This window comes from Azospira inquinata (genome assembly GCF_018905915.1).
In the GTDB taxonomy this organism is placed as follows: Bacteria; Pseudomonadota; Gammaproteobacteria; order Burkholderiales; family Rhodocyclaceae; genus Azospira; species Azospira inquinata.
Window position 1 is genome coordinate 2098288 of the sequence record NZ_CP064782.1, and the last position, 115343, is coordinate 2213630.

Consider the following 115343-nt stretch of genomic DNA (forward strand, 5'->3'; position numbering starts at 1 on the left):
GGGGTTCTGCACCATCGTCACCGTGGCGGGCAGCAATACCCTGATCCAGTTCCACGTCAGCGACGCCCTGCGGGGTCGGGTCATGGCCCTCTTTTCCATCGCCTTCCTGGGGGTCGCCCCCCTGGGCAGTCTGGCCATCGGTCTGGTGGCGGAGGCCCTGGGGGTGCGGATTACCCTGGCGGCTTGCGGCCTACTGATCCTGGCCGGTTGCCTGATCTGGGGACGGCGTCTGGGCCGGGAGGTGGAATGTCTGCCCCCCCAAGCCTGATGCCTCCTGGGGCCCGGTCAGTTGCCCGGCAGCCAGACGGGCTAGGATCGGAAAAAGCGCTTGATGTGGATGGTTTGACCACCCCGGTGGGCCCCTGGTTTTTCTCCCGGTCGGGGAGGCGGCGGTTGCCGCCCCCGACCCTTGTCCGTTTCTTGTTTGCGTAAAGGATAGCGTTACACCATGTCTTATCGCTTGCTTGCCTCCGCCCTGGTCGCCGCCTCCCTCCTGGCCGCCTGCGGCGAACCCCAGGACACCCGCCCCGGCCAGCCCGTGGCCCACCGCCAGGCGGCCTTTAAAGCCATTCTTAAGGCTTTTGAACCCATGGGGGTGATGTTGCGGGACGACAAATACGACGCCGACCGTTTCCTCACCCTGTCCAAGACCCTGGCGGCCAATGCTCCCAAACCCTGGGATTATTTCCGCCCGGACACCAATTACCCCCCCACCCACGCCACCGCCGACGTGTGGAGCAATACGGCCAAATTTAACCAGGAGCGCCAGGAATTTCTGGACGCCACCGCCCGCCTGGCCCAGGTGGCGGAGACCAAGGATCTGGATAAGATCAAACCCGCCTACAAAGCGGTCCACAACGCCTGCCAGGAATGCCACAAGGAATTCAAGAAGCGCTGATTTCCCCGGATCGGGGAACAAAAAACCGCCGCCTCCCCAGGGAGTGCGGCGGTTTTTTTATGCTAAGTTAATTCCTCTTTGACGGAACCGAGGCGTTGAGTAATGCGTGTTTATTACTTTACGAAAGCATCAAATGCGATAGATGATATTAGAAACCAACACATTAAGTTGTCGCGGTTTTCTGAGGTAAATGATGTCTATGAATTGCTTTCTGTTGCTGTTGATGAGGAGCGGGAAAATGTAAGGAATGCCTTGCTATCGGCGAAGGAAGATAATGATAAAGGTTGTGCTTTTGTGAGTTTCTCTGAGTGTTTTGATAATCCGCTAATGTGGGGACATTACGCTGACAAATTCCGGGGAATTTGTTTAGGGTTTGAGTGCTCCAGCGATTTTCTTGAGCAAATGGAGTACAAAAGTGGTTGCCCAGAAGTGGACTGGGATTTGCAGATGACTATAGACAGAATACTGAAATTAAGAGAATTACTACGTAGGACTAAGTTTGTCGATTGGCACTATGAGCGGGAGTGGCGTTGCTTTGTAAGTCTTCCTGAAGAATGTGATTTGTCGCAGGAAGACTCTATGCTATTTATGAAGTTTCCTGAAGGTATGAGGCTTTGCGAAGTCATTCTAGGCTGTTATTGCGAGGAGAGTGCGCAATACATTAAAAAGACCCTGGAAGAAATTGGCCTATTGCCGAGCGTTGAAATTTTTAAATCTAAAATTTCATTCCGAGATTTTAAAATTCAGAAAGAAAAAGTAGATTGGGATGCTTTGAAGGAATGAATTATTCTCCTTCTTCATAGGATGCTATCCACCCAGTCCCGGAAATCCTCCACCATCCGGGGGGTGATTTCGTGGTCCGCCGGGTAGAGGTGGGTGCCGTGTTCCAGTTGCAGGCGATGCAGCAGGGCGTCGGCCTTGAGGGCCCAGGTGACGGGGAGCTTGCTGTCCTGGCGGCCGTGGGCGACGAAGGCCTGGAGGTGGGCCAGGGCTTCCGGGGGGGCCAGTTCCTTTTCGATTTCCGGCAGGATGCGTCCGGACAGGCAGGCGAAGCCTGCGACCCGCTGGGGCCGGGTGAGGGCCAGGCTGGCGCTCATGATGCCCCCCTGGCTGAAACCGGCGATGAGGGTTTGCTCCGGCTTTAGGCCGTAGCGGCGTTGCCATTCCTGGATGAACTGGTCCAGCTTCAAGCGGCTGGCGTCCGCCTGGCCCGGATCGATATGGGGGCCGTCACTATGAAATTGCACGGTGAACCAGCCGAACTGGCCCGGGGCCAGGAGAAAGGGGGCGCGCACCAGGGCAATGGCCAGGGTGGGGTCCAGACAGTTGGCCAGGGCGGCCAGGCTGGTTTCGTTGCCGCCCACCCCGTGGAGGAGCAGTACGCCGCCCCGGGGGCGCTGGGGCACGGGCAGGTGCTGGCGATAGTGCAGGGTGAGGTCGGAGACCGGTTCGGAAAAGTGGGACTGGGGCATGGCTGTTCTCGCGGGGCGCGGTGCCCGAGGGGCCCGGCCGGGTTTTTTTGTGTATTCGGGCGGCCTGTCCGCCGGGCGCCGGCGCTTTCCCCTGGGGAAGGCGGTGCGGAGGGCATTTTAGGCTGGTTTGGGTAGGGGGGGAAATGGCAGGGTCCGGGGGCGGCGGGAGAACAGCCGCCGCCCCCGGGGGGAACCCGCCCGGGAGGGCGGGCCAGGGCGTGGGCCCTTATTCGTGCACCGCTTCCACGGCGATATCCAGGGTCACTTCGTCGCTCACGTAGGGGGCGTACTTGCCGGCGTTGAACTCGGTGCGCTTGATTACCGTAGAGGCGTTGGCGCCGCAGGCTTCCTTCTTCAGCATGGGATGGGGCATGCACTTGAAGGAGGTGACGGTGAGGGTGACCGGCTTGGTGATGCCCTTGATGGTCAGATTGCCGTCCACAGCCACCACTTTGTCCCCGTCAAACTTGACCTTGGAGGACTTGAAGGTGGCGGTGGGGTACTTGGCCGTATCCAGGAAATCTTCCCCTTGGATGTGGCCGTTGAAGACGCTGTAGCCCGTATCCACGGACTTCATGTCGATGGTCACATCCACGCTGCCGGTCTTGGCCGCCCGGTCGATGGTGATTTTGCCGCTGGTCTTGTCAAAGCGGGAGAGCTGGGTGGAATAGCCGAAGTGGCTGTAGGAAAAGCGGGGGAAGGTGTGGGTGGTGTCGATGATGAAGGTGTCCGGCGCGGCCAGGGCAGGCAGGGCGGTGGCGGCAAAGGCGGTGGCGAGGGCGAGTTGGGTGAAACGTTTCATGGGGTTTTCTCCTAGGGGTAAAAAAATTATGGTGATGACGGGATTACTTCTTGGCCGGAGAACCGCCGGCCAGCAGGTGAACCTTGATCTGGATGTCGTTGGCAACGGTGCTGAAATCGGCCCATTCCCCTTCGCCCAGGCCGAAATCGGCCCGCTTCAGGACAAAGCCGCCGTCAAAGGCCCCTTGGGCCCCCTGGGCCGTGAAGGTGAAGGGGGCCGCCACCGGGCGGCTGCGGCCCTTGATGGTCAGGTTGCCGGCGACCTGATAGCGGTTGCCCCCCAGGGCTTTGATGCCCGTGGAGACGAACTTGGCTTGGGGAAAGGCTTTGGCGTTGAACCAGTTTTTGCCCACCACTTCCCCGTTGGCCTCGGCGGAACCGGCGTCAATGCTGGCGATATCCACGGTAAAGGCGGCATGGCCCGCTTCCGGCTTGGCCGGGTTGAAGTCGATCTGGGCGGCAAAGCGGTTGAATTTGCCTTCCACCGGCACATTCATTTGCTTGAAGACAAAGCCCAGGTGGCTTTGGGCGGGCTGGACGGCGTTGTAGGTGACGGCCGGGGCGGCCTGGGCCGTGCCCATCACCATGGGGGTCAGGGGCAGGGCAGCCAGGGCGGCGGCCAGCATCAGAGCGTTGGGGGTAAAGCGGATCATTTTGTTCTCCTTTTAAAGATGGCCGTGCTTACTACTTGTGGAAGGGCAGCATGCGGGTCAGCACGTCGTCCTTATCCACCAGGTGGTGCTTGATGGCGGCGCCCGCGTGGCCGGCCACCAGGGCGATCATGAGAAAGTTCAGGGCTTCATGGACTTCCTTCAGCTGATCCCCCAGGGTGGGGTTCTTGGCCAGCAGATCGGGCAGGGGGACTAGACCCAGATAGACGGTCTGAAAGCCCTTGGCGGAACTCATCAGCCAGCCCGTGAGGGGAATGGCGAACATGAGCAGGTAGAGCAGGTGATGCATCCCTTCCGCCGCCACCCGTTGCCACAGGGGCATGGTCAGGGGCAGGACTGGGGGACGGTGGGTGAGGCGCCAGAGTATGCGGATCAGGGCCAGGAGGAAGACGGTGACGCCGACCCACTTGTGGTAGGAGTAAATCTTCAGCTTCCAGGGGCTGAGGGGCAGGTCGTGCATATAGACGCCGACCACGAAGGCGCCCAGCATGCCCAGGGCCACCAGCCAGTGCAGGGCGATGGCGGGAGCGGTATAGCGTTGATGGGTCATGATTTCTCCAGGGGTAAAGGGGATAAGGGTTGTGGTTATGAGGTGGCGCCAAAGGTACAGCGCACCTGGCCCAGGCGGGGGGAACTCAGGGTAATGGTGTCCCCTGCCTGGACGTCGAAAGCCGGGGTGACGGCCCCGGCAAAGACCAGGGAGGCCGGGGGCAGGCTTTGTCCCCGCCCTGCCAGATGGCGGACCAGGGTGGCCAGGGCCGCCGCCGGATGGCCCAGTACATCGGCCCCCACACCGGAGGCTAGGGGCTGGCCGTTCCGCCCCAGGCTCAGGGCTTCTGCCTCCAGCCGGTCCGGGTGGCCCAGGTCCCCCAGGGGTACCCCTTGCCCCAGCACGTAGGCGCCGGAGGAGCAGTTGTCCGCCACCACGGAGGGCAGGTCGAAGCGGTAGCCCGGGTAGCGGGAATCCACGATCTCGATGCCCAGGGCCACCTGGGCCACCGCGTTCAGGGCGGTGGCCGGCGTGCAGTCCGGGGCCGCCAGGGGGGCGCCGGTGATAAAGCAGATTTCCCCTTCTACCCGGGGCTGGATCAGCTGCCCGGGGGGCAGGGTGCCTCCGTTTTCCAGAGCCCAGCCGACGGCGAGAAAGCCGAAGATGGGCTGATCCACCCCGGCCTGGCGCATTTTGACGGCGGAGGTGAGCCCAGCCTTGCGTCCCCCCAGCTGTTCACCCTCCGCCAGGGTCTGGGCCAGGAGCTGGTCCTGGATGGCGTAGGCCTGATCCAGGGTGAGTCCCGGGTCCAGCTCGGTGAGCTTGGGCCCGGTACGGCCTTGGCTGCGGCGGTCCCAGAGTTCCTGGGTGAGGGCGGTGAGGGTGGGGGGCATCATGGGCTTTCTGGATAAAAAGCTTAGGCTAGGTCCACCGCGCTGGTTTGACCAGCCCCGGCTTGGAGCTGGCCCAGGTCGGGCCCGGGGCCGAAGCGGTAGGCGTCCATGCTCAACATGCCGTATTCGATGCCCCCTTCCAGGCGTAGGACCTGGGTCCATTCCGGCCCGGCGGCGCCCAGGGCGAAAAAGAGGGGCAGCAGGTGTTCCTCCGTGGGATGGGCCCGTACCGCTTCCGGAGCCAGCCGGCGATAGTCCAGCAGGGACTCCAGGTCCCCCGCCGCCATGGTCCGGGCCAGCCATTCCGCAAAGGCGGGCACATAGGCCAGGGTGCCCCCCATGCCCATACGGAAATCGTAAAGGTTATGGGTGATGCCGCCGGTGCCCAGGAGCAGGACGCCTTGCTTGCCCAGGGGGGCCAGGGCCTGGCCCAGGGCATAGGTGGCCCGGGGATCCATGTCCGGGGTGAGGGAGACCTGGAAGACCGGAATGTCATGGTCCGGATACAGATGCATGAGCACCACCCAGGCGCCATGGTCCAGGCCCCGCTGAAGATTGGCCCTGGCCGGAATCCCGGCGGCTTGCAGGAGGGTCAGGGCATCGGCGCCGACGCCCGGAGCGCCGGGGGCCGGATACTGGAGCTGGTACAGGACTTCGGGAAAGCCGCCAAAATCGTGGATGGTATCCGGACGGGCCGTCAGGCCCACTTCTACCTGCCGGGTCTGCCAGTGGGGGGAGACCACCAGGATGGCCCGGGGCCGTTCCAGTTGGTGGCCCAGGGCGTGGAGCAGGGGGCCGACCCGGCCCGGTTCCAGGGCGAAGGTGGGGGAACCGTGGGAGACGAAGAGGCTGGGGAGCATGGTGGCGTCCTTTCCGGAAGGTCCGTGGGGCAGGCTTACTGGCGGCTGATCCAGGTGGGGGCGATGGCCGTGCCCTGGCCTGCCCCATAGCCGAAATAGATGTTGAGCCCGGCCAGAGGTTCCAGGTAGCGGGCGTTTTTCAGGCCGCCGGCGGCCACCGGGCGAAAGCCCAGGCTTTCGATCAGTACCCGCACCGTTTCCCGGGCCCGCTCGCTGTCTCCGGCGTAGAACACTGGCACCACCTGGCCATTGCCGAAATCCGGCCCTTCTTCCAGGACCTGGGCGAACACCGTGTTGAAGGCCTTGACCACCTGGGCACCGGGCAGGGCCTTGGCGATTTCCTCGGCGGCGGAGGTGCTGTGGCCCAGGGTCAGGCCCATGAAGTCCGCCGTCAGGGGATTGGTGATATCCACCACCACCTTACCCGTCAGGTCTCCCAGCGCCCCCAGGGCCGGCAGGGCTTCCGGATAGCCGGTGGCCACAATGATCACTTCGGCCTTGGCGGCGGCTTCCCCAGCCGCTACCGCCGTGGCCCCCACCCGGGCGGCTAGGGCCGTGGCCTTATCCGGATGCCGGCCGACGATGTGGAGCCGGTGTCCGGCTTTGCTGATCTGTTTGGCCAGGCCGGAAGCCATATTGCCGGTGCCCAGGATAACGATGTTCATGGTGTGCTTCCTTTTCCGTGTGGGGTGTTGATGGGGATGAACTATATTGTTTTCTTGTATGGTGATAAACATGGCGTAAAGCAATTTACTGTTGCTAAAATCGGAACAATTTTAGTAAGGGAGCGGCCCCATGGCCCAGGATCGATTTAAGGAATTGGAAGCCTTGGTGGCGGTGGTGGAAGGGGGCAGCTTTGTGAAGGCGGCGGAAATACTGCGCAGCTCCAAGGCGGCGGTGTCCCGCAGCGTGGTGGAACTGGAAACCCGGCTAGGGGCCCGGCTCCTGCACCGCACCACCCGGCGTCTGGCCCTCACGGAGGAGGGGCGCCAGTACTACGAGCGGGCCAAGCAGTTACTGGAAGAACTGGAAGAAGCGGACGGTCTGGTGAGCGCCACCACCCGCCGGGCCGTGGGCCTGCTCAAGGTCAATGCGCCCCTGACCTTCGGGGTGCGCCATCTGGCCCCCCTGTGGAGCCGGTTTCTGACGGCCCACCCGGGGGTGGAACTGGATGTGACCCTGTCGGACCGGGTGGTGGATCTGGTGGAAGAGGGGGTGGATGTGGCCATCCGTATTACCCGGCTCCAGGATTCCACCCTGGTCTTCCGCCGCCTGGCCTCCTCCTCCGTGGTGCTCTGCGCCACCCCCCGCTACCTGGAACTGCACGGTACGCCCCGTTCCGTGGCCGAGCTGGCGGAGCACCGGATCATTGCCTATTCCTACTGGGCCATGGGCAATACCTGGAGTTTTCAGGGGCCCGGCGGCGCCCAAAGCTTTAATTTTCACCCCCGGCTGCGGGCTAACAACGGGGACACCTGCGTGGCGGCGGCCCTGGATCACCAGGGCCTGATATTCCAGCCCACCTTTCTGGTGGGCCAGGAACTGGCCAACGGGCACCTGGTGCGCCTGCTCCCCGAATGGCAGGGGCCGGAACTGGGCATATACGCCGTCTATCCCACCCGCAAACACCTTTCCGGCAAGGTTAGAGCCCTGGTGGATTTCCTCGCCGACGCCTTTGCCCTGAGCGGCGACTGGGGCGCTCCCCTGCCTGCCCATGCCCCGGAGAAGCCCGTCCTATAACGATCTGGATAACTATTTTGGGTTATTCCGCAGGCATGGGATTTTTGGCACAATCCGTCCCGTCTTTTAACTCATCCATCCTTCGGATCATGGCACTGGCGGAAAGTTTGTCCGAACGGGACTACGAAAATCTGCGGCGGGTATATCAAGCAGGGGCGGAAGAACTGGCCCCCGGTGATGAAGCCTATTATCTCTGCTTGGGGCTCCTGAGCCGGGAGGGCGGGCTTACCTCCCGGGGCATTGAATTATTGCTCCGGCACCGCTGATCCTGGTCCTCCCCGATTTTCCCCTCTCCCACCCCGCTGGGCGGGAGCGCTCCTTTACCCCGGTTTTCCCCGATCCGGGGCTCTCCCCCTTCCCTCTCCTTCCTTGCAAGCTCGTTGTCAGCTTGGCCCGGTAGTTTCTTCCAAAGCCCGCCCCTAGAGGAATGGCGGGGATTTTATGACTGCGGCGTAGGTGCGGGGCGGGTTTCGCGCCATAATGAAGCCCACTGCCACCGGGGCGGGGCTTCTGGCTTCCCCCGCCCAGCCCGAGGGAGGATTGGTCCATGAACCTTGATGCTGCCCCTGTTTCCGGCACTGCCCCGGTGGTGTCCCCGGGGACCCTGCTGCTGGTGGATGACGAGGAAAATATTCTCTCCGCCATGAAACGCCTGCTGCGCCGGGATGGTTACCGCATTCTCACCGCCAGCGGCGGCGAGGCGGGGTTGCAGCTCCTAGCGGAAAACCCGGTGGATGTGATCATTTCCGACCAGCGCATGCCGGGCATGTGCGGGGTGGAATTCCTGCGCCGGGCCAAGGACCTCTATCCCCGTACGGTGCGCATGGTGCTGTCCGGCTACACGGAGCTGGATTCGGTGACCAACGCCATCAACGAAGGGGCTATCTACAAATTTCTCACCAAGCCCTGGGATGACGACCAGCTGCGGGCCAATATCGCGGAGGCCTTCCAGCACAAAAATCTGGCCGATGAAAACCGCCGCCTTTCCCTGGAATTGCAGCAGGCCAACCGGGAACTGGCGGCGGCCAACGCCCGTCTGCGGGAAATGGTGGATCTGAAGCAGGAGCGCATCGCCCTGGATGAGGTCACCCTGGATGTGCTCCACGAAGTGCTCCAACTGGTGCCCTGGCCCCTGGTGGGCCTGGACGATCAGGATCGGGTGGCGGCCATGAACGGGGAGGCGGAACACCTGTTCGGGGACCAGGGCCTTTACCTGGGCAGCCCGGCGGTGAGCGTTTTTCCTGCCGAAGTGGGCCAGGTGCTGGTGGAACCCTGGGGGGAGGGGTGTGTGGCCCTGCCCCAGGGCCGTTTCCGCTATTACTGCCGCCCCATGGGCCGGGCCTCCGCCGCCCGGGGACGGGTGCTGCTGCTGATTCCGGAAGGGGGACGCCATGACTGAACCGGTCTGGATGCCCCTGGCCCAGGTAGCCCCGGATACCCCCCTGGCCGCCGATCTGCGGGGGGAGGGCGGGGTGCTGTTGCTGCCCGTCGGTACGGTTTTGAGCGAGGCGGTACGTCTGCGCCTGGAACGGAAGGGAATCGATCAGGTGCCCGTGCTACCGCCGCCACCCCCGGTGGATTCTCCCCAAGCCCTGGCCGCCGCGGCCCGGGAAGCGGCCGCCCTGGCGGAGCTGGAAGCCCGGCTGGGCCGCCTATTCCGCCTGGCGGGGGATGGCCCGACGGCCACCCTGCTGCATCAGGCTGTCTTCGCCTACCGGCGCCAGCATCCTTTGCCCGGCCCCAATTCCGATGGGGAGGTGACGCCATGACCGGCTCTGCTCCTCTGCCCGCCCCCCTGGACGAAGGCCGGGTGCGGGCCCGCATTGCCCTGCTGCCCACCCTGCCGCCCCTGGTGATGGAACTCCTGGGGAGTTTCCAGCAGGAGGATTTGAACGTCACCGCACTGGCGGAGCGCATCGGCAATGAACAGACCCTGGCGGCCCGGGTGCTGCGCATCGCCAATTCCCCCTTTTACGGCCTCTCCGGCCGGGTGGCGTCCATTCACGACGCGGTGGTGATCCTGGGCTTCCGGGCGGTGCGTTCCCTGGTGCTGGCCGCCGCCATGGTGGGGGCCTTCCCCACCCAACTGGGCCGCCACTTCAGCCCCCGCACCTTCTGGCGCCATTCCGTGGCCACCGCTCTGGCGGCCCGGGGCCTGGCCCGGCTGCGGGGGGAAAACCCGGAAACCGCTTTCAGCGCCGGGCTGCTCCACGATCTGGGCCGGGTTTTCCTGGCCGTGGCCTTTCCCGACCATTTCGCCGCCCTGCTGCGCTGGCAGACGGAACACGATCGGCCCAACCGGGAGGCGGAACAGGCGGTGCTGGGCCTGGATCATGGCACGGCGGGACGCCTTTTGGCCGAACAATGGGGCCTACCCGCCCCCATTGGGGAAGCCATCGCCCGCCACCACGAGCCGGACCGGGAGCCCACCAGTCCCCTGGTGGATCTGGTGCACGGCGCCGATCTTATCGCCCTGGCCCTGGAACTGGATGGCCGGGAAAACAGTGCCGTACCGCCTCCCTCCCCCGGGGCCTGGGCCCGGCTGGACCTGGATCAGGTCAGCCTGATTTCCCTGTTCGGGGAAGTGGATGAAAATTTTCAGGAGACCTGCCATGCCCTCCTCCCCTGAGCTGATTTGCCGACTGGTGGGGGATTTGCCCCCCATGGCCGCCTGCCTGGTGGATAACCCCCTGATCCGTCATTTCTACCTTCTGGTGGGGGACGGCCAGGAACGGATTTCCCATGTGAATGACAGCTTTTGCCAGGGCCTGGGCAGCCCCCGGGAAGCCTTTGCCGGCCGTCCTCTTTTTGAACTGTTGGAACTTAGTCCAGAGCAGCGGCAGGCCTGGGACGGAGCCCGGGCCGAGGGTCGGGAATGGCGGGGGGAAGTGCCCTGCCGGGGGGCAGACGGGCGCCTGCTGTGGCTGGAGCTGGCCCTTATCCCCCTGCCGGTGCGGGACGGGCCTTCCAGCACCCTGGCCTTTGCCTCCGATATCAGCCGCCTCATCGAAGCGGAGCAGCAGTTCCGGCGCAGCGAAGCCATGTTCCGCTCCCTGGCGGAAACCAGCTCCGCCGCCATTTTCCTGCTCCGGGAGGGCAAGGTGGCCTATGCCAATCCGGCCTTGAGCCGCCTCACCGGCTATACCCTGGCGGAGCTGGAAGGTCGGGCGGTGGAAGATCTGGTGGTGCCATCCATGCGGGAAGAGGTGGTGCGCCGCCACGGGGAACGGCTGGCGGGCAAGACCGTGCCCGCCTATCCCCTGGAATTCCAGACCAAGGACGGGGCCAGCCGCTGGGTGGAAGTGGCCGCCGGGCGTTTTGAACAGGACGGGGCGGTGGGGGTGATGGTCACCGCCATCGACATTACGGAAAGCCGCCGGGCCGAGGCCAACCAGCGCCAGCTGCGCCAGGTGATGAAGCAGATGCTGGACGGGGATCCGGTGCCCACCCTGGTGATCAACAAGCGCCATGAGGTGACCTACTGGAACCAGGCCTGCGCCACCGCCACCGGGGTCAAGGCCGAGGAGGTGTTGGGCACCAACCAGCAATGGCGGGCCTTTTACGACCATGACCGGCCCCTGATGGCGGACCTGATCGTGGATAACGCCCTGGACGATCTGGATAAATTCTATGCGGCGGGCTATCGCTGCAGCCTGATGGTGCCCGGGGCCTACGAGGCGGAAGGCTTTTTCCCCCGCATGGGGGAGCGGGGCACCTGGCTGATGTTCACCGCCGCCCCCCTGCGGGACGAGGCGGGGCGGGTCATCGGCGCCATTGAAACCCTTCAGGACATTACCCTGCGTAAGGATGCGGAAGCCTCCCTGCAAAAGGCTTTCGACGAGTTGGAGGTGCTGGTTCAGGCCCGCACCGAGCAGCTGGCCCGGGCCAAGGCGGAGCTGGAGGAAGACGTGCGCCGCCGGGAAGCGGCGGAAACCGAGTTGAAGGCCCGCTACGGGGAATTGCAGGCCCTCAACGCCTCCCTGCAAAGCGCCCAGGAACAGCTGGTCCAGTCGGAAAAAATGGCTTCCATCGGCCAGCTGGCCGCCGGGGTGGCCCACGAAATCAACAATCCCATCGGCTATGTCCAATCCAATCTGGGCTCCCTGGGCAATTACGTCCAGGACCTGTTCCACATGCTGGACAGCTACGAAACCGCCCTGGCGGCCCTGCCCGCCGACCATCCGGCGGTGCAGACCCTGCGGGGGGTGCAGAAAGAGGTGGATCTGGAATTTCTGCGGGAAGATGTGCCCCAGCTTCTGGCTGAATCCGGGGAAGGAATCAGCCGGGTACGCAAAATCGTCGCCGACCTGAAGGACTTTTCCCGGGTGGATAACAACCAGGAATGGCAGTGGGCCAACCTGCACCAGGGCCTGGATTCCACCCTCAACATCGTCAATAACGAAATCAAATACAAGGCGGAGGTGGTCAAGGCCTACGGGGAGCTGCCGGAAATCCAGTGCCTGCCCTCCCAGCTTAATCAGGTGTTCATGAATCTGCTGGTCAATGCGGCCCATGCCATGTCCGGGCCCCGGGGCACCATTACCCTGCGTACCGGACGGGATGGGGAACATGTCTGGGTGGAGGTGGCGGATACGGGGAGCGGCATTCCCCCGGAGGTCATCAATCGCATCTTCGACCCCTTCTTCACCACCAAGCCCGTGGGCAAAGGCACGGGGCTGGGCCTCTCCCTGTCCTTCGGCATTGTCCAGAAGCACCATGGCCGGATCGACGTGCAAAGCCAGGTGGGCCAGGGCACCACCTTCCGCATTGAACTGCCCATCCGGCAAACCGCCCCAGAAGGGAGCGCCTCATGAGCGATATTGCCAATCCCGCTGCCGGCGGTCTTTTTGCCGCCCAGGCCGCCGCCCCCACGGCGGCGCCCGGGAGCGGTGCCACCCTGCTCTGCGTGGATGATGAAAGCAACATTCTTTCCGCCCTGAAACGGCTTTTCCGCCCCGCCGGTTATCGGGTGCTGATCGCCAACGGGGGCGCGGAAGGGCTGGAACTGCTGGCCCAGGAAGGGGCCGAGGGGCGGGAGGTGGATCTGGTCATTTCCGACATGCGTATGCCAGAAATGGACGGGGCCCGCTTTCTCACCCAGGTGCGGGAGCGGTGGCCCGACATCACCCGCATTCTCCTCACCGGCTACGCGGATATGGAATCCACCGTGGCGGCCATTAACGAGGGCCAGATTTACCGCTACATCGCCAAGCCCTGGAATGACGGGGAGGTGCTCCTCACCGTGCGGGACGCCCTGGAACGGCGCTTTCTGGCCCGGGAAAAGCTCCGCCTGGAAGCCCTCACCCGGCAACAGAACGAGGAGCTGAAAGCCCTCAACGCCAGCCTGGAAGACAAGGTGAAGGCCCGCACCGCCGAGCTGGCCCAGGCCCATGAGCGCTTAAAGCGCAGCTTCATGACCTCCATTCAGGTGTTTGCTAACCTGGTGGAACTCCGGGAAGGCCAGATGGCGGGCCATTCCCGCCGGGTGGCCGGGCTGGCCCGGCAGATCGGTGGCAAGCTGGGCCTGGACGTGCGCCAGTCCCAGGACGTGTTCCTCGCCGGGCTGCTCCACGACATTGGCAAAATCGGCCTGCCCGACGATCTGCTGAACAAACCGGCCACCCGCATGAATGGGGACGAATTCGGCCTCTGGCGCAAGCACCCCATCAAGGGGGAACAGGCCCTCATGGCCCTGGAAGACCTGCGGGGCGCGGCCCGGCTGATCCGGGCCCACCATGAGCGTTTCGACGGCCAGGGCTATCCGGACGGCCTTTCCGGCCTGGCCATTCCCCTGGGGGCGCGCATCCTGGCGGTGGCCAACGACTACGATGGCCTGATTCAGGGCACCCTCTCGGGCAAGCGCCTGCCCGAGGAAGAGGCCAAGCAGTTCATCGCCCAGGCCAAGGGCAAACGCTACGACGCCCAGGTGGTGGACGCCTTTCTCGCCGTTTCCGGCGGCCTCAAGGAAGCCCCCGCCAACGCCCTGCCCCTGGCCCCCCGGGACCTGGCGGAAGGCATGGTGCTGGCCCGGGATTTGGTGGGCCGGGACGGGGTGCTGCTCCTGGCGGCGGAGTACGTGCTGGATGACAGCCTGATCCGTCAGATTCGGGAATACGAGCGCAGCGAAGGCGGTCAGGTGCAGATTTTCGTGCGGACCTAAAGGGGGCACGGGCCGGGCGTCCGCCGCCCCGCCTGCGCCTTCAGGGCATGACCACAGGGGCCCAGCCCCGGGGAGGACATCATGGAGCTGGAACAACTGGAATGGCGGCCGGGCCTGGGATGGCGGCAAACCACCGGGGGCCTAAGCCGGGCTCCCGCCCTGGTGCTGCTCTTTGCCGCCCGGGAAGTGCTGGACCGGGATCGGGACGAATGTTTGGCCCCCCTGCTGCGCCGCTATCCCGGGGTGCCCCTGGTGGGCTGCTCCGCCGCCGGGGAAATCCGGGACATCCGGGTGGGGGATGGGGGCGCCGTGGCGGTGGCCCTGGCCCCCCGCCAGGGCCACATCCGGGTTGAATCCCGGGAGGTGAACGGGGCCAATAGCCGGGTCTGCGGTGCCGCCCTGGGCCAGGCCCTGGCCGGCCCGGACCTGCGTCTGGTGTTTGTTCTGGCGGAAGGGGTGGCCCTGAATGGCACCGCCCTGGTGGCCGGACTGCGGGAAACCCTGCCGCCGGACTGCATTTTGACCGGCGGTCTGGCGGCGGACGGGGACCGGTTTCAGGTGACCCGGGTGGTGGTGGATCACCGGGTGAGCAGCGGTCTGGCGGCGGCGGTGGGCTTTTACGGCCCGGCCTGGCGGGTGGGCTACGGTTCCGTGGGGGGCTGGGACAGCTTCGGTCCGGACCGGCTGATTACCAAGGCCTCCGGCAATGTGCTCTACGAACTGGACGGGCGCCCGGCCCTGGCCCTCTATCGCCGTTATCTGGGAGAGCTGGCGGCGGGCTTGCCCGCCACCGGTCTCTATTTTCCCCTGTCCCTGCGGCGCCAGCTGGGGGACGAGGCGGGCCTGGTGCGCACCCTCATGGCCATTAACGAGGCGGACGGTTCCCTCACCTTTGCCGCGGAAATTCCCGAGGGCCATTACGCCCGGCTGATGAAGGCCAATTTCGATCGCCTCATCGATGGTGCCGGGCTGGCGGCGGAATGTAGCCGCCAGGGGGCGGGGGATTCCCCCTGCCTGGCCCTGCTGGTGTCCTGCGTGGGCCGCAAGCTGCTCCTGGAACAGCGGGTGGAGGAAGAGCTGGAGCGGGTGCGGGAGGTGCTGGGGCCGGAAGCCCTGCTCACCGGTTTTTATTCCTATGGGGAAATCTGTCCCCAGACTACCCCCGCTGGCGGAGGGCGCTGCGAATTGCACAATCAGACCATGACCATCACCACCCTGGGAGAAGACTGACATGCACCCCCTGCTGGAACGCCAGATGCGCCACGCCGGGGTGGACCTGGAAAGCCTTGCTCCGGCGGTCCGGGAACTCCTGGGCGCCATTAACGAAGCCTATCGCCACGGGGACCAGGACCGGCGCCTGATCGAACAGGCCCTGGAAAACATGTCCCAGGAATTGACCGAGAGCAACCGGGATCTGCGCCAGGAGCTGGAAGAGCGGCGCCGGGCGGAAACCGCCCTGCAAGGGGAAAAGGCCGAGCAGGCGGCCCTCATCAAGCAATTGGGGGAGGCCCACGAGCAGCTTTTGCAGGCGGAAAAAATGGCTTCCATCGGCCAGCTGGCCGCCGGGGTGGCCCATGAAATCAACAATCCGGTGGGCTATGTGCACGCCAACCTGGGCTCTCTGGCCCGCTATATGGAGGACCTGTTCGGCCTCCTAGGGGCGGCGGATCAGGCCGTGGCCGCCCTGCCGGAAGACCAACCTGCCGCCCGGGCCTATCGGGAAGCCTGCCGGGAGCGGGACCTGGATTTTCTGCGCCAGGACATGCCCTCCCTCCTGGCCGAATCCCGGGAAGGCCTGGCCCGGGTGCGCAAGATCGTCCAGGATTTGAAGGACTTTTCCCATCCGGACGGGGAAATTCTCACCTGGGCCGACCTGCACCAGGGCCTGGATTCCACCCTCAACATCGTGCACAACGAAATCAAATACCACGCCCAGGTGGAGCGGGAATACGGGGATTTGCCCAAAATCCGCTGCAATCCTTCCCAGCTCAACCAGGTTTTCCTCAATCTGCTGGTGAACGGCGCCCACGCCATTCAGGCCCAGGGCTGCACCTCCGGCCGTTTGGTCATCCGCACCGGGCGGGAAGGCAAGGATTGGGTGTGGGTGGAGGTGGGGGATTCGGGCTGCGGCATCACCCCGGACATCCTGCCCCGCATCTTCGACCCCTTCTTCACCACCAAGCCCGTGGGCCAGGGCTCGGGCCTGGGCCTCTCCCTGGCCTACGGTATCGTCCAGCGTCACCACGGCCGCATTGAAGTCTCCACCCACCCAGGCCAGGGCACCACCTTCAAGGTCATCCTGCCGGTGGATCCGCTGGCGACAGGTAAAAGCGCCGAGCCGTCTGACCCGGGGAGCCTGACAACTCCGGCCGCTTAACCAACCCTAGGTATGTTCTCCAGCCAGTTGCCGACCGAAATTTAGGCGACGGGGGGAAAGGCAGCAAAAGTGCTGGCGGATAGGGGACACCCCGTTTTTCCTCGGGAGCAGGGAAAAAGCTGCATGGTGATTTTTCTGTAGGGATAGGCCGTGGGGCTACGAGAGAGAGGGGCCGGTTTGTTTCCCCAACAAACCGGAACGTTCTCCTTTGTTTTCCGGCCCTTTAGCCTGCCGCCCCCTGGCGTAGCTGGGTGACCCCCGCCCGGGCTTGGTGGCTGAGTTGGGCCAGGTCCAGCCCCGGAATCCGGCCGTCTTCCACCACGGTTTTACCGCCCACCAGCAGGCGTTTCAGGGTGGCTTTGCCGCCAGCCACGGGGCCGATGGCGGGGTCGTGGAGGCCCAGGTGGCAGGGCTGGTCCAGGCGATAGAGGGCGATGTCTGCCGCCTGCCCCACCGCCAGACGCCCCAGGCCGGTGAGGCCGAGGAGGTCGGCGCCGCCGGCGCTGCCCCAGCGCACCACGTCTTCCACGGTGGGGGCGGCCGCGGCCTGGGCTTCCCCCTGGCCGCCGCGACAATGGGGGCGGGCTGCCTCCCCGTTACGGGCCCGCTGCATGAGCCAAGCGGCGTGGGTTTCGCTCAGCATATCCGCCGCTTCGTTGGAGGCAGCCCCGTCCACCCCGATGGAAATCTGGGCCCCTGCGGCTTCCAGGGCCAGTACCGGTGCAATGCCGCTCCCTAGGCGGCCGTTACTTTGGGGGCAATGGGCGATGCCCGTGTGGGTCTGGCCCAGCAGGCGGATTTCCTCCGGGTCCAATTTCACCAGATGGGCAAAGGAGACGTCCGGCCCCAGCCAGCCGTGGTCGGCGCAGAAGCGGATGGGAGTAGTGCCGTGCATGTCCTGGGCGGCATCCTGGTAGGAGACGGTTTCGGACAGGTGGGAATGGAGGCGCAGGCCCAGGCGCCGGGCTTCGGCGGCGAATAGGTCCAGCTCCTGGGGATGGACGGCATGGAGGGGGGTGGTGGGGGCCACGGCCACCTTGCGCCAGGCGTCCGGGGCCGGGTCGTGGTAGGCGGCCGCGAGGCGTTGAATGTCCGCCAGATAGGCTTCCGGGGTTTCCGGGCGCAGGGCCTGGGGCAGTGTGGATTCCACCTGTCGGCTGCGGGTCTGGCCGCCCCGCAGGAGCACGAAGCGCAGGCCCAGGGCCGCCGCTTCCTCAAAGAGAATGGCGGAGGTGTCGAAATCCAGGCCGGGAGCGTAGAGGTAGTTGTGGTCCGCCACCGTGCCGCAGCCGGACAGGGCCAGTTCCACGAGACCAATGCGGGCGGCCAGACGGAACAGATCGGCGTCGAAGGCGGCCCGGTAGCGATAGGGAATGGCGGTGAGCCAGGGGGTGAGGGTGGCGTTGAGTCCCAGGGGATCGCCCTTGAGCAGGGATTGGAAGAGGTGGTGGTGGGTGTTCACCCAGGCCGGGTAGGCGACGCAGTCCGTGGCGTCCAGTATGGTTTCCCCCGGTTCGGGGGTGAGCTGGCCCAGGGCGGTGATGCGCCCCTGGCGCAGGCGAATATCCGGCCCGGCGTGGCGGGCGGCGGCACCGGGGAGGCCGGTGACAATGGCGGCGGTGTTGCGAATGAGCAGATCGGTCATGGTGGTCGTCTTAATACTTAATGAATGGGAGAGGAAAACGGGGCAGGGCTGCGTCGGGGAATCTCAGCTCGGCGGCCGGGCGGGGAGATGGCCTGGGCCCAAGAAAGGGGGCCTGGTTGACGGGCGCCGGGTTACCGGGTGGGCTCCCCCGGGCGGAGATGGGATCGGCCGCTGGGGAAGCTGAGGGACGGCTCCAAGGGCCGTGATAAATCGGCCTGGAGAGGGCCGTCTTTTGGACATCTTGTCCATCGCTCCGGGGAGCGGTCCGTGTTTGGCCGATTCGCGGGGCAGGGGGGCGAAAGCTAAGGTGCTCCGCCGATCTTCCGGGGATGAAAGTGGAGAAGCCCATGGCCACTGCCTCTCCTCCTAAATGGCTTCCGGGGCCTGCCAGCGGCCCAGGGCGGCCCGGCTGGCCCAGGCCGTAAGCAGGTAGAGCCCTACCCCAGCCAGGGTAATGAGGCCCAGGGCGGCGAACATCAGGGGAATTTCCAGCTGCTGACCCGCCTGCAATATCTGGTAGGCCAGTCCGGCCCCTGGTCCGCCGGTGCCCGCCACGAATTCCGCCACCACGGCGCCGATCAGGGCCAGGCCACTGGAAATGCGCAGCCCGGCGAAGAAGTAGGGGAGGGCGGCGGGAATGCGCAGGCGCCACAGCACCTGCCAGCGGTTGGCCCGGTAGATGGAAAACAGGTGGCCCAGGCCTGGGGCGGCGCTCCGCAGGCCCAGGACGGTGTTGGAGATGATGGGGAAAATGGCCACCATGACGGCGCAGAGCACCAGGGCCGGGGTGGGCTCCTTGACCAGGATGATGATCAACGGGGCCACGGCTACCACCGGGGTGACCTGGAGCAGGATGGCGTAGGGCATCAGGCAGGCTTCCAAAATCCGGCTTTGCACCAGGAGAAAGGCGAACAGTACCCCCAGTACCACGGACAGGCCCAGGGCCAGCAGGGTGACCTTGAGGGTGGCGGCCAGAGCCAGCCCCAGGGTGGGGGCCTGGGTCACCAGCACCTTGGCGATGTCCAGGGGCGCGGGGAACAGGTAGACCGGAATGTCCCAGTATTTGCAAGCGGCCTGCCAGGCCAGCAGGACCAGGGCGCCCAAAAAGAGGGGGGCAAGAATACGGGCCATGGCGGGATTGGCGAACAGGGGTTTCATGGCGGGCTCCTTCAGGCATCCGGGTGGTGGGCCTGGGCCAGCAGTTGGGAAAGGTGCTGGCAGGTTTCGATAAAGGCGTGGGAGGTGCGGTAGGCCTCGTCCCGCTCCGCCGGGGCATCAATGTCCACCTCAGCCAGAATGCGCCCGGGGCGGGCCCCCATTACCACCACCTTGGAAGAGAGAAAAACCGCCTCGTAAATGCTGTGGGTGACGAAGACCACGGTCAGATCCCGGTGTCCCCAGAGCTGGCGTAAATCTCCGTCCAGCCGGTTGCGGGTGAATTCATCCAGGGCGCCGAAAGGTTCATCCATGAGCAGCAAATTGGGCTCGGTGACCAGGGCCCGGGCCAGGGAAACGCGCATCTGCATGCCCCCGGACAGTTCCCGGGGATAGGCTCGGGCAAAGGCTTCCAGCCCCACTGCGGCCAGGGCCTGGCGGACCCGCTCGGCTTTTTCCCCCCGGGGGCGGCCCTCCAGGTCCAGGGGCAGGGCCACATTGGCTCCCACGGTGGCCCAGGGCATGAGGGTGGCTTCCTGAAAGACCATGGAAAAGCGCCGTCCGTCCCGGGGGGCGGGCATGGCCCCCTGGTTCCACCAGCGCACATGACCGCCGGAGGCCTCTTCCAGCCCGGCGAAAATGCGCAGCAGGGTGCTCTTGCCGCAGCCGGAAGGCCCCAGCAGGGAGACGAATTCCCCCTGCTGGATGCGCAGGCGCACCTCCCTTAAGGCCGGGGTGCCGTTGGGGTAGGTTTTTTCAATGCGATTGGCCAGAAGCACGGTCCGATCGTCCGGGGACGGGGGGGCGGTGTTACCCGGGGCCGTGGCAACGGTGGCGTACCGGGCATCTGGCGGTAAGACGCTAAGGGGCATAAGCATGAGGGTTGGCCTTTCTGTCGTGGGTGGGACCGGGCCGGTGCCGGGGTCTGGTGCCCCGGTGACCGGCAGGAGCCGACCTGGGTTGCCGGGTCGGAAGTGGGGCCATCAGGCGCTGCGGAAAACCTCCTTTTCCCCATGGCTTTCCAGAAGCTGCATGAGCTTACGGCGCATGAGAATGCCCGGCCGGTCCGAGTGCATGTGGAATTCCGCGTGGCGGCCCAGATCGATGCAGGCGTCCGGGTCCGTGGCCTCGAGAATTTCCTTGTCCTCCGTGGTGATGGCCCGGTCCCAGTCGATCAGTTCCTGGGTGCTGCAATCCGTTTCCTTATCGTTACGGTAAAGCCACTGGACTAGCACCATGTGGCCATCGTCCATGGGGGTGGCGCAGTTGTAGATGATGTGGTCGATGCCGCTGGCCGGGTAGGAGCAGCCGAAGCGGCGGCAGAAGGGCTGGTACCAGCGGTTGATCAGGTGGCGGTGGGTGATGGGCTCGGTGGTGCCTGTAATCCGGTAGCTTTCCGGGGGATTGTTAATGGGCACCAGGGTTTCCGCCTGAAAGCCGTAGTCCGTTTCCTCAATGTTGTATTTGGAGGGCGCGGGCTGGTCGAAAATGCCGAAATTGGCCTTGTGCACAAAGCTGAAGTGGGAATTGTCGAAGGAGTTTTCCATGACCCGCAGGGGGCTGGTGGCCCAGTGCTCGTAGAACTGGAAAATGCGCCGGTAGGCCGGGTCCCCATCCTCGGGAAAGTCGGGGATGGGGGCGATGGGGTCGTCCAGGGCGACCCACACGTAGCCGTACCGTTCCTGGCAGTGGAAGGCGGTGACGCCGGCTCCCGGGGGAATGGTGCCGTCCGTGTTTTGGGGCACCTTGCGGCAGGCGCCCCGGCAGTCGTATTCCCAGCCGTGGTAGCCGCAGGCGATGTGTCCCTCCGGGGTGACGAAGCCCTTGGAGAGTTTGGCGGTGCGGTGGCAGCACCGGTCCAGCAGGGCCGCCGGCTGGCCATCCGCCTGTTTCCACAGCACCAGGGGGGTGTTGAGCAGGGTGAAGGATTGGGGGCCCTGATCCAGGTCGGTCATGGGCACCAGGGCGTACCAGAACTTGCGCAGCACGGGTTGTTGGGTCACCAGCATGGTGTTTTCCTTTTTATATAAGTGGGGTGGGGGATGGAGAGGGTTCAGGCCACCTTGGCCTTGCCGTAGGAGGTGGTGTACATCAGGTCGATGTGTTCACCCACGCTTCGGGGCGCCAGGCAGGGTGTTTCCCCGGGGAGGCGAAAGGCGTCCAGACAGGCCACCTGGGCGTGGTAGTCCGGGTCGATGAAAAAGGGCAGGGAGTAGCGGTCCCGTTCCGGGTGTTTGTTGCGCACCCGGTGGGGATTGGAGAAGTAGGCCCCGTTGGTCCACACCGGCATCATGTCGCCGATATTCACCACATAGGCGCCGGGTAGGGGATCGGCGTAAAGCCACTCGCCGCTGGCGTCCTGGACTTCCAGACCGCCCGTATCGTCCTGGAGCAGCAAAGTCACCGCCCCCCAGTCCGTGTGGGCGCCGCAGCCGATCTGGTTGTTCTGCACCGCCCCGGGTTGGGGCGGGTAGTGGATGAGGCGCAGGGTGGCCATGGGTTCAGCCAGCATGGGGTCGAAATAGTCTTCCGCCAGCCCGGCTACGGTGGCAAAGATGGCCATCAACTCCCGGCCCAGGGCCAGCATGTCCATGTAATAGGCGGCACAGGCCCGTTGAAAGCCGGGAATGTCCTGGTCGTCGGGCCAGCGGTTGGGGCCGTAATTGGCCAGGCCTTCCTGCACATAGGGATGGTTCGGGCTCTGGTTACCGCCGATGAGGAGGGATTCCTTGATGTCCGGCGGGGCGTCGAAATCCAGGGTTTGCAGGCCGAAGGGCTCGTAGCCCCGGCGGTTGGCGCCCACGGTGTAACGGCGCTTCTCTTCCTCCGGGAGGGCGAAAAAGCGAGCCGCCAGGGCCAGCATGTCCGCCATGCGCTGGGGGGCAATGCCGTGGCCCACCAGATAGAAAAAACCGATGTCCCGACAGATGCGGTCAAACTCCCGGGCTACCCCCGCTTTGTCCTGACCGTTCAGCCAGGGGCCGATGTCCAGCACCGGAGTCAGGCTGCGCCGGGGGTCTGCGTAATCCACCATGTTGGTCCTCCTTAGGGTCAGAGGGGCCGCCCCGGAGGCGGCCCGGGGAACTTAGTTTTTGGGCAGGGGCAGGCCTTGGACGAACTTCAGGGTATAGGCCTGCTTGTAATCCACGTTGGCAGGCAGCAGGCCGGTCTTCACCATGGCCTGGAAGGTTTGCTTCCAGCGGGCGTCGGTCATGACCCCAATGCCGTGGCTGGCCGCATCCCCCCCGGTGACCAGGGCGTATTTCTTCATCTGAGCCAGGCCGAAGGCCAGCTGGGCGTCCGTCATCTTGGGATTGTCCTTTTTGATGAGGGCGTTGGCCGGGGCCGGATTAGCCAGATAGCTGACCCAGCCTTCCGCCGAGGCCTTGACGAAGCGGGCCAGGGCGTCTGGCTTGGCCTCCACCGTGGATTTCAGGACCACCAGGGTGGAGGCATAGGGGGGATAACCATGGTCGGCCATGAGCAGGACAGCGGGTTTCACCCCGGCCTGTTCCATGGCGTAGGGCTCGGAGGTGATGTAGCCCTGCTGGGCGGAATTCTTGTCCGCCAGGAAGGGGGTGATGCTGAACAGATAGGGCTTTTTCTGCTGGTCGGTGAGGCCGTATTCCGCCTTCAACCAGGGCCAGAAGGTGGTTTCACTTCCCTGGGCGATGAACAGGGGCTTGCCTTTCAACTCGGCAAAACTTTTTACCCCCGGGTGGGCCAGAATGCCCTGGGGATCCTTCTGGAAAAAGGCCGCGATGGTGGTCACGGGAACCCCCTGTTCCACCGCCTTGAGGGTCTGGAAGTCATAGCCCATCCACAGGTCGATGTTTTTCCCGGCCAGGGTCTGGATGCCGTTTACTTGGGGCCCGCCCATCTTGATGCTCACGTCCAGTCCATATTTCTTGTAGATGCCCGTGGCCAGGGCCTGATAGAAGCCCCCGTGTTCTGCCTGGGCGAACCAGTTGGTGCCCAGCACCAGTTTGTCGGCAGCGAAACTGGGCAAAACACAGCCGGCGGCCAGCAGGGCACCAGCCAGTAACTTAGAGGCAAAACGGGGGAGTAGACGGTTGGGTTTCATGGCTTTTTTCTCCGTGGGTTAAAGACCTGCGAGGTGACAAAAGGGGGTGACCGGCGGGGACCGGAAGATTCGGCTTTCCCGGTCGGGGCGAAAGGCGCGGCTCTCCCCGAAACGGCGGGGGCGGTCGAGGCAAAGGGCAATAAGCTGGGGAGCGGAGCGCCTCCCACTGAGAAGCGCGTCGTGGCCTGGGACGGAAGCCGGAAGGGGAAAGGGCTGCCCCTTTTGGGGGGCAGCGGCACGGGCTGGATGGGGGCGATAGGCGGCGAGTCGCTTCCTGACCTGGCGCCAGGGGGCATCTATTCCCGGCGCCTGGGTGGCCAACCGGAAGCCAATTGCAGCGAGGGCGGATATCCAGGGGGATATCCGGAAACAGCGGGTCATGACAGGCTCCTCCTTCTGCCGGGGCAGAAAGTGATGGTGGTTACCAATCAAGACCGGTGCAGGCACCGGCCGGAGCAATGACCCGCGGGGAAAGGCCCGCTGACTGCTTCTACTCTGGGCTAATTACAGCAACCCCTATGCCAGCGCCGGAACAGGGCGGGAAAATTTCAGGGGAACTTTTTTGAAAACGGAAGAAAGCCTTGTGCCACAAGGGGCTTCCCATCATCCGTCGGGCAGGGGAAGGCTTGGTGTCCCCAGGGGCCGGGGGAGGTCAGCGGAGAAAAAGGCCGAGGGAGTCAAAAAAACGGGGAAAACATGCACCGGAGGAAGGATTTTGCCTGGGATAATGGGCAAAAATGGTGCGAAGCTATTGATTTATAATGATTATTAAGATTTAAGCGCCGACCGCTATGGGCTAAAAAGGTTCCGGGTGGGAGATAAAAATCCGGGGAAGGGCGTGTTCTGCCCTGGAGGTCGGCCATGGGGGCCGGAGTAGGAAAGCCTAGGGAGAAAGAACACCCCAGGGAATCGGGGGTAACGTCCGGACCGGTCTTTTCGGCCCGGGGAAGGAGATTCCCGGGGGGCCAGGAGAGAGCAAGGGACGGCGTAGGTCTTCCCCCTCCCTCATCCAGCCTGAGGCTTTGGGAGGGAAAGGCCGGGGTTAGCCCGGCAGCACTTCCACCGTCACATGGGCCAGTTCCGGGTAGTGGGCCAGGTCGGCTTTGACCGTGGCGGCGTCCGGGCCGTTTGCGGGAGTGGCCAGGCTGAGGATACAGGCGTAGCGGCCCCGGCCCACTTTCCACAGGTGCAGGTCCAGAACCCGGGTGGCTGGCCAGTGGGGGTGGTGCTCCACCCGCTGGGCGATGGTTTGGGCCAGGGGGCGTTCCGGTTCCCAGTCCATGAGCACCAGGCCCGTATCCCGCATCAGGCCCCAGGCCCAGACTGCCACCAGGGTGGCGCCCACCAGGCCCATGATGGGGTCCAGCCAGTTCCAGCCGTAGAGCTTGCCCCCCACCAGGGCGGCTACCGCCAGTACGGAGGTGGCGGCGTCCGCCAGGACGTGGATGTAGGCGGATTTCAGATTCAGGTCGTGGTCACCGTGCTCGTGTTCATGGTTGTGCTCCTGGTGGCCATGATCATGGTGATGATGCTCATGGCCGTGGTCGTGGGCCTTGCCCAGGATCAGGGCGCAGACCAGATTGACCACCAGGCCGATGACGGCGATCGCGATGGCCTGGTCGAAGTGGATGGGCGCCGGGCTCACCAGCCGGGAGACGGATTCATAGACCATGATCAGGCCCACCCCCAGGAGGAACATGGCGCTGGCAAAGCCGGCCAGAACCTCGATTTTCCAGGTGCCGAAGGCGAAGCGGGGGTCCCCCGCGTAGCGCCGGGCCATGGTGTAGGCCAGGGCGCTCAGGCCGATGGCCACGGCGTGGGAGCTCATGTGCCAGCCGTCCGCCAGCAGGGCCATGGAGTTGAACCACCAGCCTGCCAGGATTTCCACCACCATCATGATCAAGGTGATGACCACCACCAGCCGGGTGCCGTGTTCGGCGGCCCGGTTGCCTTCATCGAAAACCTGGCGGCAGGCCCAGCTGGGGCGGGATTGGGGGGCGTTGGCAGGGCGAGGGATCATGGCGGAACGGGGCCGCTTCCCGGTCCGGCTCATCGCCCAGCAACAGGCGGGCGATGGGGCGGGGGCGGCATGGATAAAAGGAATAGCCCCATGGTACCCAGCTTCCCGGCCCGGGACAACGCGGTGGGGCGACGGGGGTAGCGGCCCGGGGATGGGGGCCGGGGATCGAGCCTTCTGCCCTATCCCCGGATGCTTTACATCGGCAGCCGGGCGAAGGCGTGGCCCACGTCCAACAAGGCCAGGACGCCCAGGACGGCGAAAATCAGGGCGGCGACCCCGTGCACCAGGCGCAGGGGAATTTTGTGGGCCAGCTTGTCTCCCACCCAGACGGCGGGCACATCGGCGATCAGCATGCCGGTGGTGGTGCCAGCCACTACGGCGATCAGGTTGGGATAGCTGGCGGCCAGGGCCACCGTGGCCAGCTGGGTTTTGTCCCCCATTTCGGCCAGGAAAAAGGCCACCAGGGTGGTGCCGAAAACCCCGAAGCGCTGGCCGATGCCCGCCTCTTCCTCATCCATTTTGTCTGGAATCAGGGTCCAGATGGCCATGGCGATAAAGCCGATGCCTAGCACCCAGCGCAGGATGTTGGGGCCCAGCAGGGCGGTGATCCAGGTGCCCACCAGACCGGCGAGGAAATGGTTGGCCAGGGTAGCGGCGAAAATGCCCAGGATGATGGGCAGGGGGCGGCGAAATTTGGCGGCCAGGAGAAAGGACAGGAGTTGGGTCTTGTCCCCCATTTCCCCCAGGGCGACCACGCCGACGGATACGAGAAAAGCTTCCATGAATTGGCTCTCCGGGCCGGGGCGATCCCATGACCACGCCTCTCCCCCGGCCCTTCCGGAGGTGCGTGGTCAAAGGTCTTGCCAGGCCGGGCGGCTGTCCGCGCCATGGTCGGATGACCAAGTGTGTTGACGCGTACCCCGGTACCACGGCCCGCTGTAGGCGGCCGGTCCGGGCGGCTACTCCCCAATGACGGGGCGGATGGTACCCAGGTGCAGGGCGCCTGTCCACCGGGGGCGGCGGACAGGCGGGCGGAGCGGCTTCCTAGTGGAAGGTGGTGGCCGGGGGCGTGGGGGGCAGGGCGGTGCGGCCGCTTAAGGGCAGGGTGATACGTACCCGGGTGCCCCGGCCCGGAGCGCTTTCCACCAGCAGTTTGCCCCCGTGCAGGCGCACCACCGCGTCGGCGATGGAGAGACCCATGCCTTCCCCGCCCCCCACGGGCCGGGTGGTGAAGAAGGGGTTGTAGATCCGGTCCAGGTTTTCCGGGGGAATACCGCAACCGTCGTCCTCCACCTCGAGGGCCAGATGTTCCCCGTCGGGCTGGAAGGCCCGCAGCACCACCCGGCCCTGGGGCCCGGTGGCCTGGCAGGCGTTATCCACAATGTTGGCCAGGGCCTGAGCCAGCCGGTCCGGCAGGCAGGCCAGGGGGGGCAGTTCCGTGCCCAGATCCCAGGTCAATTCCTGCCACTGGGCCCGGGGGCAGAGGCCCACGGCGGTGTGCAGCAGGGCATCCACGCCCCGGTCTTCCCAGGCCCCGTTGCTGTAGGCGTTGGCGAAATCCAGGAGATGGCGCACCACCCGGGCGACCCGTTGCACCCCCTGGCTGGTTTCCGCCAGGAGTTGGGGGGCGTCTTCCCGGACAAAGGCCAGATCGGTCTGGCGTCGGGCGTTTTCCAGAGCCGCCACCGCTGTGCTGCTGGCCGGCTGACTCCATTTTTCGTAGGCGGCAATCAATTCCAGCAGGGCCCCCACATGCTTGGTGAGGGTGCCCAGATTGCTGCGGATGTAGCCCATGGGGGTGTTGATTTCGTGGGCCACCCCGGCGGCTAGTTGGCCCACGGCGGCCAGTTTCTCCGCCTGGACCAACTGGTCGTGGGTGCGGCTCAGGCGGCCGTTAACCACCTCCAGGTGGGCCCGGCTTTCGGCCAGGGCCCGGGAGGCTTTTTCCTGCTCCGTCAGGTCATTGAACATGACCACGGCGCCCAGACACTGATCGTCTTCCCAGATCAGGGCCTGGCTCAGTTCCACTATCCGCTCCAGCCCCTCCCCGGTGCTGAAGTGGAGGCGGTGATGTTGATATTCCTGGCGGTTGGCCGGGAGAAAAAGGGGCTCCCCCGTTTCCGGACCGGCCAGGAAGCTTTCCAGGGGATGGCCCTGTAAATCCTCCGGCGGCACCCCCAGCAGGCGGGCGGCGGCGGTGTTGGCGAAGCTGATGCAGCCCCCCAGGTCCAGGCTGAAAATGCCTTCCCCGGCGGCGTGCAGGATGCGTTCGTAGGTACGGCTCCAGCGGGCAAAAGCGGCCAGGAGTTGCTCCTGGCCGGAAGTGTCCCGGTCTTGTTCGTTAGCCAGGGTGGTCATGATGGTTTTCCTTGGTGAACCGCAGACTTAGTGGACCGTGGCCACCGGGGGGTCCCCCGGCAGCTGGGCCAGCTCTTCGTCGGAGAGCACGTGGGCCAGGGCCAGGAGGACGATGAAGCCGTCCTCCATTTTGGCCATGCCCTGGATGAAGTCCGTGCGCAGATGGGTGCCGAAGGCGGGGGGCGGTTCCACCTGGGAGGCGGGAATATCCAGCACCTCGCTCACCGCATCCACCATCATGCCCACCACCAGGGTTTCCGTATCCCGGGGGATTTCCACGATGACGATGCAGGTGCGCTTGCCTTCCTTGGTGTGGCCCCGGCCAAAGCGCCGGTTCAGATCCACCACCGGCACCACAGCCCCCCGCAGGTTGATCACCCCCCGGATGGCGTCGGGCATCATGGGCACCACCGTGATGTGGCCGTGCTCGATGATTTCCCGCACATTCAGGATGGGGACCGCGAACATCTCCTCGCCGAGCTGGAAGGTCAGGCACTGGGTTTGATCCCCTCCTTCCCGCTCCGGCGTAATGACTTGATTGAGAGACGGCATGATGGTCGCTCCTTAGAACTGGACGAAATCGCCGCAGGCTTCGTTGCTCACACCCCGGGGTTCTTCCTTCACCGCCGCCTTGGGGGCTTGCACGGCGAAGGTGTTGCGCCCGTGGCTGGACTGGTTGCCGCCCCGAGTGCGGAAGAAGCCCATGAGCTGTTGCAGTTGCTCGGCCTGACCGGTCATTTCTTCGGCCGTGGCCGCCAGCTCTTCCGAGGCCGCCGCATTCTGCTGGGTGGTCTGGGTCAGCTGGGACATGGCGCCGTTGATCTGACCCACGCCCAGGGCCTGTTCCTTGGAGGCGGCGGTGATTTCCTGGACCAGATCGGAGGTCTTCTTGATGGAAGGCACGATTTCATCCAGCAGATTGCCCGCGTGTTCCGCCAGGGAGACGCTGTCCGTGGCCACCTGGCTGATTTCCTGGGCCGCCACTTGGCTGCGTTCCGCCAGCTTGCGCACTTCCGCCGCCACCACCGCGAAGCCCTTGCCATGTTCCCCGGCCCGGGCCGCTTCAATGGCCGCATTCAGGGCCAGCAGGTTGGTCTGGTAGGCGATGTCGTCGATGATGCCGATCTTGTTGGCGATGGACTTCATGGCCGCCACCGTATCGGTTACCGCTTTGCCTCCTTCCACGGCCTGGGTGGCGGCCTTGGCGGCGATGCCGTCGGTCACCGAAGCGTTGTCCGTGTTCTGGTTGATGGAGCTGCTCATCTGTTCCATGGAGGCACTGGTTTCTTCCACGCTGGAGGACTGCTGGGAGGCGGAGGAAGACAGGGACTGGGAGGTGGCGGAAATCTGTTCGCTGGCCGTGGTTAGGGCATCCGCGGAGGTGCGCACTTCCTGCACCACGGTGCTCAGCCGATCCACCATGCTATTCACGGAGTCAGACAGTTCCTTCAGCTTGCCTTGGTAGTTGGCCTGGATGGACTGGGACAGATCGCCCCCTTCCACCGCCTTCAGCACGCCCATGGCGTCGTTCAGGGGCAGGATGATGGCGTCCAGGGTGTCGTTGATACCCTGCACGATGCGGCGGAAGTCTCCTTCGTGGCGGGTAGCGTCGGCCCGCAGGTCCAGTTGGCCCCGGGTGGCGGCAGCGGCCAGGGTGGAGGTGTCTTCGATGAGGGCCTTCAGGTTGCGGCGCACTTGCTCGATGTTTTCGTTAATGAAAGCCTTCTTGCCCGGGAACTGTTCCAGGGGAGCGTCGAAGTTACCCCGGCCGAATTCCATCACGCAGGCCATGGCTTTCCTCTTCACGGACAAGTGACCGGCCACCATGGCGTTGATGCCTTCGGCCATGGTGCAGAACTGGCCCGGGTAGCTCTTGGCGGCGATAACCACGTCGATGTCCCCCTTGTCGTGTTCGGCGCTCATGTGGTCCATTTCCTGGAGCAGCTTGCGGATGGTGTCTTGCATGTGGGCCATGTCCGCCAGCAGGGAGGACTTGTCACCCGCGTTGAGGCGGATTTCTTCGTCCAGCTTGCCGTTGGCAATGCGTCCCACGCATTCCGCCGCATAGGCCGGGTCACCGCCCAATTGGCGGGAGCTGATCCGCACAATCATGATGCCGATGCCCAGAGCAATCACAATGGTGGTCAGCAACACCAGGGAAGTTACGGTATTGGCGGTGGATTGAATTTTCTGGGCTTCCGCAGCGGCTTTGTCCCCCAGCTCCTTGTTGTAGGTGAAATGTTCGGAAAGGCCGTCATAAACTTTTTCGGAGAGAGTCCGGGTTTTTTCCAGTTGTACCAAGGCATCGGCGGCACGATGGGACCGCATGGCTTCCAGGGTGGCATTCAAGGACTGCCGGTATTCCTCCAGGGCTTTCCGGTCCGTGGCAAGCAGTTCTTTGTCTCGGGCATCGGAAATGACTTTTTCGTAATTGTCGAAATCCTTAGCCATGGCCTGGAAAGACTCGAACAGCTTTTGTTCCGTTTCCGGCAGCTTGGCCGGGTCCGTATTCATCACATGCCGGTACACCCGAACTCGCAGCTTGCCGAAATCCCGCAGGGCGGCATCGAGAATGTCCAGGCTGGGTACCGTGTTGACGTTGGCATAGCTGGCGGCCTCATAGACCCGGCCCAGGTTATGGAAGGAAAAGGCACCCACTACCGACAGCCCGATAATGGCAGCGGCGATGAGCAGGTAAAGGCGTTGTTTGAAGGTCATGATGGTCTCCTTGATTGGGAGTGAAATTCAGTAAAAAAGGGCGAAAAAGGGGTCAATCGGTATTGCGGGGGGCCGGGGGGCCCGGGGTATGGCGGGGGTGGAAGATGGGCCTACCCTCCTTCCCGCACCAGGGGCGCGGCCAGGGCCTGGTTTTCCCGTTCCGTGGCGTGTTGCACCAGGGACGGCACGTCCAGGATCAGGGCCACCTCGCCGGTGCCCAGGATGGTGGAGCCGGAGATGCCCCGGAGATGGCGGAACATCTGGCCCAAGGGTTTGATTACGGTCTGGAATTCTCCGAGCAGGCGATCCACCACCAGCCCGGCCCGGCGGCCGCCGCTCTGCACCACCACCACGTTTTCCCGGGTGCTGGTTTCCCCTTCCACCTGCAGGAGCTGGCGCAGGCGCAGGTAGGGCAGGGCTTCACCCCGCAGGGCCAGGTAGTGGCTGTTGCTTTCACCGTCCAGTAGCTTCTGATCCGTGGGCAGCTCCAGACATTCATGGACCATGTCCAGGGGCACCACGAAGGCGCTGTCCCCGACCTGGATGAGGAAGCCGTCGATAATGGCCAGGGTGAGGGGCAGGCGGATGCGGATGGTGGTGCCCAGCCCTTCCTTGCTTTCGATTTCCGTGCTGCCCCGCAGGGTGGCGATGTTGCGGCGGACCACGTCCATGCCCACGCCCCGACCGGACAGGTTGGTGACCTGGGCGGCGGTGGAAAAGCCCGGTTCAAAAATGAGGTTGAAGACTTCCCGGTCGCTGAGGGTCTGGCCCTGGGCTACCAGGCCTTTTTCCAGGGCCTTGGCAAAAATCTTGTCCCGGTTCAGACCGCCCCCGTCGTCCCCCACCTCGATAACGATGCTGCCGGACTCGTGGTAGGCGTTGAGGCTCACCCGGCCCCGGGGGGATTTGCCCCGGGCCAGGCGCTCTTCCGTGGATTCGATGCCGTGGTCCATGGAATTGCGCACCAGGTGGGTGAGGGGATCGCTGATCTTTTCCACCACGGTTTTGTCCAGCTCGGTTTCCGCCCCGGTGATGACCAGTTCGATGTCCTTGCCCAGTTCCTGGGACACATCCCGCACCACCCGGTGGAAGCGGCTGAAGGTTTCGCCGATTTCCACCATGCGCAGGGACAGGGCCCGGTCCCGGATCTGTTCCACCTGACGGCTCATGAGGGCCATGGCTTCCATGAGGGGGGCGTTGCCGCTGCGCTGGGCCAGGAGCCCGGCGGAGGCACCGGCGATCACCAGTTCCCCCACCTGATCGATGAGGTCTTCCAGCTTTTCCGCATCCACCCGCACAAAGCGCACCCCGGTGCCCCGGCCTTCCTTGGCCTTGGGCTTGTCTCCCGGATGGGCGGAACCGGCGGCGTCCGGCGTGGCCGGGGCCTGGGGCGCCTGGACCGCGGGAGCCAGCTCTTCCGGGCTGGCGCTGCCCAGTTCCACCAGCAGGGCCACCATCCGTTCCCGGCCTTCCGGCAGGGCAGCGGCCAGGGCCCGGTAATCGGCGGCGGCGGCGTGGGGCGGCAGGACGGTGATGAGGCAGTCGTCCCGGACGAAGTCAAAGGCCCCGTCGATGGTTTCCCGATCCGCGTCGCTTTCCAGGTCCAGCTCAAAGCCCAGGTAGCAGGCTTCCGGGTCCATTTCCGCCGCTTCCGGCAGCTTGTCCCAGAGGGGGGCGATGGCCCGGAGGCGACCCAGGGTGCCCAGGTAGCGCAGGAAAGAGGCCGGGTCCATGCCGCACTTGAGTACGTCCTGGCCGAAGCGCAGGGAGATGTGCCAGGCGCTGTTGGCGACCCCGTCCGGCGCCTGGGGAGCGACAGCCCCCGGGGCGCTGTGGTGTTCCTGGGGGGCGGCGGCTTCTTCGTGGGGACCGCCGATATAGGCTTGCAGCCGGGCGAGCAGGTCACCGGCGCTGGGCCGCACCTGGTCGTCCGCCGCTTCTGCTTCCCCGGTCACCCGATTGAGCAGGGAACCCAGGTGGTCGCCGCTTTGCAGGAGCAGGGCGATGAGGGTGGCGTCGATGGCCAGGGCGCCGTTACGCACCTTGTCCAGCACGGTTTCGGCCACGTGGGCGAAGGCCACCAGGTCGTCCAGGCTGAACAGCCCGGCGGAGCCTTTGATGGTGTGCATGGCCCGGAAGGTCGCGGCAATGGCTTCCGCGTCCGTGGGGTCCTGTTCCAGGGCCAGCAGGGCGTCTTCCATGCCTTGCAGCAGGTCCCGGGCTTCGGCCACAAAGGTGGAGAGGGCTTCATCCAGGTTCATGACAGGCTCCCTTCTTCTTCAATCAGGGGAAAGTATTCAAAGAGGCCGAAGAGCTTGAGTAGGCCCTGGACGGATTCGCTGGGGGCGGCCAGGCGCAGGCGGCGGGTGGCTTTTTCCGCTTCCCGGCGCAGCAGGAGCAGGAGCTGGACCCCCACGCTGTCGAAGTCGCTGACTTCGGCCAGATCCAGAACCACGTCCGGCGCGGCACAGTGGGCGAGGAGCTCGTCCTTTTGCCCGGCGGCGTAGATGGTGAATTCCCCCCGGAGGGCGACCCGGGTGACTTCCCCGGCTTGGCTGACAAGAATGTCCATGACGGTTCTCCGGGGGTTTAGGGCAGGACCAGCTTGGCCACGGCGGCCAGCATCTGGGCGGGTTGGAAGGGTTTCACCACCCAGGCTTTGGCACCGGCGGCCTGGCCCTTCTGCTTCATGGCGTCCCCCGCTTCGGTGGTGAGCATGATCACCGGGGTGAAGCGAAGTTCGGCCCGCTTCTTCATTTCCGTGACGAAGGTGATGCCGTCCATCACGGGCATATTCACGTCGCTGATCACCAGGTGCACCTTGAGACCGTCCAGCTTGCCCAGGGCGTCCTTACCGTCACAGGCTTCCACCGTGTCGTAGCCGGCGCCTTTCAGGGCAATGCTGACAACCTGCCGCAGGGAAGCGGAGTCATCCACAATCAAGATCGTTTTTGCCATGACGGCGTCCTCCTAAAAGAAAGTGATTTCCGAGGCCTGGGGGCCCGCGGTGGCCTTGCCCTCATGGACGGCCAGTTGTTCTTCCGTGGTGTAAGTCCGGGCCAGAGCTTCCAGCCAGGCCTGGGGGTCCAGGGTGGCGGGGCCCCCCGGTTCGGTCATGGCCTGTTCCAGCTTTTCCATGTCCGCTTCCACATGACCCAGCATCTGATTCACCCGGTCCTGGAACTGGAGGGCCATGAGAGCCTCCCCCACCTCGTTCTGGATGCCGCTGCTTTCCTGGCCCAGCTGTTCCGTGGTGTCTGCCAGCTGGGTGGTGGTTTCCTCAAAGCGGCTCAGGATGTCGCTCACGGTGGTGCGAGAGCTTTCCAGGGTGGCCACGTCGGTCTGGGCCGTGGCGTCCGCCGCCTGGTTGGCTTCTTCAATGGCCTGATTGACGGCGGCGATTTTGTCGGCGATGCGTTTCCCCGTACTGGCGGAGGCGGAGGACAGCTCCCGCACCGCATCAGCCACCACGGCAAAGCCCCGCCCCGCTTCCCCAGCCCGGGCCGCCTCGATGGCGGCGTTTAAGGCCAGGAGATTGGTTTGGCCCGCAATGGCCCCCACTTCCTCGGCCATCTTGCGCAGCTCTCCGGTGAAGCCCGCCAGACGGGAGATTTCTTCCAGCATGTGGCGCTTGTGGTCCATGGAGCTTTGCAGGGAGGCCAGGAGCCCATCCAGCTCGGCCCGGCTGTGGTGCAGCAGGGCGCCCATGCTCTGGTCGCCCCCCGTGGCCTGGCAGGCCATTTCCACGGAGGCGCCCAGGCGGCTGACGATGCCGGAGAAGCGCTGGGTGGTGCCGGCAAAGCCGTTTTCCATCTGCTGGCGCACATTGACCAGATGCCGGGCCCAGATGGGCAGGATGATGCGGTGGATGCCCTGAACCTGGCTTTCCAGCTGGTGCTTTTCCGCCTCACAGCGTTGGGCCAGAGCGGCTTCCTGGGCATCCAGGGCGGCCCGTTGCCAGGCGGCGGCCTGCCGGCGCACCAGCCAGGCCCCGGCAGCGGCGCCGGACGCCAGCACCAGGGCCGGAATCAGGGCGTGCAGGGGGGCCAGCACCAGCAGGGCGCCCACCAGGCCCAGGGCCAGGGGCGTCAGCCAGATCGGCAGGGGAACCAGGGGTTCCCGGGTCGGCGTGGTCATTGCACCTCCTCCTTGGCAAGCCGGGACACCGTGTCGGTCAGGGTGTCCAGATTCACCGTCTTGTCGAAAAAGAAATCCGCCCCCAGATCCAGGCAGCGTTGCCGGAAGCCCGGATGGTTGGTGAACATGGCCACCCGGGTGCGGGGGGATTCCGCCTTGATGGTTTTCAAAAAATTCATGCCGCTGCCATCGGGCAGTTCAATGTCCAGGATGACCAGGCCCGGGGGCTGGGTCCGGAACTGGCTCAGGGCCTGGTCCAGACGGCAGGCAATGCTGGCCTGGACGCCGGGCTGGGCCTCCAGGGCCAGCCGGAGCCGCTCGCTGACCAGCTTGGAGTCTTCGACGATGAGCACTTTCATGATCTTTTCCGGTGGCTTCGGGATGGCGCCATTACACGGGAAAGCCGGGATTTGCACCGTCGGGGATTACGGAAAGTGAGCCTCGGATCAGGCTGATCCCCCTGTAGGGGATTTCATACACAGGGAAAGCCCCGTCCTTGCTGGGTTTGGGCCTTTCGCGGGGTAGGAAAAAGGAGGGGCGCCGGGGCGCATGGGAGGCAAAAAAGAAGAAAAAAAGTGGAATCGGCGTGGCGGGATGGGGCTTGGGGGAGGCGGACTACCGGGATGGGGGGAATCAGGGGGAATTCCAGCGGGGTAATGGGGGAAAACCGGGGGTATCCCCGGGATCAGCGCCGGTACGGCGGAAAGGGCGCGAGGGCCAGGAGGCGGGCTTGCCCGGATGGATTGGGTGAGTCCGGCAGGGGGGCTGGAGAGGATGCGGTGAGGGGAATGAGCAGCGGTGAGGGGAGCGCTGGCGTGGCGGCGATACAGAAATAGGGGGGCGGTGTGTGGCGGAGAAGGCGGACTACGAAGCGTTGTTAGCTGGGCGCTCTAATCCGGGGGGCTCGTCGCCCCAGGTGGCTCAGGGGCGCAGCCCTGGGAAACCTATGACGCAGTGAATGACCTGGCGGTACAGGCCAGACGGTTCAGGCAAGGGGAGGGGGAGACAATGGCGAAACGGGCAAAAGGCAGGGGAAGTAAGGCGGCTGCCGCTTCCCCTGGCCACTTCCAGACAACTCAGACGACCCAGACAAGGCCCAGTTTTTCTCGGCTTTAGCTAGCCCGACGCCTAGGCGCCCCCCAGCCCCTGTTCCAGGGCGTAGCGCAGCAGGTCCGCGTTGTTTTCCAGCCCCAGTTTCTGCATCAGCCGGGTTTTGTGGGTGGAGATGGTTTTGGAACTGACATGGAGCCGGTCCCCGATTTCCACCAGGGAGAGGCCCTTGGCCAGGAGTTGGAGCACCTCGTATTCCCGGTCCGAGAGCCGCTCCTGGGGCGCCCCTTCGTCGGCGGGGGCGCCGAACACCACCTTGTCCACCAGGGCCGGGTCGATGAACCGGCCCCCCCCCAGGATTTTGCGGATGGCTGCCAGGAGAATGTCCGGATCGCTGTCCTTGGCCACGTAGCCGGCAGCGCCCGCCTTGAGGGCCCGGGCCACCAGCTGGGTTTCGTTGTGCATGCTGAGGACCAGGATGGGCAGACCGGGCTTTTCCGCCTTGACCCGGCGGATCAGGTCCAGACCGCTGATGCCGGGCATGGACATGTCCATGACCAGCAGTTCAAAAACGGCGTGGCGCAGCTGTTCCAATACCTCCCCGCCCTGGGCGGCCTCGGCGGCCACCATCAGGCCTTCTTCCCCGGCCAGCAGTTGTTTCAGACCGCGCCGCACCACCCCGTGGTCATCGGCAATGAGCAGACGGTTCATGGCTCCAGCCCTTCTGCCAGGGGCAGGGCGAAACTGAGCCGGGTGCCCTGGCCCGGGGCGCTGTCCAGGTGTACTTCTCCCTGGAAGGCCTGGGCCCGTTCCCGGATGCCCAGCAGGCCGAAGGATTGGGGCCCCACCGTGGCCGGGTCAAAGCCCCGGCCATCGTCTTCCAGGTAGAGGGCCACCTGGGCCGGGGTGTGTTCCAGGCGAATGGAGACCCGGCTGGCCCGGGCGTGCCGGGCCACGTTGGTGAGAAATTCCTGGACCACCCGGAAGAGGGCGGTGGCCCGGGAATCGTCCAGCTCGAATTCTTCCCCCCCGTCCAGCTGGCAGCGCACGCCGTGGCGCTGCTGGAAGTCGTCCACCAGCCATTCCAGGGCCGGGCGGATGCCCAGGTTGAGCATCACCGGGCGCAGCTGGGAGGCCACCTGGCGCATCACCCGCACCGCCTCTTCCACCAGTTCCTGCATGGCGTCCAGCCGTTCTCCCAGGCCCGGGGTGCGGGCGGCCAGATCCCGGCGCAGCAGGGAAATGTCCATTTTCAGGGCGGTGAGCACGGCCCCCTGTTCGTCGTGGATTTCCCGGGCGATGCGTTTGCGCTCCGCCTCCATGGCCGCTTCCCCGTGGGCCACCAGTTCCCGCAGGTGCTGGCGGGATTCCATTAATTCCTGTTCCATGGCCTTGCGCTGGCTTAAGTCCAGGGCAAAGGACACCCCCAGTTCCCGGTTGCCGGGCAGGAGGGCACTGCCGATCAGGACCGGTATGCGGCTGCCGTCCCGGCGCAGGGCGTAGCGTTCATAGGGGGGGCAGCGGCCCCCGGCCTGGAGGGCGGCCAGGGCGGCTTCCGTAGCCTCCAGGGCTTCGGGAGGGGTGAAGTCCTGGCGCCGCAGACGGCCCTGGTCCAGGTCCTCCCGGGTCGCGCCCACTAGGTCGAGAAAGGCGTCATTGGCGTCCAGCAGGGTGCCGTCCATGCGCCAGAACATGATGCCCAGAATGTTGGAATCCACCAGGCAGTGGATCAGGGCTTCCCGCTCTTCCAGGGCCTGCCGGGCCTGGACCAGGGAGCGCTGTTCGTCTTGCAGGCGCAGGCGGGTGGCGGCCAGCTCCCGGGCCCGTTCCTCCGCCCGCCGTTCCAGGGAGCGGCGCAGATCGTAGAGGGCCAGGTGGGTGCTCACCCGGGCCTGGACCTCTTCGGCCTGGATGGGCTTGCTCAGGTAGTCCACTCCTCCCAGTTCAAAAGCCTTGATGCGTTCTTCCAGGCCGCTGGCGGCGCTGATGAACATGACCGGGATGAGGGCCGTGTCCGGATCGGCCTTGAGCCGGGAGCAGAGTTCGAAACCATCCATGTCCGGCATCTGGATGTCCAGCAGAATCAGGTCCGGGGTTTCCTCCGCCATGCGGGCGAAGGCCTCCTCCGCATTGGCGGCGGTCTGGACCCGAAAGCCCCGGCGGCGCAGCAGCTGGTGCAGCAGGTGGCGATCCAGGGGGGAGTCATCCACCAGCAGAATGGGGCCTTGGGGGATATCCGAAGGCGGGGCGGCGAGGGGCTCGGACACGGAAATTCCTTTCGGGAAGCGCGGGGGCGTCAAGGGACGTGTTGCCGGAGGGCCTATTTTGACGTCATTCCCGGCCCCGTAACAAGAGGCGGCCCTCTGGCGCCGTCCCCACTCCTTTGTGGTGCGCTGCGTCAATCAGGAAAACCCTGATAGCGGCAGGGGCAAAGCCGGGGCGACAATCCACCGTCCCCCAAGCCTTTCCTGGGGTTGCAGGTCGGCCCGCCTCCGGTGCCGCCCCTTTTCCGTCTTATTTCTCTTCATGGAGCGAGTCATGCAGCAATCCCCCCGACAGGCGGCCGCCGCCCTGCGTACCCCGGACAAAGGCAAAGTGGTTTCGGCCGGTGAGGCCGTCAAACTGATCCGGGAAGGGGATACGGTGGCCGTGGGCGGTTTTGTCGGTATCGGGGTGGTGGAAACCCTGATGAAGGCGGTGGAACGGAATTTCATGAATGTGGAAGGGGACGGGGAAGGCTCCGGCCCGGCCAATCTGACCCTGGTGTTTGCCGCCGGGCAGGGGGATGGGAAGGACAAGGGCTTGAACCATCTGGCCCACGAAGGTCTGGTGAAGGCGGCGGTGGGCGGCCACTGGGGCCTGGTGCCCAAGTTGCAGAAGCTGGCGGTGGAAAACCGCATCGAAGCCTGGAACCTGCCCCAGGGCGTGGTTTCCCATCTGCTCCGGGACATTGCGGCGGGCAAGCCGGGCACCCTGACCCGGGTTGGCCTGGGTACCTTTGTGGACCCCCGCTTCGGCGGCGGCAAGCTTAACCCCATGACCACCCGGGACCGGGTGCGGGTCTTGGAAATCGACGGGGAGGAATACCTGTTCTACCAGGCCTTCCCCATCCAGGTGGCCCTGATCCGGGGCACCACCGCCGATCCGGACGGCAATATCACCCTGGAGCGGGAAGCCCTGACCCTGGAAACCCAGGCCATGGCCATGGCCGCCCACAATTCGGGGGGCATCGTCATTGCCCAGGTGGAGCGCATTGCGGACCGGGGGTCCCTCAATTCCCACCAGGTGAAGGTGCCGGGCATTCTGGTGGATTGCGTGGTGCTGGCGGAAAGCGCGGAAGACCACATGCAGACCCTGGTGGAGGACTATAACCCCTCCTATTCCGGGGAAATCCGGGTGCCCATGGCCAATATTCCTCCCATGCCCCTGGATATCCGCAAAATCATCGCCCGCCGGGCGGCCTTTGAGCTCCAGCCCAATATTGTGGTCAATCTGGGCATCGGCGTCCCGGAAGGGGTGGGAGCCGTGGCGGCGGAAGAGCAGATGCTGGACCTTATGACCCTCACCACGGAGCCCGGGGCCATCGGCGGTATGCCCGTGTCCGGCCTCAATTTCGGCACCTCGGTGAATGCGGCGGCGATCATGGATCAGCCTGCCCAGTTTGATTTCTACGACGGGGGCGGCATCGACATGGCCTTCCTGGGCTTGGCCCAGGCCGATGCCCAGGGCAATCTCAACGTTTCCCGCTTCGGCTCCCGCCTGGCCGGGGCCGGCGGCTTCATCAATATCAGCCAGAACACCCGGAAAATCGTTTTCGTCGGCACCTTCTCCACCGGCAGTCTGGCCGTGGAAGTGGCCCATAACGGCCTGCATATCCTGCGGGAAGGCACGGTGCGCAAGTTCGTCCAGGAAGTGGAACACCGCACCTTCAGCGGCACGGTGGCCCGGCGCAACGGTCAGGAGGTGCTCTACATCACGGAACGCTGCGTCTTCCGCCTGAGTCCGGACCAGGAAGGCCTGGAACTGATGGAAATCGCCCCCGGGGTGGATCTGGAGCGGGACATTCTCGCCCATATGGATTTCACCCCCCTCATGCCCCAGGCGCCCAAGCTCATGGACGCCCGGATTTTCCGGGACGCCCCCATGGGCCTGCGCCCGGTGATCGAGGGCCGCTAAAGCGGGGCCCCCCAATCCAGGGCCGGGGCTTCAAACCCGGTCCGACCCTTTTCCTCCTCTTCCTCCTTTGTGAGGAATTCGGCCAGGCTTGCCTGGCCGCTTTTTTTGCTTCAGCCCCTAGTGGTTGGGGGTGGGGGCGTTGCCGGTCTGCACCACCTTCATGGCGGAGGCGATGAGGGTGGAAATGTCCCCCAGGTTGGCAGGCACGATCAGGGTGTTGCCCTGTTTGGCCAGATTGGCGAAGGCCGCCACGTATTGTTCCGCCACCTTAAGATTGACGGCTCCGGCACCTCCCGGGGCATTGACGGCCTGGGCCACCCGCAGCAGGGCTTCTGAGGTGGCTTCCGCCACCAGTTTGACCGATTCCGCTTCCCCCTTGGCCTTGTTGATGGCGGCGGTCATGGCTCCTTCCGACAGGGCGATGGAGGCCTGTTTCTTGCCCTCGGCCAGGTTGATTTCCTTTTGCCGTTCCCCTTCGGATTCAGCGATCTTGGCCCGCTTTTCCCGCTCCGCCGTAATCTGGAGCTGCATGGCCCGAAGCACGGATTCGGGGGGCACGATGTCCTTGATTTCGTAGCGCAGCACCTTCACCCCCCAGGTGCTGCTGGCCTCGTCCAGGGCCGCCACCACGGACTTGTTAATGGCATCCCGGTCTTCCAGGAGCTTGTCCAGGTCCCGCTTGCCCACTTCGGAGCGGAGGGTGGTCTTGGCCAGCTGCTCAATGGCCTGTTCGTAATTGGAGGCGCCGTAGGAGGCCTGCTTGGGGTCGGTGACCTGGTAGTAAAGAATGCCGTCGATCTGCACCTGGGTGTTGTCGTGGGTGATACACACCTGGGGATCCACGTCGTAGGGGAATTCCTTGAGGGAATGGCGGTAAGCGATGCGGTCGATGAAGGGCACCAGGAAGTGGAGCCCGGCGGTCAGGGTCTCGTGGTAGCTGCCCAGGCGTTCCACCACAAAGACGCTTTGCTGGGGCACGATCTGGATCATGCGCAGGACAAAAACGCCGGCGGCGATGACCAGGGCCAGGGAAAAATAGAAACTCATGGAACTCCTCCTTCAAAGGATGGAAAGATCAGCGGGGCGCCACCACCAGGGTGGAGCCCTCCGTGGCGACAATGGTGAGCAGTCCCCCTTCGGTGACCGCCGGCGCCGTCTCCGGGGTGGCCAGCCGGGCAGGCCATTCCGTGCCCCGCCAGCGCACCCGCAGGCGCCCCGCCGGGTCGGGCAGCTGGCAGGCGGTGACCTCCTGACCCAGGGCCGGATTGTCGTCCGCCGAGGAGGGCTGGCGGCGCAAGCGCAGCCGGGCTACCAGGGTGCCCGCCACCGCCCCCAGGGCGAAAACGGTGATCTGGAGGGCTTCACCCCCATCCCCCAGCCAGGCCAGCAGGGCGGCCACCCCCGCCCCCAGGGCAGCAAAGAGCAGGGCCAGGGTGCCGGTGGCGATTTCCAGGGCCAGACACAGAGCGGCCAACATAAGCCAGTACCACATGGATTCCTCCAGAAGGGGCTAGGGGTAAACCCAAAACGGCGCCAAGGATGACACCGTCCTGGATGAAAGGGAAGGGACAGAAGGCGATGGATAGGGCCGGGGCGCCGGGTGGTCCCCGGCAGGGGCCGTCAGCCCTAGAGCTTGGCGATCAGGTCTTGGAGAAACTGCAACTGGCCCAGGGATTGGCTCATGGAAGACATCTGGGCCGTCAGGTCCTGGAGACCGCCCAGGCCTTGGGCCATGGAGGCCCGCTCTTCCTGGGCGGCGGTGGACATTGCCTGCATCTGGGAGGAGGCGGCCTCGCTTTTTTCCGCCAGGGTCTCCATATCGGACATGGAGCCTTCCGCCACCTGACGGATGTGGCTGATTTTCTCCACCGCCTGGCGAATGCTCTTGGCCGTGGCGTCCGCCTGGTCCTTGGAGGACTGGGCCAGCTTGCGCACCTCGTCGGCCACCACGGCAAAGCCCCGGCCCGCTTCCCCGGCCCGGGCCGCCTCGATGGCAGCGTTCAGGGCCAGGAGATTGGTCTGGTCGGCGATGGCGCTGATGCCCCCGGTAATGCGGCTAATGGCCTCGGAAATCTGTTGCAGGTCATCCAGGCTCACATTGAGACTTTCCTGGCTGCTGCGGGAACTGGCTGCCGTTTCCCCCACCTCCTTGATGCGCCCCAGGGCCTGTTCCAGTGCCGTGGCCTGGTGTTCCGCCGCATTCTGCAAGGCGGGCAGGGCGGCTAGCAGGGGCTCGATATGCTCCTGATAGGAAAAGGCCTGACCCACGATGCGGGTCTGGATGGCGTTCAGGGCCTCCCAGCGGGACAGGGCCCGGGAGCTGTAGTGGGCGGCGTAGCCCGCGTAGTGGACGGGGAAAGCGTCCAGGTAGTCGTTGCGGAAATCTTCCCCGGCCCGGAAAAACACCAGGGCGGAGAGGGTCTGGTTCATGGGAATGCCCAGAATTTCCCCAAAGGTGGAGAAGCCCGCCGCCGGGGTGCCGTCAAAAAATCGGGCCTGGCCCAGCTGGGCCCCGTTGCCCACCCGGCGCAGGACGCAGTCGTTGAGCAGCATGGCGGCGGGGCGGGGCTTGCCCTGGAGAAAATGCTGCCAGTCCGCCTCCGTGGTGCGGAGAAAGTCCTTGGCCTTGAGCAGGTGCAGCCGGTCGCCGAATTCGATATCGCAGAAAAAGTTGATCTGGCCCGCCCCCAGACTGGAAACGGAGCGGATGAACATTTTGTTTTCCACGGACACGGCGAAGGTATAGCCCTCCAGGGCCTTGCCCAGCTGACCCACGGGGCAGTGGAAATGGGCCGCCAGGGCTTCCGGGAAAGGCTGGCTGCGGCCATTGTCGTCAAAAACGCTGGTGACGGAGCGGGCCACCGGGTCCGCTTCCCCCACCAGCCAGCTCTTGCCCGTGGGCTCGAAATTGTGGGTGCGGAAGGGGGTGAAGCGGATGCCCGGCCGGGTTTTGCAGAAAATCACCAGGGCCTGGCCGGATAGGGGCCGGGTGCCGTCCTGGATGTAGGTGCCGGAAAAATCCAGTTTGCCCCCCGCCGAGCCGCCGATGGCCAGACAGGGGAAGCGCCCGCACTCATACCAGGCGCGCATGAGAAAACCTTCCGAAGCGGAGAGGCCATCGCAGAACACCAGGGCGAAGGTGTTGTGGCTTTCAATGGGGAATTTGAGATTGATCCGTTCCAGTTCCTGGCGGGTGCGGGCCGTGCGTTCCGAGGCTCGTCCCCCTTCCGCCGTGTGCAGATTGATGTGGAAGGTCTGGGTATCCGCCAGCAGGGCGTCGGAGAGCCAGAGAAAGCTGCCGATCCGGTCCCCCGGATTGGCGCCGCAATAAACGCTGCCCGACCCGGTGCATAGGGCGCCGGAAGAAGACAGGACGGCCACCTGACGGCCCTGGCCCAGGGCGGCGAGCCGGTCGGCCACGGGGGAAAAATTGACGTGGGGCGGGACAAAGGCCAGGAGCAGGCCGCCGCTCCCCGGGGGAATGCCCAGCTGGGCCAGGTCTCCGGGCAGGGCCCCCGTATCCAGGGGGCCCCCTGCAGTGAGACTGTCCGTCGGTGCGTCCTGGCGGGGAGTGTGGGGGGCGGTGCGACCAAATAGACGGTCGAACATGGTCGGGTCTCCTTCAGCTGCGGTTTCCGGACTCTGGCGGGGTAGGCCTGTTGTTATGGGGCAGGGTGGCCTACCCACACTGTACAAGAAATCCGGGGGGCGGGAGGAGTGACGGATAGCCGCCGGGCCCTCGCCGGGGGCGGTCGGTGGTGGCCAGAAGCAGAGGGCGGCAGGAGGGGGCGCGGCAGATGGCCCGGGGCAGGCGGCGGCGCCCGGTGCGAGGGTATTAGTTGGTGGGGGGACGGTCTTCCGGCAATTCGATGAAATGGGCGTGGAGCCAGTCCTTGTCCAGGCCCCACTGCACCTCCGTGATGCCGGGCTGGGACAGGACGATGGCCCGGGCTTCTCCCTGGACCGCCGCCAGCTGGTGCTCGGCGGCCTGGAAGGCCGGGTCATTGGGATTCTGGGTGTCCAGCTTGGGATAGAGGGCGGCCAGCATTTTTGCGGCGGGCACATCCGTGTTCCGGGGGGTGCTCAGGGTGGCCACCCCGTGATCCACCTTCATGACCCAGAATTGGTAGGGGTAGGCTTTGAGCTGGGGACTGCCCTTGTCCTGCAAAACGTGGGTGATATGGCGGGCCGTGCTGTCCGGGGACCGGATGTACCAGTCCAGGGCGATGACGCCGAGGAGGAAAATGAGCAGCCAGTAAGGTTTTTTCAGGGTGAAGTGGGCCATGGGGTTCTCCGCAAAACGGAGGCTATATTACTCCCCGCTAATGGAGCCGGGGGCCCGGACCGGGCCGTCCCCCTTTTCCCCATGGGCCGGTCAGCCCTAGGCCCCGTCGATGTACTGGAAGTAGCCCACCAGCTTTTGCAGATCCTGGGCGATGGCCTGCATCCGGGCGGTTTTCACATTCACCGCCCCAATGGCTTCCGCCGTGCGGTGAATGCCCTGGACGATGCCGTCCACCCGGTGGGCGATGTCTTCCCCGGTCTTGGATTCCTGTTCCGTGGAACTGGCGATCTGGTGGGAGAGCTGGACCACCGCTTCCCCCTGATCCGCCACCTGGCCCAGGCTGCCCTGGGCCGTTTCCATGGCCTGATCCGTGGCGGAGACATGCTGGACCGCCGTCTGCATGCTGCCCACGGCCTGCTGGGCCCGCTGCTGGACCTGCTCCACGGACGCGGTGATTTTTTCCGTCTGCTGACCCGAATGCTCCGCCAGTTTGCGCACCTCGTCCGCCACCACGGCAAAGCCCCGGCCCGCTTCCCCGGCCCGGGCCGCTTCGATGGCCGCGTTCAGGGCCAGGAGATTGGTCTGGTCGGAAATGCTGCGGATGGCGGCGGAGACCTCTCCAATGGCCGTAATGGCGGAGGAAAGTTCCTGCATGGTGGCTTCCGTAGCATTGACTACCTGGACCACATTGGCGGAGGCATGACGGCTATCCGCCATGCCCGCAGTGGCGGAGGCCAGCAATTCCCGGGAGGCGATGACCGCCTGTTCCGCCTGGCGGGAGCTGACCGCCACCTCTTCCACGGAGGCGGCCATTTCTTCCACGGAGGCGGCGATCTGGCCCGCCAGGGTGGCCTGTTCGTTGGAAACGGCGAAGGTTTCCCCCATGGCCCCATTCACCTGGGCGGCGGTCTGTTCCACCGTGTCCGCCGCTTCCCCCACCTCCGCCATCATGGCCTTGAGGTGGGTCTGCATGGTGATCAGGGCGTCGTTGAGGCGGCCCAGCTCCGTGTCCGCGCTCAAGGGAATGGGATCGGTGAGGACCCCCTGGCCGATCCGGTCCATACGCCGGTGCAGCACGGCCACGCCGGCCAGGATTTTGTGTTGGGTAAAGTAGAGGTAGGCCCCCAGTCCCAGGCCCACCAGAGCCAGGAGGGGCGTGGCCACCCCTGGATTGCCCACCAGGGGCAGGGCCAGGAGTCCAAGCTGGGTGGCGGCCAGGGTGCCCAGGGCGAGCTTAAAGCGGCTGCCGTAGCCCCAATGGTGTTCCAGCTTAGGGGGGCGGGGGGGCTTTCCCTGGCGATTCAACTGTTGATAGAGGGCTTCTGCTTCCCGTATCTGGGTCCGGCTGGGTTCGGTGCGCACCGACATGTAGCCGATGGTTTGGTTGTTTTTGCGCACCGGGACGATGAGGGCTTCCACCCAGTAGTGGTCCCCGTTCTTGCACCGGTTTTTCACCAGCCCCCGCCAGGGGCGCCCGGCTTGGACCGTCTGCCAGAGTTCCTGGAAGGCCACGGGGGGCATGTCCGGGTGGCGGATGAGGTTGTGGTTTTTGTGCAGCAGTTCTTCCCGGCTGAAGCCGGAAATGTCCACAAAGGTGTCGTTAACGAAGGTGATGAGGCCTTTGAGATCCGTCCGGGAAACGATGTAACTGCCCTTGGGAAACGGCCGCTCAATCTGACTAACCGGTAGATTCTGCTTCATAGAATAGTGTTTATTTTGATCCCTGAAGCGCCATGTTAAGGGGGGAGAAGGGGGTTTTTTGCGGATTATTTCTCAGAATAAAAAAAATCTATCGAATAATAACTTCTCCATAATCTTCTTATATTCTTACGGCATTTTCCAAGGGCATAGCCCCTCCCGGCTCAGCCGCCTGTGGCGGACATGAAGCGCACAATCTTGCCCGGTGCCTCGCAAAAATCGTGCTTTTCCGGCTTCAGATCCACCGCCCGGCGAATGGCGATTTCCAGCTCCTGATCGCTACATCCGTCCCGCAACAGGGGGCCCAGGGGAAAACTCTGCTCCTGGCCCAGGCAGAGGTAGAGGGTGCCGTCCACCGCCAGCCGTACCCGGTTGCAGGTGGCGCAGAAATGCTGGGAAAGGGGGGTGATGAGGCCCAGGGTGAAACTCCGGTCCGGGGTGCTCCAGTAGCGGGCCGGGCCGCCCCCCAGGTCCAGGGCCTGGGGTTCCAGGGCAAAGCGTCCCTGCAATTCCTTGAGAATGGCCTGGAGATCCGCTCCCCGAGTCTGGCGCCCGGTACTGCCCATGGGCATGGCCTCGATGAGGCGCAGGACAAAGCCCTGGTCCATGCAAAAGGCCACCATGTCCCCCACGTCCCGGTCGTTGAGGCCGGCCATGGGCATCATGTTGATTTTGATGCGCTGGAAGCCGGCGGCCCGGGCCGCCCGGAGCCCGTCCAGCACCTGATCCAGACAGGGGCTGCCGGTAATTTCCGCCAGACAGTCGGGGCGCAGGGAATCCAGGCTCACATTGAGCCGTTTGAGCCCGGCCTGGCGCAGGGCGTCCGCCTGGGGCGCCAGCTGGGTGGCGTTGGTGGACAGGGAGAGGTCTTCAATGCCGGGCAGGGCGGCCAGATCGGCTACCAGCTCGGGCAGGTGGCGGCGCAGCAGGGGTTCCCCCCCGGTGAGGCGCAGGCGGCGGGTGCCCAGGCGGGCAAAGGCGGCGGCTACCCGGGTGATTTCGGCAAAGCTCAGCCAGTGTTCCGGAACCTGGAAACCCTTGAAGCCCTTGGGCAGGCAATAGAGGCAGCGCAGGTCGCACCGGTCGGTGACGGAGATGCGCAGATAGTCGATGGTCCGGCCAAATTGGTCCGCCAGCATGGCAGGGCTCCTTTTTTCCACATTCCTGGCGGATTGTAGAAAGGCAAGGGGCGTTTGCTAGCTGGTAGGAGGAGTTAGAAAGCCTAGTCCATTGGGAGTAGGGCCGGGGGATAGGCCTAGTTGCCGGGCCCGGCCAGGTTGTGTTCCACCGCGTAGAGGGCGGCCTGAACCCGGCTGTGGAGGTTGAGCTTGCGCAGAATGCTCTGCACATGGACCTTGATGGTGCTTTCCGCCAGATTGAGCTTGCGGGCGATTTCCTTGTTGCTGATGCCCTGGGCCAGGCAGACCAGGGTTTCCTTTTCCCGGGGGGTGAGGCTTTCCGTCTCCCCGCCCTTGTCCCCCTCCCCCGGGCGGCGCAGCCGGGCCAGGAGCTTGGAAGTCATTTCTGGGGAGAGCACGCTGTCCCCGGCCAGGGCCCGGTGAATGCTGGCGATAAGGAAGTCCGTGTTGATTTTCTTGAGCAGGTAGCCCCGGGCCCCCAGGCGAATACATTCTCCCAGGTCCTCGCTGTCTTCCGAGACGGTGAGCATGAGCACCGCCAGGTCGGGCTGGGTGTTGAGCAGCTGGGGCAGGGCTTCCCGGCCATGCATGGCGGGCATGTCCAGGTCCAGAAGCACCACGTCGGGACGCAGTTGGGCCGCCAGTTTGATGCCTTCCAGGCCGTCGGCGGCTTCCCCCACCACCTCCAGGTCCGGCTGGCGTTGCAGCAGGGCTTTCAGGCCGCTGCGGAACAGGGTGTGGTCGTCCACCAACAGAATGCGTATGGGCTGGGTCATGGCGCGATGCGTTCCTCTTTAGGCAACAGGAGCTCCAGGGTTGTACCAGAATTCTCCTGGGTATGGATATGGATTTGGCCGTGGATGCGGCGGGCCCGCTCTTCCATGATGGAGAGGCCCACGTGCTGGTCCTTTTTCTCCGCCACGCTGGCCGGATTGAAGCCCACTCCGTCGTCCCGGATGGTGAGGGTGAAATCGGCCTGGTTGCACAGCTGGATATCCACCTGTTGGGCCCGGGCGTGCTTGCGCACATTGGAAAGGGCCTCCTGGAGGATGAACAGGACTTGCAGTTCCTGCTGGGGGTCCAGGGGCAGGCCGCTGCCCGTCATGGAGAGGGTGGTATGCACCCGGGTCTGCTGCTCGAAGCGGCGCAGCAGGGAATGGAGGGCGTCGGGAAAGCTTTCCTTGCTGATCTGGGTGCGGAAGTTGAGGAGCAGCTCCCGCACGTCCTCGTAACATTCCTGGACCCCGGTACGGATGAAATCCAGGTTTTCCTTCACCTGCTCCGTTTCCCCGGCGGCCAGGGCGGATTCCAGCATCTGCACCTGGAGATTGAGGAAGGACAGGGACTGGGCGATGCTGTCGTGGAGCCCCTGGGCCATGAGGTTGCGCTCTTCGGAAACGGCAAATTGCCGGTCCCGGGCGGCCAGCCGCAGGTTTTCGATGGCCACCCCCAGGTGCTGGCCCAGGGTTTCGATCAGATACTGGTCCTGGGGCGACAGCCGGGCGGCCTGGCGGAAGAAGAGGGAAAAGAGGCCGATTTCCTGCTGGTTGTAGCGGATGTGGAAAAGGGCCACGTCCTGGAAACCCGCGGCGCCGCAGGGCTTGAGGGGCAGCAGCCCGCCCTGGGGCACATGGCGCAGCAGGGGGGCGGTCAGGTCCAGGGCCTGGCCGCATTCGCAGCCCTGGATGTGGGTGCAGGGCTCGGATTCCTGGAGGGATTGGGGCAGGCGCACCTGGGCCACCAGATCCAGGCGGCCCCGCTGCCGGTCCGCCAGCCGGACGCTGCCTCCGTCCGCCGCAAAGAGTTCGATGAGGCGTTGGAGAAAGCCCTCGCACATGGCTTCCCGGCTGTGGGGCTCGTGGAGGAAGGCCGTCACCTGGTAGAGGGTGGCCAGCTGCCGGTTTTTGCTTTCCACGGAACGGGTCTTTTCCTCCACCTTGTCTTCCAGGGTGGCGTACAGGTCTTCCAGGCGGCTGGCCATCTGGTTGAAGCCCAGGGCCAGCATGCCGAATTCGTCCTGGGTTTCCACCTCGATGCGGGTCTGCCAGTCCCCGTCCCGCAGGCGCTGCATGGCCCGGCCCAGGTCGGTGAGGGGATTGATGACCAGAAGATACATGAGATAGATCATGGTCACCGTGCCAGTCAGGGCCAGGGCCAGGAGCACCACCTGGAAGAGGCGCAGCAGGGTGGTGTTGCGGGCGTTGTCCTGCTCAATGAGGGACACCAGCCGGTTGATGTCCTCCACAAAGGCGTCCAGATAGGGCTTGGGCGTATTCGGGGGCTGGTGAATGGCCCGGCTCAGGGCGGGGCGCACCTGCCCCTGCCAGTTATCCACGATGCGCCGGGCCTGGGCATAGACTTCCTGATTATTGGGCAGGAACAGGGGGCGGGTGGGATCGCCCCGGCGCAGCCGGGCCAGGGTATCCTCAAACCCATCCATCTCCCGGGTGATCCTCTCCGAAGAGGCGCCGCTCGAGATCAGGTAGCCGATGTGGTAGGAGCGCATGCGCAGGCTGCCCGCATCGTTAATGGCCGCCGCTCCCCCGTCCAGTTTCCAGGACAACAGCAGGGTGTAGCCGATGGAGACCATGGCCACCAGCAGCCACAGGGAGGAGAGGCTGAGCAGCTTGGCGGAAAGGCTGCGCATGCGGGAAAAACGGAAGTTCATGGCGGACCCTGGCAACGGGGAAAACGGTAAAAAAGGGCGGTGGACACTCCGCCAGCCATCCTAGCCACCTTAGCGGCAGGATGCCATGGCGGCAATCCGCCAAAAGCAGGGGGGAAGGGGAGCGTGGGCCCGGTGATAGGGGCTTTTCCCCTGGACTGGCCCGTTTTCCGCCTCCCCCAAAAGAACTAGGGGGCTCCTCCGGACAGGGGCCGGGGGGCTAGGTCCTTTAAGCGGCAGAAAGCCCTCATCCGGCGAATGGGATTGGCCCGGGGGGGCGGGTAAGGTTGATCGCCATAAAGATTCCATGGAAAGGGGACCAAAATGGCAACGCAAACTTACAAGCAATACGCGGTGCTGACTTCCAGCACCATTTCTTTCACCGTCTGTTTCATGGTGTGGATGATGCTGGGGGTGGTGGGGGTGCCACTTAAGCAGAAGTTGGGTTTAAACGACGCGGAATTCGGCATTCTCGCCGCCACCCCGGTGTTGAGCGGCTCCCTGATACGGGTGCCCCTGGGCATGTGGACCGACCGCTTCGGCGGCCGCATTGTCATGTTCCTGCTCATGCTGGCCACGGTGATTCCCATCTACTGTCTCCAGTACGCCACCCAGTTCTGGCAATTCCTGGTCATCGGCCTCTTCATCGGTCTGGCGGGGGGCACCTTCTCCGTGGGCACTCCCTACGTGGCCCGCTGGTTCGACGCCAACCACAAGGGCCTGGCCATGGGCATCTTCGGCGCAGGTAACTCGGGCGCCGCCGTGAATAAGTTCGTCGCCCCGGCCATTATCGCCGCGGCGGGCTGGACCATGGTGCCCCAGGTCTATGCCCTGGTGATGCTCATCACCGCCCTCCTGTTCTGGGTCTTCAGCTACCACGATCCCAAGCATTTGGTGGGGGGCAGCATTACCTTCCGGGAACAGCTTCGGGTCATGAAGGACCCCCGGGTGTGGCGTTATTCCCAGTACTACTCCGTGGTCTTCGGCGGTTACGTGGGCCTGGCCCTGTGGCTGACCAAATACTACGTGGGGGAATACGGCTTTAACCTGAAGACCGCCGCCCTCATGGCCGCCTGCTTCTCCCTGCCCGGTGGTGTGCTGCGGGCCGTGGGGGGCTGGATCTCCGACCGGGTGGGGGCGCGCAAGACCACCTGGGCGGTGATGTGGGTGCTCTTTGCCTGCTTCTTCGTCCTCTCCTATCCCCAAACCCAGATGGTGATTTCCACCACCACCGGTCCCCTGGGCCTGAACATCGGCCTCACTCCCGTGCTCTTCACCGTCATCCTCTTTACCGCCGGTATCGCCATGGCGGTGGGCAAGGCCTCCGTCTTCAAGTTTGTAGCCAATGACTTCACCGATGACATCGGGGCGGTGTCCGGGGTGGTGGGCTTGGCCGGGGGGATGGGCGGATTTCTCCTGCCTATCTTCTTCGGCATCCTGGCCGACCTCACGGGCATCCGTAGCAGCTGCTTCATGCTGCTCTTCGGGGCCACCTGCGTCAGCCTGATCTGGATGAACTTCACCATGAAATCCCTGGCCAGCAAGGGCGCCAAGGCCTAATGAAACGGGCGGGGGCAGCCCCCCGCCCGTCCCTTTATTCCCGACCCAATTTTTAAAGACCCGACGGCCATAAGGCCGCCTCAGGAGGACTCTTATGTCTCACGTAATCGACCGGTGGGAGCCCGAATCCACCCAATTCTGGCAGCAACAGGGCAAAGCCGTGGCACGGCGCAACCTGTGGCTGTCCATTCCCGCCCTGACCCTGGCCTTCGCCGTCTGGCAGGTGTGGAGCGTGGCCGTGCTCAACATGCCCAACATCGGCTTTAACTATTCCCAGAATCAGATGTTCTGGCTGGCCGCCCTGCCTGCCCTGTCCGGTGCCACCCTGCGGATTTTCTACTCCTTCATGGTGCCCATCTTCGGCGGCCGCCGCTGGACGGCCCTTTCCACCGCCAGCCTGCTGATTCCGGCCATCGGTGTCGGGTTCGCCGTACAGGACCCGGAAACCTCCTATCCCACCATGATGATCCTGGCCCTGCTCTGCGGCCTGGGGGGCGGTAACTTCAGCTCCTCCATGGCCAATATCAGCTTCTTTTTCCCCAAACGGGAAAAGGGCACGGCCCTGGGGCTGAACGCGGGCCTGGGCAATCTGGGGGTTCCCCTGGTCCAGTTCGTGGTGCCCCTGGTGATTACCCTGGGCCTCTTCGGCGGTCTGGGCGGCGATCCCCAGACCTGGGTGAAGGGCGCGGTGACCAAGCATATCTGGCTGCAAAACGCCGGCTTTATCTGGGTGCCCTTTATTGCCCTGTCCGCTCTGGCTTCCTGGTTCGGGCAAAACGATCTGGTTTCCGCCAAGGCTTCCTTCGCGGATCAGGCGGTGATTTTCAAGCGCAAGCACAACTGGCTGATGTGCCTCCTCTACGTGGGCACCTTCGGTTCCTTCATCGGCTTTTCCGCCGGTTTCCCCCTCCTGGTGAAGGGCCAGTTCCCCGCCATTGATCCCATGAAGTACGCCTTCCTGGGGCCCCTGGTGGGCGCCTTGACCCGGCCCCTGGGGGGCTGGCTGTCCGACAAGATCGGCGGCGCCCGGGTGACCCAGTGGGTGTTCCTGCTCATGATGGTGGCGGTGTTCGGGGTGCTCCATTACCTGCCCCATCAAGGGCTGGGGGGGGACTTCCAGGGCTTCTTCGCCATGTTCCTCTGCCTCTTTGCCCTGACCGGCATCGGCAATGGCTCCACCTTCATGCAGGTGCCCGCCATTTTCCTCACCCTGCATCAACGTCGGGCGGGCAAGGATCCCCGGGCCCAGCAAGAGGCCGCGGCCAACGCCACCAAGGAATCCGCTGCCGTGCTGGGCTTCATCGCGGCCATCGGCGCCTACGGCGGCTTCTTCATCCCCAAGAGCTACGGTACGGCCATTGATCTGACCGGCTCGGTGGATGCGGCCCTCTACGCCTTTATTGCCTTCTATCTGATCTGTGCCGTGGCGAACTGGTGGTACTACGCCCGGCGCAATGCGGAGGTGGCCTGCTAGATCCCGGCAAAGCCCTTCCCGGCCGGCGCGGCACCTCCCTGACGCCGCCGGCCTTGTTACGGGCGCCTTCGGGCGCCCGCTTTTTTTGTCCGGTGCCCGGCATCCCTGTGCTGGCGGCCCTTGGGAGCCGCCTAGTTCTTTTGGGGGAGCCGGGCTAATGCCAATGCCCGGACCCCGGCCAACCTTTGAAGAATAGGGTTCCGGGCGGCCTTTGCCTAAGCTTCAGGTCAGGATACAAGGCCTCTCCTTCGGTGAGAGTCCCCGTTCTCAGGCCCTATCGCGGAGGCAACATGAGTCACTTTCTGGATCGACTAAATTTTCTGGGCAAGGTGCGCAGCACCTTCTCCAACGGCCACGGCGCCGTGGTAAACGAGGACCGCAAGTGGGAGGACGGTTACCGGCAACGCTGGCAACAGGACAAAATCGTCCGCTCCACCCACGGGGTCAATTGCACCGGCTCCTGCAGCTGGAAGGTCTATGTGAAGAACGGTCTGATTACCTGGGAAACCCAGCAGACCGACTATCCCCGGACCCGTCCGGACCTGCCCAACCATGAGCCCCGGGGCTGCCCCCGGGGGGCGTCCTACAGCTGGTATGTGTATTCTGCTCAACGGGTGAAATACCCCATGATCCGGGGCCGTCTGGCCCGGCTCTGGCGCCAGGCCCGCAAGACCCTGGGGCCCATCGAAGCCTGGCAATCCATCAGCCAGAACCCGGACAGCGCCCGCCAGTACAAGAGCAAGCGGGGCCTGGGGGGCTTCGTCCGCTCCACCTGGGAAGAGTCCAACGAAATCATTGCGGCGGCCAACGCCTTCACCATCAAGAACTTTGGCCCGGACCGGGTGGTGGGTTTCTCCCCCATCCCGGCCATGTCCATGGTCAGCTATGCCTCCGGCAGCCGTTACCTGAGCCTGATCGGTGGCGTACCCCTGTCCTTCTACGACTGGTACTGCGATCTGCCCCCGGCCAGCCCCCAGGTGTGGGGGGAACAGACCGACGTGGCGGAATCCGCCGACTGGTACAACTCCACCTATCTCATGGTGTGGGGCTCCAACATCCCCATGACCCGGACCCCGGACGCCCACTTCTATACGGAAGTGCGCTACAAGGGCACCAAGACCGTGGCGGTATCCGCCGACTTCGGTGAAATGGCCAAGTTCAGCGACATCTGGATGGCCCCCAAGCAGGGCACGGATGCGGCCCTGGCCATGGCCATGGGCCACGTGATTTTCAAGGAATTCCACCTGGAAAATCCCTCCACCTATTTCACCGACTACATCCGTCAATACACGGACATGCCCATGCTGGTGACCCTGCGCCAGGACGGGGAACATTTCGTGCCCGACTTCTTCCTGCGGGCCAGCCACCTGGACGCCAATCTGGGGGAAAGCAACAACCCGGATTGGAAGACCCTGGTGCTGGATCAGGATAGCGATCGGCTGGTGGTTCCCAATGGCTCCGTGGGCTTCCGCTGGGGCCAGCCGGAAGGCCAGACCGGACGCTGGAATCTGGAAGAAAAGGACGGGGCCACCCAGGCTCCCGTCACCGCCCGCCTCTCCCTCCTGGACAAGAAGGATGGGGTGGTGGGGGTGGCCTTCCCCTATTTCGGTGCGGAGCACGACGAAGTGCTGGTGCGCAACGTGCCCGTGCGCCGCCTCACCCTGGCGGACGGCAGCCAGACCTATGTGGCCACCGTGTTCGACCTGATGGCCGCTAATTACGGCATTGACCGGGGCCTGGGGGGCGACCATGTGGCCGCCAGCTATTTCGACGATGTGCCCTACACCCCGGCCTGGCAACAGAAGCACACCGGGGTGAAGCCGGAAATGGTGATCCAGGTGGCCCGGGAATTTGCCACCAACGCGGATCAGACCCACGGCAAGAGCATGGTCATTGTGGGAGCCGGTCTTAACCACTGGTACCACATGGACATGACTTACCGGGGCATTATCAACATGCTCATGCTGTGCGGCTGTATCGGTCAGTCCGGCGGTGGCTGGGCCCACTATGTGGGTCAGGAAAAGCTGCGGCCCCAGACCGGCTGGGCCCCCCTGGCCTTTGCTGCCGACTGGGTGCGGCCGTCCCGGCAGATGAACGGCACCAGCTTCTTCTACGCCCACACCAGCCAGTGGCGCCATGAAAAGCTGGGGGTGGATGAAATCCTTTGCCCCACCGCCGACCAGTCCATGGCCAACATGGCCCTGATCGACTACAACGCCAAGGCGGAGCGCATGGGCTGGCTGCCCTCCGCCCCCCAACTGTCCGCCAATCCTCTGGAAGTGGTGGCGGCGGCAGAAAAGGCCGGCCAGGACCCGGTGGCCTATGCGGTGGAAGGCCTCAAGTCCGGCACCCTGGACATGGCCTGTAACGACCCGGACAACCCCAAGAATTTCCCCCGCAACATGTTTGTGTGGCGCTCCAACATTCTGGGCAGCTCGGGCAAGGGCCACGAATACTTCCTCAAATACCTGCTGGGCACCCAGAACGCGGTGATGGGCAGCGAGGAAAACTGCATCAAGCCCAAGGAAATCACCGTTCGCCCGGCGGCGGAAGGCAAGCTGGATCTCCTGGTGGTGCTGGACTTCCGCATGTCCACCACCTGCCTCTACGGGGATATCGTGCTGCCCACCGCTACCTGGTACGAAAAGGACGACCTCAACACCTCGGACATGCACCCCTTCATCCATCCCCTGTCGGAAGCGGTCCAGCCCCTGTGGCAGGCCAAGAGCGACTGGGAGATTTACAAGGGCTTCGCCAAGAAAATTTCCGAGCTGGGCAAGGACTACCTGGGGGGCCGCAAGGACCTGGTGCTTACCCCCCTGATGCACGACACCCCGGAAGAACTGGGCCAGCCTTTCAATCCCAAGGATTGGAAAAAGGGCGAGTGCGAACCGGTGCCGGGCAAGACCATGCCCAAGATGACCGTGGTGGAGCGGGATTACGGCGCCATCTACGACAAATTCACTTCCGTCGGCCCCCTGCTGGAAAAACTGGGCAACGGGGGCAAGGGCATCGGTTGGAAGACCGGCCATGAGGTGGAAGTGCTCCGGGGCCTGAACAAGACCGTGGCGGACGGGGTGGCCAAGGGCCAGCCCCGGCTGGACACGGCCATCGACGCCGCCGAGATGATCCTCACCCTGGCTCCGGAAACCAACGGCCATGTGGCGGTGAAGGCCTGGGAGGCCCTCTCCAAGATCACCGGCCGGGAACACACCCATCTGGCCCTGCCCCGGGAACACGACAGCATCCGCTTCCGGGACATCCAGGCCCAGCCTCGCAAGATTATTTCCTCTCCCACCTGGTCCGGGCTGGAAAGCGAGGAAGTGAGCTACAACGCCGGTTATACCAACGTCCATGAACTGATTCCCTGGCGCACCCTCACCGGCCGTCAGCAGTTCTACCAGGATCACCAGTGGATGCGGGCGTTCGGCGAAGGCTTGTGTGTCTATAAGCCGGCGGTGGATCTGAAGACCACGGCGGCGCTCCTGGGCCGGAAATCCAACGGCAACGGGGAAGTGGTGCTCAACTTCATCACCCCCCACCAAAAGTGGGGCATCCACAGCACCTACTCGGACAACCTGCGCATGCTCACCCTGTCCCGGGGCGGCCCCCACGTCTGGATCTCGGAAGTGGATGCCCGCAAGGTGGGGATCGTGGATAACGACTGGATCGAGGTGTTCAACGTCAATGGCACCCTGACCGCCCGGGCTGTGGTTTCCCAGCGGGTGCCGGAAGGCATGACCCTGATGTACCACGCCCAGGAAAAAATCATCAATGTGCCGGGGGCGGAGACCAGCGGTAAGCGGGGCGGCATCCACAACTCGGTGACCCGTACCGTGACCAAGCCCACCCACATGATCGGCGGCTATGCCCAGCTGGCCTACGGCTTCAACTACTACGGCACGGTAGGCGCGAACCGGGATGAGTTCGTCATCGTGCGCAAGATGCAGAAAGTGGACTGGCTGGACCAACCCCTAGCCCTATCCGAGTGAGGGGTGCCGGCGGGGGCCTGATCCCCCGCCCCCCCAAACCCTTCGCCCAAGGAGACAAAGATGAAGATTCGAGCCCAAATCGGTATGGTGCTCAACCTGGACAAATGCATCGGCTGCCACACCTGCTCGGTAACCTGCAAAAACGTCTGGACGAGCCGGGATGGCGTGGAATACGCCTGGTTCAACAATGTGGAAACCAAGCCCGGGGTGGGTTTTCCCAAGGAATGGGAAAACCAGGAAAAGTGGCAGGGTGGCTGGGTGCGCAAGCCGGACGGCAAGCTGGAACCCCGTCAGGGCAGCCGCCTGAAGATTCTCGCCAATATTTTCGCCAACCCCAATCTGCCGGGCATTGACGAGTATTACGAGCCCTTCACCTACGATTACGAGCACCTGCAAAACGCGCCGGAAATGCAGACGCCTCCGGTGGCCCGTCCCGTGTCCGTGCTCACGGGCAAGAAGATGGACAAAATCGAAGGGGGCCCCAACTGGGAAGACGACCTGGGGGGCGAATTCGCCAAACGGGCCAAGGACCAGTTGTTTGAAGGCATTCAGAAGGAGATGTACTCCGCCTTCGAAAACACCTTCATGATGTATCTGCCCCGGCTCTGCGAACACTGCCTCAACCCCACCTGCGTCGCCAGCTGCCCCTCCGGCTCCATCTACAAGCGGGAAGACGACGGCATTGTGCTCATCGACCAGGACAAGTGCCGGGGCTGGCGCATGTGCATTTCCGGCTGCCCCTACAAGAAGATTTACTTCAACTGGACCACGGGCAAGGCGGAAAAGTGCATCTTCTGCTACCCCCGTATCGAATCCGGTCAGCCCACGGTGTGCTCGGAAACCTGCGTTGGCCGTATCCGCTATCTGGGCGTGCTGCTCTACGACGCGGACAAGATCGAAGCCTCCGCCAGCGTGGAAGATCCCCAGGATCTCTACCAGGCCCAGCTGGACACCTTCCTCAATCCCAATGATCCGGCGGTGCAACAGGCGGCCCGGGAACAGGGGATTCCGGAATCCTGGCTCCAGGCTGCCCAGCGCTCCCCGGTGTACAAGATGGCCATGGAATGGAAGGTGGCCTTCCCCCTCCATCCGGAATTCCGCACCCTGCCCATGGTCTGGTACATCCCGCCCCTGTCTCCCATCCAGTCCGCCATGGAAAGCGGCCTGATCGGGGAAAACGGCATCATCCCGGACGTGAAGGACCTGCGCATTCCCATCCAGTACCTGGCCAATCTGCTCACGGCGGGTAAGGAAGAACCGGTGGTCAAGGCCCTGGAAACCATGGTGGCCATGCGTCGCTACATGCGGGGCAAGAGCGTGGAGAAGGTGAGCGATGCCAGCTTGTTGAAAGGTACCCATCTGACCCCGGCCCAGGTGGAAGAAATGTATCAGGTCATGGCCATCGCCAATTACGAAGACCGTTTCGTCATCCCTTCCAGCCACAAGGAAATGGTGGAAAACGCCTTCGAGGACAAGGCCTCCTGCGGTTTCAGCTTCGGTAACGGCTGCTCCGGCGGGGTTTCCGAACCCAGCCTGTTCGGCAAGAAAAAAGCCACTCCCATTGTCTTCCACGACATGCGTCGGGATCGGAAGGCCAATGCGGAGGGCAACCCGGATGCCTAAGGAGCCCGCCATGTCCCCTCTCGCCCCCCTGTTCAAGACCTGTTCCGCCCTGCTCTGCTACCCGGAAGGGGATCTGCCTGGAGCCGTGCCCGAGCTGCGCGCCGCCCTGGCCGCCAGCCCGGACCTTCTGGCCCGGGTCGCCCCCCTGCTGGACTGGCTGGAGACGGAGGATTTGATCCTCCTTCAGGAAGCCTACGTCCAGCTGTTCGACCGCAACCCGGCCCATTCCCTGCACCTCTTCGAGCATATCCACGGCGAGGACCGGGACCGGGGCCAGGCCATGGTGGATTTGCTGGAGGAATACCGCCAACACGGCTTTGAGCCGGTGTGCGACGAGCTGCCGGACTACCTGCCCCTGTTCCTGGAGTTCCTTTCCCTCTGCGAACCGGAGGAAGGGGCGCGCCTGCTGGGGGACGCGGTCCATGTGCTCAACCATGTGGGGGAAAAGCTGGTCCAGAGCCAGTCCCCCTACGCCGGGGTGTTCCAGGTGCTGGTGGCCCAGTCCCCGGTGGCGCCGGAACCCCTGGTGACGCCGCCGGTGCGGGACATGGACGAAGCCATGGAAACCTTCGGCCCCGGGCCGGATGGAGTGGAACCCCTGCTGCGCCCCGGCCGTCCGGCCCTGGCGCCGGTGAATTTCTACCCCCACGCCCCCCAACCTTAACCCGATCCGCCCCGTTCCCCCGGGGGACGGCGGCGGGACAGGAGAGACAACATGGACTATCTACATCACTTCGTCTTCGGGATTTACCCGTACATCGCCCTGGCTATTTTCCTGCTCGGCAGCCTGGTGCGTTTCGAGCGGGAACAGTACAACTGGAAAAGCGAATCCACCCAGGTGCTGTACCGGGGCAATCTACGTCTGGGCAGCATCCTGTTTCACGTGGGCATTCTGGGCCTCTTCGGCGGCCACTTTGTCGGCCTGCTGACCCCGGTGGCGGTGTGGGACGCCCTGGGGGTGAGCCACAGCCTGAAACAGGTGGTGGCCATGACCGCCGGGGGCGTGATGGGCAGCTTCTGCCTGGCCGGGGTGCTGATTCTGCTGCACCGCCGCTTCTCCAATGACCGGCTGGCGGCCAACACCACCTGGCGGGACAAGCTGGTCTTGCTGTGGATTCTGGTGACCGTGCTCCTGGGCTTGTCCACCATCGCCGTTTCCGCCCAGCATCTGGACGGCCACGAAATGGTTCAGCTCATGACCTGGGCCCAGCACATCGTGACCTTCCGGGGCGACGCCCCCCTGTGCATCGAAGAAGCTTCCCCCATCTTCAAGCTGCACCTGTTCATGGGCATGAGCCTCTTCATCATCTTTCCCTTCTCCCGTCTGGTCCACGTCTGGAGCGGCTTCGGTTCGGTCACTTACCTGGGGCGCCGCTGGCAGCTGGTGCGGCCCCGGCGCTAAACCCCCGACGCCGGTTTAACCCGTGCCGTCCCGTGCCCCCCACAAGGCGGGGCGGCTTTTTCCCAGCGTCAGGGCGCCCCTCGCCTTGACGCTTTTTTTTCTTCCGGGGAAAGTGGCAGGCCGCCAGGCCCCTTTCCCCTTGATGCCCGGAGATTCCCCCATGCCCCTTCCCCGCCCGTCTTCCCCGCCTCCCGTGTTCGGCTTTACGGGCAGCAGCGGCTCGGGCAAGACCACCCTGGTGGAGCAGGTGGTGCCCCTGCTGGTGGCCCAGGGGCTGTCCCTGGCCCTGATCAAGCACGCCCACCACGGCTTCGACATGGATCAGCCGGGCAAGGATTCCTACCGTCACCGGGCGGCGGGCTGCGCCCAGGTGCTGGTGACCAGCGACCGGCGCTGGGCCCTGCTGCGGGAATTGGGAGCGGCCCCCGAGCCCACCCTGGCGGAGCACCTGGCCCGGCTGGAGCCCTGCGATCTGGTCCTGGTGGAAGGGTATAAGCAAGAACCCATACCCAAAATAGAGGTCTATCGGGCAGCCAATGGCAAGCCGCCCCTGTATCCTGACCACCCGGGAATTCTGGCTGTGGCCAGTGATATTCCCCCACCCGGGCTGGCCGATCAGGGCCTACCCTGGCTGGATTTGAACCAACCGGCGGCCGTAGCGGCCTTTGTCCTGGACTACCTGGACCGCCACGGCTCGAGGAACCCCCATGCTCAAATTTGAAGACGCCCTGGCCCAACTGCTGGCCGCCGCCCAGCCCCTGACCCAGGTGGAAACCGTGGATACCGCTGCCGCCCATGGCCGGGTGCTGGCCCAAGATTTGGTTTCCCCCCTGGATGTGCCGCCCCTGGATAACTCGGCGGTGGATGGTTACGCCCTGCGGGTGGGGGAGGTGACCGTTGCCGGCACCCGCCTGCCCGTCAGCCAGCGTATTCCGGCGGGCAGCGTGGGAACTCCCCTGGCGCCGGGCAGCGCCGCCCGGATTTTTACCGGCGCCCCCGTGCCCCCCGGGGCGGATGGGGTGGTGATGCAGGAGCTGTGCAGCCACGAGGGGGAAGGGGTGGTGATTAACCACCTGCCCAAGCTGGGGGAAAACATTCGCCGGGCCGGGGAAGACGTGGCCCGGGGCGGCCCCCTGCTGGCCGCCGGTAGCCGTTTGCGGCCCCAGGATGTGGCCTTTGCCGCCTCCGTGGGCCTGGCCCAGATTCCCGTTTTCCGCCCCCTGCGGGTCGCCGTCTTCTTTACCGGGGACGAGCTGCGTATGCCCGGGGAGCCCCTGGTCCCGGGCACCATCTACAACACCAACCGCTTTGCCCTGGTGGCCCTGCTGCAACGCCTGGGCTGTGAGGTGCGGGATCTGGGCCAGGTGCCGGACGATCTGGAGGCCACCCGGGCGGCCCTGCGCCGGGGCGCGGCGGAGAGCGACGTGATTCTGACCAGCGGCGGCGTTTCCGTGGGGGAAGAAGACCATGTGAAGGCGGCGGTGCGGGCGGAAGGTCGCCTGGATTTGTGGCAAATCGGCATTAAGCCGGGCAAGCCCCTGGCCTTCGGGCAGGTACGCAGGGAAGACGGCGGGGCGGTGGATTTCATTGGCCTGCCGGGCAATCCGGTGTCCGCCTTTGTCACCTTCCTGGTCCTGGTGCGGCCCTTCCTGCTGCGCCGCCAGGGGGCGGCCCGGGTGACCCCGGTGGCCTATCGGCTTCTGGCCGCCGATGCCTGGCTGAAGGGGGACCGGCGCCGGGAATTCCTGCGGGCCACCCTGAACGAAGATGGGGCCGTATCCATTTATCCCCATCAGGGCTCCGGGGTCATGGCCTCCAATGTCCATGGGGATGGCCTGCTGGATATACCGCCCCAGACCCTGGTGCAGCAGGGGGACTGGGTGCGCTTCCTGCCGTTTTCCGAATTGCTGAACTGAGGAGGCGCCATGGTGACCGTGCTTTATTTCGCCGGCCTGCGGGAAAACCTGGGGGTGGATCGGGAAAGTCTGGTCCTGCCGGAGGGTGTGGCCGACCTGGGCGCCCTGCGCCGCTGGCTGGCCGCCAGGGGCGGAGAGTGGGAGCGGCTGGAAACCACCCCCAATCTCCGTTTTGCCGTCAATCAGACCATGGCCCGGGCCGCCACCCCGGTGGCAGACGGGGATGAAGTGGCCTTTTTCCCCCCCGTGACCGGAGGCTGAGGCGGCCATGACCATATCCGTGCAGACGGAGGATTTCGACCTGGGCCAAGAGGTGACTGACCTCCGTGGCGACGACCCGGGTATCGGGGCCGTGGCCAGCTTTGTGGGCCTGGTGCGGGACATGAACCAGGGCCAAACGGACATCGGAGAAATGTTCCTGGAACACTACCCGGGCATGACGGAAAAGGCCCTGGCTGACATCGAGGTCCAGGCCCGGGCCCGCTGGGACCTGCGCGGTGTGCGGGTAGTGCATCGGGTCGGCCGTCTGGCGCCCAAGGATCAGATCGTGCTGGTGGCCGTGGCCGCCGTGCATCGGGGCGACGCCTTCCAGGCCTGCGAATTCATTATGGATTACCTGAAAACCCAGGCCCCTTTCTGGAAGCGGGAACAAACCCGGGACGGGGCCCGCTGGGTGGAAGCCAAGGCGGACGACGAGGCAGCAGCCCAGCGCTGGGCCGGGGCCGACTGAGGCGGGGGTGGCCGGGGGTTGGCGGGCAAACTGCTGATCGCCAGAAGCCAGAAGCCAGAAGCCAGAAGCCAGAAGCCAGAGCCAGAGCCAGAGCCAGAGCCAGAGCCAGAGCCAGGCGGCAGGCGGCAGGCGGCAGGCGGCAGGCGGCAGGCGGCAGCGGGCCCCTCCTCAAGGGCCGGGCTTCCGCCCGTAATCCCGGGGCGCCGCCCCAGTTCCAGGTTCTGAGGCTCACCCATGAACAATCTACCGGGAAATTCCCCTTTGGGCAGGACGGGCCCCTGAGTCGTCAGGGCCCCGCCGTTTCTTCCCAGCTACCGCTTGAAATGCCCCTTACTTAGCCCTGCTTGGTGGCCAGGAATTCGTCCACCAGCCGGGCCAGCACCGTTTCCGGGTCTTCCTCTTCCAGGCCCAGAAGCTCGGCCACCAGCTTGATCTTGCCCGGATTGAGCCGGGCGTGGGGAGCGGCTGTCGGGTCCGGGGAGGTCTCGCCTTCCCCGGGCAGGTCTTCCCAGGGGGCCACGCCAGCAGGCACGGCGGTGGGCTGGGGCGCCGCTGACGCAGCTTCCTGGGCTGGGGCCGGGGCGGCCTCCGGTGCCGGGGCTTCCGCCTTGCGGTTGCGGCCGGAAGCGGCGGAGAGTTCTTCTTCCACCACCTTCTTGGACAGCTTTTCCCCATCGGACAGGTGTTCGATGAGGGATTCGGCCTTGGCTTCGTTTTTCCGGGCCAGCTTTTCCAGCTTGACGGCGGCGCCGGTGCTGGAAATTTTGCCTGCGTCCAGGAGGGCCGTGACCTTTTCCGACAGATTTGCCGCCGCCGTGGCCTGGGCTAGCCAGGTGCCGGTGCGGCCGAAATACTGGGCCGCCTCTTCCGTATTGGGGAAGCGGGCGGCGATGGTGTGCAGGGCGGTGGCCATATCCCGGGCCTCCAGGGCGGCCCGCACCCCGATCCCCAGATTTTCGAAGACCTGGACATCCAGGGCTTCCTCCTCCGTGCATTGCCGCACCAGCACCGGCACCCGGCTTTCCCCGGCGGCCAGGGCCGCTTGGCGGCGCCGCTCCCCTGCCAGTACCCGATAACGTCCATCTGCCCCGGGCCGGACCAGGATGGGATGAATCAGGCCCAGGCGGCGAATGGCGTTGGTCAGCCCCTTCAGGGCCTCCTCCGGCACCTGGCCGCGAATGTGGCCGGGGTCCGGGTCCAGGGTGGCGGGATCGAGAAGCTGGAAATCAAAAGGGCTGTCTTTGAAAGTCATGGCAAAGCCTCCCCGGCCGGGCCGGGAAAGAGGAAGAAAACGGGGCCGGGATATTGGGCTTTTTCCCCGGGATTTTCAACCGGGGGAGCCTGGTTTTCTTTTTCTTGCAAAGAGCCGTGGCTTTGGGGAACCCTATTGCCCTAGGGTAGAGGAGTGGCTGTGTAAAGCAAGATGTTGGGGCTTTCCCCCCAGCGCTTAAATAGGGGGCGGCCCTGCTCTTGAGATCACATGTCCAGAGCGGGTCCCACTAAGGGGTTTCCCGGTGGGAAAAAACAGCAAAGACAGTCGGCGTCGCCAGGAAATTGGGCTGCTTTTCCCCCTTGTTTCCTGGGGGCGAAGGGCTTTGTATATTTCGTATCCTCGGTATTTCCGAATACTGATAAGCTTCCGCCTGCCGATGCCGGACCGGGGAAAACCATGAGAGGAGAAGGGCTTAAGCCGATTCTCCCTTTCCCCGAAAAAGCCTTGGCTTCTGCCTAACCCCTGGGCCTAGAGGACGTGGGGTTGGGGGGAAGGCCCGGGGCCCTTGTGGGGGGAGCAGCCTCCCGGAATACAGGGGCCGGACCTTATAAAATCTCACCCGCCCGCAATGAACGGGAGGGCCCTATCAGGGGACAGCGCCCGGTTTTTTCGGATTCCAAGTCAGCTTGCCGCGCCACAGAGGACAAGCTGACTCGCAATCTAGAAAACGTTTTGGGCTGGCTGGGTCGGGAGTCGGATTTTTTCCGTTGCCGGGGGGAGACCCCTCCCGGCATTCCCGTTCCAGTGGCCTCTTTATTCGGGGACAAGGAGGTTTTATGGGCGGGATAACAGAAAAAATTCAAAAGGTGGGGCTGCAGTCGGTGCAGGGCCGCATTGCTTTGGCGGCCGGGAGTGCGCTGGTGATCAGCTCGGTGGTGCTGCTGACCATCAATGTGGGCTCGTCCATGATGACCCAGAGCATGGTCAGCGACCGGATGAATGAGCTGATCCGGGACGAAACCGAGGCCAAACTGAGCAATCTGGCGTCAGCCCAGGCGGGGGCCATTCAGGGGCGATTCGCCTTGGCCCTGGATGCGGCTCGTACCATGGCCCATACCTTTGCCCTGTCCAAGGGCGGCTTGCCCATGGGGCGCACCCAGCTCAATGCCATTCTGCACAATGTGTTGATCAGCAATCCGGAATTCAACGGCACCTATTCCTGCTGGGAGCCTAACGCGGTAGATGGGGCCGATGGCGCCCACGCCAGCCCGGGCAACGGGAATAACCCCCAGACCGGCCGCTTCACGCCCTACTGGACTCGGAGCGAAAGCGGCACCATCGCCGTCCAGCCTCTGGTGGAGTACGACTCCAACGCCCTTCATTCCAACGGGGTGCCCAAGGGGGGCTGGTATGCCGGGCCGAAAACCACCGGCAAGGAAAGCGTCCTGGGCCCCTTGCCCTATATCGTCCAGGGCAAGAATGTGTTCCTCGCCACCATGTCCGTGCCCATCGTCATCAATGGTCGCTTCATGGGGGTGGCCGGGGCGGATTACAACCTGGACTTTGTGCAGAAAATCAGCGAGGAAACCAACAAATCCCTCTATGACGGCAAGGGCAAGCTGCTGATTGTCAGCGAACGGGGCCTGGTGGTGGCGGATAGCGCCAATCCGGCCCTGATCGGCAAGCCCTTTAATCCGGAAGTGGGGGAGCAGAATGCGGCTGGGCTGCTGGAAGACATCAAGGCGGGCAAGGCCAAGACCTGGATCGATGAGGCCTCCCAGACCATGAACGCCCTCTCCCCCATTCCCCTGGGCCGGACCGAAAAGCCCTGGGCCGTGCTGATTCAGGTGCCCAAGGCCGTGGTACTGGCCAAGGTCAATGGGCTGAACCACGACGTGACTGCCCGGTCCGTGTTCACCACCGTGCTCCAGGTGGGTATCGGCGCGGGCATCATTCTCCTGGCCAGCCTGTTCCTGTGGCGGATGGCGGGCCGCCTTGCCCGGCCGATCCGGGACGCCGCCGATATGGCCCAGAAGATCGAATTCGGGGTGTTCGACGCCCGGCTGAACGTGACTTCCAATGATGAGGTGGGCAAGCTGGCCTCGGCCCTCAACAGCATGACGGACAGCTTGCAGGAAAAGGTCAATCTGGCGGAACAGATCAGTGAGGGCAACCTGGATTGCAGCGTCAAGCTCACATCCTCTTCCGATCAGTTGGGCAAATCCTTGCAGAAGATGGTGGAAAACCTCAATCGCCTCATCGGCAATCTGCAAAGCGAGGCTGGTGCCATCGACACAAACGCTAAGGATATGTCCGTGCTGAGCCAGGAATTGTCCGAAGGGGCGTGCAGTTCGGCCGCCTCCATCGAGGAAATCAGCACGGCCATGGCGGAAATCAGTTCCCAGACCAAGAGCAACGCGGAAAACGCGGTGCGGGCCAAGAACATTTCCCAGTCTTCCCGCACGTCGGCAGTCACCGGTGCCCATGACATGAGCGAAATGCTCTCCGCCATGCAGGAAATCAAGGCTTCCGGCGACAACATTGCCTCCATCATCCAGACTATTAACGAAATTACCGACCAGACCAATCTGCTGGCCCTGAACGCTGCCATCGAAGCCGCCCGGGCCGGGGAATCCGGCGCCGGTTTCGCCGTGGTGGCCGACGAGGTCCGCTCCCTGGCTACCCGCAGCGCTAAGGCCGCCAAGCAGGTGACCCAGCTGGTTCAGTCCTCCAGCGTGAAAACGTCGGTGGGGGTCAATGTGGCCAACAAGACCTCCGAATCCTTAAAGCAGATTGTCGCCAGTGCGGAAGAACTTTCCCTGCTGGTGGAAGAAATTTCCCTGGCCTCCCAGGAACAGGTGATCGGCATTGAGGAAATCACCCAGGGCATGCACCAGATCGACACCACCACCCAGGCCGTCAGCACCCACGCCGAGCGCAGCGCTGCCACCGCCGCCCAACTTACCTCCCAGGCCAAGCTGGTGCACGATTTGATTAAGGATTATCGGGTGAAGTCGTAAAGCCGGTTGAGGGAGGGCTGTAACGAAAACACCCCGGTTGGCTACCGGGGTGTTTTGTTTGGGGGGTATTTCGCTAAAGCGACTGGTAGGCCCCCTTTGTTTCTCGGGTTTTTTTACGGTAAGGGGGGTAAGCCCAATTCTCGGAGAAAAGCGTTGTGCTTATCGAGCGCTGCTTGCCGTCGTTGTTCGAGAGTGAGTAGCTCGGCATGGACGGCCGCTAAATCGATTTCCTTTTCCGCCTCTGCCGTGCTGACGTAACGGGAGAGGTTCAGGTTGAAATCGTTCTGCTCAATTTCCGCCATACTGACCCGGCGTGAGTAGCGTGGTTCTTCCTTACGGTACTGATAGGTCCGGACAATCTTGTCGATGTCTTTCTGGCGCAGTTGGTTCTGCCGCTTCCCTTTTTCGAAATGCTCGGCGGCGTTGATGATCAGCACATCATCCGGCTTTTTGCACTTTTTCAACACCAGAATACAGACCGGAATACCGGTGGAGAAAAACAGATTGGCCGGTAGTCCAATCACCGTGTCGATGTTGCCATCCTTCAGCAACTTGGTACGGATGCGAGCCTCCGCCCCACCACGGAACAGCACCCCGTGGGGCAGGATGATGGCCATAACCCCATCCTGCTTGAGAAAGTGAAAACCGTGGAGCAGAAAGGCAAAGTCGGCGGCGGACTTGGGGGCCAGCCCGTAGTTCTTGAAACGCACATCCTCGCTCAGTGCCTGGTTCGGTTCCCAGCGATAGCTGAACGGGGGATTGGCCACCACTGCGTCAAACTTGGGCATTTTGGCCGGGTTGGTTTCCCGCAGCAGGTCCCATTCGTTCAGCAGGGTATCGCCGTGGAAAATTTCGAATTCTGAATCCTTCACCCCGTGCAGCAGCATATTCATGCGCGCCAGATTGTAGGTGGTGATGTTTTTTTCCTGGCCGTGAATTTTGCCGATGCCGTGGGGCCCCATGCGGTGGCGCACGTTCAACAGCAATGAGCCGGAACCGCAGGCAAAATCCAGCACACTCTCCAGTTGGGAGCGCTGCCCGGTAGCCGGTTCCTGGCTGTCCAAAGTGACAATGTCGGAAAGAATGCTGGATATCGGCTGGGGCGTGTAAAACTCCCCGGCCTTCTTGCCGGAACCGGCGGCAAACTGGCCGATCAGGTATTCATAGGCATCGCCCAAGGCATCGCTGGTGGTGGAAAACTGGGCCAGGCCCTTGGCAATTTCGCCAATGATCTTGCACAGGCGGGTATTGCGCTCGGGATAGCTCCTGCCCAATTTTTCAGAGGCCAGATTAATTTCCGAGAACAATCCTTTGAACGTGCTGGCGAAAGATTGGTTTTCAATGTAGCTGAAGCCCTGCTGTAGGGTACGCAGCAGGTCATCATCCTGGATACGGGCCTGCTCGGTAATGTTGGTCCAGAGATATTGGGGTTCGATGACGTAATGCACCTTGCGGCGCATCTGTTTCTCGAAGTCAGGGATATCCGCTGGGTTATCGGCATACCAGAAGGAAAGGGGACTAAACCGATCTTCCGGCTCCAGTTCCGGGTAGTCTGGCCCCAACTCCTTTTGGGCGGCGGCTTCATAGTTGTCCGAGAGGTAGCGGAGGAATAGAAAGGCCAGCATGTAGTCGCGGAAATCGTCCGCGCTCATGGCGCCGCGCAGTTGATCGGCAATGGACCAGAGGGTCTTGCCCAGTTGTTGTTTTTCCAGATCGGTCATGATGTTTTATTGGGGCGGTGCTTAATTTTGTTTTCCAGGGCTTTCAGTTCCGCCTCGTCCTGGGCGTCAGCGGCCTGGGCTTCCAGGCCCTTGCGGTGTTGGTCATAGCCCTGAAATAGGGCGCCCACCTGCTGTTCCATGTGGGCATGGCTGATGGCGCCTGCTCCACTCAACAAGGGAAAACCGTTGGCGGTAATGATCTGCCCCACGTTCTCCTGCCAGAACGCCATGGGGGTCACGGTCTGACGCTTGGCGCGCAACTCGGCGGTTTCCAGGAAGATCACCACCAAGCGATTCAGGGTGTCGATTTCATCTTCCGTCAGGTAGTTTTTGGCGACGATGATGTCCTGCTTGCGTACCTGTGCGCCCTTCCAGGCCAGCAGGCCAAAATGGGGATCGGCCGCATTGGCCCGGGCCAGAATGAGTTCAGCGGCGGTCTGTTGCGTCACCGCGTAGAGCAGCAGGTTTTGCACGGTGGCGAAAAATTGCTGGGTGGCCTTGTCGCTCTTGTCGTAATCGCTGGAGAGGGCGAAGAGGTCCCGCACCTTCTGATAAAAGCGCTTTTCCGAAGCGCGAATATCCCGGATGCGGGCCAGCATCTCGTCGAAGTAATCCGGGCGGCCATCCGGGTGCTTCAGCCGCTCGTCGTCCATGGCGAAGCCCTTGAGCAGGTACTCTTTGAGCACCGTGCTCGCCCAGCGGCGGAACTGCACCCCGCGCGGCGAACGCACCCGGTAGCCCACGGCTAGGATGGCATCCAGGTTGTAGTGCGCCACCCGGTAATTCTTGCCATCGGCGGCAGTTGTCATCCAATGGTTGACAACTGATTCCTCGCTCAACTCCTGATCGGTAAAAATGGCCTTCAGGTGCTTGGCCACATTCTGCTTGGAAGTCTGGAACAGTTCGCCCATCTCCAATTGGGAGAGCCACACCGTGCCGCCCTCGGCGCGCAACTGAATTTGACTGCGGCCGTCTTCGCTGGTGTAGAGGATGAGCTGGGTCATGCTGGCTCCTCTTCGGCAGCTGCCGGAAACAGTTCCGGATTGAAGGGGTAACGATTCAGGAAAGCGCGGAAAATTTTCCTAAAGTGCGCTTTATTCTCTTCCATCATTTCTCGCGGCTCGTAAAGCGAATAATCGCCATGACTCATAAGGTCAATCATCCGCTTGGATAGCGTTTCATCTAGATCACCTGCCACCCTGATACATTCGGTCCAGTCATTAAGCCCCAAGAAAATGGAAGTCTGTTCCATCACTCTGCGCATCATGTTGAAGTGATGTGTATAGAGAGCCCCACTCTTTTGTGCTGTATCTAACTCAACAATGCTTGCCAAATGGTGAAGGAATGGCGTGGCGGATGTATCTACTAGTGAATAACTGCCAGAGGGAGCATTTCTCAGAAAATATCGGAACGCCTTCCCTTTAAATTCGTTGCACAGCACATTGAAAAACAAGGTGTGGTGCGTCGAGATTACCGTCTTGAGGTTATTGTCCGGCTGCTTGAGCAGTTGGGCGAGGTGGTTGGCCACCGCAATGGCGTTGTGCTCGTCTAGCGAGGAAATCGGGTCGTCGATGTAGACGTACTTCACCCACCGATAAGCCTCCGCACCGTCCAGCGCCAGTTGCACAATGGCCAGGAAGAAGCACCAGACAAAGATGTTTTCCTCGCCGCGCGAGACCTTGATGTTGTCGATGACTTGACCTTCCTCCGTGCGCGAGAAATGCACCGCCCATTCCTGCGTATCGATGCGGAAATCGAAGTCCCCATAGCGTTGCAGCAACGGGCGGATACGGTTATCCATCTCCAGCTCGGCCAGACCGGCAAAGAAGCGCGAGGCCGCGTTTAGCGTCAGCCTGCGGTCGCTGTCGCCGTCTAAGTCGTTGTCCCAGTGGAACAAGTCTTCGGTGAAGGCGTTGAAGTAGAGCGTGTCGCCCACTGTTTCTGCAATGACCAGCGGCTGCTCGGTATTGTCCTCTGTCGTCAGATCGCGATGGATCGTCTTCTTGCCGGCATCCTTGAAGGCCATCGACAGCCGCGTCTTGCCGGTGCCGTTGTACGCATAGAGCAGAATGGCTTTCTTGTTCTCCAGTTCGCCTCGCAAATAGGTGGCCAGCGCGGGCAGGTCGGCGAAGGGTAGGCCCGGCTTCATGCCGGAACCTCGTCCAGCACCGGGAACAACTGTTGCATCAGGCCCTTCTTGTGGGCTTTGAGGGCGGCGATTTTTTGACTTTGGGCGGTTATGAGGTCGTCGAGGGAAGACAGGCACTCTACGATTCTTTTTTGTTCTGGTGGCAGAGGATATACAACCGGCAATACCCTGATTATTTCCGCATTGAGATTCAGTACTCCGCTGCCTGCAGCGTTGTTCAGAAAATAGGATTGGCTCGTTGGCGAAAAAATGAAGTAGTAAAGATATTCTCTGCCTACAAGCTCGCTTAGCTCCGTTATGGCGATCCATCCATCGTGAATGCACGACTTGATTTTCATCAGATACGGTCGACCGAAGCTCATCGAGTTGGAGAGTATTAGGTCGCCGGGGCTAACCTCTCTTGTCTTGCTTAGTGCTTCAGGGCGAACTTTCTCTTCAGTCCTCGTAACGTATTTCGCTTCTTTGCCCACGTCACCAATCTTTAGCCAATTCAGTCCATTGGTTGCTGTGGTAAGAAAGCCATCGATTGGTCGAGGGGAACCGCCACGTACAACAGTAGAAAGGTCGCCGAGAGTTTTCCCCTCCCATTCCCCCGCTTCCCGAAACTCGGGAAACCGCAGCCGTGGCTCGGTTTCGCCTTCGCGGGGGAAAAGCTGCTGCATCAGGCCCTTCTTGTGGGTCATGAGGGCTTCCAGCTTTTGGGATTCCGCCGTGATCAGATCGTCGAGGGAAGACAGGCAGTCGGCGATTTTTTGTTGTTCGGCGGTGGAGGGAAAACTAATGGGCAGAGCTTTAATAATGTCTGCGTTGAGATTTTGAACTCCACTTCCTGCGGCGTTATCAAAAAAGTAGCTCTGGCTTCCCGGTGCCGAGATCGAGTAATAGAGAAAGTCTCTTTCTGTATTCTTGGCGATTTCCGTAATGGCGATCCAACCGTCATGAATGCACGTCTCAACCTGAAGAATGTAGGGCCTTCCGAAACTCATCGAGTTCGAGAGAATCAAGTCTCCAGGATTTACCACTCGCGTTTTACTCAGCGCGTCAGGTCGGACCTTCTCCGCGGTTCGTGTGACGTATTTGGCCTCTTTATCCACATCGCCAATCTTGAGCCAGTTAAGACCGCTCGCGTCAGTGGTGAGAAAATCGTCAATCGGACGTGGAGAACCACCACGGACAACTTCCGATAAATTTCCCAAGAGGCCGTTTTCCCACCCCTCTGCCTCCCGAAACTCAGGAAACCGCAGCCGTGGCACCAGCGCTGACTTTTCCTTGTTATCTTCGCCCATCGCGCTCTTGCCCTTACTGCTCATACGCACTCAACCCCGAAATCTCCCGCCCCTGGGCCAGCTTGTGCAGCAGGGGCGTCAGGTCATCCACTAGCGCCAGTTCCGCCTGAGTACGGGCCTTCCAGCCCAGCCCCAAGGGGGCCATAAGTTCGCTCAGGGCTTCGCCATCGAAGATGCGGCGGCGGAGCACTTCGTCCACAAAGGCTTGCAGTGCGGCGGCGTCCAGCTTGTGCCTGGTAGCGATGCCGGTGAGTTCCTGAACTTTTTTCTCAGCCTTGAAGCGTTCGTAACCAGCGCGGATTTCCTTTTCTTCCAGCGCCTCGCCCAGGGGCAGGCTGCGGATGTAGGCGGTGATGTCTTCCCCTTCGTCCATGAATTTGGCGTCGGCCTGGATGAGACCGATCAATTGCTCCCGGCTCATGGTGGTCTTGCTGCTGGGGGTCTGGGCCGTCAGGCGGGCGATGAGGCCCATGATGTAGTCGTAGTCGATGAGGCTGGAGGCGAAGAGCACGAATTCGAAATCCAGTTGCTGGACTTCGGCAGGCGCATGCTCCCCTTCCTTTGCTTGCTGCTCCTTGAGGCGCTTGGCGATTTCCAGGTAGGTGCAGCGGAAGCTCTGCAATTGGTCCCGGGGCAGGAGGGCTTCCATCTTGGCCTTTTGCTCGGGGGCTAGGTCAGTGTACTGGTCCAGCTGGGTCTTGAGGCGCTGCACTTCCTTGAAGCGGGTGATGAATTCGATGCGGGCCGTGTCACCCTTGAGGTTGTAAACCTGCTCGGGCTCGCAGGCTAGGTTCTTTTGCTCCATGAAGCGTTCCATGCCCGCGACGGCAGCCTCGTATTTGCCCAGCACGTCGGCTGCCGGGTCCACCAGCCAGATGGCGTGGGCCCGGTCCACCTTTTCTCCGGAGAAAAGGGCGATGGCGGCATCCACTTCTTTTTGCTGCTGGCGAAAGTCGAGTACGTTGCCGTAGGGCTTGCTGTCGTTGAGTACCCGATTGGTCCGGGAGAAGGCCTGTATCAGGCCGTGGTGCTTGAGGTTCTTGTCCACGTACAGGGTGTTGAGGTACTTGGAGTCGAAGCCGGTGAGCAGCATGTCCACCACGATGGTGATGTCGATCTTTTTCCCATGGGGCAGGTCCCCATTGGGGTATTGCTGATCCTTGATGCGCTTTTGTACATCCTGATAGTAGAGGTCGAACTCGCCGATGCGGTGGTTGGTGCCATAGCGGGCGTTGTAGTCGGCGATGATGCGGGTGAGGGCGGCCTTCTTGCCTTCCGGGTCCTGCTGGTTGTCGGCTTTTTCCTGGGGCAGGTCTTCCTGAATCTGCTGCACGTCCTTGTTGCCTTCGGCGGGCGGCGAGAAGACGCAGGCGATATTCAGGGGGGCGAACTCCGGATTCTGCTTGCGTATTTTCTCCTGCACGGTCTGGAACAGGGCGTGATATTCGATGGCGTCGTTGATGCTGGCGGTGGCCAGCAAGGCGTTGAATTTGCGCTCGGCGGTGGCGGCGTCGTGCTTGGAGAGGATGGCTTCGACGACTTTACGCTTGGCCAGGGGCTCGCCGGGTTTGGGTGGGTGCTTACCCTCCGGCTTGAAGTAATCCACGTGGAAACGCAAGACATTGCGGTCTTCAATGGCGTGGGTGATGGTGTATTGGTGCAGGCAACGCTGGAATAGGTCGTCGGTGGTGCGGTAACTGGCCTGCTGGCCTTCAATCTGCTGATAGGTGGCGTTCTGCTCGAAGATGGGTGTGCCGGTAAAGCCGAACATCTGGGCGTTGGGGAAAAAATCCTTAATGGCCTTGTGGTTGTCGCCGAATTGGGAGCGGTGGCATTCATCAAAGATGAACACCATGCGTTGCTGGCGCAGCGGTTCCAGACGCTCTTTGTAGTTGCGCTTGTTGCTGTCATCCAGCGCTAGGCCCAGCTTCTGGATCGTGGTGACGATAACCTTATCGGCTTTGTCGTCGGACAGCAGGCGACGCACCAGGGTTTCGGTATTGGTGTTTTCTTCGACGCAGTTTTCCTGGAAGCGGTTGAATTCCTCCCGGGTCTGGCGATCCAGATCCTTGCGGTCCACCACGAACAAACATTTGTCGATGTCCGGGTTGTCCTTGAGCAGGGTGGAGGCCTTGAACGAGGTAAGCGTCTTGCCGCTGCCGGTGGTGTGCCAAATGTAGCCATTGCCGCAGCGTTGGTGGATGCAGTCCACAATGGCCTGCACGGCATAAATCTGGTAAGGCCGCATCATTAGCAGCTTCTGCTCGCAGGCCACCAGCACCATATAACGGCTGATCATCTGGCCCAGGGTGCATTTGGCGAGAAACTGCTCGGCGAAAACCTCCAGATTGGTGATTTTTTTGTTGTTCTTGTCGGCAAATTGGTAAACCGGCAGAAAGCGTTCATCCGCGTTGAAGCTGAAATGGCGGGCGTTGTTGTTGGCAAAGTACCAAGTGTCCGCCCGGTTGCTCACAATGAAGAGCTGGATGAAGCAGAGCAGGGTCTTGCTGTAGCCGTTGCCAGGGGCGTCCTTGTAATCCACGATTTGTTGCATGGCTCGGCGCGGACTGACGGCCAAAGTCTTGAGCTCAATCTGCACCACCGGAACCCCGTTGATGAGCAGCATCACGTCGTAGCGGTGGTAACTGTTATCGGTGTTGATGCGTAACTGGTTGACCACTTCAAAGTGGTTTTTGCACCAGTCTTTGATATTGACCAACGTGTAGTTCAAGGGGGTGCCGTCGTCCCGTTCGAAAGCCGTGATGCTGCGCAACGTCTGAGCCGCTTTATAGACATCCGCCGTAATAACGGTATCGAGCAGGCGCTGAAATTCGCCATCGGTGAGTTTGACCCGGTTTAATGCTTCAAATTTTTCACGGAAATTGGCTTCTAGGGCTGCCCGATCCCGGATGTCCGGGCGGTAGGTGTATTTGAGGTCATCCAGCTTGGCAATCAGATCAAGCTCGATTTGGTTTTCCGTGGTTGACATGTGGATCACCTGAAACAGGCGAATGGTATTTTGTAATGGGCGGAGTCTAACAGTGCTTGGCGGAGCAACCCAACTACCATGAGGGTGACAAGTGCGCTATGGCTTTCCTTTCATTTGTTGTGGGGAGCGTTGCCCTGGAGTGGCCTTCCAATGCTTCGGCGCTGGAGGAATGTTTTTCCGAAAGGGGAAACGGCATGAACCAGCCGCTGCCTCCGCAAAACGGGGAACAGGGGAGGTGGGCCTGGGAGTCTGACCTTCTCCCCAATCACCCCACCCCACAATTTTCCCGTCCCCAGGGCTTGAAATCCCCCTAAGCCGCCCCTATTATTAGCACTCGCAACGGTTGAGTGCTAACACCCGGTGGGGTGGGGCACCGACGCCGGACAAATTCCACCGTACAACTTCGCAACAAGGAGCTAAATCCTATGAAAATCCGTCCCTTGCATGATCGCGTGATCGTCAAGCGCCTGGAAGAAGAACGCAAGACCGCTTCCGGTATCGTTATCCCCGATGCAGCCGCTGAAAAGCCCGATCAAGGTGAAGTGGTTGCCGTGGGCAACGGCAAGCTGCTGGACAACGGTGAAGTCCGCAAGCTGGAAGTGAAAGTGGGTGACCGGGTGCTGTTCGGCAAATATTCCGGTCAGACCGTGAAGGTGGATGGCCAGGAAGTGCTGGTCATGCGCGAAGAAGACCTGATGGGCGTGATTGAGGCCTAAGCCTCCTTTCCCCCTGTTCAATCGATTTATTGAGGAGAGTATCAATGCCTGCTAAGGAAGTTAAATTCGGCGATTCCGGTCGCGCCCGCATGGTTGAAGGCGTCAATATTCTGGCTGACGCTGTCAAAGTGACCCTGGGCCCCAAGGGCCGTAACGTGGTGCTGGAACGCTCTTTCGGCGGCCCCACCGTGACCAAGGACGGTGTGTCCGTGGCCAAGGAAATCGAACTGAAGGACAAGTTCGCCAACATGGGCGCCCAAATGGTCAAGGAAGTGGCTTCCAAGACCTCCGATCTGGCCGGTGACGGCACCACCACGGCTACCGTGCTGGCCCAAGCCATTGTCCGGGAAGGCATGAAGTACGTGGCCGCCGGCATGAACCCCATGGATCTGAAGCGGGGTATCGACAAGGCGGTGGAAGCTACCATTGATGAGCTGAAGAAGCTGTCCAAGCCCTGTTCCACCACCAAGGAAATCGCCCAAGTCGGCTCCATTTCCGCCAACTCCGATGCCTCCATCGGTGAAATCATCGCCCAGGCCATGGAAAAGGTCGGTAAGGAAGGCGTGATCACCGTGGAAGACGGCAAGTCCCTGCAAAACGAACTGGAAGTTGTGGAAGGGATGCAGTTCGACCGCGGCTACCTGTCCCCCTACTTCATCAACAATCCGGATAAGCAAATCGCCATCCTGGAAAACCCCTATGTGCTGCTCTTCGACAAGAAGATATCCAACATTCGGGATCTGCTGCCGGTACTGGAACAAGTGGCCAAGGCCAGCCGTCCCCTGCTGATCATCGCCGAAGACGTGGAAGGGGAAGCCCTGGCCACCCTGGTGGTGAACAACATCCGCGGCATCCTGAAGACCGTGGCCGTCAAGGCTCCTGGCTTCGGCGACCGTCGTAAGGCCATGCTGGAAGACATCGCCATCCTCACCGGCGGTCAAGTGATCTCCGAAGAAGTGGGCCTGTCCCTGGAAAAGGCCACCCTGGAAGATCTGGGCCAAGCCAAGCGCATCGAAGTGGGTAAGGAAAACACCACCATCATCGACGGCGACGGCACGGAAGACGCCATTAAGGCCCGCGTGACCCAAATCCGCGCCCAAATCGAAGCCGCCACTTCCGATTACGATCGGGAAAAGCTGCAAGAACGGGTGGCCAAGCTGGCCGGCGGTGTGGCCGTGATCAAGGTGGGTGCTGCCACCGAAATGGAAATGAAGGAAAAGAAGGCTCGCGTGGAAGATGCCCTGCACGCTACCCGCGCCGCCGTTGAAGAAGGGATCGTCCCCGGGGGCGGTGTTTCCCTGCTGCGCGCCCGTGCCAATGTGGGCTCCCTGAAGGGTGCCAACCACGAACAAGACGCCGGCATGAAGATTGTGCTGCGTGCCGTGGAAGAACCCCTGCGCCAAATCGTGGCCAACGCTGGCGACGAACCCTCCGTGGTGGTGAACAAGGTGCTGGAAGGCTCCGGTAACTTCGGTTACAACGCTGCCACCGGCGAATACGGCGACATGGTGGCCATGGGCGTGCTGGATCCCACCAAGGTGGAACGCACCGCCCTGCTGAACGCCGCCTCTGTGGCCGGTCTGATGCTGACCACCGACTGCATGGTGGCCGAACTGGTGGAAGACAAGCCTGCTGCTGCCGGCATGCCCGATATGGGCGGCATGGGCGGTATGGGTGGCATGGGCATGGGGATGTAATTTCCCCCGAGTCCTGCACTCAAGCAAAAGCCCGGCTTCGGCCGGGCTTTTTTATGGGGCAGAGGGGGCAAGACCTCCACCCCGGGGGAAGTCCCCCCTTTCAGCGGCGGATCAGATAACGGATGGTGGGGCCGTCCTGCACCACCTCCAGTACCTCATAGCCGTGGTTTTTCGCATCCACGGGAATACTGTTGATGGACTGGGGACAGTCGGTCACCACTTCTAGCACCTGGCCCGGAGCCAGCTGGGGCAAGGCCTCCAGGGTGGCCACCGCCGGGTAGGGACAGGGCTCCCCCCGCATATCCAGGCGGAAATCGGGGGCGGGCAGGGAAGCGGGTTGGGTCGGGGTTTGGGTCATAGGGCCTCCTGGGCCGCTTTACGGGCAAAGAAATGTTTTTCCCACCACAGCACGGCCAACAGGGCGACGGCCAGCAGCAGATAGGTGACCAGCAGGCCTCCTGCCGGGCCAAAGGTTTCCAGCAGATTGACCTTGGCGTAGGGGGTGACCAGAAGGGGGGTCAGATCGTCCCAGTAAATGGCCAGCAGGGTAGAGCCGATCACATTGCCCAGACCTACCCACCAGTAATGCACCTGGCCTTCCACGGCCCGGTACATCCAGCCCGTTTCACAGCCCCCGGCCAGCACAATGCCAAAGCCGAAGAGCAGTCCCCCCAGTACCGCATTGGGCCCGGCCCACATAATCTTGGGGGCCACTCCCAGTTGCACGTAGCTGAAGACGCCGATAACGCTCACCGCCATACCCAGGAGAATGGCCTTGGCCATCTGGGTACGGCCGGTGATCCACAAATCCCGGAAAGCGGAGGTGAAGCAGACCTGGGCCCGTTCAATGATTAGGCCGAAGGCCAGTCCGAACAGGGCTGCCAGCCCCAGCTTGGGGGTGGCCCCCACCTTGCTGCCCGCCCAGGCCAGAAAGGCGAGAAACACCACCATGCCTAGGCGAAAGCGGCGGGCCGCCTGGCGGGGATCCTGTTGCAGGGGCGTGGGGGCGCTCACCTTTTGCAGCTTCAGGGGTACCCGGAACAGGGGTAGCAGGGTAAAGCGGGCGCCAAACCAGGTGCCCACGGCGGTCGCCAGGGCAAAGAACCAGGCGTGCAGGGAAAACTGGGGAATGCCGGTGAAAAAGGCGGCCAGATTGCAGCCCATGGCCAGACGGGCGCCAAAGCCGGCAATGATGCCGCCCACCAGGGCCTGGGCGATGCGGATCGGATGCTGGGGCAGGCGCAGCTTGACGTTGTTGGCCCACAGGGCGGCGGCGAAGCAACCGGCGAACATGCCCAGGATCATCATCCCATCCACCCGTTCCAGGGGCGTACCCTCAAAGTGCATGAGCTTGAAATAGGTCCAGGTTTCCGGGTGGTAACCGGCGAATTGGAGCAGGTGGCCGCCCCAGCGGGTGAATTCCCCGGTCACGGCCCAGAAGGTGCCGGTGATGCCGAAGTAGTAGGCGGCCAGCACCCCGGCGGCGATGATGGCCGGCACGGGAGGCCAAAAGGTGATGAGAAAGCGTTGCTTGAAGGTCGGCCAGTTCATGGCGGCAAAAACTCCTGAAACGAAAAAAGACCGGGGGCCGAAAAACCGGCTGGGCCCGTCGGGGGCGCATTTTCCCACGTTTCCTCGCCCTTTCCGACGGAAGGGGCGCCCAAAACCCAAAACCCAAAACCCAAAACCCAAAACCCAAAACCCAAAACCCAAAACCCAAAACCCAAAACCCAAAACCCAAAACCCAAAACCCAACCCTCTGCTTGCTGGGGCAAGGACGGCTCCCGTATCACCCTACGTGCTCGTGGCCCCGGGCTGGCCATAGGGCAGGGGGGCCCGATCTGCCTACCAGGCCACCTTGCCCCGTCCCCGCTTGATTTCCCCATGCCGCTGCTTGCTTTCCTTGCGCCGCCCCAGTGCGGCCCGGGAGGGGCGGGTGGGGCGCCGGGGCTTGTCTGTATGGGCGGCCTCCGCCACCAGGGCGTTGAGCCGTTCCAGGGCGGCGGCCCGGTTCTGTTCCTGGGTGCGGAATTCCTGGGCCTTGATGACCAGTATCCCGTCCCGGGTGAGGCGCTGGTCCCCCAGGCGCAGCAGCCGCTCCTTGAGCCAGTCGGGTAGGGAGGAGGCCCGGATGTCGAAGCGCAGGTGAATGGCGGAGGACACCTTGTTCACGTTTTGCCCCCCGGCCCCCTGGGCCCGGATGGCTTCCAGGGTAACTTCTTCAGGGGCAACGGTATAAACGGGCATGGCGGGGGCGGGCGGCAGACAGGGCAAGGGGGTGAAGAATGCCACGGGCCGGGGCCCCTGTCCTCCTTCAGCCATGAAAAAGGGGCCCGAAGGCCCCTTGGGGAGGGTCGCCAGAGAAGACGGTGGTGGCTCGAAACCGTGGCTTCGCCCCCCTAGAGGGTGACCTGACTCCCCAGTTCCACCACCCGGTTGGAGGGCAGCTTGAAAAAGTCCGTGGCGCTACCCGCGTTGCGGAACAGGGCGACGAAGAGCTTTTCCCGCCACAAGGGCAGCTGGCCGCCGAGCCGGGGAATGATGGTTTCCCGGCCCAGGAAGAAGGACACCTCCGCCAGGTCCAGGGGCAAGCCCTGGGCGGCGCAATGGTCCAGGGCCAGGGGAATGTCCGGTTCATCCTTGAAACCGTAATTCACCGCCACATGCCAGAAATTGTCCCGCAGGTGGCTGACCGTTAGCCGTTCCCCCTCCGGTACATAGGGGGTGTCGATGAAATGGACGGAAAGCAGCACCACCCGTTCATGGATGACCTGGTAGTGCTTCAGGCTGTGGAGCAGGGGATGGGGCACCATGGAGGCGTCCGGGGTCATGAAAATGGCCGTGCCCGGGGTGGTGGGCACCGGGCTCAGGGCCAGACTGGCCATGAAATCGGTCATGGGCATGGCCTCCGCTTCCAGGCGCCGGCGCAGCAGCACCCGGCCCCTTTTCCAGGTGGTCATGATGACGAAGAGGCCGATACCGAAGGCCAGGGGAAACCAGCCCCCATCCTTGATCTTGGTGGCGTTGGCGAAGAAAAAGGCCCCGTCTAGGACGAGGAAGCCCCCCAGCACCAGGGCCCCCATGGTCAGGCTCCATCCCCACAGGCTGCGCACCACAATAAAGGCCAGGATGGAGGTAATGACCATGGTGCCGGTCACGGCGATGCCGTAGGCCGCCGCCAGGTTGGAGGAGGAGCCGAAGCCCAGGACCAGGGCCATGACCGCCAGTAGCAGCAGCCAGTTCACCGTGGGCAGGTAAATTTGCCCCTGCTCCTTATCCGAGGTGTGGAGCACCGCCATCCGGGGGGAGTAGCCCATCTGCATGGCCTGCTGGGTAATGGAATAGCAGCCGGAAATGACCGCCTGGGAAGCGATTACCGTGGCCAGGGTGGATAGCCCCACCAGGGGCATCAGGGCCCAGTCCGGGGCGAGCCGGTAGAAGGGGTTTTCAATGGCGTCCGGGTGGGTGAGGAGCAGGGCCCCCTGGCCGAAGTAATTGAGTACCAGGGCAGGCAGCACCAGGCCGAACCAGGCCAACTGAATGGGCTGGCGGCCAAAGTGGCCCATGTCCGCGTAGAGGGCTTCCGCCCCGGTCAGGGCCAGGACCACCGCCCCCAGGGAGAGAAAGGCCAGGCGGGGATCGGCGGCAATGAAGCCCAGGGCATGGCGGGGGTCCAGGGCCGCCAGCACCGCCGGATAGCGGGCAATGCTCACCACCCCCATGAGGGCCAGGGCCGCGAACCAGACCGTCATCACCGGCCCGAACAGCTTGCCGATGCTGGCGGTGCCGTGGCGCTGGAAGAGGAAGAGGGTGAGGATCACCGCCAGGGCGATGGGGAGAATGAAGGGCTTGAAGTCCGGGGTGACCACTTCCAGGCCTTCCACCGCCGACAGCACGGACACCGCCGGGGTGATGACCCCGTCCCCGTAGAACAAGGCGGCGCCGAAAAGGCCCAGGAGCATTAGGCCGTGGGCGTAGGGTTTGCCCGCCGCGCCCCGCAGCACCAGGGCCATGAGGGCCATGACCCCCCCTTCCCCCTTGTTGTCGGCCCGCATGATGAAAGCCACGTATTTGAGGGAGACCACAATCATCAGGGACCAGAAAATCAGGGAAAGAATGCCCAGCACATTGTCGTGGCTGACGGGCACCGGATGGTGGGCCCCGGCGAAAATTTCATGGACCGTGTAAAGGGGGCTGGTGCCGATGTCTCCATAGACCACCCCCAGGGCGGCCAGGGCCAGGGGCGCCATGGGGCCCCCATGACGGTTTTCATTGCCTTGCATGATGACTCCTGTTGTTATGGTGTGCCCGTCTCAAGGGCGGGGGGACGGACCGCAAGGGTCCGCCGGGCCGGTGGCGGCGGAAACTCCCCCGGAGTTTCCCGCGATCCGCCCCTGGCCGAGGCCCGGGCTAGGGTTGGAAGCGGTAGCCCACGCCGGTTTCGGTTAAAAAGTGGCGGGGCTGGGCCGGGTCCGCTTCCAGTTTCTGGCGCAGACGGCCCACGTAAATGCGCAGGTAATGGGCGCTATTCACGTAGGCCGGGCCCCAGGCTTCCCGGAGCAGAAAGCGGTGGGTCAGCACCTTGCCCCCGTTGGCCACCAGAATGGAGAGCAGCCGGTATTCGATGGGGGTGAGGTGGACCGTTTCCCCCTGACGGGTGACCTGGTGGCGCAGCCGATCCATCTCAATGTCCCCGAAGCTGAGCAGGGTGCCTTCCTCCGGCGCTCCCGCCGCCCGGCGCCGTAGCACTCGGATGCGGGCCTGCAATTCCCCGACACCGAAGGGCTTGGTCAGGTAATCGTCGGCCCCCGCGTCCAGGGCCCGGATTTTTTCCCCTTCCTGGGTGCGGGCTGAGAGCACCAGAATGGGCCCGGCGTTCCAGCCCAGCAGTTCCGGAATCAAATCCACCCCGTCCCGGTCCGGCAGGCCCAGGTCCAGGATCACCAGACCGGGATGCTGTTCCCGGGCCAGGGCCAGACCGGTGGCGCCGTTGGCCGCCTCCAGGGTGGGGCAGCCTTCTTCCGCCAGGGTCTGGCGCAGAAAGCGGCGGATTTGGGCGTCGTCCTCAATAATCAGGACGGGTTTGGGCGCATTGGCGTCCCCGTTGCGGTTCATGGGCGTTCTCCCGTGCTCGGGGCCGGGGGTTCCGGTCCGTCTTCCTCCAGGCCGTCCAGGGCCGGGGGCTGGCCCACGGGCAGGGAGAAGCGCACTTCACCGCCTCCCTCCGGCCCGTTGCCCGCCCGGATGTGGCCGCCGTGGGCGGCAATTACCGCCTGGCAGATGGCCAGACCCAGGCCCACGCCGCTGCGCACCCCGTCCCCCGCGCCCTGGGTAAAGCGCTGGAAGGGGTCCAGGCCCGGGGGAAAGCCCGGGCCCTGGTCCCGCACCGCCACTTCCACCCAGGTTTCGTTGTCCCGGGGGGCGGCCCGTTCCGCCAGAATGCGGATGGGGGTGGCGGCGGGGGCATATTTGGCGGCGTTTTCCACCAGGTTGGCGAAGACCCGTTCCATCAGCACCGCATCCAGATGGAGCAGGGGCAGGTCCGGGGCCAGCTGGACCTGGACCGGCCGGTCCCCCAGGGCCGGGCGGATCAGTTGCAGGGCGGCGCCCACCACCTCTTCCAGGGGCTGCCATTCCCGGTGCAGGGTGACCCGGCCGGACTGGAGCCGGGCCATGTCCAGCAGGTTATCCACCATGCCGGAGAGGCGCAGGGCCTGGTCCCGCACGGCGGTGGCCGCCTCCCGCTGGGCCTGTTCCCCGGGGGGCGTTTGCCAGACCAGGGATTCGGCCATGGCCCGGAGGGCGGTCAGGGGAGTGCGCAGATCGTGGGAAATGGCGGAGAGCAGGGAATTGCGCATCTGTTCCGCCTCCCGTTCCCGCTCCGCCTTTAAGGCCGCCGCCGCGTAATGGATACGTTCCAGGGCGATGGCCAGGAGGGAGGCCAGGGCTTCCAGTTGGGGATGGAGGGCGTGGAGCCGCTCCCCGTCCCCATCCCGGGGGGCTACCGCCAGCACGCCCCGGGGCCGGGTGGGAGCGAGCAGGGGAAAATAGGCCACGGCGCAGCCGTCCGCCGCCAGGGCCCCGTATTCCACGGTGCGGGACTCGGCCTGGGCCATCAGGGCCAGATGCTGTTCCACCTTGAGGGGCTGGGGCTCCGGATGGCCCGGCACGCACACTTCCAGGGCTTCCTGGGGGCCGTTGAGGAGCAGGCAGCCCCGGGCGTCCAGGCTGGTGGCCAGATAGCCCTGGGCCACCTCCGCCACCTGGCTATCCGTCAGGGCCCCGGCCAGATCCTTTGCCGCCTCGTAGAGCTGGCGGGCTTCCCCTTCCCGGCGCTGGGCCAGTTCCGCTTCCCGGCGCAAGCCGGCGGTGAGGCCTCCCGTAATCAGGGCCACGCAGAGCATCACCCCCAGGGTAATGGCGTACTGGGCGTTGGCCACGGCCAGGGTGAGCTGGGGCGGTACAAAGACGAAGTCGAAGAGGCCTACGGCGAAAAAGGCCGCCAGGACCGCCGGTCCCCGGCCCAGGGTGCGGGCCACGAGAAAGACTACCAAAAGAAAGACCAGGGCCGTGTTGGTTAGGTCCAGATGGGGGTGGAGGGCGGCGGTGATGGCCGCCGTGAGCAGGCAGGCCCCCAGGGCCAGGCCATAGACCGTCAGGGCGGCCAGGGAACGGTGCCCGGCGGCGTGGGAATGGGAACGGATGGTCATCATGCCTCCGAAGCGGAAGGGCCCGGCCAAGGCCGGGGGAATGCCCCCATTTTCCCGGGATGGGAATAAAAACGGTGTAAAAAAAGGAGGCGCCCGATTCAGGGGGCGGGAGGGGGGGCGGCGATGCCCGCCAGGAGGCCGGTGACGGTGATGCGGGCAAAGCGTTCCACCGCCGCCACTACCGCTTCCACCTGGGGTGGGGTGAATACGGGAGCCAGTTCGTCCCGGGCGCCCCAGTCCAGGCGGCGGCCTAAGGCGCTGCGGCCATAGGCAAAACCCACCAGCTGGCCGTGGAAAGCGTGGGCCAGGAGTCGGGTGCCCGGGTCCGTGGGGGGCTGGCCGGTCATCCGGGCGACAAGGGTTTCCGTCAGGTCGTGGATGGGGGCGGTGAACTGGTCGTAGAGCAGGTCGAAGGCTGGGCCGGGCTGGAGCATTTCCCGGCTGAGAAAGGCGTACCAGGGGCCCCGGTGTTCCGGGCGGAAGACCAGCCGGGCGATGTGGGCGGCCAGGCGTACCAGCAGGTCCCCCGCCTCGGCCGGCGTGATGTCCGGGCTTAAGCAGGCGTGGATGGCCTGGGCCTCCCGCCCCAGCTGTTCCCCCGTGGCCTGGCAGATACGCTGGGCCACGGCCAGATACACCCCTTTTTTGCCGCCGAAATGGTAGGGAATGGCGGACTGGTTTACCCGGGCCAGGGCTGCCAGCTGGCGGGTGGTCACCCCGTCGTAGCCGTAGCGGCCGAAAAGGGTTTCCCCCGCATCCAGGAGCCGTTCCCGGGTCTGGTCCGGCGCTCGGGGCAGAGGAAGGGGAAGGGGAGCCATGGGGGCTTAGAGCTGGGTTTGGGCCACGGATTTGCGGAAGCGGGCCAGGGCAAAGAGGAAGAACAGGGTGCCGATGCCTGCCATGGCCAGAAATTCGGGCCACACCACTCCCAGGCCAGCCCCCCGGTAGAGGATGCCCTGGGCCAGGCGCACGAAATAGGTGGTGGGGGCTACCAGCATCAGGTTCTGGATCAGCACGGGCATGCTTTCCCGGGGGGTGACGCCCCCCGCCAGGAGTTCCAGGGGCACGATGGTGAGGATGATGAGCAGGCCCAGCTGGGGCATGGAGCGGGCCACGGTGCCGAGGAAAATGCCGATGGAGGCGGCGGAAAACAGATACAGGGCGGCGCCGCAGAGGAACAGGGGCAGGGAACCCTGGATGGGCACCTGGAGCACCCCTTGGATCACCAGGGTGAGGGCCACGGTGGCGCCTATGAGTACCGCCAGACCGTTGGCCCAGACCTTGGACAGCATGATTTCCGCCGGGGTCAGGGGCATGACCAGGAGATGTTCCAGGGTGCCGTGTTCCCGTTCCCGGACAAAGGCCGCCCCCACCAGGATGATGGTGAGCATGGTGATGTTGTTGATGGTTTCCATCACCCCGCCGAACCAGTAACCGGTCAGGTTGGGGTTAAACCGTACCCGGGGGGTGAGGCGCACGGGCAGGGTGGCGCTATCCCGGGTGCCGGTCAGGTATTCCCCGATTTCCCCCATGAGAATGTTCTGGATGTAGGTGTTGCCGATAAAGGCCTGGCTGATCACCGTGGCGTCGATATTGATTTGGAGGGCGGGGCGGCGCCCGGCCTGGAGGTCCCGTTGGAAATTGGCGGGGATGACGATCACGAAGGAGTAACGCCCCTGGTCCAGGGCTCCGTCCATGGCGGACCAGGGGATGGATACGGGGGGCTTGAAGAAGGGGGGCGTCAGGGCCCCGGTCATGCGCAGGGAAAGGGGAGACCGGTCCTCATCCACCACCGCCACTGGGGCGTCCCGCAATTCCTGGGACACCCCGAGGGCGGCGGAATAGATGCCCCCGGTAAAGGCCCAGACAATGAGGATTAGCAGCACCTTGTCGGCCCACAGGCTGCGCAGTTCCTTGAGGCCCAGGCGGTAGATGTTGGTCAGCCGGTCCCGGGGGCTTAAGGGGGAGGGATGGGGGGCGGCCATGTTATTTCTCCTGCTTGGGCAAGAGGACCAGGGAAATCAGGGTCAGCACGGGGATAAACAGGGCCAGGGCGAGGAACTGGCTTTCCAGATCCCCAAAATCCAGGGCCTTGGTGAACACCCCCCGGCTGATGGTCAGGTAATAGGTGGCGGGGAAAAACTGGCCTACCCAGTAGGCGCCCCCTTCCAGGGACCCCACCGGGGTGGTGAGGCCGGAAAACTGCACCGTGGGCAGCATGGTGAGGATGGCGGTGCCAAACAGGGCGGCGATCTGGGTGCTGGTGAAGGTGGAAATGAAGAGCCCGATGCCCGTGGTGGCGGTGACGTAGAGCAGGGCCCCCGCCGTCAGGGCGAAGAAGCTGCCCTTGATGGGCACCCCGAAAACCCCCACGGCGATGAGCACCAGGGCGAAATAGCTGATCATGGACACGCAGATATAGGGAATCTGCTTGCCGATGAGAAATTCCAGCCGGGTCACCGGGGTGACGTAAAGATTGGTGATGGAACCCAGTTCCTTTTCCCGCACCACCCCCAGGGCCATGAGAATGGCCGGGATAAAGACCAGAAGCAGGGGCAGTACCGCCGGCACCATGGCATAGACGCTGCGGAAATCCTGGTTATAGCGGTAGCGGGGTTCCACCTCCGTGGGCAGGAGCTGGGGCTGGTTGCCCGTGGCCTCGGTGATGAGCTGCTCCAGGTATTGCTGGTGGATGCCTTCCAGATAGCCCCGGGTGGTCTCCCCCCGAAAGGGCATGGCGCCGTCGATCCAGGCTCCTACCTCAGGATGGCGTCCCTGGCGCAGGTCCCGGCCGAAATTGGGGGGAATTTCCAGGGCCACGGTGAGTTCCCCGTTACTCATGCGCCGGTCCAGTTCATTGCTGTCCTGGAGGGGGGCGTGCTGGATGAAATAGCGGGAGCCGGACAGTTCCCGGATGTAGGCCCGGGATTCCGGGCTCTGGTCCCGGTCCAGCACGGCGAAGCTGAGGTTTTCCACGTCCATGGAAATGCCGTAGCCCAGCACCAGCATGAGCAGGGCCGAGCCCAGGAGGGCAAAGGCCAGGCGGATGGTGTCCCGGCGCAGCTCCAGGGTTTCCCGGTAGGCGTAGCCCAGCAGGCGGCGCAGGCTGAAGGGGGGCGGCCGGTGGCCGGGGGCTCCGCCGGTAGGAGGCGCAGCTTCGGTGGGGGCGGCGGGAGCATGGCCCGCCGCCGGAGCGTCGGTGTCGGACTTGGGGGGGCGGTTGGCCCCGGTGGCCTCTTCCAGATAGGCGATGAAGGCTTCTTCCAGGGTGGCCGCCTGGCGGGACTGGCGCAGCCGCTCCGGGGTGTCGCTGGCCAGCACCTTGCCCGCGTGCATGAGGGAAATGCGGTCGCAGCGCTCCGCTTCGTTCATGAAGTGGGTGGAGATGAAAATGGTCACCCCCTGCTGGCGGGAGAGTTCCACCAGCAGTTGCCAGAATTCATCCCGGGCCACCGGGTCCACCCCGGAGGTGGGCTCGTCCAGAATCAGTAGCTTGGGTTCATGGACCACGGCCACGGCCAGGGAGAGGCGCTGGCGGATGCCCAGGGGCAGATCGGCGGCCGGGTCGTCCAGATAGGGGGCCAGGCCAAAGCGTTCCACCAGGGCTTGGATGCGGGGCCCGATGCGTTCCGGGGCCAGGTGGAAGAGGCGGGCGTGGAGATCCAGGTTGGCGGCCACGGTCAGCTCCCCGTAAAGGGAAAAGGCCTGGGACATGTAGCCCACCTGGCGCCGGGTCTCCAGGGAATGGGCATCCACCGGGCTGCCGAAGAGCCAGGCTTCCCCCGCGCTGGGGGGCAGGAGGCCGGTGAGCATTTTCATGGTGGTGGTTTTGCCGCAGCCATTGGAACCGAGAAAACCGAAAATTTCCCCCTGTTCGATGCGGAAATTGACCCGGTCCACCGCGGTGAAATCTCCGAAGCGCTGGGTCAGATCCTTGGCTTCGATGGCGTAGTTCTGATCCTGACGCTGGCGGGGGGGCACCACAAAGCGGTGCTGGGCGCCCCGCTGGGCCTCCGGCAGCAGGGCCACAAAGGCTTCTTCCAGGGAGCTGGCGTGGGCTTTGGCCTTGATTTTCGCCGGGCTGCCCGTGCCCAGGACCCGGCCCTCGTTCATGGCCGCCAACCATTGAAAGCGTTCCGCTTCCTCCATGTAGGCGGTGGCCACCAGCACACTCATGCCCGGCCGACGGCCCCGGATGGCGTCGATCAAATCCCAGAATTGGCGCCGGGAGAGGGGATCCACCCCGGTGGTAGGTTCGTCCAGGATGAGCAGGTCCGGATCGTGGATCAGGGCGCAGCAGAGTCCCAGCTTCTGCTTCATGCCACCAGAAAGCTTGGCCGCAGGCCGGTCCCGGAAGGGGGCTAGACCGGTGGCGGTGAGGAGTTCCCCAATGCGCCGTTCCCGCTCTGCCCGGCCCTGGCCGAAGAGACGGCCAAAGAAATCCACATTTTCAAAGACGGACAGGGTGGGGTAGAGGTTTTTCCCTAGGCCCTGGGGCATGTAGGCGATGCGGGGCTGGGCGGCGTTGCGAAAGTGCCGGTTAGCCAGATTGCCCCCCAGGACTTCCACCTCACCTTCCTGGATTTTCCGTGCCCCGGCGATGAGGGCCAGGAGGGAGGATTTGCCCACCCCGTCAGGCCCCAGCAGCCCCACCATGATGCCCGCTGGAATGGCCAGATCCACCCGGTCCAGGGCGGTGACTTCCCCATAGTGCAGGCTCACCCCGGTCAGCCGGGCCACGGGGACCGGGGTGGCGGGGGCGCCCAGGGTGGGTTCCCGGTGGGTGTCAGGGGGAGGGACGGGGGCCACCGCTTACTTCACTTGCAGAAAGGCGGGCCAGGCCGCCGGGGCAGCCCCTTGTCCCGGGACTTCCAGACGCACATAGGCCACCCCCGGACTGCCCGGATTGATGAGCTTGGGGTGGGCGACTAGCCATTCCGGGGGAATGCGCACCTTGATGCGGAACATGAGCTTTTCCCGCTCCGTATGGGTTTCCACCGCCTTGGGGGTGAATTGGGATTGGGGGGAGACGAAGGTGACCCGGGCCGGGATGGGCTGGTTGGGCAGGGCGTCCAGCACGATGCGGGCCTCCGCCCCCAGGCTCACCTGCCCGGCCTTGTCCGTGGGCAGGTAGAAGGTCATGTACACATCCGACAGGTCCAGCAGGGTGAGTACCTTGCCTCCCGCCCCCAGCACTTCCCCGGGTTCCGCCAGACGGTAGAGCACCCGGCCGTTGCGGGGCGCCTTGATGTCCGTATCGTTCACCGTCACCTGGACGCTGGCGCTCTTGGCCCGGGCTGCCTCCGCCGCGTGGGTGGCCTCATCCACCCGGGCCTGGGCCGCTTCCAGACTGGCCTGGGCGGTCTGCACCTTGGTCCGGTCCTGATCCAGCTTGTCCCGGGTGATGAAGCCCCGCTGCACCAGACTTTCCGAGCGGGCCAGGGTGGCCCGGGCCAGTTCCAGCTGGCTGGCGGCGCTACGCACGTTTTCCCGGGCTTCCCCGATGCTCACATGGGCCTGGGAGGCCTGGGCTTGGGCGCTGCGCAGCTGGGCCCGGGGATCGTCCGCGTCCAGCCGGGCCAGCACCTGGTCCGCTTTCACCTGATCCCCTTCCCAGGCATTGACCTCTCTTAAGCGGCCCGCCAGCTTGGTGGCCACATCCACCTCCGTGGCTTCCAGCCGACCGTTGCCCGAGGCCAGCCAGGGGGGCAGGGGCGTGGGTTGCAGGTAATGCCAGAGCAGCCAGCCGCCACCGGCCAGGACTGCGACCAGGGCCAGGGTGCGGAAATTACGTCCGTTCATGGAATGTTCTCCTTGGGGCCTGCCGTCCCGGGCCGGGCCCGGGCAGGGAATTTCCCCCATTATAGGACCGGATTCATTCAAATGAATGAATCCGGGGATGGGCCCAGGGCGCCCTGGCCGGGTTTATTCCAAGGGGATGTGTGCGGTGCAGCAAGGCGGGGCGGGGGATTTTGTTACACTGGCAGACGCGGATCGGTCCTGAAGTCTGGGCCCGGGGCGGTTCCCAGTGCAGGGGGCGACCGGGAGCGGTGTTGGCCTTCCGCCCCTATAAGAAAAGTGGCGAGGAGCGGTCCGGTGCAGGAAACGGTCCGCTCCCCGAGTCCCGGTTGCCCGGGAACTCCTAAGACCATAAAAGGAGAACAGCAGGTTCAGGCTACGGGCCCGGCCTTACATAAAACTTACGCAAAATCCGGCTACCGTCAGGCTCCCGAAAGGCCGATGGAATACGCCGGAGGACGTGGGACGGAGGAGCAAGCACCATGCGCATTTTGATTGCGGAAGACGATCGGATCATTGCCGATGGCCTATCCCGCTCCCTGCGCCAGGGAGGGTACGCGGTGGATTGTGCGTACACCGGCTCGGACGCGGATACGGCCCTGATGGCCAACAGTTACGACCTGCTCATTCTCGATCTGGGCCTGCCCCGGCTGCCCGGGCTGGAGGTTCTGAAACGCCTGCGGGCCCGGAATGCCACCCTGCCGGTGTTGATCCTGACCGCCATGGACGGCACCGGGGACCGGGTCAAGGGCCTGGACCTGGGGGCGGACGACTACATGACCAAGCCCTTTGAGCTGCCCGAGCTGGAAGCCCGGGTGCGGGCCTTGACCCGTCGTTCCTCCGGCACCGCGCCGGTAATCGTCTGCGGCGCCCTGAGTTACGATCAGGTGGGCCGGGTGGCCCATCTGGCGGGTCAGCCCCTGGAATTATCGGCCCGGGAAATCGGCCTGCTGGAAATTCTCCTTTCCCGGGCCGGCCGCCTGGTCTCCAAGGACCAGCTGGTGGATCACCTGTGCGGCTGGGGCGAGGAGGTGAGCCACAACGCCATTGAGGTGTATATCCACCGCCTGCGCAAAAAACTGGAACCGGGCGGGGTGCGCATCGCCACCGTGCGCGGTCTGGGCTACTGCCTTGAAAAGCCCCAAGCCGAGCGGGTTGCCTCCTAGGCCGGGGGCGGAGGGTCAGCGCTCCCTGTTCGGGGAAATCCTGGACTGGATGCTGGCGCCCCTGCTCTTCGTCTGGCCTATCAGCATTGCCATCACCCACTATTTCGCCAATGTGGTGGCGGCCTATCCCTACGACCAGGCCCTGCGGGAAAACGTCACGGCCATCGCCCGGCAGATACGCTTCGTTAATGGCAAACCGGTGGTGAAGGTGGCCGGCTCCGCCCGGGCCCTGCTGCGGGCGGACGAAATCGACAATGTGTATTTCCACGTCCTGGGCCCGGAAAGCAAGCTCCTGGCCGGGGATAAGGAATTGCCCACCCCCGCCCAGGTGACGCCGGAAGCCCGGGGGGGAGACGATATCGCCTTTAGGGACGATGAGCTGAACGGGGAAGATCTGCGGGTGGCCTACCAGTATCTGTCGGAAGGGGGACGGGCCGATGCGCCCTGGCTGCTGGTGGAGGTGGGGGAAACCCGGGAAAAGCGTTCCCAGCTGGCCAACAAAATTATCGCCAGCGTCATCTTGCCCCAGTTCGTCATCATTCCCCTAGCGGTGATCCTGGTGTGGTTCGGCCTGTCCCAGGGCTTGAAGCCCCTCACCAAGCTGCGGGAACGGATTGAAGCCCGGCGCCAGGGGGATCTTTCCCCCATCAGCCTGCGCCGGGTGCCGGAGGAACTCCAACCCCTGGTGGGGGCCTTCAACGCCATGCTGGAACGGATGCGCCGTAATCTGGACGTCCAGACCCGGTTCATCGCCGATGCGGCCCACCAGATGCGTACCCCCCTCACGGGCTTGAAAACCCAGGCCCAGCTGGCCATGCGGGAAAGCGATCCGGAGGCCCTGCGCCACGCCCTGGTGCAGATTGCGGGGGCGGTGGATCGGGCCTCCCACCTGGTCAATCAGCTCCTCACCCTGGCCCGGGCCGAAGGGGGCGGCGGCGCCCAGGCCCTGGTATCCCTGGAACTGGAGCCCCTGCTCCAGGAAATTGTGGGGGACTGGGTGATGCGGGCGCTGGACAAGGAAATCGACCTGGGCTTCGAGCCCGCCCCGGGCAGCACCCGCATTGAGGGCAATGCCTTCCTCCTGCGGGAGCTGATCAACAACCTGATCGACAACGCCCTGCGTTATACCCAGTCGGGGGGGCGGGTGACCTGCCGGGTGGTGCCCGAAGGGGAACGGGTGGCCCTGGAGGTGGAAGACAGCGGTATCGGTATTCGGGAAGATCAGGCCGAACTGGTCTTTGAACGCTTTTACCGGGTAGATGATGCGGGCCCTCCGGGGTCTGGTCTGGGCCTGGCCATTGTCCGGGAAATCGCCGAAATCCACGGCGGCCACGCCAGCCTGGGCCCCAACCCCCAAGAACGGGGCGCCCTGGCCCGGGTAGTATTCCCTAGGGCAGCCGAGACTGAGCCGGGGGAAGGGGAGGCCTAGGCGTGGTCGGTGTCCTGTCGCTTGCCGACGAAACGGTTGCAGCTTCCGGCTATATTGCTGCCGGCAACGGCAACGGCAACGGCAACGGCAACGGCAACGGCAACGGCAACGGCAACCGCGACGGGCGGTAGGTGGTATAGAGCGTAGATGACGTCCGACCCTGTTCGTTCCTGTTGCCTCTGACCGGAAGGATAAGCTCAAGGGGACGTCGAGACTGGGGGGAGAGCCGCCCCCTTTCTGGACCACCGCTTAGGCCAAAGCCGGGAAAGAAAATCCTCTCCCCCGCGCCTCTCTGTTCACCAAGCCTCCCCGAGCATCAAAATTCCCTTTGACGAAGGCCGGGGGCGTGGCTATAATGCGCGCTCTTCAAGGCCAAGTAGCTCAGTCGGTAGAGCAGAGGACTGAAAATCCTTGTGTCGGTGGTTCGATTCCGCCCTTGGCCACCAGAATTAAAAAAGGGGACAAGCTTGCTTGTCCCCTTTTTGCGTTGGTCGTGCCGACACGGTAGCATGGCCCTATTATTTCTAACGACTGGGTAAGGGATGGCTGCCCGGCTGCCGAATTTGCGGGTGTTCGGGGTACTCTGCCTGCTCCTTTTGGGGGTGGTGGGGGTGATCGCCTATCCCCGGCTGTTTGCCCGGGGGGAGGGGGCGGAGGTGGCTTTTGCGTCTTCCCCCTTGGCGGCGGTGCGGCGGGGCGGGGAGCCGGTCCAGCCTCTTCCCACGGTCGAAAGCCTGCATCTGGATGGGGCCAAGGTGGCCTTGGGCAAGCGCCTCTTTTTTGATCCCCGTCTATCCCGGGATGACACCCTTTCCTGCGCCTCCTGTCATGACCTCGCCCGGGGCGGGGTGGATCAGGCACCGGTTTCCCGGGGCGTGGGGGGCGCCCTGGGGAGCATCAATGCGCCCACCGTCCTCAATGCCGGATTCAATTTCCGCCAATTCTGGGATGGCCGGGCCGCGACCCTGGAGGAACAGGCGGGCGGGCCGGTGGAAAATCCTGTGGAAATGGGCTCCTCCTGGGCCCAGGTGATGGGCAAATTGCAAGCCGATCCTGAATTGAAGGGAGCCTTCCAGCAGGTCTTCGGCGGGCCTCCCTCCCCGGAGCGGGTGAAACAGGCTCTGGCGGAATACGAGCGTTCCCTGGTGACCCCTTCCCGTTTTGATCGCTGGCTGGGAGGAGACAAAGGGGCCCTGAGCGAGGATGAGGCCGCGGGCTATCGCCTCTTCAAGCACCACGGCTGTATCGCCTGCCACCAGGGGGTGAATCTGGGGGGCGGCTCCTACCAGCGTTTCGGTATCATGGACGACTATTTCGCCCACAAGAAAAAACTCACCAAAGCCGATTACGGTCGCTTCAACGTGACCGGCAAGGCGGAGGACCGGTTTGTCTTCAAAGTGCCCACCCTGCGCAACGTAGCCCTGACCCCCCCCTATTTCCACGACGCTTCCGCCACTACCCTGGAAGAAGCGGTGGCGGTCATGGGGCGCTACCAGCTGGGCCTGGATCTGCCTCCCCATGATGTGCTGCTGATTACGGCCTTTCTCCGTTCCCTGTCCGGCGAGGTCCCCCAATGAAGTGGGATGGGCGCCTCTGGCGGCGCAAACTGCTCTGGCTCCGCCTCTGGTGCGGCCGTTCCCCCTGGCTCTGGGTGGTGGTCCTGGTGCCCCTGCTGGCGGCCCTCTATTGGCGCAGTACCGGGGTCAGCGTGGCCGACCGTTCCCGGGTGGAAAACACCGTATCCCTGGTGGCAGAAGCGGATGCCCGGCTTAACGAAGATGTGCTCAAGCTGCGCCAGCACCAGCTGCGGGACTACGACCCTCTCAATGAAGGGGCGGCCCGCATAGATCAGCTGCTCGCTCTGCTGGGCCAGGATTTTGCCGCCGAAGGGCGCCAGGAAGCCCTCGCCCCGGTGCTGGAGCTCTGGGCCCGGAAGCGGGAACGGCTGGAAAGCTTTAAGCAGAATTACGCGGTGGTGGATAACGCGGAATCCCATTTCGTGAATCTGGCCGCTGAGCTGTCCGGTCGCCACGGCGGCCCCGCCGGGCTTTCCTCCCCCCTGTTGGCTACGGTGAGCCGGGAGGTGCTGGAATTCCTGGTGCGGGGCACGGCGGACGATGTGCCCGACGTGGCCGTGGATCTGGAACGCCTGGGCCGGGAAGTTCAGGGCTGGCCCGATCCCCTGCGGGTTCAGGGCAAGGCCCTGGTGGGTCATGGCCTGTTGATCCTGAGTAACCGGCTGGAACTGGAGCAGACCCTGGTGGCCCTCACCGCCAGCCCCTTGCCGGAGCGGATGGAAACCGCCTTTCTTGACTATGACCGGCATTTCCGGGAACGTCAGGCGGTAGCGGACGCCTACCGCCTATGTTTGGCCCTCTTTGCCCTGGTGCTGATCGGCCTGGTGACCCAAGCCATGGTGCGCCTGAAGCGTACCGCCGGGGCCCTGGCGGAAAACCGGGATTTCCTGGACAACATTGCCAATAACCTAAGCGAAGGCATTCTGGCCCTGGATCGGGAGGGGCGCCTGGGCTTCCTCAACCGGCCCGCAGAACGCCTGCTGCAGGTGTCGGAAAAAGCCCTGCTGGGGCGCACCCTGGCGGAGCTGCTGGGGGGCGGGGAAAGCCCCCTGTTGCAGGCCGTGGCCGCAGGCCAGCCCTACGCCGGGGAACTGTGGCTGCCCCGCCCGGGCGGCCGCTTCCCCGTGGCCATTCAGGGGGCCCCCTTGCCCCTGGGGGCGGGAGGCTATGTGGCCTCCTTCCGGGATCTTTCCGACCTGAAACAGGCGGAGGCCCGGCTCCATCTGGCCGCCCGGGTGTTCGACAACCTCACAGAATCCATGGTCATCACCGATAGCCGGGGACTGATCCAGTCGGTGAACGGGGCTTTTTCCCGGGTGACGGGTTTCTCCGAAGGGGAGGTGCTGGGCCGTACCCCGGGGGACGCCCTGGGCTCGGGCCGGGTGGAGCGCTCCTTCTACATCCAGATGTGGCGGGCGCTGCTGGAGGAAGGCCGGTGGCAGGGGGAAATCGTCAATCGGCGCAAGAACGGGGAAATCTACCCGGAATGGCTGTCCATTACCGCCGTGCGGGACGAAGGGGGACAGGTGGTCCAGTACATCGGCCTCTTCACCGATATTTCGGACCGCAAGCAGGCCGAGGCCTACATCCACCATCTGGCCTACCACGACACCCTCACCGGCCTGCCCAACCGTCAGCTTTTCCATGACCGGCTCAATACGGCCCTGCGCCAGGCCCACCGCAGCCGGCGCAAGCTGGCCGTGCTGCTCCTGGACCTGGACCGCTTCAAGGGGGTGAATGATTCCCTGGGCCACGAGGTGGGGGACCGGCTGCTCAAGGAAGTGGCCTTCCGCCTCCAGTCCTGCATGCGGGAAGGGGATACCCTGGCCCGTCTGGGGGGGGACGAATTCGCCCTGTTGCTGCCGGAGGTGGCCACCTCCGATGAGGTTTCCCTCCTGGCCAGCCGTCTCCAGGGGGCCTTTGAACAGCCCGTGGCCCTGGAATCCCGGGAACTCTACGTGTCCACCAGTATCGGCATCGCCCTCTATCCGGCGGACGGGGGGGATGGGGAAACCCTGCTCAAGCACGCGGACGTGGCCATGTATTCGGCCAAGGATGCGGGGCGGGCCACCTACCGTTTCTACCTCGCCAGCCGCAACGAGCGCAGCCTGGAACTGCTGGACCTGGAAAACGATCTGCGCCGGGCCCTGGAAGGCCACCAGTTCATGCTCTTCTACCAGCCCCAGGTGGAAACGGCCAATGGCCGCATGGGGGGGGTGGAATCCCTGATCCGCTGGAATCACCCGGACAAGGGCCTGGTCATGCCGGACCGCTTTATCGCCCTGGCGGAAAACGGCGGCATGATCGACGCCGTGGGCCACTGGTGCCTGGTCACCGCCTGCCGCCAGCTCAAGCAGTGGCAGGCCGAGGGGGTGCCCGTGCCCCGGGTGGCGGTGAATGTGTCGGCCCGTCAGCTGCGTCGCCAGGGCTTTGCGGACGAGGTGTTCCGGGTGCTGGACGAGACCGGCCTGGACCCCCGCTGTCTGGAACTGGAATTGACGGAAACCATGCTGGCGGAAGATCCGGAAGGCATTTTCGCCACCTTCACCACCCTGCGGGCGGCGGGCATCCGCATCGCCCTGGATGACTTCGGCACCGGCTATTCTTCCCTCTCCTACCTGTCCCGCTATCCGGTGGATGTGGTGAAAATCGACCGCAGCTTCGTGATCCGCATTGCGGAGGACGAGGAAGCCCAGTCCGTGGCCCGGGCCATTATTCTCCTGGCCCACGGCCTGAATATGCGCACCGTGGCGGAGGGGGTGGAAACCCCGGAACAGCTGGATGAACTGACGGCCCTGGGCTGCGATGAAATCCAGGGCTTCTATTTCAGTAAGCCCCTGCCGCCCCAGGATATCCGCCAGCTGCGGGGGGAATGGAAACTGCGCCGTCCCGAAGCGGTGCCCGCCGCCGGGAGTGGCAGCGCTCCGGACGTTGCCTGAGCCGGGCGGGATTTCCGACGTAGGGTTTTGCCCTGGCCCCCCCAGGCCTGGGGAAAAAGGCTTGGCATAGTGCTGCGGGTTATTTGCAAATAGCGAAACAAGCTTTGTTGTTCTAAAGACCTCCGCTACAGTGGCCAGCCATAAGACCTATTACTGAAGTCAGGAGCAAAAATGTTCACCCCACACCGCTTCCTCTCCCGCGCTTTGTTCGCCCCCCTGCTGGGCCTGGCCCTAGTGGCTGGTGGCGCGGCCCCGGCCGCTGCCGAAACCGTGCTGCTCAACGCTTCCTATGACGTGGCCCGGGATTTCTACAAGGATTTCAATCCCCTGTTTGTGCGCCACTGGCAAAGCAAGACCGGGGAAAAGCTGGAAGTGAAGCAGTCCCACGGGGGCTCCTCCAAGCAGGTGCGGGCCGTGGCGGATGGCCTGGAAGCGGACGTGGTGACCATGAATCAGGCCACGGACGTGGAATTCCTGGCGGACAAGGGACTGGTGGCCCGGGATTGGGCGAAGAAATTCCCCAATAACGCCTCCCCCTACACCTCCACCATGGTGTTCATCGTACGCAAGGGCAATCCCAAGGCCATCCGGGACTGGTCTGATCTGGCCAAGCCTGGGGTCCAGGTCATCGTGCCCCATCCCAAAAACACGGGGAATGGCCGCTACACCTACCTGGCCGCCTGGGGCTATGCCCTGCGCCAGCCCGGGGGCAATGATCGGACCGCCAAGGCCTTTGTCGCCAAGGTGCTGCACAACGCTCCCCTGTTCGCCGCCGGTGGCCGGGATGCCACCACCACCTTCATGCAGCGCCACATGGGGGATGTGCTGGTCACCTTTGAATCCGAGGCCGAGCTGATCGCTAAGGAATTCGGACGGGGCGGGTTCGAGGTGGTCTATCCCAAGCTGTCCATCCTGGCCGAATTCCCGGTGGCGGTGGTGAATAGGGTGGTGGACAAGAAGGGGGACCGGAAGGAAGCCCAGGCCTACCTGGATTACCTGTGGTCCAAGGAAGGACAGGAAAACGCCGCCCAGAACTACCTGCGCCCCCGGGACCCGGCGGTGCTGAAGAAATACGCTGCCCAGTTCCCTCCCATCCGCACCTTTACCGTGGATGAAGTGTTCGGCGGCTGGAGCAAGGCCTTCCACGCCCACTTTGTGGACGGGGGCAGCTTCGACCAGCTCTACCTGCAAAAGTAGGCTCCCTTTTCTCCCGGGCCATTGCTGCCCCCGCCGCGCCGGACCCGTGCCGGGGCGGCGGACGGCCGCCCGGGTTATCGAGAATGCGTTTCCCCATGTCCCGTAAAAAATACAACGTACTGCCCGGTTTCGGGCTGTCCCTGGGCTACACCCTGGTGTATCTCTCGGTGCTGATCCTGATTCCCCTGGGGGCCATGCTGCTCAAGACCTCCCAGCTGGGCCTGGATCAGTTCTGGACCATCGCCACCAGCGAGCGGGCCCTGGCCTCCTATCGGGTCACCTTCGGTGCCGCCGCCATCGGTGCCCTGCTGAACGCCTTTTTCGGCCTTATCGTGGCCTGGGTGCTGGTGCGCTATCCCTTCCCAGGCAAGCGTCTGGTGGATGCCTTTGTGGATCTGCCCTTCGCCCTGCCCACGGCGGTGGCGGGCATTACCCTGGCCACCCTGTATTCCTCCAATGGCTGGATCGGCCAGTACCTGGACCCCCTGGGTATCAAGGTGGCCTATACCCCCCTGGGCATCGTGGTGGCCCTCACCTTTATCGGCCTGCCCTTTGTGGTGCGCACCCTGCAACCGGTAATCGAAGATGTGGAGCCGGAAGTGGAGGAGGCTGCCGCCACCCTGGGGGCGAGCCGCTGGCAGACCTTCCGCCGGGTGATCTTCCCCGCCATCTTTCCCGCCCTCCTGACCGGCACCACCCTGGCCTTTTCCCGGGCCGTGGGGGAATACGGCTCGGTGATTTTCATCGCCGGCAACATGCCCCTGGTGTCGGAAATTACGCCCCTGCTCATCGTTTCCAAGCTGGAACAGTACGACTACCTGGGGGCCACGGCCCTGGCCGTGGTGATGCTGGCCATTTCCTTCGTCATGCTGCTCGCCATTAACCTGCTCCAGTGGTGGGCGGCCAACCGGGGCAAGGGCAATACCTGGGTCTTCAACCGCAGTAAAAAGGAGGCCGGACTATGAGTACCGTCCATCGTGCCAACGGGGAACCCCTCTGGGTGCGCCTGCTGCTCCTGACCGTGGCCCTGGGTTTCCTCGCCCTGTTCCTGGGCCTGCCCCTCCTGGCGGTGTTCATGGAAGCCCTGAAAGGGGGCTGGGAAACCTATTTCGGCTCCCTTCAGGACGAGGACACCCAGGCGGCCATCAAGCTCACCCTGCTGGTGGCCGGGATCGCCATTCCCTTCAATGTGCTGTTCGGCATTGCGGCCAGCTGGGCCATCGCCAAATTCGAGTTCCGGGGCAAGAGCCTGCTCATTACCCTCATCGACCTGCCCTTTGCCATCAGCCCGGTCATTTCCGGCCTGATTTTTGTCATGCTCTTCGGTGCCCAGGGTTATTTCGGCCCCTGGCTGTCGGACCACGACATCAAGCTCATTTTCGCCGTGCCCGGCATCATCCTGGCCACCCTGTTCGTTACCTTCCCCTTCATCGCCCGGGAGCTGATTCCCCTCATGCAGGCCCAGGGCCGGGACGAGGAAGAGGCCGCCGTCTCCCTGGGGGCCTCGGGCTGGCAGATGTTCCGCCGGGTGACCCTGCCCAACATCCGCTGGGGCCTGCTCTACGGGGTGATTCTGTCCAACGCCCGGGCCATGGGGGAATTCGGCGCCGTGTCCGTGGTGTCCGGCCACATCCGGGGGGAAACCAACACCCTGCCCCTCCACGTGGAAATTCTCTACAACGAATACAACGCGGTGGGCGCCTTCGCCGCCGCCTCCGTGCTGGCCCTCCTGGCCCTGGTCACCCTGGTGGCCAAGACCCTGGTGGAATGGCGCATGCGGGCGGAAACGGTGGCCTTGAGCGCCGATCTGCCGCCGGAAAAGGCTTCATGAGGTTTCCCCATGGCCTTTTCCCTTTTCCCCCAATCCGGCCAGGGGCGCTCCGGCGCCTTCCGGGCCTAGTGCCGAGGACTACCTCATGAGTATCGAAGTACGCAATATCGCCAAGCGTTTCGGGGACTTTGTGGCCCTGGACGACATTTCCCTGGATATTCCCACGGGCGAACTGGTGGCCCTGCTGGGCCCCTCCGGCTGCGGCAAAACCACCCTGCTGCGCATTATTGCCGGCATGGAAAAGGCCGACGCCGGTCAGGTGCTGTTCGACGGGGAGGAAACCACCCACCTCCATACCCGGGAGCGCAAGGTGGGCTTCGTCTTCCAGCACTACGCCCTGTTCCGCCATATGACCGTGTTTGAAAACGTGGCCTTCGGCCTGCGGGTCAAGCCCCGCAAGGAACGTCCCGGGGAAGGGGAAATCCGGGAACGGGTGCAGAAGCTCCTGGCCCTGGTCCAGCTGGACTGGCTGGCGGATCGCTATCCGGCCCAGCTTTCCGGCGGTCAGCGCCAGCGTATCGCCCTGGCCCGGGCCCTGGCCGTGGAACCCAAGGTGCTGCTCCTGGACGAGCCCTTCGGCGCTCTGGACACCAAGGTGCGTAAGGAACTGCGCCGCTGGCTGCGCCATCTCCACGACGAAATGCACATTTCCTCCGTCTTCGTTACCCACGACCAGGAAGAAGCCCTGGAAGTGGCGGACAAGGTGGTGGTGATGAACCGGGGCCACATCGAGCAGGTGGGCTCCCCGGACCAGGTTTATTCCAATCCGGCCAGCCCCTTCGTCTACCAGTTCCTGGGCAACGTGAATGTCTTCCATCGGCGCCTCATGGAAGGGGCCGGGGGCGCCTGGGCCGAGGTGGACCGGGATCTGCCGGAAGGGGCGGAGGACGGGGCCGTGGCCTTTGTCCGGCCCCACGACATCGAGGTGGAACTGGCCCCGTCCCCCGGCGCCCTGGAAGCCCAGGTGGCCCATCTCCAGGCCATCGGACCCCTGGTGCGGGTGGAGCTGTCCCTGGAAAGCGAAATCGTGGAAGTGGAACTGACCCGGGAACGGCAGCATCAACTGGACTTGAAACCCCGTCAGCGGGTCTGGCTGAAGCCCCGTCAGGTGAAAGTATTTCCGGCGGAAGAAACGGCGCCGGCCCGGGAGCCTTTCCAGTTCTGAATCCGGGCCCGGCTACCGGGGAGACGGGCGGCCTGCCTGCCTTTCCGGCCCGGGCTAGTGGCGGGGCCCGCCCCTTAAGGATTTTCAGGGGGGGAGAGGAAAGGGAGCGGTTTGGTAGGGCTCCTTGATCTGGGTCAGGAAAAGCCCCACCCGCCCCGGTGTTATAATTTCGCCGCGTTTTTCCTCCCCCCTCAAAGTTTCCATGGCCCTTTTCGCCCTCGGCATCAATCACCACTCCGCGCCCCTGTCCATGCGTGAACAGGTGGCCTTCCATGCGGAGACCCTGCTGGACGCCCTGGGCGATCTGGTGCGGGCCAAGCCGGTGAAGGAAGCGGCCATTCTTTCCACCTGCAACCGGACCGAGCTTTACTGCGCGGCGGAAAACCCGGAAGTGGCCGTGGATTGGCTCTCTGAGTACCACCGGGTGCCCCGTCAGGCGATCCAGCCTTACCTCTACACCCTGCCCCAGGAAGACGCGGTGCGCCACGCCTTCCGGGTGGCGTCCGGCCTGGATTCCATGGTGCTGGGGGAAGCCCAGATCCTGGGGCAGATGAAAAACGCCGTGCGCCTGGCGGAAGAGGCGGGCACCATGGGCATGCTGCTGAACAAGCTGTTCCAGCGGTCCTTTGCCGTGGCCAAGGAAGTGCGCACCACCACCGCCATCGGCGCCAACATCGTCTCCATGGCCGCCGCCGGAGTCCATCTGGCCCAGCGCATTTTCGAATCCCTGGATAAGCAGAAGATTCTCTTCGTCGGCGCCGGGGAAATGATCGAGCTGTGCGCCACCCACTTCGCCGCCCAGAATCCCCAGCAGATCACCATCGCCAACCGCACCCTGGAAAAGGGGGAGGATCTGGCTTCCCGTTTTGCCTCGGAAAAGACCCGCACCTCCGCCATCCGCCTGGATGAGCTGGGGGAACACCTGCCCCTCTACGACATCGTGGTGTCCTGTACCGGCAGCCCCATGCCCCTGATCGGCCTGGGGCTGATGGAGCGGGCGGTGAAACTGCGCCGCCACCGGCCCATCTTCATGGTGGATCTGGCCGTGCCCCGGGACATCGAACCCGAGGTGGGGGATCTGGACGACGTTTTCCTCTACACCGTGGATGATCTGGCCCAGGTGGTGGAGGCGGGGCTGGAATCCCGGCAAGCGGCGGTGGTGGAGGCGGAAGCCATCATTACCCACCAGGTGGGGGATTTTCTCCACTGGCTGGATTCCCGGGAAACCGTGCCCATCATCCGCTCCCTGCGGGATGCGGCGGAACGGGCCCGGCGCCACGAAATGGAACACGCCTTAAAGCTCCTGGCCAAGGGGGAAGACCCGGAAAAGGTGCTGGAAACTTTCTCTCACCGCCTGTCCAACAAATTCCTCCACGCCCCTTCCCTGGCCCTCAACCAGGCGGAAGGGGAACGGCGCCAGCACCTGCAACAGGCGGCCCTGGACCTCTTCCACCTGCGTTCCGACGATTAGCCGGGCGGCCTGCTGGCCGCCCCGGCGCCTTCGCCCGCTCCGGGCTTCGTTTCTTCCCTGAACCCTTTTTTGCCGCCCCGCCATGAAATCCAGTATCCGTGAAAAGCTCGAACACCTCAGCCGTCGTCTGGAGGAGGTGGATGCCTTGCTGGCCAGTCCGGAGGTGGCCCAGGACATGGACCAATTCCGCAAGCTGTCCCGGGAACGGGCCGAGGTGGAGCCGGTGGTGACCCTGTATCAGGACTACCGTCAGGCCGAGGCGGATCTGGCCAGCGCCCAGGACATGCTGGCCGACCCGGAAATGAAGGATCTGGCGGAGGAAGAGGTGGAAGCCGCCAAGGCCCGCCTGCCGGAACTGGAAAACGATCTCCAGAAGCTGCTCCTGCCCAAGGACCCCAACGATGACCGGAGCGTGATCCTGGAAATCCGGGCCGGGACGGGGGGGGATGAGTCCGCCCTCTTTGCCGGGGACCTGTTCCGCATGTACAGCCGCTATGCGGAGCGTCAGCGCTGGCAGGTGGAAATCCTGTCCGCCAGCGAATCCGACCTGGGGGGCTACCGGGAAATTATCGCCCGTCTGGTGGGCCAGGGGGCCTATTCCAAGCTCAAGTTCGAATCCGGCGCCCACCGGGTGCAACGGGTACCCGCCACGGAAACCCAGGGCCGCATCCACACCTCCGCCTGTACCGTGGCCATCATGCCGGAAGCGGACGAGGTGGGAGATGTGGATCTCAATCCGGCGGATCTGCGCATCGACACCTTCCGGGCCTCCGGGGCCGGCGGCCAGCACATTAACAAGACCGATTCGGCGGTGCGGGTCACCCACATTCCCACGGGCATTGTGGCGGAATGTCAGGATGGCCGTTCCCAGCACCAGAACAAGGCCTCCGCCCTGCGGGTGCTGGCTGCCCGGATCAAGGACGTGCAGGTGCGGGAGCAGCAGGCCAAGGAAGCGGCCACCCGGAAGAGCCTGGTGGGCAGCGGCGACCGTTCCGAGCGCATTCGCACCTACAATTTCCCCCAGGGTCGGGTGACGGATCACCGCATTAACCTGACCCTGTACAAGATCGACCAGATCATGGACGGGGACATGGAAGAAATCACCGCCGCCCTGATCGCCGAACACCAGGCGGAGCAGCTGGCGGCCCTGGCGGCGGAGGCCTGACATGGGCCCCGCCCCGGTACCCGGGGCCATGCTTCTGGCCGGGGGCCGTTCTTCCCATCAGGGGCCAGTCTGTTCCTGGTGCCCCGGGGAGCGCCCATGAATTCCGTCCTTACCCCCAGGGCCGATCTCCCCACCCTGGCCCAGGTGGTGTGCCAGGTGAAAGGGCGCATCCCCCGCATGGATGCCCGGCTCCTGCTGCAACACACCCTGGGCATCGACCACGTCCAGTTTCTCACCCACGGAGAGCGGCGCCTGACCCCGGCCCAGCTGGAACAGTTCATGGGCCTGGTGATGCGCCGGGAGCGGGAAGAGCCCCTGGCCTACCTGACCGGGGAGCGGGAGTTTTACGGGCGCAGTTTCCATGTCAGCCCGGCGGTGCTCATTCCCCGGCCGGACACGGAACTCCTGGTCATGCTGGCCCTGGAACATGTCCGCCACCGGCCAGCGCCCCGGATCGCGGACCTGGGCACGGGGAGCGGCGCGGTAGCCGTGACCCTGGCTCTGGAATGCCCCACCGCCCGGGTGACGGCCACGGACCTATCCCCCGATGCACTGGCCGTGGCCCGGGCCAATGGGGAGCGCCTCGGGGCCCGGGTGGATTTCCGCCAGGGGGATTGGCTCACGCCCCTGGCCGGGGAGCGTTTTGACCTTATCGTCTCCAACCCCCCCTACGTAGCCGCCCAGGACCCCCATCTGGCCCAGAACGGCCTGCCCTTTGAGCCGGATCTGGCCCTGACCGATGGGGGGGATGGTCTGGCGTGCCTTCGGACCATTGTGGCGGCGGCCCCCGCCTGTCTGGTGCCCGGGGGCTGGTTGTTTCTGGAACACGGCTATGACCAGGCGGCAGCGGTGCGCGAACTTCTCCGCGCCGCCGGGTTCAAAGACATAGCTTCCCGACGGGACCTGGGCGATATCGAACGGGTCAGCGGCGGCCGCCTGCCCCGGGCAGATGGGGATTTAGCCGACTAAAAGCCCGGCGGAAGCGGAACCCAACTCATATTCGGATGGAGCAAACAAGCGTGGACGTTCAAGCAACGATCAAGGAACAGGTGACGGGCAATCCGGTGGTGCTGTACATGAAGGGCACCCCCCAGTTTCCCCAATGCGGTTTTTCCGCCACCGCCGTGCAGATTCTCAAGGCCTGCGGCGTACCCAAATTTTTCAGCGTCAATGTGCTGATGGAACCGGAAATCCGTCAGGGCATCAAGGACTACGCCAACTGGCCCACCATTCCCCAGCTCTACGTCAATGGGGAGTTTGTGGGGGGCTGCGACATCATGCGGGAAATGTTCCAGTCCGGCGAACTCCAGGCCCTGCTGGCGCCCCAGGGAGAAGCCCAGGCCTGAGGCGTGGGCCGATGTTCCGCCCCACGGCGCCCCAGGGGGCCGGGGCAAGAAAAAAGCCGGGAGCACCTCCCGGCTTTTTTGTGGGCGCGGTTGCTGAAGGCGCAGTACTCTGGCTCGGGCTATCTGTGGGGGTTCGGCCCAAGGCCTGTCTGGGTTTGGGCGTGGTGGCGCTGTGCAGAAGGGGCCGTGGCTCCTACAACGCCCGGCGCTCTCTGGCCGTGCTTTCTGCATGAGTGGGGCTGGGCCTTTTGCTGGGACGGACTAACCCGGCTGCTGTCCCAGGGGCCGCGGGGCTAGCCCCAATCAACCTCCCCGACGGCTCCCCGCCGGAGCCGAGGAGAAGGGATGAGGAGATTGGAAACTGGGGAAGGGGAAACACGGCCTCAGCGAGTGGCTTCCCCATGGTTAGGCCCCTAGTCCGGACTCGGATGGGCCGGGGGCGTCCGTTCCCCGGTGGGGGTGCCGCAGAGGTCCGGGAAAGCTTCTAACAGGGTGGCCCGGGCCTGATTTTCCGGCAGGGGATGGAGTTTGTGCAGGCGCCGGGCCGCTTCGGCGCAACTACTGGGGGTCGGGCCCTGGCGCAGCTTGGCCACCCATTGCCGATGTTCCCACAGGGTGGGGGGCGCCGCCGTGGTACTGCCCTTGGGAATCACCGTGACCACCCGCCGATCCTGTTCCGGAATCACCGGCAGGGGCTCCAGGGCCGGGTTAAAGGGGGCTTGGGCATTGGGGGCCGGAGCGCCTTGCAGGGGCGTGATGCTGCCCGTGGTCACGGCCCGGGGGGCGTGACCGCTGGGGCCCTGATACCACCAGAGGGCGGCGCCGGCGACGGCCAGCACCAAGGCGCCTAGGATAATCCGTAGGGCATAGAGGGGGCTTTGGGCCGGGGAGGGCGGATTGCCCGGGCCGGGAAGGGGGGCCTCCGCCGCTGGGGCGGAGAGACTGGCCTTAGCCAAAGCCGAGGGGCGAGAGTCTGGGCCAGCACCGGGTTCGGCTTCGGGGTGTGGTCGGGTGTTAACCTGCGTTGTCTGGGAAAGGGTCGCCTGGGAAGGTTGGCCTGTCCCTACGGCTGGGGCTACTTCGGGAGCCAGAGCCCCCGGCGCCCCTGGGGCATCTGGATGCGTTTGGTGATTGGTCTCGGAGGCCTCCACCTGGGCGGCGCCGATCGGGCCGCCGCAGCGGGGGCAGCCTTGATCCTCTGGGCTGCACGGATGGCCGCATTGCTGGCAAAACATGGGGACGGTTTCCTTGGGGTTGGGGCTGGCCCCGGCGCCCCGTCCGCAGGGGCCCCGGAACCGGAGCATGACGGGGCCCATTATAGGCGCCGCTGTCCGGCTTGTTGCCCGTCCCGGGGGGACAACAAGCCGCCCCTGATGCCCTTATTCCGCCTTGGGTTTGATCCGGGCGGAGAGCTCTTCGTAGGCCCGCACCGCTTCGGCGGCGTACATCAGGGTGGGGCCGCCCCCCATGTAGGCGCAGACCCCCAGGGTTTCCATGAGCTGTTCCTTGGTTACCCCCAGGCGGATCAGTGCCTTGGTGTGGAAGCCGATGCAGGCGTCACAGCGGCTGGCCACGCCCACGGCCAGGGCGATCAGTTCCTTTTCCAGTTCGCTCAAGGCGCCGCCCTTGAGGGCGCCCTTGGCCATGGCGCCAAAGCCCTGCATGGTGTCGGGGATTTCCTGGCGCAGGGTTTCCAAGGCCTTGGAAACGTCGCTGGTGATGGTGACGAAAGATTTGCTGCCCATGGCATGTCTCCTGTGTATTAACGTTTGCTGATATGCCATAGCTTAGGCCCGGGGTACGGGGCTGTCGGTGACTTTGGTTACACAGCTTTCCCCCGGGGGGACTTCCCAAAGGCTGCCACCGGGGGCATGCTGGCGGCCATGTGGCCCCTTCCCTTTTCCTCCCTCGTCCGCCGTCTTACCGCGGCCTTTCTCTTATGCCTTCTGGCCGCCTGTGCGGCCCAGCCCTTTGTGCCGGGTAAAAGCACCCGGGATGAGGTGCTGCGGGCCTGGGGCGTGCCCGCTATGCGCTGGCCCGAGCCGGACGGCGGCGAGCGCCTGGCCTATCCCATGGGGCCCATGGGCTACGACACCTACATGGTGACCCTGGGGCCGGAGGGTAAGGTGCGCCGGGTGGCTAATGTGCTGGTGGAGGAAGAATTCGCCCAGGTCCGGGCCGGGGAAAGCAAGGAGGACATCCTGCGCCGCTTCGGCCCCCCCTTCTGGGTGGAAACCTATCCCCAGCGCCATGAGCTGGTCTGGGAATGGCGCTACTGCGACGTCTGGACCTATCCGGCCCGTTTTGACGTGCTTTTCGATACCACCACCGGCCTGGTGCGCAGCACCCTGACCCAGCGGGAAGGCTTGGGCTGGCGCCGGGACTTCTGCTCCCGCTGACCCCGGCTCCGGTCCCTCCTTGGGGCGCGGAGGGGAAAGGGAGCACCAAGGCGGGGCGAGCATCTCACGGGATTTCCCCCGGCTAAGCCTGATCCTGCCTGGATTGGGGGAAATACACCCCATTGGCATGGGCCTTGCAGGGCATTCTCCAAGAAAACTACAACAGAGCGGAGAACCCATGACCATCCTGCTGCGCGTCCTGCGTTTGCTGATTTCCCTATGTCTTTTCTGGTCCTACGGCATTGGCCAGGCCATTGCCGCCGAGGGGGCGGTGGTTCAGCCCGTGGCCCCGGCTGCCGTCCAGCAGAAGGAACTGGCCCCGCCTCCGGTGGTGGCGGCGCCGGAGGTGACGCCGGCTCCCGCCGTGGCGGCCCCGGCTACGACCGCCGCCCCAGTTGCCACGGCGCCAGCCCCGATTTCGACCTCTACCCCTAAACCTCATGCGGATGGGGCCAATACGGCCTGGATGCTCACCGCCTCCGTGCTGGTGCTGCTCATGACCCTGCCCGGGGTGGCCCTGTTTTACGGCGGCATGGTGCGCAAGAAGAATGTGCTATCCACCATGACCCAGGTGTTTGCCTGTGCCGCCCTGGTCACCGTGACCTGGATGCTCATGGGCTACAGCCTAGCCCTGCGCCCCGGTACGGGCTGGCTGGGGGGGGCGGACCGGCTCCTGCTCCAGGGCCTGAATCTGGATTCCCTCTCCGGGGTGACGGAAGCCCCGGTGCCCGAGTCGGTGTACTGCATGTTCCAGCTCACCTTCGCCATTATCACCACCGCCCTGGTGGTGGGGGCTTTTGCCGAGCGCATTCGCTTTGCCGCCGTGCTCTGGTTTGCTGCCCTGTGGTCCGTGGTGGTCTATGCCCCCATCGCCCATTGGGTCTGGGAGCCCAACGGTTGGCTGAATAAGCTGGGGGTGCTGGATTACGCCGGGGGCACGGTGGTCCATATCAATACCGGTGTGGCCGGGCTCATGGCCGCCCTGCTCATCGGGCGGCGCCTGGGCTATGGCAGCGAGCCCCTGGTGCCCCATAACCTGGCCTTCGCCATTACGGGGGCGTCCCTGCTCTGGGTGGGCTGGTTCGGCTTCAATGCGGGGTCCGCCGTGGCGGCGGATGGCCGGGCCGGGATGGCCATGCTGGCCACCCAGATCGCCACTGCTGCCGCCGTCTGCGCCTGGATGGTGGTGGAGTGGGTGGTTCGGGGCAAGCCCAGCGCCCTGGGTCTGGTCTCCGGCGCCGTGGCCGGGCTGGTGGCGGTGACCCCCGCTTCCGGTTACGTGGAGCCCAGCGGCGCTTTCCTCATCGGCGTGGCCGGGGGCGTGGCCTGTTACCTGGGAGCCACGGCCCTGAAGCGTATTTTCGGCTATGACGATTCCCTGGACGTGTTCGGCATCCACGGGGTGGGGGGCATGGTGGGGGCGATCCTTACCGGCGTCTTCGCCTCCCCGGCGGTGGGCGGGGTGGCGGGCAGCGTCTGGAAGCAACTGGTGGGGGTGGGGGTTACCGTGGCCTACAGCGCCGTGGCCACCACCCTGGTGCTGGTGGTGGTGAGCCTGCTGGTGGGGCTGCGGGTGGAAGAAGAGGACGAGCAGACCGGCCTGGATATCACCCAGCACGGGGAACGTTTGGAATAAGGGGCATCCGGGCCGGCGGGTGCCGTTGCCCGAATGCCCGGAGGGGGCGTCTCCAGATGGTCGGGTCTCCCTCCCTGGCACGGGTCTCCCCGGGAGGCCCGGACGAAGAAAGGAGCAGGCATGTCCAACGAGAGTGAAGTCTTTGCCCTGATCGGGCGCATCCACGTACTGTTGCGGCGCACTTTAAACCGCATTACGGACGTGGATTACATGCGGGAAAACGTGGAATACGCCCGGGCCATGGTGGCCCTGGCGGAAGGCACGGGGAATCCGGAGCTGCTCCAGCTCTGCCAGCGCCTGCGGGAGGTGATGGGCCTCACCGATAGCGCCCCCGGTGGGGCGGAGGAAAGCCCCCAGGAGGCCCCCAAGCCGCCCCGCAAATATTTGTTCACCCTGCGCTGAGGGAAATTCTATCCGGGGAATGGGCTTACCCCTTCCGGAAGGGGGCGTGGCCTGTGCCGCTAGGCATGGGGCGACGGTTGGGCGTGGGTGCCTTGCCACCACAGCCGTACCGTCCTCCGGCACCCTAAACAAAACCGCCGCCGGCTAAGGTGCCCGGCGGCGGTAGTAGGAGATCGGTGCGAAACCGATCCGGGGCGGCGTGCCGCCCCGGAAAAGGCTGAGGGGGTTTACAGGCGTTGCTTGGCCCGGGCCACGGCGGCCTTCACCTGGACGGGGGCGGTGCCGCCGATGTGGTTACGGGCGGACAGGGAGCCTTCCACGGTGAGGGCCTGGGCCACGTCGGACTGGACCAGGGGAGAGAAGGCTTGCAGCTCGGCCAGGGTGAGATCGGCCAGATCCTTGCCCTGGGTTTCCGCCGCCTTCACCGCCGAGCCCACCACCTCGTGGGCTTCCCGGAAGGGCAGACCCTTGCGCACCAGGTAGTCGGCCAGATCGGTGGCGGTGGCAAAGCCCTGGGCCAGGGCGTTGCGCATGTTTTCCGGACGGGCCTGGATGCCCCCCATCATGTCGGCGAAGATGCGCAGGGTGTCGATCACCGTGTCGGCAGCGTCGAACAGGGGTTCCTTATCTTCCTGGTTATCCTTGTTGTAGGCCAGGGGCTGGCCCTTCATCAGGGTGAGCATGGCCACCAGATGGCCGTTCACCCGGCCGGTCTTGCCCCGGGCCAGTTCCGGCACGTCCGGGTTCTTTTTCTGGGGCATGATGGAAGAGCCGGTGCAGAAGCGGTCGGCGATTTTGACGTAGCCGAAGCGGGGATTCATCCACAGCACCAGTTCTTCCGAGAGCCGGGAGAAGTGGGTCATGAGCAGGGAGCAGGCGGCGCAGAATTCGATACCGAAATCCCGGTCGGACACCGCGTCCAGGGAGTTTTCACAGACCCCGTCAAAGCCCAGCTGCTGGGCCACGAATTCCCGGTCGATGGGATAGGTGGTGCCGGCCAGGGCGGCGGCCCCCAGGGGCAGGCGGTTAGCCCGTTTGCGGCAATCCAGGAAGCGTTCCTTGTCCCGCTGGGTCATTTCAAAATAGGCCAGCAGGTGGTGGCCGAAGGTGACGGGCTGGGCCACCTGGAGGTGGGTGGAGCCGGGCATGGGGGTGGCCGCTTCCTTTTCCGCCAGGGCCAAAAGGGCGGTCTGGAAGGCCTTGATCAGTTCTACGATGGAATCGATGGTGTCCCGCAGCCAGAGGCGGATGTCCGTGGCCACCTGGTCGTTACGGGAGCGGCCGGTGTGGAGGCGTTTGCCCGCATCTCCCACCAGGGTGGTGAGGCGCTTTTCGATATTGAGGTGCACGTCTTCCAGGTCCAGGGACCATTCGAACTGGCCCCCTTCGATTTCCGCCACGATCTGGGCCATGCCCTTTTCGATGTCCGCCAGATCGGCGGCCTGGATAATACCCTGCTTGGCCAGCATCTTGGCGTGGGCCAGGGACCCGTTGATATCCTGGCGCCAGAGGCGCTTGTCGAAGTCGATGGAGGCGGTGTAACGCTTGACCAGGTCGGACATGGGTTCGGAGAAACGACCGGCCCAGGTGTAGGAAGAATTCTGTTGGCTCATGATGGTTGGGAATTTGCAGGCTAAAATGGCGCGATCCGGTCGGCGGTGCCCGCACGGTGCGGTCGCAGGGTCCCGAAATGGGCGGCGGGCGGACCGGTGGCCGGGAATTTCCCGGGGCCTTGCCGATGCCGGACCGGAAACGGTCAATCCAGGGGACCGGCGGGGCGGGGAAAGTCCCCGAGACCCCGGAAAAACCGGGAAACAGCCCGAATCTTCCGTCATTTCAAGGAAATGCCAAGTATAAAGCAAAACCCCGCCGCCCACCCCCTGCCCGACTGCCGGAACCTGGGGGTGATGCTGCGCATTCTCCTGGGGGCCAACCTGGCTGCCCTGGTGGCGGCCCTGATTCTGGACAGCCCGGGCACCTGGCGGGGCTGGGGCGAAGCCCTGCTGGAAGTGTCCGCCTGGGTGGAACTGCCCCTCCTGGTGCTCCTGGGCCTGCTGGCCCTGGGCCGGGACCTGCTCTGGCGCCTGCCCCCGCCCGCGGCCCAGGGGGTGGTGCTGGCCGGGGCGGCCCTGGTGGCGGCGGTGCAATACGATTTCTGGCGCTTCATGGGCCTGGTGGAAGGGGCGGGCACCCTGCGGGCCATGCTCCTGGCCATGGCCCTCTGCGGCGGCCTGCTGGGCTATTTTGCCCTGCGCGCCCGGGCCTTTTCCCCGGCGGTGGCGGAGGCTAGGCTCCAGGCCCTGACCGCCCGCATTCGCCCCCATTTCCTTTTCAACAGCCTCAATGCGGTGCTTTCCCTGATCCGCAGCGAACCCCGCCGGGCCGAGCAGGCCCTGGAGGAACTGGCCGAGCTGTTCCGCGCCCTGATGCGGGACGCCCGGGAGCTTTCCCCCCTTTCCGACGAAATCGCCCTGTGCCGCCAGTATCTGGATCTGGAAAAGCTGCGTTTGGGGGATCGGCTGAAGGTGGAGTGGACCGTGGCGGATGTTCCCCAGGATGCCCTGGTGCCGCCCCTCATGCTCCAGCCTTTGCTGGAGAATGCGGTCTATCATGGGGTGGAACCGGGGGAAGGGGTGGGCAGCATCCACATCGGCTTCGCCCGGCAGGGGGACGACATGAGTATCGAACTAACCAATCCGGCCCTGTCCGGCAGTGGCCACCAGGCGGGCAATCGCATGGCCCTGGCCAATATCCGGGAGCGGCTGGCGCTTTACTATGACCTGGAAGCCCGCCTGGAATGGGGGGAAACGGAAGGCCGCTACCGGGTGCGTATCCTCCTGCCCCTGCGTCGGGAGGCCCGGCCATGACCCCGGAGACCGGCACCGCCCCCCTGCGCCTGCTCCTGGTGGATGACGAGGCTCCGGCCCGGCGCCGCATGGGGGAACTGCTCTCCGACATTGCCGCCGAACTCCCCACCCAGGTGGTGGGGGAGGCGGCCAATGGGGAGGAGGCCCTGGCCCGGCAGCAGGCGGAGCCTGCCCAGGTGGCCCTGGTGGATATCCGCATGCCCGGCATGGACGGTCTGGAACTGGCCCAGCATCTGGCCGGGCTGCCCCAGCCCCCGGTGGTGATTTTTGTCACCGCCTTCGACGATTACGCCGTCCAGGCCTTTGAACTCAATGCGGTGGATTACCTGCTCAAGCCCGTGCGGGCGGCCCGGTTGGCCGTGGCGCTGGATAAGGCCCGGCGCCTGCCGCCCCTGGCCCCGGAGACCCTGGGCCGGTTGCGTCAGGGGGCCGGGGGCTGGGAGCGCCAGCGCCGCCACCTGTCCTGCCACGAGCGAGGCCGCCTGCTCCTGGTGCCCGTGGCGGAGGTGCGCTATTTCAAGGCGGATCTGAAATATGTGTCCGCCCGCACCCGGGAGCGGGCCTATCTGCTGGACGAAACCCTGACCCACCTGGAGGAGGAATTTGCCGACCGCTTCGTGCGCCTGCACCGGGGCGTGCTGGTGGCCCGGGATGCCCTGGCCGGTTTCGAGCGGGGTGTGGGGGGCGGGGAAGATGGGGGCGACCAATGGTTGGCCCTGGTCAAGGACCTGCCGGAAGAGCGCTTGCCGGTGAGCCGGCGTCAGTGGCCGGTGGTGAAACAACTGGTGAAATAGAACCGGGGCTGCCCCCAAGGAAAGGTTGGCGATGGATGAACTGATCAAGGGCATGGTGTCCCTCTCCTGGTGGGAAGACCTGCCCGCCCTGCTGGTGGCGGTGGCCCTCATGGCCGTGTTGCTGTGGGTGTTTCTGCCCCAGCGGCGCCACACCATCTACAACACCCTGGCCTTTCTCGCCTTTTGCCTGATCATTGATCTGGCTGGGGCGGTATTGAATGTCACCGGCTTTACCCGGGTGGCCCACGGCCTGGGGGAGGTGGCCTTGGTGGGCCAGGGCATGGCGGTGATCCGCCTGGCCGGGCTGCTCCTTTTCCGCCTCTGTCTGCCCCTGGTGGGCATTACCACCCCGGGCATACTGGAAGACGTGCTGGCCATTTTTGGCTATGTGGTGTGGGGCCTGATCCGGCTGTCCATCGCCGGGGTGGATCTCTCCAGCCTGCTCACTGCTTCCGCCGTGGTGTCCGCTGTGCTGGCCTTTGCCATGCAGGACACCCTGGGCAATATCTTGGGGGGCATTGCCCTGCAACTGGATAATTCCCTGGAAATCGGGGACTGGGTGCGCCTGGACGACCTGTCCGGCAAGGTGGTGGAAATTCAATGGCGCTATACCGCCATCCGTACCCGTAACGGGGAAACGGTGGTGGTGCCCAACAGCCAGCTCACCAAAAACCGCTTCGTGGTCCTGGGGGACCTGTCCTACCCGGCCTCCGGCCTGCGCCGCTGGATCTGGTTTGGCGTGGATTACGGGGTTTCTCCCACCAAGGTGCTCGGTCTGGTGGAGCGGGTGGTGGCCAATGCGGACATCCCCGGGGTGGCCAAGAGCCCGGCGCCCAACTGCGTGGTCATGGAATTCGCCCCCGGCTACGTCCATTACGCCCTGCGCTACTGGCTCAACGATCTGTTGCAGGACGATCCCACCGATTCCGCCGTGCGGGTCCATGTGCTGGCTGCCCTGCAACGCCACGGTATGCGGGTGGCGGTGCCGGATCACCGCATCCATCTGGTCAAGGAAGGGGAATCCCACTGGGAGCGGGTGGCCAGCCAGGAGCGGCAGCGCCGCCTGAAGGCCCTGCAAGGGGTGGAACTGTTCTCCCACTTAAGCGAGACGGAGCTTTCCCAACTGGCGGACCGGCTTATCTACGCCCCCTTTGCTAAGGGGGACGTGATGACCCAGCAGGGGGCGGTGGCCCACTTCCTCTACCTGGTGACGGAAGGGGAGGCGGAATCCTGGTATCAGGCGGAAGACGGCAGCCGGCGCCTGCTCATGACCATTAAACCCGGGGAAGTGTTCGGCGAACTGGGCCTCATGACTGGCACGCCCCGTACCTCCTCGGTGCTCGCCCGGACAGACGTGGAAGCCTACCGGCTGGATAAGGCCGGGTTTGAGGACATCATCCATTCCCGCCCGGAAATCGCCGAATCCCTCTCCCATATCCTGGCCCGCAGCCAGCAGCAGCTAGAAGAACTGCGGCGCCAGACCCCGGTGCTCAGCAGCGACGAAGAAAAAGCCCGGCGCCGGGCCGACATGCTGGCCCGCATCCGGCAGTTTTTCAGCCTTTAAGCGGGGGACCGAAGCTCTTCCCGGGCAGGTGTGAGGCTCGGGAGGGGCGGGATCGGCTCAATGGGCAGAGGTCCGGGCCTAGAAGGAGGGCAGGCTTGCTCGCCTTAGGGGGATGGTAGGACGGACGCTCCGGGGGGCTTTAAGGTTTCCGCCCAGCCCCAGCCCCGAACCGAACCGAACCGAACCGAACCGGCCTCGGGCGTGCTCCATCCCCTGATGGCCGGGAGGGGGCGCCCGGCCCTTTGTCCAGGCGCCTCCGCCCTAATCCTCCAGCCGTTCCCAGACCTGCCAGGTCTCCCCCGTGCCAAACAGGGGCACGGGGCTTTGGCTGGGAAGCTGTTCCCGTTGCCGGAAGGCCGGGCCCAGCAGGCTTTCCAGCTGGTCGGGGGCCAGACCGAAGGGAGGTCCCTTGGGTTCGTCCCCCTGGAAAAACCAGCCCACCAGATGGCCCCCGGGCCGGATCAGCCGGGCCATGCGGGGACCGTAGTCGGCCCAGACGCGGCGGGGCAGGGCGCAGAGAAAGGCCCGCTCCACCACCAGATCAAAGGGGCCCGGGGGCGTGAAGGTGAAAAAGTCGTCGCACACCAGCTGGCCGGACCAGTCCCCCAGGGTGGCCCGGGCTACCGCCACCGCCTCCTGGGAAAAATCCAGGGCCGTGACCTCCCAGCCGGTCCGGGCCAGAAAGGCCGCTTCCTCCCCGTGGCCACAGCCGGGCACCAGGGCCCGCCCCGGCGCCCGTTCCTTTACCCATGCCACCAGCTCCGGCCCCACGCCCGGTGCCCGCCAGGGAATCACCGCTTCCCGAAAACGTTTGTCCCAGAAATCCGGTAGCTCCGGGCGTTGGTGGGGAAGCTTGGGGGCAGCGGTCATGGGCGAGGGCTCAGTGGGCGGAGTTGGGGGCGCTGT

Annotated in this window: 98 protein-coding genes, 1 tRNA gene, 2 pseudogenes and 1 riboswitch (2 of these 102 only partly in view); of the genes and pseudogenes, 46 read left to right on the forward strand and 55 right to left on the reverse strand. The window is 64.2% G+C overall.

All coding sequences use genetic code 11. The features are described 5' to 3' along the window. From Azoinq_RS09645 to Azoinq_RS09655, 3 genes are all read left to right on the forward strand, one after another. Positions 1-268, forward strand: partial view of an MFS transporter gene (locus Azoinq_RS09645; protein WP_216129623.1) — the 3' end only. 962 nt of this gene lie to the left of the window's left edge; 268 of the gene's 1230 nt are visible here — the last part of the coding sequence; the start codon falls outside the window, past its left edge; it ends in the stop codon at positions 266-268. 180 nt (positions 269-448) lie between these two features. After that, entirely contained in the window at positions 449-898 is a 450-nt protein-coding gene (locus Azoinq_RS09650; protein WP_216129621.1) for a c-type cytochrome, read from the forward strand. Positions 899-1000: 102 nt separating this feature from the next. Then, positions 1001-1681 carry a DUF2971 domain-containing protein gene (locus Azoinq_RS09655; protein WP_216129619.1) on the forward strand — a complete coding sequence of 227 codons (681 nt, stop codon included), beginning with the start codon at positions 1001-1003 and terminating at the stop codon, positions 1679-1681. A gap of 14 nt (positions 1682-1695) precedes the next feature. On the opposite strand, the gene Azoinq_RS09660 is transcribed toward Azoinq_RS09655, so the two are convergent. The 7 genes from Azoinq_RS09660 to Azoinq_RS09690 all read right to left on the reverse strand — a co-directional run bounded on the left by Azoinq_RS09660 (position 1696) and on the right by Azoinq_RS09690 (position 6750). Next, on the reverse strand, positions 1696-2370 hold the full coding sequence (locus Azoinq_RS09660) for an alpha/beta hydrolase (protein WP_216129617.1): 675 nt from the start codon (positions 2368-2370) through the stop codon (positions 1696-1698). Positions 2371-2596: 226 nt separating this feature from the next. After that, complete coding sequence (locus Azoinq_RS09665; protein WP_216129615.1) at positions 2597-3172, reverse strand: YceI family protein; 576 nt, start codon at positions 3170-3172, stop codon at positions 2597-2599. A gap of 43 nt (positions 3173-3215) precedes the next feature. Further along, on the reverse strand, positions 3216-3824 hold the full coding sequence (locus tag Azoinq_RS09670) for a YceI family protein (RefSeq protein WP_216129613.1): 609 nt from the start codon (positions 3822-3824) through the stop codon (positions 3216-3218). A gap of 31 nt (positions 3825-3855) precedes the next feature. Beyond that, the gene (locus Azoinq_RS09675) at positions 3856-4392 is read right to left on the reverse strand and encodes a cytochrome b (RefSeq protein WP_216129611.1); all 537 of its coding nucleotides are present in this window, start codon (positions 4390-4392) and stop codon (positions 3856-3858) included. A 35-nt stretch (positions 4393-4427) separates the two neighbouring features. Beyond that, positions 4428-5228 carry a 2-keto-4-pentenoate hydratase gene (locus Azoinq_RS09680; RefSeq protein ID WP_216129609.1) on the reverse strand — a complete coding sequence of 267 codons (801 nt, stop codon included), beginning with the start codon at positions 5226-5228 and terminating at the stop codon, positions 4428-4430. A gap of 20 nt (positions 5229-5248) precedes the next feature. Then, entirely contained in the window at positions 5249-6085 is an 837-nt protein-coding gene (locus tag Azoinq_RS09685) for a DODA-type extradiol aromatic ring-opening family dioxygenase (protein WP_216129607.1), read from the reverse strand. A gap of 35 nt (positions 6086-6120) precedes the next feature. Then, positions 6121-6750 carry an NADPH-dependent F420 reductase gene (locus Azoinq_RS09690; RefSeq protein ID WP_216129605.1) on the reverse strand — a complete coding sequence of 210 codons (630 nt, stop codon included), beginning with the start codon at positions 6748-6750 and terminating at the stop codon, positions 6121-6123. 130 nt (positions 6751-6880) lie between these two features. Here Azoinq_RS09690 and Azoinq_RS09695 point away from each other — a divergent pair, with 130 nt between their 5' ends. From Azoinq_RS09695 to Azoinq_RS09735, 9 genes are all read left to right on the forward strand, one after another. Then, positions 6881-7825 (forward strand): LysR family transcriptional regulator, encoded by a 945-nt coding sequence (locus Azoinq_RS09695; protein ID WP_216129603.1) that lies wholly within the window; start codon positions 6881-6883, stop codon positions 7823-7825. A gap of 89 nt (positions 7826-7914) precedes the next feature. Next, positions 7915-8091 (forward strand): hypothetical protein, encoded by a 177-nt coding sequence (locus Azoinq_RS09700; RefSeq protein ID WP_216129601.1) that lies wholly within the window; start codon positions 7915-7917, stop codon positions 8089-8091. 281 nt (positions 8092-8372) lie between these two features. Then, a complete protein-coding gene (locus tag Azoinq_RS09705) occupies positions 8373-9224 on the forward strand; it encodes a response regulator (protein ID WP_216129599.1) in 852 nt (283 codons plus the stop codon). Next, positions 9217-9594 (forward strand): hypothetical protein, encoded by a 378-nt coding sequence (locus tag Azoinq_RS09710; RefSeq protein WP_216129597.1) that lies wholly within the window; start codon positions 9217-9219, stop codon positions 9592-9594. Before Azoinq_RS09705 ends, Azoinq_RS09710 begins: the two co-directional genes overlap by 8 nt. Continuing rightward, on the forward strand, positions 9591-10454 hold the full coding sequence (locus Azoinq_RS09715; protein ID WP_216129595.1) for an HDOD domain-containing protein: 864 nt from the start codon (positions 9591-9593) through the stop codon (positions 10452-10454). The genes Azoinq_RS09710 and Azoinq_RS09715 overlap by 4 nt, the downstream gene beginning before the upstream one ends. Then, positions 10438-12639, forward strand: coding sequence for a PAS domain S-box protein (locus tag Azoinq_RS09720; protein ID WP_216129593.1), 2202 nt, complete (start codon positions 10438-10440; stop codon positions 12637-12639). Before Azoinq_RS09715 ends, Azoinq_RS09720 begins: the two co-directional genes overlap by 17 nt. Beyond that, positions 12636-13985, forward strand: a complete 1350-nt coding sequence (locus Azoinq_RS09725; protein WP_216129591.1) for an HD domain-containing phosphohydrolase — start codon at positions 12636-12638, stop codon at positions 13983-13985. Before Azoinq_RS09720 ends, Azoinq_RS09725 begins: the two co-directional genes overlap by 4 nt. A gap of 81 nt (positions 13986-14066) precedes the next feature. Further along, positions 14067-15215 (forward strand): FIST signal transduction protein, encoded by a 1149-nt coding sequence (locus tag Azoinq_RS09730; RefSeq protein WP_216129589.1) that lies wholly within the window; start codon positions 14067-14069, stop codon positions 15213-15215. 1 nt (position 15216) lies between these two features. Continuing rightward, positions 15217-16362 carry an ATP-binding protein gene (locus tag Azoinq_RS09735; protein ID WP_232368452.1) on the forward strand — a complete coding sequence of 382 codons (1146 nt, stop codon included), beginning with the start codon at positions 15217-15219 and terminating at the stop codon, positions 16360-16362. Positions 16363-16585: 223 nt separating this feature from the next. On the opposite strand, the gene Azoinq_RS09740 is transcribed toward Azoinq_RS09735, so the two are convergent. The 18 genes from Azoinq_RS09740 to Azoinq_RS09825 all read right to left on the reverse strand — a co-directional run bounded on the left by Azoinq_RS09740 (position 16586) and on the right by Azoinq_RS09825 (position 37796). After that, positions 16586-18007, reverse strand: coding sequence for an amidohydrolase family protein (locus Azoinq_RS09740; RefSeq protein ID WP_216129587.1), 1422 nt, complete (start codon positions 18005-18007; stop codon positions 16586-16588). Positions 18008-18373: 366 nt separating this feature from the next. Next, positions 18374-19165 (reverse strand): ABC transporter permease, encoded by a 792-nt coding sequence (locus tag Azoinq_RS09745; RefSeq protein WP_216129585.1) that lies wholly within the window; start codon positions 19163-19165, stop codon positions 18374-18376. 11 nt (positions 19166-19176) lie between these two features. After that, a complete protein-coding gene (locus tag Azoinq_RS09750) occupies positions 19177-20040 on the reverse strand; it encodes an ABC transporter ATP-binding protein (protein WP_216129583.1) in 864 nt (287 codons plus the stop codon). A gap of 105 nt (positions 20041-20145) precedes the next feature. Further along, positions 20146-21171, reverse strand: coding sequence for an aromatic ring-hydroxylating dioxygenase subunit alpha (locus tag Azoinq_RS09755; RefSeq protein ID WP_216129581.1), 1026 nt, complete (start codon positions 21169-21171; stop codon positions 20146-20148). Positions 21172-21215: 44 nt separating this feature from the next. Continuing rightward, a complete protein-coding gene (locus Azoinq_RS09760) occupies positions 21216-22196 on the reverse strand; it encodes an isopenicillin N synthase family dioxygenase (protein WP_216129579.1) in 981 nt (326 codons plus the stop codon). Positions 22197-22247: 51 nt separating this feature from the next. After that, the gene (locus Azoinq_RS09765) at positions 22248-23246 is read right to left on the reverse strand and encodes an ABC transporter substrate-binding protein (RefSeq protein ID WP_216129577.1); all 999 of its coding nucleotides are present in this window, start codon (positions 23244-23246) and stop codon (positions 22248-22250) included. Positions 23247-24288: 1042 nt separating this feature from the next. Continuing rightward, positions 24289-25266: a CDF family Co(II)/Ni(II) efflux transporter DmeF gene (gene dmeF, locus Azoinq_RS09770; protein ID WP_216129575.1), complete on the reverse strand. Its 978-nt coding sequence runs from the start codon at positions 25264-25266 to the stop codon at positions 24289-24291. Between the two features lie 194 nt (positions 25267-25460). Beyond that, positions 25461-26048, reverse strand: a complete 588-nt coding sequence (locus Azoinq_RS09775) for a TMEM165/GDT1 family protein (RefSeq protein ID WP_216129573.1) — start codon at positions 26046-26048, stop codon at positions 25461-25463. A gap of 10 nt (positions 26049-26058) precedes the next feature. Beyond that, a riboswitch (yybP-ykoY riboswitch) is annotated at positions 26059-26246 on the reverse strand. Positions 26247-26310: 64 nt separating this feature from the next. Continuing rightward, complete coding sequence (locus Azoinq_RS09780) at positions 26311-27624, reverse strand: two-component system sensor histidine kinase NtrB (protein ID WP_216129571.1); 1314 nt, start codon at positions 27622-27624, stop codon at positions 26311-26313. 27 nt (positions 27625-27651) lie between these two features. After that, entirely contained in the window at positions 27652-28176 is a 525-nt protein-coding gene (locus tag Azoinq_RS09785) for a chemotaxis protein CheW (RefSeq protein WP_216129569.1), read from the reverse strand. Positions 28177-28188: 12 nt separating this feature from the next. After that, a complete protein-coding gene (locus Azoinq_RS09790) occupies positions 28189-30342 on the reverse strand; it encodes a methyl-accepting chemotaxis protein (protein ID WP_216129567.1) in 2154 nt (717 codons plus the stop codon). Between the two features lie 110 nt (positions 30343-30452). Continuing rightward, on the reverse strand, positions 30453-32603 hold the full coding sequence (locus Azoinq_RS09795) for a chemotaxis protein CheA (protein WP_216129565.1): 2151 nt from the start codon (positions 32601-32603) through the stop codon (positions 30453-30455). Beyond that, a complete protein-coding gene (locus Azoinq_RS09800) occupies positions 32600-32914 on the reverse strand; it encodes an STAS domain-containing protein (RefSeq protein ID WP_216129563.1) in 315 nt (104 codons plus the stop codon). Before Azoinq_RS09800 ends, Azoinq_RS09795 begins: the two co-directional genes overlap by 4 nt. Positions 32915-32931: 17 nt before the next feature. Continuing rightward, complete coding sequence (locus Azoinq_RS09805; protein ID WP_216129561.1) at positions 32932-33300, reverse strand: response regulator; 369 nt, start codon at positions 33298-33300, stop codon at positions 32932-32934. Between the two features lie 12 nt (positions 33301-33312). Further along, the gene (locus tag Azoinq_RS09810; RefSeq protein ID WP_216129559.1) at positions 33313-34479 is read right to left on the reverse strand and encodes a methyl-accepting chemotaxis protein; all 1167 of its coding nucleotides are present in this window, start codon (positions 34477-34479) and stop codon (positions 33313-33315) included. Next, on the reverse strand, positions 34476-34838 hold the full coding sequence (locus Azoinq_RS09815; protein WP_216129557.1) for a response regulator: 363 nt from the start codon (positions 34836-34838) through the stop codon (positions 34476-34478). The genes Azoinq_RS09810 and Azoinq_RS09815 overlap by 4 nt, the downstream gene beginning before the upstream one ends. Before the next feature lie 769 nt (positions 34839-35607). Continuing rightward, entirely contained in the window at positions 35608-36240 is a 633-nt protein-coding gene (locus Azoinq_RS09820) for a response regulator (RefSeq protein WP_216129555.1), read from the reverse strand. Next, a complete protein-coding gene (locus Azoinq_RS09825) occupies positions 36237-37796 on the reverse strand; it encodes a hybrid sensor histidine kinase/response regulator (RefSeq protein WP_216129553.1) in 1560 nt (519 codons plus the stop codon). Before Azoinq_RS09825 ends, Azoinq_RS09820 begins: the two co-directional genes overlap by 4 nt. Positions 37797-38067: 271 nt before the next feature. Here Azoinq_RS09825 and Azoinq_RS09830 point away from each other — a divergent pair, with 271 nt between their 5' ends. Next, the gene (locus Azoinq_RS09830; RefSeq protein ID WP_216129551.1) at positions 38068-39705 is read left to right on the forward strand and encodes an acyl CoA:acetate/3-ketoacid CoA transferase; all 1638 of its coding nucleotides are present in this window, start codon (positions 38068-38070) and stop codon (positions 39703-39705) included. Between the two features lie 117 nt (positions 39706-39822). On the opposite strand, the gene Azoinq_RS09835 is transcribed toward Azoinq_RS09830, so the two are convergent. The 9 genes and pseudogenes from Azoinq_RS09835 to Azoinq_RS09870 form a co-directional block, all read right to left on the reverse strand. After that, a complete protein-coding gene (locus Azoinq_RS09835; protein ID WP_216129549.1) occupies positions 39823-40752 on the reverse strand; it encodes an SPFH domain-containing protein in 930 nt (309 codons plus the stop codon). Positions 40753-40780: 28 nt separating this feature from the next. Further along, positions 40781-41197, reverse strand: coding sequence for an NfeD family protein (locus Azoinq_RS09840; RefSeq protein WP_216129547.1), 417 nt, complete (start codon positions 41195-41197; stop codon positions 40781-40783). Between the two features lie 134 nt (positions 41198-41331). Continuing rightward, a pseudogene (locus Azoinq_RS15235) lies at positions 41332-41787 on the reverse strand (methyl-accepting chemotaxis protein); the annotation flags it as partial. A gap of 420 nt (positions 41788-42207) precedes the next feature. Further along, positions 42208-43314: pseudogene (locus tag Azoinq_RS15240) on the reverse strand (FIST N-terminal domain-containing protein); the annotation flags it as partial. Positions 43315-43540: 226 nt separating this feature from the next. Beyond that, a complete protein-coding gene (locus tag Azoinq_RS09850) occupies positions 43541-43990 on the reverse strand; it encodes a hypothetical protein (RefSeq protein WP_216129543.1) in 450 nt (149 codons plus the stop codon). Between the two features lie 96 nt (positions 43991-44086). Next, a complete protein-coding gene (locus Azoinq_RS09855) occupies positions 44087-45691 on the reverse strand; it encodes a methyl-accepting chemotaxis protein (protein ID WP_216129541.1) in 1605 nt (534 codons plus the stop codon). A gap of 161 nt (positions 45692-45852) precedes the next feature. Next, positions 45853-46827, reverse strand: a complete 975-nt coding sequence (gene moaA, locus Azoinq_RS09860; RefSeq protein WP_216129539.1) for a GTP 3',8-cyclase MoaA — start codon at positions 46825-46827, stop codon at positions 45853-45855. A gap of 116 nt (positions 46828-46943) precedes the next feature. Continuing rightward, positions 46944-47603, reverse strand: a complete 660-nt coding sequence (locus tag Azoinq_RS09865) for a response regulator (protein WP_216129537.1) — start codon at positions 47601-47603, stop codon at positions 46944-46946. Continuing rightward, positions 47600-49495, reverse strand: a complete 1896-nt coding sequence (locus Azoinq_RS09870) for a type IV pili methyl-accepting chemotaxis transducer N-terminal domain-containing protein (RefSeq protein ID WP_216129535.1) — start codon at positions 49493-49495, stop codon at positions 47600-47602. Before Azoinq_RS09870 ends, Azoinq_RS09865 begins: the two co-directional genes overlap by 4 nt. Positions 49496-49816: 321 nt before the next feature. Here Azoinq_RS09870 and Azoinq_RS09875 point away from each other — a divergent pair, with 321 nt between their 5' ends. The 10 genes from Azoinq_RS09875 (at position 49817) to moaE (ending at position 62189) form a co-directional block, all read left to right on the forward strand. Continuing rightward, complete coding sequence (locus Azoinq_RS09875) at positions 49817-51052, forward strand: MFS transporter (RefSeq protein WP_216129533.1); 1236 nt, start codon at positions 49817-49819, stop codon at positions 51050-51052. A gap of 94 nt (positions 51053-51146) precedes the next feature. Next, complete coding sequence (locus Azoinq_RS09880) at positions 51147-52526, forward strand: NarK family nitrate/nitrite MFS transporter (protein ID WP_216129532.1); 1380 nt, start codon at positions 51147-51149, stop codon at positions 52524-52526. A 290-nt stretch (positions 52527-52816) separates the two neighbouring features. Beyond that, positions 52817-56518, forward strand: coding sequence for a nitrate reductase subunit alpha (locus Azoinq_RS09885; protein ID WP_216129530.1), 3702 nt, complete (start codon positions 52817-52819; stop codon positions 56516-56518). Positions 56519-56578: 60 nt separating this feature from the next. Continuing rightward, entirely contained in the window at positions 56579-58141 is a 1563-nt protein-coding gene (gene narH / locus Azoinq_RS09890) for a nitrate reductase subunit beta (protein WP_216129528.1), read from the forward strand. A gap of 10 nt (positions 58142-58151) precedes the next feature. Further along, entirely contained in the window at positions 58152-58805 is a 654-nt protein-coding gene (gene narJ, locus Azoinq_RS09895) for a nitrate reductase molybdenum cofactor assembly chaperone (protein WP_232368453.1), read from the forward strand. Between the two features lie 51 nt (positions 58806-58856). Then, positions 58857-59543, forward strand: a complete 687-nt coding sequence (gene narI / locus Azoinq_RS09900) for a respiratory nitrate reductase subunit gamma (protein ID WP_216129524.1) — start codon at positions 58857-58859, stop codon at positions 59541-59543. Positions 59544-59703: 160 nt separating this feature from the next. Continuing rightward, complete coding sequence (gene mobB, locus Azoinq_RS09905; RefSeq protein ID WP_216129522.1) at positions 59704-60264, forward strand: molybdopterin-guanine dinucleotide biosynthesis protein B; 561 nt, start codon at positions 59704-59706, stop codon at positions 60262-60264. After that, complete coding sequence (locus Azoinq_RS09910; RefSeq protein WP_216129520.1) at positions 60251-61459, forward strand: molybdopterin molybdotransferase MoeA; 1209 nt, start codon at positions 60251-60253, stop codon at positions 61457-61459. The genes mobB and Azoinq_RS09910 overlap by 14 nt, the downstream gene beginning before the upstream one ends. A gap of 9 nt (positions 61460-61468) precedes the next feature. Further along, positions 61469-61720 carry a molybdopterin converting factor subunit 1 gene (moaD, locus tag Azoinq_RS09915; RefSeq protein WP_216129519.1) on the forward strand — a complete coding sequence of 84 codons (252 nt, stop codon included), beginning with the start codon at positions 61469-61471 and terminating at the stop codon, positions 61718-61720. Positions 61721-61727: 7 nt separating this feature from the next. After that, entirely contained in the window at positions 61728-62189 is a 462-nt protein-coding gene (gene moaE, locus Azoinq_RS09920; protein WP_216129517.1) for a molybdopterin synthase catalytic subunit MoaE, read from the forward strand. A gap of 334 nt (positions 62190-62523) precedes the next feature. On the opposite strand, the gene Azoinq_RS09925 is transcribed toward moaE, so the two are convergent. Then, entirely contained in the window at positions 62524-63441 is a 918-nt protein-coding gene (locus Azoinq_RS09925; protein WP_216129515.1) for a ParB/RepB/Spo0J family partition protein, read from the reverse strand. A 797-nt stretch (positions 63442-64238) separates the two neighbouring features. On the opposite strand from Azoinq_RS09925, the gene Azoinq_RS09930 reads away from it, so the two are divergent. Then, the gene (locus tag Azoinq_RS09930) at positions 64239-66422 is read left to right on the forward strand and encodes a methyl-accepting chemotaxis protein (protein ID WP_216129513.1); all 2184 of its coding nucleotides are present in this window, start codon (positions 64239-64241) and stop codon (positions 66420-66422) included. Between the two features lie 113 nt (positions 66423-66535). On the opposite strand, the gene Azoinq_RS09935 is transcribed toward Azoinq_RS09930, so the two are convergent. From Azoinq_RS09935 to Azoinq_RS09955, 5 genes are read right to left on the reverse strand one after another with little or no spacing between them, the layout of a single operon-like run. Then, entirely contained in the window at positions 66536-68143 is a 1608-nt protein-coding gene (locus Azoinq_RS09935; protein WP_216129511.1) for a type I restriction-modification system subunit M, read from the reverse strand. Next, complete coding sequence (locus Azoinq_RS09940) at positions 68140-69147, reverse strand: virulence RhuM family protein (RefSeq protein ID WP_216129509.1); 1008 nt, start codon at positions 69145-69147, stop codon at positions 68140-68142. Before Azoinq_RS09940 ends, Azoinq_RS09935 begins: the two co-directional genes overlap by 4 nt. Beyond that, entirely contained in the window at positions 69144-70292 is a 1149-nt protein-coding gene (locus Azoinq_RS09945) for an AAA family ATPase (RefSeq protein WP_216129507.1), read from the reverse strand. Before Azoinq_RS09945 ends, Azoinq_RS09940 begins: the two co-directional genes overlap by 4 nt. Then, entirely contained in the window at positions 70289-71602 is a 1314-nt protein-coding gene (locus Azoinq_RS09950; RefSeq protein ID WP_216129505.1) for a restriction endonuclease subunit S, read from the reverse strand. The genes Azoinq_RS09945 and Azoinq_RS09950 overlap by 4 nt, the downstream gene beginning before the upstream one ends. Continuing rightward, positions 71592-74567: a type I restriction endonuclease subunit R gene (locus Azoinq_RS09955; protein WP_216129504.1), complete on the reverse strand. Its 2976-nt coding sequence runs from the start codon at positions 74565-74567 to the stop codon at positions 71592-71594. Before Azoinq_RS09955 ends, Azoinq_RS09950 begins: the two co-directional genes overlap by 11 nt. Positions 74568-74992: 425 nt before the next feature. On the opposite strand from Azoinq_RS09955, the gene groES reads away from it, so the two are divergent. Both groES and groL read left to right on the forward strand, forming a co-directional pair. Continuing rightward, positions 74993-75283, forward strand: coding sequence for a co-chaperone GroES (groES, locus tag Azoinq_RS09960; protein WP_216129502.1), 291 nt, complete (start codon positions 74993-74995; stop codon positions 75281-75283). Between the two features lie 44 nt (positions 75284-75327). Continuing rightward, positions 75328-76980: a chaperonin GroEL gene (gene groL / locus Azoinq_RS09965; protein ID WP_216129500.1), complete on the forward strand. Its 1653-nt coding sequence runs from the start codon at positions 75328-75330 to the stop codon at positions 76978-76980. A gap of 100 nt (positions 76981-77080) precedes the next feature. Here the strand turns inward: groL and yedF are convergent, their stop codons facing one another. From yedF to Azoinq_RS10015, 10 genes are all read right to left on the reverse strand, one after another. Continuing rightward, positions 77081-77338, reverse strand: a complete 258-nt coding sequence (gene yedF, locus Azoinq_RS09970; RefSeq protein WP_216129498.1) for a sulfurtransferase-like selenium metabolism protein YedF — start codon at positions 77336-77338, stop codon at positions 77081-77083. Continuing rightward, positions 77335-78531, reverse strand: coding sequence for a selenium metabolism membrane protein YedE/FdhT (yedE, locus tag Azoinq_RS09975; RefSeq protein ID WP_216129496.1), 1197 nt, complete (start codon positions 78529-78531; stop codon positions 77335-77337). Before yedE ends, yedF begins: the two co-directional genes overlap by 4 nt. Before the next feature lie 294 nt (positions 78532-78825). Continuing rightward, a complete protein-coding gene (gene arfB, locus Azoinq_RS09980) occupies positions 78826-79272 on the reverse strand; it encodes an alternative ribosome rescue aminoacyl-tRNA hydrolase ArfB (RefSeq protein WP_332460824.1) in 447 nt (148 codons plus the stop codon). A gap of 107 nt (positions 79273-79379) precedes the next feature. After that, positions 79380-81263 (reverse strand): potassium transporter Kup, encoded by a 1884-nt coding sequence (locus Azoinq_RS09985; RefSeq protein WP_216129494.1) that lies wholly within the window; start codon positions 81261-81263, stop codon positions 79380-79382. Between the two features lie 127 nt (positions 81264-81390). Further along, entirely contained in the window at positions 81391-82095 is a 705-nt protein-coding gene (locus tag Azoinq_RS09990) for a response regulator (protein ID WP_216129493.1), read from the reverse strand. Continuing rightward, positions 82092-83693, reverse strand: a complete 1602-nt coding sequence (locus Azoinq_RS09995) for a DUF4118 domain-containing protein (RefSeq protein WP_216129491.1) — start codon at positions 83691-83693, stop codon at positions 82092-82094. Before Azoinq_RS09995 ends, Azoinq_RS09990 begins: the two co-directional genes overlap by 4 nt. Positions 83694-83788: 95 nt before the next feature. Next, on the reverse strand, positions 83789-84508 hold the full coding sequence (locus tag Azoinq_RS10000; protein ID WP_216129489.1) for a CerR family C-terminal domain-containing protein: 720 nt from the start codon (positions 84506-84508) through the stop codon (positions 83789-83791). A gap of 6 nt (positions 84509-84514) precedes the next feature. After that, positions 84515-85675: an ABC transporter permease gene (locus Azoinq_RS10005; protein WP_216129487.1), complete on the reverse strand. Its 1161-nt coding sequence runs from the start codon at positions 85673-85675 to the stop codon at positions 84515-84517. Between the two features lies 1 nt (position 85676). Continuing rightward, positions 85677-88457 carry a ribosome-associated ATPase/putative transporter RbbA gene (rbbA, locus tag Azoinq_RS10010; RefSeq protein WP_216132064.1) on the reverse strand — a complete coding sequence of 927 codons (2781 nt, stop codon included), beginning with the start codon at positions 88455-88457 and terminating at the stop codon, positions 85677-85679. Between the two features lie 45 nt (positions 88458-88502). After that, positions 88503-89492 (reverse strand): HlyD family secretion protein, encoded by a 990-nt coding sequence (locus Azoinq_RS10015; protein WP_216129484.1) that lies wholly within the window; start codon positions 89490-89492, stop codon positions 88503-88505. Positions 89493-89971: 479 nt separating this feature from the next. Here Azoinq_RS10015 and Azoinq_RS10020 point away from each other — a divergent pair, with 479 nt between their 5' ends. From Azoinq_RS10020 to grxD, 14 genes are all read left to right on the forward strand, one after another. After that, on the forward strand, positions 89972-90655 hold the full coding sequence (locus tag Azoinq_RS10020; protein WP_216129482.1) for a response regulator transcription factor: 684 nt from the start codon (positions 89972-89974) through the stop codon (positions 90653-90655). Then, the gene (locus Azoinq_RS10025) at positions 90645-92084 is read left to right on the forward strand and encodes a sensor histidine kinase (protein WP_232368454.1); all 1440 of its coding nucleotides are present in this window, start codon (positions 90645-90647) and stop codon (positions 92082-92084) included. The genes Azoinq_RS10020 and Azoinq_RS10025 overlap by 11 nt, the downstream gene beginning before the upstream one ends. A gap of 2 nt (positions 92085-92086) precedes the next feature. Continuing rightward, positions 92087-92215 (forward strand): hypothetical protein, encoded by a 129-nt coding sequence (locus tag Azoinq_RS15120; protein ID WP_269751294.1) that lies wholly within the window; start codon positions 92087-92089, stop codon positions 92213-92215. 239 nt (positions 92216-92454) lie between these two features. Further along, a tRNA-Phe gene (locus Azoinq_RS10030) sits at positions 92455-92530 on the forward strand. Between the two features lie 96 nt (positions 92531-92626). Further along, complete coding sequence (locus tag Azoinq_RS10035; RefSeq protein WP_216129480.1) at positions 92627-93661, forward strand: cytochrome-c peroxidase; 1035 nt, start codon at positions 92627-92629, stop codon at positions 93659-93661. Continuing rightward, positions 93658-96600: an EAL domain-containing protein gene (locus Azoinq_RS10040; RefSeq protein WP_216129478.1), complete on the forward strand. Its 2943-nt coding sequence runs from the start codon at positions 93658-93660 to the stop codon at positions 96598-96600. The genes Azoinq_RS10035 and Azoinq_RS10040 overlap by 4 nt, the downstream gene beginning before the upstream one ends. Positions 96601-96771: 171 nt before the next feature. Then, complete coding sequence (locus tag Azoinq_RS10045) at positions 96772-97797, forward strand: sulfate ABC transporter substrate-binding protein (RefSeq protein WP_216129476.1); 1026 nt, start codon at positions 96772-96774, stop codon at positions 97795-97797. A 95-nt stretch (positions 97798-97892) separates the two neighbouring features. Beyond that, positions 97893-98762 (forward strand): sulfate ABC transporter permease subunit CysT, encoded by an 870-nt coding sequence (gene cysT / locus Azoinq_RS10050; RefSeq protein WP_216129474.1) that lies wholly within the window; start codon positions 97893-97895, stop codon positions 98760-98762. Continuing rightward, positions 98759-99628: a sulfate ABC transporter permease subunit CysW gene (cysW, locus tag Azoinq_RS10055; protein WP_216129472.1), complete on the forward strand. Its 870-nt coding sequence runs from the start codon at positions 98759-98761 to the stop codon at positions 99626-99628. Before cysT ends, cysW begins: the two co-directional genes overlap by 4 nt. Positions 99629-99713: 85 nt before the next feature. Continuing rightward, the gene (locus tag Azoinq_RS10060; protein ID WP_216129470.1) at positions 99714-100793 is read left to right on the forward strand and encodes a sulfate/molybdate ABC transporter ATP-binding protein; all 1080 of its coding nucleotides are present in this window, start codon (positions 99714-99716) and stop codon (positions 100791-100793) included. A 202-nt stretch (positions 100794-100995) separates the two neighbouring features. After that, positions 100996-102264, forward strand: a complete 1269-nt coding sequence (hemA, locus tag Azoinq_RS10065; RefSeq protein WP_216129468.1) for a glutamyl-tRNA reductase — start codon at positions 100996-100998, stop codon at positions 102262-102264. 82 nt (positions 102265-102346) lie between these two features. Next, positions 102347-103429 (forward strand): peptide chain release factor 1, encoded by a 1083-nt coding sequence (gene prfA, locus Azoinq_RS10070; RefSeq protein WP_216129467.1) that lies wholly within the window; start codon positions 102347-102349, stop codon positions 103427-103429. Positions 103430-103525: 96 nt separating this feature from the next. Further along, on the forward strand, positions 103526-104398 hold the full coding sequence (prmC, locus tag Azoinq_RS10075; protein WP_216129465.1) for a peptide chain release factor N(5)-glutamine methyltransferase: 873 nt from the start codon (positions 103526-103528) through the stop codon (positions 104396-104398). A gap of 50 nt (positions 104399-104448) precedes the next feature. Next, a complete protein-coding gene (gene grxD, locus Azoinq_RS10080; RefSeq protein ID WP_269751295.1) occupies positions 104449-104775 on the forward strand; it encodes a Grx4 family monothiol glutaredoxin in 327 nt (108 codons plus the stop codon). Between the two features lie 413 nt (positions 104776-105188). Here grxD and Azoinq_RS10085 read toward each other — a convergent pair whose 3' ends face one another. Beyond that, positions 105189-105614 (reverse strand): hypothetical protein, encoded by a 426-nt coding sequence (locus Azoinq_RS10085; protein WP_216129461.1) that lies wholly within the window; start codon positions 105612-105614, stop codon positions 105189-105191. Positions 105615-106154: 540 nt separating this feature from the next. Next, positions 106155-106520: a carboxymuconolactone decarboxylase family protein gene (locus tag Azoinq_RS10090; RefSeq protein ID WP_216129459.1), complete on the reverse strand. Its 366-nt coding sequence runs from the start codon at positions 106518-106520 to the stop codon at positions 106155-106157. A 138-nt stretch (positions 106521-106658) separates the two neighbouring features. Here Azoinq_RS10090 and Azoinq_RS10095 point away from each other — a divergent pair, with 138 nt between their 5' ends. From Azoinq_RS10095 to Azoinq_RS10105, 3 genes are all read left to right on the forward strand, one after another. Beyond that, positions 106659-107174, forward strand: a complete 516-nt coding sequence (locus Azoinq_RS10095; protein ID WP_216129458.1) for a hypothetical protein — start codon at positions 106659-106661, stop codon at positions 107172-107174. A 178-nt stretch (positions 107175-107352) separates the two neighbouring features. Next, on the forward strand, positions 107353-108810 hold the full coding sequence (locus Azoinq_RS10100) for an ammonium transporter (RefSeq protein WP_216129456.1): 1458 nt from the start codon (positions 107353-107355) through the stop codon (positions 108808-108810). Between the two features lie 120 nt (positions 108811-108930). Beyond that, positions 108931-109212, forward strand: coding sequence for a hypothetical protein (locus Azoinq_RS10105; RefSeq protein WP_216129454.1), 282 nt, complete (start codon positions 108931-108933; stop codon positions 109210-109212). A gap of 227 nt (positions 109213-109439) precedes the next feature. Here Azoinq_RS10105 and argH read toward each other — a convergent pair whose 3' ends face one another. After that, the gene (gene argH / locus Azoinq_RS10110) at positions 109440-110825 is read right to left on the reverse strand and encodes an argininosuccinate lyase (RefSeq protein WP_216129452.1); all 1386 of its coding nucleotides are present in this window, start codon (positions 110823-110825) and stop codon (positions 109440-109442) included. Positions 110826-111056: 231 nt separating this feature from the next. Between argH and Azoinq_RS10115 the strand changes: the two genes are divergently transcribed. Genes Azoinq_RS10115 through Azoinq_RS10125 form a run of 3 tightly spaced genes read left to right on the forward strand, consistent with a single transcriptional unit; the run spans position 111057 to position 114437 of the window. After that, the gene (locus Azoinq_RS10115) at positions 111057-112079 is read left to right on the forward strand and encodes a sensor histidine kinase (RefSeq protein ID WP_216129450.1); all 1023 of its coding nucleotides are present in this window, start codon (positions 111057-111059) and stop codon (positions 112077-112079) included. Further along, positions 112076-112873 (forward strand): LytR/AlgR family response regulator transcription factor, encoded by a 798-nt coding sequence (locus Azoinq_RS10120; RefSeq protein ID WP_216129449.1) that lies wholly within the window; start codon positions 112076-112078, stop codon positions 112871-112873. Before Azoinq_RS10115 ends, Azoinq_RS10120 begins: the two co-directional genes overlap by 4 nt. Positions 112874-112904: 31 nt before the next feature. Next, positions 112905-114437, forward strand: a complete 1533-nt coding sequence (locus Azoinq_RS10125; RefSeq protein WP_216129446.1) for a mechanosensitive ion channel family protein — start codon at positions 112905-112907, stop codon at positions 114435-114437. A gap of 261 nt (positions 114438-114698) precedes the next feature. Here Azoinq_RS10125 and Azoinq_RS10130 read toward each other — a convergent pair whose 3' ends face one another. Continuing rightward, positions 114699-115307 carry a methyltransferase domain-containing protein gene (locus tag Azoinq_RS10130; RefSeq protein ID WP_216129444.1) on the reverse strand — a complete coding sequence of 203 codons (609 nt, stop codon included), beginning with the start codon at positions 115305-115307 and terminating at the stop codon, positions 114699-114701. A gap of 10 nt (positions 115308-115317) precedes the next feature. Continuing rightward, on the reverse strand, positions 115318-115343 hold the end of the coding sequence (locus tag Azoinq_RS10135) for a GIY-YIG nuclease family protein (protein WP_216129442.1). It continues 850 nt past the right edge of the window; only the last 26 of its 876 coding nucleotides appear in the window; the start codon falls outside the window, past its right edge; its stop codon occupies positions 115318-115320.

Coding starts and splice junctions, on each gene's coding strand:
- Azoinq_RS09650 (WP_216129621.1), top strand. CDS start 449: ATGTCTTATCGCTTGCTTGCCTCCGCCCTGGTCGCCGCCTCCCTCCTG.
- Azoinq_RS09655 (WP_216129619.1), top strand. CDS start 1,001: ATGCGTGTTTATTACTTTACGAAAGCATCAAATGCGATAGATGATATT.
- Azoinq_RS09660 (WP_216129617.1), bottom strand. CDS start 2,370: ATGCCCCAGTCCCACTTTTCCGAACCGGTCTCCGACCTCACCCTGCAC.
- Azoinq_RS09665 (WP_216129615.1), bottom strand. CDS start 3,172: ATGAAACGTTTCACCCAACTCGCCCTCGCCACCGCCTTTGCCGCCACC.
- Azoinq_RS09670 (WP_216129613.1), bottom strand. CDS start 3,824: ATGATCCGCTTTACCCCCAACGCTCTGATGCTGGCCGCCGCCCTGGCT.
- Azoinq_RS09675 (WP_216129611.1), bottom strand. CDS start 4,392: ATGACCCATCAACGCTATACCGCTCCCGCCATCGCCCTGCACTGGCTG.
- Azoinq_RS09680 (WP_216129609.1), bottom strand. CDS start 5,228: ATGATGCCCCCCACCCTCACCGCCCTCACCCAGGAACTCTGGGACCGC.
- Azoinq_RS09685 (WP_216129607.1), bottom strand. CDS start 6,085: ATGCTCCCCAGCCTCTTCGTCTCCCACGGTTCCCCCACCTTCGCCCTG.
- Azoinq_RS09690 (WP_216129605.1), bottom strand. CDS start 6,750: ATGAACATCGTTATCCTGGGCACCGGCAATATGGCTTCCGGCCTGGCC.
- Azoinq_RS09695 (WP_216129603.1), top strand. CDS start 6,881: ATGGCCCAGGATCGATTTAAGGAATTGGAAGCCTTGGTGGCGGTGGTG.
- Azoinq_RS09700 (WP_216129601.1), top strand. CDS start 7,915: ATGGCACTGGCGGAAAGTTTGTCCGAACGGGACTACGAAAATCTGCGG.
- Azoinq_RS09705 (WP_216129599.1), top strand. CDS start 8,373: ATGAACCTTGATGCTGCCCCTGTTTCCGGCACTGCCCCGGTGGTGTCC.
- Azoinq_RS09710 (WP_216129597.1), top strand. CDS start 9,217: ATGACTGAACCGGTCTGGATGCCCCTGGCCCAGGTAGCCCCGGATACC.
- Azoinq_RS09715 (WP_216129595.1), top strand. CDS start 9,591: ATGACCGGCTCTGCTCCTCTGCCCGCCCCCCTGGACGAAGGCCGGGTG.
- Azoinq_RS09720 (WP_216129593.1), top strand. CDS start 10,438: ATGCCCTCCTCCCCTGAGCTGATTTGCCGACTGGTGGGGGATTTGCCC.
- Azoinq_RS09725 (WP_216129591.1), top strand. CDS start 12,636: ATGAGCGATATTGCCAATCCCGCTGCCGGCGGTCTTTTTGCCGCCCAG.
- Azoinq_RS09730 (WP_216129589.1), top strand. CDS start 14,067: ATGGAGCTGGAACAACTGGAATGGCGGCCGGGCCTGGGATGGCGGCAA.
- Azoinq_RS09735 (WP_232368452.1), top strand. CDS start 15,217: ATGCACCCCCTGCTGGAACGCCAGATGCGCCACGCCGGGGTGGACCTG.
- Azoinq_RS09740 (WP_216129587.1), bottom strand. CDS start 18,007: ATGACCGATCTGCTCATTCGCAACACCGCCGCCATTGTCACCGGCCTC.
- Azoinq_RS09745 (WP_216129585.1), bottom strand. CDS start 19,165: ATGAAACCCCTGTTCGCCAATCCCGCCATGGCCCGTATTCTTGCCCCC.
- Azoinq_RS09750 (WP_216129583.1), bottom strand. CDS start 20,040: ATGCTTATGCCCCTTAGCGTCTTACCGCCAGATGCCCGGTACGCCACC.
- Azoinq_RS09755 (WP_216129581.1), bottom strand. CDS start 21,171: ATGCTGGTGACCCAACAACCCGTGCTGCGCAAGTTCTGGTACGCCCTG.
- Azoinq_RS09760 (WP_216129579.1), bottom strand. CDS start 22,196: ATGGTGGATTACGCAGACCCCCGGCGCAGCCTGACTCCGGTGCTGGAC.
- Azoinq_RS09765 (WP_216129577.1), bottom strand. CDS start 23,246: ATGAAACCCAACCGTCTACTCCCCCGTTTTGCCTCTAAGTTACTGGCT.
- dmeF (WP_216129575.1), bottom strand. CDS start 25,266: ATGATCCCTCGCCCTGCCAACGCCCCCCAATCCCGCCCCAGCTGGGCC.
- Azoinq_RS09775 (WP_216129573.1), bottom strand. CDS start 26,048: ATGGAAGCTTTTCTCGTATCCGTCGGCGTGGTCGCCCTGGGGGAAATG.
- Azoinq_RS09780 (WP_216129571.1), bottom strand. CDS start 27,624: ATGACCACCCTGGCTAACGAACAAGACCGGGACACTTCCGGCCAGGAG.
- Azoinq_RS09785 (WP_216129569.1), bottom strand. CDS start 28,176: ATGCCGTCTCTCAATCAAGTCATTACGCCGGAGCGGGAAGGAGGGGAT.
- Azoinq_RS09790 (WP_216129567.1), bottom strand. CDS start 30,342: ATGACCTTCAAACAACGCCTTTACCTGCTCATCGCCGCTGCCATTATC.
- Azoinq_RS09795 (WP_216129565.1), bottom strand. CDS start 32,603: ATGAACCTGGATGAAGCCCTCTCCACCTTTGTGGCCGAAGCCCGGGAC.
- Azoinq_RS09800 (WP_216129563.1), bottom strand. CDS start 32,914: ATGGACATTCTTGTCAGCCAAGCCGGGGAAGTCACCCGGGTCGCCCTC.
- Azoinq_RS09805 (WP_216129561.1), bottom strand. CDS start 33,300: ATGGCAAAAACGATCTTGATTGTGGATGACTCCGCTTCCCTGCGGCAG.
- Azoinq_RS09810 (WP_216129559.1), bottom strand. CDS start 34,479: ATGACCACGCCGACCCGGGAACCCCTGGTTCCCCTGCCGATCTGGCTG.
- Azoinq_RS09815 (WP_216129557.1), bottom strand. CDS start 34,838: ATGAAAGTGCTCATCGTCGAAGACTCCAAGCTGGTCAGCGAGCGGCTC.
- Azoinq_RS09820 (WP_216129555.1), bottom strand. CDS start 36,240: ATGAACCGTCTGCTCATTGCCGATGACCACGGGGTGGTGCGGCGCGGT.
- Azoinq_RS09830 (WP_216129551.1), top strand. CDS start 38,068: ATGCAGCAATCCCCCCGACAGGCGGCCGCCGCCCTGCGTACCCCGGAC.
- Azoinq_RS09835 (WP_216129549.1), bottom strand. CDS start 40,752: ATGAGTTTCTATTTTTCCCTGGCCCTGGTCATCGCCGCCGGCGTTTTT.
- Azoinq_RS09840 (WP_216129547.1), bottom strand. CDS start 41,197: ATGTGGTACTGGCTTATGTTGGCCGCTCTGTGTCTGGCCCTGGAAATC.
- Azoinq_RS09850 (WP_216129543.1), bottom strand. CDS start 43,990: ATGGCCCACTTCACCCTGAAAAAACCTTACTGGCTGCTCATTTTCCTC.
- Azoinq_RS09855 (WP_216129541.1), bottom strand. CDS start 45,691: ATGAAGCAGAATCTACCGGTTAGTCAGATTGAGCGGCCGTTTCCCAAG.
- moaA (WP_216129539.1), bottom strand. CDS start 46,827: ATGCTGGCGGACCAATTTGGCCGGACCATCGACTATCTGCGCATCTCC.
- Azoinq_RS09865 (WP_216129537.1), bottom strand. CDS start 47,603: ATGACCCAGCCCATACGCATTCTGTTGGTGGACGACCACACCCTGTTC.
- Azoinq_RS09870 (WP_216129535.1), bottom strand. CDS start 49,495: ATGAACTTCCGTTTTTCCCGCATGCGCAGCCTTTCCGCCAAGCTGCTC.
- Azoinq_RS09875 (WP_216129533.1), top strand. CDS start 49,817: ATGGCAACGCAAACTTACAAGCAATACGCGGTGCTGACTTCCAGCACC.
- Azoinq_RS09880 (WP_216129532.1), top strand. CDS start 51,147: ATGTCTCACGTAATCGACCGGTGGGAGCCCGAATCCACCCAATTCTGG.
- Azoinq_RS09885 (WP_216129530.1), top strand. CDS start 52,817: ATGAGTCACTTTCTGGATCGACTAAATTTTCTGGGCAAGGTGCGCAGC.
- narH (WP_216129528.1), top strand. CDS start 56,579: ATGAAGATTCGAGCCCAAATCGGTATGGTGCTCAACCTGGACAAATGC.
- narJ (WP_232368453.1), top strand. CDS start 58,152: ATGTCCCCTCTCGCCCCCCTGTTCAAGACCTGTTCCGCCCTGCTCTGC.
- narI (WP_216129524.1), top strand. CDS start 58,857: ATGGACTATCTACATCACTTCGTCTTCGGGATTTACCCGTACATCGCC.
- mobB (WP_216129522.1), top strand. CDS start 59,704: ATGCCCCTTCCCCGCCCGTCTTCCCCGCCTCCCGTGTTCGGCTTTACG.
- Azoinq_RS09910 (WP_216129520.1), top strand. CDS start 60,251: ATGCTCAAATTTGAAGACGCCCTGGCCCAACTGCTGGCCGCCGCCCAG.
- moaD (WP_216129519.1), top strand. CDS start 61,469: ATGGTGACCGTGCTTTATTTCGCCGGCCTGCGGGAAAACCTGGGGGTG.
- moaE (WP_216129517.1), top strand. CDS start 61,728: ATGACCATATCCGTGCAGACGGAGGATTTCGACCTGGGCCAAGAGGTG.
- Azoinq_RS09925 (WP_216129515.1), bottom strand. CDS start 63,441: ATGACTTTCAAAGACAGCCCTTTTGATTTCCAGCTTCTCGATCCCGCC.
- Azoinq_RS09930 (WP_216129513.1), top strand. CDS start 64,239: ATGGGCGGGATAACAGAAAAAATTCAAAAGGTGGGGCTGCAGTCGGTG.
- Azoinq_RS09935 (WP_216129511.1), bottom strand. CDS start 68,143: ATGACCGATCTGGAAAAACAACAACTGGGCAAGACCCTCTGGTCCATT.
- Azoinq_RS09940 (WP_216129509.1), bottom strand. CDS start 69,147: ATGACCCAGCTCATCCTCTACACCAGCGAAGACGGCCGCAGTCAAATT.
- Azoinq_RS09945 (WP_216129507.1), bottom strand. CDS start 70,292: ATGAAGCCGGGCCTACCCTTCGCCGACCTGCCCGCGCTGGCCACCTAT.
- Azoinq_RS09950 (WP_216129505.1), bottom strand. CDS start 71,602: ATGAGCAGTAAGGGCAAGAGCGCGATGGGCGAAGATAACAAGGAAAAG.
- Azoinq_RS09955 (WP_216129504.1), bottom strand. CDS start 74,567: ATGTCAACCACGGAAAACCAAATCGAGCTTGATCTGATTGCCAAGCTG.
- groES (WP_216129502.1), top strand. CDS start 74,993: ATGAAAATCCGTCCCTTGCATGATCGCGTGATCGTCAAGCGCCTGGAA.
- groL (WP_216129500.1), top strand. CDS start 75,328: ATGCCTGCTAAGGAAGTTAAATTCGGCGATTCCGGTCGCGCCCGCATG.
- yedF (WP_216129498.1), bottom strand. CDS start 77,338: ATGACCCAAACCCCGACCCAACCCGCTTCCCTGCCCGCCCCCGATTTC.
- yedE (WP_216129496.1), bottom strand. CDS start 78,531: ATGAACTGGCCGACCTTCAAGCAACGCTTTCTCATCACCTTTTGGCCT.
- Azoinq_RS09985 (WP_216129494.1), bottom strand. CDS start 81,263: ATGCAAGGCAATGAAAACCGTCATGGGGGCCCCATGGCGCCCCTGGCC.
- Azoinq_RS09990 (WP_216129493.1), bottom strand. CDS start 82,095: ATGAACCGCAACGGGGACGCCAATGCGCCCAAACCCGTCCTGATTATT.
- Azoinq_RS09995 (WP_216129491.1), bottom strand. CDS start 83,693: ATGATGACCATCCGTTCCCATTCCCACGCCGCCGGGCACCGTTCCCTG.
- Azoinq_RS10000 (WP_216129489.1), bottom strand. CDS start 84,508: ATGGCTCCCCTTCCCCTTCCTCTGCCCCGAGCGCCGGACCAGACCCGG.
- Azoinq_RS10005 (WP_216129487.1), bottom strand. CDS start 85,675: ATGGCCGCCCCCCATCCCTCCCCCTTAAGCCCCCGGGACCGGCTGACC.
- Azoinq_RS10015 (WP_216129484.1), bottom strand. CDS start 89,492: ATGAACGGACGTAATTTCCGCACCCTGGCCCTGGTCGCAGTCCTGGCC.
- Azoinq_RS10020 (WP_216129482.1), top strand. CDS start 89,972: ATGCGCATTTTGATTGCGGAAGACGATCGGATCATTGCCGATGGCCTA.
- Azoinq_RS10035 (WP_216129480.1), top strand. CDS start 92,627: ATGGCTGCCCGGCTGCCGAATTTGCGGGTGTTCGGGGTACTCTGCCTG.
- Azoinq_RS10040 (WP_216129478.1), top strand. CDS start 93,658: ATGAAGTGGGATGGGCGCCTCTGGCGGCGCAAACTGCTCTGGCTCCGC.
- Azoinq_RS10045 (WP_216129476.1), top strand. CDS start 96,772: ATGTTCACCCCACACCGCTTCCTCTCCCGCGCTTTGTTCGCCCCCCTG.
- cysT (WP_216129474.1), top strand. CDS start 97,893: ATGTCCCGTAAAAAATACAACGTACTGCCCGGTTTCGGGCTGTCCCTG.
- cysW (WP_216129472.1), top strand. CDS start 98,759: ATGAGTACCGTCCATCGTGCCAACGGGGAACCCCTCTGGGTGCGCCTG.
- Azoinq_RS10060 (WP_216129470.1), top strand. CDS start 99,714: ATGAGTATCGAAGTACGCAATATCGCCAAGCGTTTCGGGGACTTTGTG.
- hemA (WP_216129468.1), top strand. CDS start 100,996: ATGGCCCTTTTCGCCCTCGGCATCAATCACCACTCCGCGCCCCTGTCC.
- prfA (WP_216129467.1), top strand. CDS start 102,347: ATGAAATCCAGTATCCGTGAAAAGCTCGAACACCTCAGCCGTCGTCTG.
- prmC (WP_216129465.1), top strand. CDS start 103,526: ATGAATTCCGTCCTTACCCCCAGGGCCGATCTCCCCACCCTGGCCCAG.
- Azoinq_RS10090 (WP_216129459.1), bottom strand. CDS start 106,520: ATGGGCAGCAAATCTTTCGTCACCATCACCAGCGACGTTTCCAAGGCC.
- Azoinq_RS10095 (WP_216129458.1), top strand. CDS start 106,659: ATGTGGCCCCTTCCCTTTTCCTCCCTCGTCCGCCGTCTTACCGCGGCC.
- Azoinq_RS10100 (WP_216129456.1), top strand. CDS start 107,353: ATGACCATCCTGCTGCGCGTCCTGCGTTTGCTGATTTCCCTATGTCTT.
- Azoinq_RS10105 (WP_216129454.1), top strand. CDS start 108,931: ATGTCCAACGAGAGTGAAGTCTTTGCCCTGATCGGGCGCATCCACGTA.
- argH (WP_216129452.1), bottom strand. CDS start 110,825: ATGAGCCAACAGAATTCTTCCTACACCTGGGCCGGTCGTTTCTCCGAA.
- Azoinq_RS10115 (WP_216129450.1), top strand. CDS start 111,057: ATGCCAAGTATAAAGCAAAACCCCGCCGCCCACCCCCTGCCCGACTGC.
- Azoinq_RS10120 (WP_216129449.1), top strand. CDS start 112,076: ATGACCCCGGAGACCGGCACCGCCCCCCTGCGCCTGCTCCTGGTGGAT.
- Azoinq_RS10125 (WP_216129446.1), top strand. CDS start 112,905: ATGGATGAACTGATCAAGGGCATGGTGTCCCTCTCCTGGTGGGAAGAC.
- Azoinq_RS10130 (WP_216129444.1), bottom strand. CDS start 115,307: ATGACCGCTGCCCCCAAGCTTCCCCACCAACGCCCGGAGCTACCGGAT.